This is a genomic window from Brachybacterium sp. GPGPB12 (assembly GCF_038396325.1).
Taxonomy (GTDB): Bacteria; Actinomycetota; Actinomycetes; order Actinomycetales; family Dermabacteraceae; genus Brachybacterium; species Brachybacterium conglomeratum.
On sequence record NZ_CP149573.1, the window covers coordinates 799,802 to 912,891 of the forward strand.

The window sequence follows — 113,090 nt, forward strand, 5'->3', positions numbered from 1 at the left end:
GGGGCGTGCCGAGCTGCGATTCGGCTGATCTTGTCGACGGCCATCTCGTTGGTCTCAACGGAGAGCCGCTCGTACTCACGGAAGGCGCGATTGGAGGCGAGGCGCTTCTCGCGATACCGCGTCTCGAAGTCCCCGTCCGGTGCGGAGACTGACACCTGGGCCTCGGCTCGGGTGACGGAGCCGAACTGGCCGCCATTGCCCTGCTCGCCGGTGTCCTTCTTACGGGTGATCTGCGTGTTCATGCGCTTCTCCTCATGGTCTGGTCACAGGGTGAAGTGGGCGGGGACGCGGCGGGTCAGCCCCTCGAAGCCTGGATCCGCTGCAGCGTGGCGTCGTTGGTGAGGTCGCTGGCCAGCTGCTGCACACCATGCTGGGACCAGTCGCCGATGCGGAGGTCCCCGAACGGCCCCTGGCCCCTCTCGCTCGACTCGTACGTCCGACCACGGTGGAAACTCGGTCGGCGGCCCGGCTCCCGGCGTCCCCACTCCACACTCGTCACCTCGCCCGTGTGAGCGTCGATGGACGCCACATCGACGACGACCCCCGCCTCCTCTGCCTTCTCCCCTTGATCGTTGATCTCCGCGCCGAGCAGTAGATCGACAGAGTCCTTGCGCCCCTCCAGGAGGTAGTCACCATCGGGCGAGGACACGTAGGCATCGAACCGGCCGTACTTGTCCACGACGAAGTAGTCCGCGCCCAGTTGGGCAAGGCGGTGTGCGCCGGCGGTGCCGATCGACTCGGCGTATCGCTCCGCCTCCTGGCGGTCGAGCGTCCACTTCACCACGCCCATGGAACGGAGCCTCGAGTCCTGGGGGACGTCTCGGAGGGCGGGGTTCGTCGCAGGCTGATCAGCAGGATGCGCCCGCGCTTCATCTCGCACCCCCTCCGGCACGGCGACGTCGGCGTCCTGGCGGGTGACGGAGCCGAACTGGCCGCCATTGCCCTGCTCGCCGGTGTCCTTCTTACGGGTGATCTGCGCGCCCATCGGTCATCTCCTCGAAGTCGGCTCACCCGGGGAAGTGGGCGGGGCCGGTCACCGCCCGGCCGGGAAGCTACGACGCACAGTCCTGTCGAGCACAGGCGACTCGAGGAGCTCGGCGATCTCAGACGCGCTCGCGCGCGGGGAACCGAGAGCCCGGTAACCGGCATCAAGGACATGCTCGACGTCGGCGCCGCGCTCGAGAGCTCCCTGCCGGTCGAGTATGCGCACCTGCTCGGCCACACGCTCAGCCGAGGCAACCGCGACAGGGGCGGAGTCACCACCAAGAAGCCTCGAAGTCAGCAGGCGCGCGGTCTCGCCAGCCACGGCCAGTACCGCGTGGACGATCGACACTGCCCCGAGCACTCCCGCGGCCAAGGCGAGGGAGGCACTCCTTTGCACATCCCCGCTGATCGTGAGGGCGAGGGCCGCTAGGAGCATGACTGGAGCGGCTCCGACCGCGATCGCAGCCCCGTAGATCCCAGCCGTGACCGTGCGGTCCTCGATCCGGTTCAGATCCTCGACGCTCGTCCCCTCCCGGAGACGATGAGCCCGGGCGAAGCAGACGGTGTCCGGCACGTTCTCCTCGGCGCAGGGGGTCGTGTTCCCGGCACGCCGGTCGCACAGGTGCGTGACGCGCATGACGTAGTCGTCGGTCAAGGTCAACCAGCGCGAGGCAGACAATCTCTGGTGCACGGATCCTCCTCACCCCTCCTCGAGGGAGCGGCAATCGATCTCGAGCCGCTTGAGGTGCAGGTAGTCGTCGCTGGTGACCGACAGCTCGTAGGTATCCAGGACGTGGACGTACTGGGCGCCGTAGCGGCACTCGGCCTTCTGGCTCGGGGAGTCCCAGCGCGGATACCACTCGGAGATCGAGTCGTCGCTCTTGGACATGTTGGTGGCGGCATCGACCGCGACGAGGTTCTCCGGGTCGTTGGCGAAACGCTCACGCCGCTCGGCGTCCCAGTCGCTCGCGCCGGAGTACCAGGCGTCGGCGAGGGAGACGACGTGGTCGATCTGCACGTGCTCGCTGAGGTCACCGTCGATGACGGTGCCGGTGTACGGATCGTTCAGCGTGCCGTCGGCGATCTTGCAGGTCGATCCACTCTTGTAGGTGAACTCCGCGAGATCTCTGGCGAGGATGTCTGAGCGGGTGTCGCAGCCGTTGCCGTCGACATCCAGCCATGCTTGGCCGAACCCGTCCTCGCGGTCGTAGTCGTCGGCGGAGCGATCCTGCTCTGCAACGTCCAGCCCCGCCAGTTCCTGCGGATCGATGCGAGTCGGTCCCGAATCCAGCCACTCCCCCGCCTGGGTGGCCTGGGCCGAGCTCGAGAACGGGTCACCCTCGCGGAGGGTCTCGACGATCTCGCGCGGCTCCGCGCGATGAGCCGAGGCGAACAGGGCGACGGCCACGACGGCGAGCAGCAGCGCGAGCACCGTGCGGGCACGAGCGAAGCGCGGGGAGCGGTTGCGGGAACTCATGTCCTCCTCAGTGGGCGGCCGTGCGCTCTGGCAGGACTCGGCGGCCGCACGGCGTGCAGATCAGCGGAAGTCGTCCTCCGGGTCCGGCTCGAACGCTTCGGCGAGCTGGGGGAACTTCTCGGCGTAGTAGGTGCTGGTCAGCTCGTCGAGACGCCTCTTCTCTTCGATGGCCGTGGTCCCGTGCTTCTCAGCGAGGGTCCGGGCGATCACCGGCCGCATCCGGGCCCGCCACGCCGCCCGTGCCTCCTGCTCCCGGCGGTACTGCGCGAACTCTGGTCGCGTCTCCCCCTCCGTCCGACGCAGGTTGATCGCATCACCGATTCCTCGCTCCCACGCCCGCTCAGCGTCGCGCTCGGTAGAGATCACCTCCCGCACCTTCCCGGCCTCGCCCAGGTTCTCCTCGAACCGCGCGGCTTGCCGGTCTTCGACACGGCAGCGGCGAGCTTCTCCGCCCGCTTCCGAGCCCGCTTCTCAGCTGGGGACAGCGCCGCCCAAGCCTCGCGCTCCTCCTTCGCCGTCTGGGCGGCAACCTCGTCGGGGGTGAACATCTTCGTGGGCAGGCTGTGCGCGTCACCGAGCGGCGCCGAGGGGTAGCAGGCGGTGCAGGCGCGATGCCCGGCGTCCGCGACGATCGCGTCCTCCTCAGCGCCCGAGTACTGGGTCATCCACGCGAACGTGGTGGTCGGACGGCACGTCGAGCGACTCATGCTCGAGTGGACGTGCCCATTCGCGTTGGACACGAGGAAGGCCCGGTTCCATCCTCCGCGGATCCGAAACGCCTCTTCAAGGTCCTCGACCCTCTGCCGTGCTTCCTCCAGCTCCTGCTGGGACTGCTCCGCATCTCGCAAAGGCTGGCGGATGCGTGCCCCCGTGGGCTCCGATGCCGCGCCTCCATCGGCCAGCATCACCCATTCGCGGGCCGCCTGCGGCGTCTGCTCGTCGCTCTTGCCCCAGGCCCCGCTCGGTCGCTTCCGGTCCCCGATCGCACGATGCGGCGTATGGAGTCGGGAGTCATGGCGCGACCGTGCCTTCGACGCCTTCTGGGCTTCCGCCTGTGCATGCTCGTCGAACTCGACGGGATCGGCGGTGCGCACGTCGAACCCGAAGCGTTCCACCAGCGGATCAGCGGTATCCGGCACGACTGCGACGTCGGCCTCGCTGCGTCGGACGGTGCCGAACTCGCCCCGGTTGCCCTGCTCGCCGGTGTCCTTCTTGCGGGTCTTGGCCATCGTGTCCTCCTGCTCGGCGGCGTTCTCACCTCCGACAGTGGGCGGGACCGTCCGTCCACAGGACCAGCCTTCGTCTACCGGGATTCGGCTCCCGGGACCGGGTCGCGCCTGTAGAGCCGCCGCAGCAGGACTCCCTTGCCGACCTTGCGGAGGCCCTCGATGTCCTCGCAGTAGGCGTCGGCCAGCTCGGGCACCGAGGTCTCCAGCGTGACTAGGATGCCGCGGCGATCCGCGTCCGCCAACAGGGTGGGGAGCAGTTGCCGGCGAAGGCGACGTCCGGCGCCGTCTCCGGGGCGTTTCGCCACGTGGTCATGGATCGACCACGAGTCCCGGGTCGCGGAGACCGCGAGGACCGCGGTGCGTGCGGAATCGAACCTGTAGCTCGTGCTCGGCGCAGCGATCAGCGCGATGTAGATCGGGATCAGGAGGTACGGGGTGAGGAGGCCGACGACCGCGTAGAGGCTGTTCAGCGCCGCCGCGATGGGGCGTCCTCGTTGCGCGCGCGCGCGCGCCCCGTAGAACCATCCGGTGACCTGCCAGAGCCAGATCCGACCTGCGTCCCACGAGGTCGCCGCCACGGTCCCGGGCACCTTCACGGGCGGAGAGGGGACTGTGCGGGCGGTGCTCATGGCTCCATCCTGCCCGAGCTCACGCAAGACGAGGTGCGACTGATGTGGCCCGGTCGCCGCGGGGGCGGACGAGCATCCGCCGCAGACGAGTCACGTTGGCCTCGAACCGCTCTGCGTCCTCCGGCGTCCACAGCATCGATCCTCCGCGATCCCGCTCCTCCATCAGCAGGCGCGTCAGGTCCACTGGCGTGACGACCATGTGACCCCCGTCCCCGGCACCGGACACCTCGATCGCGCCGCTGGTGGCATGGATGACGGTGAGCACCTGGACGTCTCCCCACCCTGCGGCGGAGAGCGGCGCGGCCGCCGCCGTCATCGACGATGTCCGCACCTCACCTCCTTCGGTCACCACGCTGTCGGCCGTGGTCTGCCGGTAGGCCCCGCCGCGCCACGCCTTCGAGTCGATCACGAACAGCCGGTGCCCGATCAGCGCGATGTGGTCGATGTCTGCTCGGGACGAGCCGGGGAAGCGCAGCGAGTGGAAGATCGCGACCCGGCTGACCTCGGCCAGCCAGGTCTCGAGCAGTTCCGCGGTCCGCTTCTCCCCCGCGATTCCTACGGCGCCGGCGCCGGCGAAAGTCGACTCTTCGGCGAGATTCCCTCCTACGCAACCGATCTCGGTGAACGGGCTGTAGCCCGCGGTCGGCGCCTCCTCCACGCGGCTGACGGGCACGGGAATCCGGAAGCGACGCAGCAACAGCCCTGCGAGGACCACCGCGAGCCCTGCTGCGACTGCCGCCCAGACAAGGCCTGTGAGCATGGCGATCGCGACGACCGAGGCGAGCGGGACCAGTTCGAGGAACGTCTGGAGGGCGCGTCGACGCGCGCACTGGTCGTGGACCGGGTCGATCGAACCGGCGGCGGTGACGTGACGGACGTAGGAAGCGGCATCTTCCGCGGTCGAGGATCGCAGTCGCTCCCGCACCGATCTCAGTTGCTCCACGGTCTCGCTGCCGGGTCGAGCCACGGCGAGTCGGCGCGGCGTCCCCGGCGCGATGGTCCGGTCATGGATGGCTCCGGGAACCAGCACCTCTGCGGGCGTGCGCACGTCCTGCGCGAAGGGTGCAGGCCGCAACCGGATCGACACCCACTCACGCACGGCCACCGGCGAGGCGAGGAGCGGCGCTCCGGCGGCCATGACGAGGACACCGCGACCCCCCGGAGGGGCGAGGAGCACCGCGAGCACGGCGCCGGTGGCGGATGCTGCGAAGAGGGCGGCGAGCAACGCGGCCAGCGGCCAGCGGGCGAGCAGTCGATCAGGCACGATGGACCTCCACGAGGATGTCTCCTCGTCCAGTGGGCGGGAGCGTCGGGTGAGGTCAGGCCGCAGCCAGCTCAGTAGCGGAGGCCGGCAGGCGCTCGAGCAGGCACGGCGCCAGCGCCATGATCACGACCGGGGAGCCGCCGTTCTCGAGCATGTTCACGGGCTCGGCGATCCCGGAGGCCTTGAACGTGCGAGGAAGGTAGCGGTGGTCCCCGTAGGCGCGGACGGCGATCTGGTCGGGTTCAAGATCGAGTCCGAGCGGCTTCACCGACAGCGTCAGCGCTGCGAGGAGGTCTCCGCCGATGGCGAGGTAGAGCATGATCTCGCCGTGGTTCGTGCGGGTCCCCGCGAGGTCCGCGAACGGGATGTCGAGGGTGCGGGAGACTGCGGAGATGTCGCGATGGATCGTGCGCATCGAAGGCCCCTTCCGGGCAGACGGGACCATCCCGTCTCGCGGGAGAAGTGGGCGGCACAGCCCCCTCGCAGGACAGCTCCACCCCACCGCGCCTCGAAGAGCTCTACTCGATCGGCAAGCACCTCCCTCACGGCTCGCTCGTCGCAGCCTGTCCGACGGGGAAACGCGTGTCGAGGAGGGGAAGGCTGTCGGGCTTCGGCCACAGGTCGGAGAGGTCGCGCTCCGTGAGCGGGGTCGGGGAGTCCTCGAGGCGCCGCGCGATCGCCGCCACAGCTTCGGCGTGCTGTCGGAGAGCGAGCTCCACCTCAACGCGCGCGGTGAGCAAGAGACCCTCGAAGGTCAGCGGTCCGTCGTGGCCGGCGGGAGCAGCTCCCCAGGCAAGCAACTGCGTGAGTCGGCCTACGGCCTGCTCCATGTCGGTGCGCGAACCCCAGTCGCGAACACCGTCGAGATTGTCCTGCACGTCCCCGGCGATGCTGATCTTCGCTGCGGCCCATTCGGTCTGCTCCCCCGTCGACCCGGTGCCGTCGCCGCTGGAGTGCACTGACCCGCCGATGGCGACGTTCTCGTCGTGGACGACGTGGGCCGAGATGATCGTGCCCCCGCCGAGGTGAGCGATGAGCACATGGGCGACCTCGTGACGGACGCGCCGGGACGTCCCAGACCAGTGGCGCGGCGGGGTCGCCTCGGCGATCTGCTCGGCGGTACGGCGAACCTCCTCGAGGGGATCCCCGTCTCGGTGATGCAGGCAAGCGGCATCGGCCACGGACGCGCTGAACTCCTTGCCCAGCGCCGCCCTGGACGGCGTGAAGTACTGGAGCGCCGGCAACCTGCTGTCCGTGTCAACAGCACTCGCGCGGCGACGGTGGACACGCGCGATGTCCCGCCGAATGTAGACCACCCCGAAGATCGCCATGAGGTAGACGGCCACCTCCGCGGCTCGGAAGCGGTCGGCGAAGAAGACCAGCGAGACGACGACCCCGGGCGCGAGAACGATCATCGCCAGACCGGTGAGGACCACCGGCGCGATGTCGAGCAGGTACCCGGGAAGTGCGCGTAGCGAGTCGAGCACCTGGCGGACCATCGGCTCCTTGGCGACACGGCGGCTCGGCTCCGTCATCTCTTCTCCTCGACGAGGCGCGCGATGATCTCCTGACGCATCGCCCCCACCATGCTCCGGGACCTCTCGGAGCCTTCGATGAGCATGGACTCGGCGGCCGCGATGAGGTTCGCGGTCCGCTGCTCGTGCACGAGCGCGAGGGCGGCCTGCGTGTTGGCCTCGAGCGCGGTGGCGACGATCGTGGCGTCGGTGATCCCCTCTCCCGCGATGATCTCCTCTCCGAGGTCGTCGATGACGCGCTCGGCGCGCCTGGCGTGGCGGTTGGTCTTCATCGGGCCTGTCCCTTCTCAGAGAACGCATCGGCTCGGGCCACGCGGGAGGCGTGCTCAGTCGAGCGGGTGGAGATGTAGCGGTCTCCGTGGTCGCTGTAGCCCGGGCGGGGCAGGTAGGTGTAGCCGCCCGATGGGAGACCTTCCCCGCCGGGCTCGGCGGCCCGGAGGCCGGACGTGTGCCTCCACGGCGGCGGATCGCACCCCCGTCCGGCGCCTGAACCTCTCCGTCGCCGCCGCGGCCGAGACAGCCGAACGGGGTCTTTAACTGGCCGACACGCACCTGGATCTCATGCACGCCTTCGCCGTCACAGTCGGGGCAGGAGGCAGGATCGGCTGTCCGCTCTGCCTTCTCTCGCGGCGCACCAGCGTCGGCGGCCATCAGCGCCGCCCATCCTCGGGGAGACCGGCCTCGGCCAGGGCCGCGGCGATGCGGTGCTCGAGGCCGGAGCTGGAGTCGTCGCAGTACCCGTTCAGCTCGGCCCTCCAGCCACACCCGATGCACAAGTACGTCGGCTTTCGACTGTTCGGCGGGTCGGGCGGGAACCACTCGACGCGGTGGTGCTCGAACGCCTTCGTCGCAGCAGTCACCCGGCTGGCACTGCCCGAAGACTGGCCGGCCGAACGTGCTGGCGCGTCGTGATCGCTGATGGTCCTGTTGACGGTCATGTTCAGCTCCCCTCGATGTCGTGGGGCATGTCCGTGCCGCCGGGAGCGACCTCTTCCAGCGCCGCTTGCAGCTCCGCGGGCTCAACGTGTACGGCGGCCGTGTGGTCCCTCCCCCGATGCCGCTCGCTCACGTGGACGGTCACCTCTCCGGTACGAGCAGAAAGCTGACCGGCAGAGAGGGTCAGCGCGTCGCCGTGTCGGTCGAAGATGGTCACCTTGACCGCCTTCGCGGTGCCTCCTTGCCGGGCCGGTCGCTCTTGCACGGCGCTCTGGGAGGGTTCGTCCGCGGCCAGCGCGTCGTCGAGGGCGGGGCGGACGTAGTCGATGAACTCGTTCTGGCAGTCGGGACCGATTTGCTCCCACGACCGCCGGGTGTAGTAGCCGTTGTGGCGACGCTCGGCGCGCATCTCGAAGGCGCGGTGCATCGCCCGAGCGCCCGCGACGACCTGTGCTTCTGTCGCTCTCTTGTGCTGATCCGGGGCACTGGTCTCGGCGGTCATCGAGGCACTCCCTCTCGCGTGGTGACAAGCTCATCCGGCTCACCGTGGAGCCGCTCAACGAGACAGTGGGCGGCGGCGGGCTGTCGCAGGACGGAAGCCTCCTGGCCCTGCTTGAGCGGGTTCCCTCCACCCCCTGCGCGTCGCGCCCCCACCCCACCGAAGCCTCTGGATGCGCAGGTCGGAACGAGAATGACACCAGATCCCCCATCGCACCGGCCCCCGTATGACCTATGAGAGGTATCTGGTTTCATATCCCCCTTATACATACATACATATCTCTCGTTAAGAGTTATAGAGAGAAAGGAGGGATATGGTGGCGTTCCCGGACTGACCTGCACGTTCGATGGGTGGAGCGACGTCGGCACACGGTGGCGCAGAGGGTGGCGCAACCGCGGAATTTGTCAAGGTGAATGAGGCCAGTGGGAGTCAGGCGGTGGCCTGGTAGGTCGCCTGGTGGTCTCGGTCGGTAGGCTTGTTGATCCAGGTCGCCTCGGGCAGGGCGAGGACCTTCGGGACGGTGTTCTTGGTGCCGAACCGTTCGGGGCGAGTGGCCCGGGCCGTAGCGAGCACCTCGGCACGCTCGGCGGCCTTCGCGGCGGCGAGGCCGTAGTGGACCTCGGCCGGCGTATGCAGGCCCAGACCGGAGTGGTGGTGCTCGTGGTTGTAGCGGTCCCGGAACTCGTCCATGAACGCCCTGGCATCGCTGAGAGAGCCGAACCGTTCGGGGAAGACCGGGGCGTACTTCAGGGTCTTGAACCAGGCCTCGGAGTAGGGATTGTCGTTGGAGACCTTCGGCCTTGAGTGCGAGCGAGTGACCTCCAGGTCGGCGAGCAGGGTGGCGACGGACTTCGAGGTCATCGAGGTGCCGCGATCGGCGTGGACCACCTCGGGGATGCCATGGATGCCGAACACCTCGCGCATCATCTCCTCGGCCAGGCGCCCGGACTCCCGGGCGTGGACGTGGACGCCGACGAGGTAGCGGGAGTAGATATCGATCATCACGTAGGCGTCGTAGTAGACGCCCCGGACCGGGCCCGGCGACTTGGTGATATCCCAGGAATAGACCTGCCCCGGCGCGGTGGCGACCAGCTCGGGTACCGCCCGAGCCGGGTGCCTGGCCTGCCTGCGACGCTCTTTGACCAGGGTGTTCTCCCGAAGCACCCGATACATCGTGGAGACCGAGCACAGGTAGATCCCGCGGTCCAGCAACTCGGCGAAGATCTGGATCGGAGTGGAATCGACGAACTCGTCGCTGGTCAGCACCTCCAGCGCCCTCGCCCGTTCGGTGCAGGACAGCCGGTTGGCCGGCACCACCTCGCGCGGCACGGGCGGGACCGGGCGCCGCTGTCGGCGACTGGCCGTGGCCCGCGAGATGCCGGTCAAGACCGACGCGGCCCGGGTGGCGGTGCCCTGCGCGGTGAGGTCTGCGTAGGCACCCATCAGCGCTTCTTGCGCTTGGTCTCGGTATCCGCGCTCTCGGAGATGTCCTCCAAGAGCGCGCGTGCTTTTCCCATGATCTCCAACGCGGTCTCGGTGCGATCCAGACGTCGCTGGGTCTGGTCCAGCTCGCGTCGCAACCGGGCGATCTCGGTCTGCTCCTTGCTGGGCCGGCCGATCGCCTGCCCGGGCCGCTTGCCCTGCGCGACGCCAGCATCGCGTAGCCGCCGCCACTCGGTGATCAACGAGGAATACAAGCCCTCGCGGCGCAGGTAGGCACCACCCTGCTGCTGCTCGCAGGCCTCCTCGTAGGCGGCCAGGTGAGCGAGCTTCTGCTCGGGCGTGAACCGGCGACGGCGCGGACCATCGGCGCGAGGATGCGGGGTGCTCATCGATCCATCATCGCGGGTCGACGACGGCGGCGTGGAAAGAGTCGAGATGCTCATCGGGATTGTTCCTGATCTCGCCCTGCGGAGGCGGACTTGCTATGAACCACTGGTCTCAACTCACCCTGACACGCAGGGCCGCCGCAAGTCCCCTCTGACCTGGCCTGACTTCACCGGTTGGCGACCTTGGCGCTCGCCCCGCGAGACTGCTGTCGGGATGGAGGAGTCCGCGGCTGCGATCATGCGCGAGATACTCGCCGCCTCGGCCGGCCGACGGTGGCGGATCGAGCGACTGGACGTCGAGCTCCAGGAGGTCCCTGCAGTAGGCAGGCGGGGCTCAGATCTCCCTGCTGGCCATGACGAGGAGGATGCCGTAGAGGACCAAGACCAGGACGATGAACAGCACAACGCCCCCGCTCATCGCGTGCGCTCCGGAGCCCGGCTGGATCCGTTCATGGCTGTTCCTCCCAAGGTGTCTGTGCCTCACCAGTGGGCGTGGCGGTACCGCGGCGGGACGGTCCGCCAGGGGCTCCGGACGGTCGACGAGACCTGACTCGCAGGAGCGAGACGACGGTGACGATGGTGAGGACGGCGCCGATCACTGAGGGGATCCACAGCGCCCACGCCGCCGTGAGGATTCCGTAGGCGGACCAGCCGATGTAGTCGACGACGATCACGGACAGGGAGAGCATGGAGACGCCGCGGAGCGCCTCTGGCTCGTGTCGATAGCGATGGATCGAGATCGTCTGGGGCACCAGGGTCCAGAAAGCGATGAGGAACGTCGACCACGCGAGCACTGCGGTCATGAGAGGTGGGCCCTGCGTTCCGCGAGTCGCCGGTGCGCGCGGCGGACGATGACGATCGACGCGACCATGAACGGGGTGTTGACCAGCCCAGGGAGCGAGACCCAGATCTGGCCCAACGAGACCCCGTAGAAGATCCACAGCAGCGCTTGGACCCATAGGACGACCATCCGCGCAACGGGCACGCCGAGCAGGGCGCGGGGCTCGCCGCGCGACCGGTAGATGGACCAGAACTGGGGAAGGAACAGGATCACAGATGTCGTGGACGAGATCGCCCCGAGCATCGAGACGATCAGCTCGGCAGTGCCGTTTTCCATCGCTCACCCGACCTCGAGGTGGGCTGGGTGTCCATGATCGCTCCCTACGTCGTGGCCGCCTGTCGCCGGCAGTGGGCGGGAAGGGGCAGGGGGTTCGCCCTTTGCCCGCGACGGTCCGGGAGCGGATGGCGCCAACGAACTACGCTCCGACTGGCGAGGTGAAGCGAGAGGCTCGGCCGCAGGCCGCACGGTCGTTCGGACACGCCACCGAGGGCGTCCTGTCGGGGCCATCGCTTCACCCCTTCAGACTGACGGAGCGACGAGTGCGTCGAACGCCGCGGCCTCGTCGAGCGTGAGCAGGGCGCGAATGGCACCGGGTCGCGCCGGGTGGCCGTCGCGTTCCGCGGCGAGGTCGACGTACTCGCGACGCTCGTCCGCGGCGTCCGGGTCGCCCCAGATTCGTCGAGCCTGCGTGAGGTCGGAGCCCGGGTGATCCCACTCGCGGGCGAACCAGAGCGCGAACGCGACATCGTCGCTCGAGGTCTCGGTCTTCGTGGCCGTGGTGGTCGGTGCGGACATGGTCGCCTCCGTCAGACGTGCGGGTGGGTCCGGCGGATCAGTGGGCGCAGTCGACGCCTCGCGGGACGTTCCCCTTCCTGTGGGGAGTCGCAGGCGTGAGCCGAGAAGGGTTTAGGTGTCGGCACCCCGATCTCTCGCGACGCCCTCGCCCAGCTCACCGACAGCGTGTGAGGCACCATCTCGACGGAGCCGTCCTGCACCGCGTGGTGCGCAGCGGATCATCGCAGCACACCGGGGCCGCCCCGTTCGCCCCAGGTCCTACCGATGGCGGATGTCGAAACGGTCCCGAAGCGGAGAGATCAGAGGATGATCGAGAGGAGCGAAGAGAACCGCCACGGCGACGGCGAAGCCAGCGAACAGCATCCAGAGCCCGCTCGAGGCCCGACTGGTCTTGGCTACGACCGGGGGAGCGCAGCTGTGAGGAGGACGCAGACGGTGCAACCGGCCGCGGCGACCAGGAGCGGGTCGGCGGAGGCGAAGGTGCCCATCACTGGTCGGCCTTCCGCTGGTCGGTGCTCGAACTGACCCGGGCGAGGGTGAGGGCGCCGCCGAAGAAGCTCCCGCCGAAGTAGTGGGTGGGCCGTCCGCGGATGATCTGAGTGCGGTCGACGACGCGCGCGTTGACATCGCCGAGCGAGCCCTTGAACCAGTAGGTCTGAACGCCGCCCATGTTGCTCACGACGATCCCGAAGTGCCCCACGGGGGTGTCGTCGTCGATGAAGGGGCCGGCGAGGCTGACGCGCGCGGCGTCCTTGCGGACCTCGGCGTAGGTGGGGGCGTTGTCCGAAGGGTGGTCCGCGACGGGGACGGGATGGCGCGGGGCGTGGACGGTGTGCATGACGGAGAAGTGGGCGACGTGGGCCTCCCGTGGGACACCCCGGCTCGGGGGTTCACCAGAGGGTGAACAGCGAAACGAGCAGTAGGGCCATGAGCACGATGAAGGAGAGGGACGTAGGGAGGGTGCGGCGGCGCCAGCGCCACACGAGTGGCGGGACGAGGCAGATCGCTGCGATCAGCGCCGCGATGAGCCATCCGCGGGCGGGCACTTCGTCGAGTCCTCCTCGTGTGAGTGCCAAGAGGCCGATGAACAGTCCTTCGAGGACGGCTGCGATGAGCGGGAACCGCCAGAACGGGAAGTCGAGATCGATGTCCTTCGAGAAGTCATGCCACTTCAGCCCGTTGTTCCAGGCAGGTCCTCGACGGTCGCCGGCCTCCGACTTCATCCCTCGCTCCTTCGATCGGCGTATGTACTGGCTTGAGCACTCCTCGATGAGCCCTTGCCCCCTGCGGAACAGCATCGCCCAGAGACCCGTCCGGGGCCGGTCCGCGCGGATCACGAGGAGGCTCGAGCTGTGCGCCCCGGTACCAGGCTCCAGAGCATGTAGATGAGCGCGGCGAGCATCACCCAGACACAGGCGACCTTGACGAGGAGGTACAACACAACCCCGGGAATGACGGCGACGCCCCCGACTAGCTGTGCAGGTGCGGCGGACGAGCGCATCAGGAAGAAGCCGACCACCCAGAGCAGCCGCAAGCGCGACGGTGCCGAGCACCGCCCCCTTGGGGACGCGGAGCACCACACGCCACGGTGCCGGAGCAACATCCTGTCCTGCGGTGGGCGGTGTCGTCCACGCCTCAGGGTTGCGCTGGAGCGCCTGGAGGCGACGGTGGACCACTACGCCGACCGCGAGCGCAAGCAGGCTGAGCGCCAGGGCGAGCAGAGAGGCGGGAACCCCGCCCGCAGGGGCCGACACGAAGTGGGAGACGACCGAGTAGCCCGTCCCGAGCACGGCGAACGCGGCGGCGATGATCGCACTGCCGGTGTACCGGAGGGCGCTGGGGCGCGTCGCGAGTGCTTCCAGGCGACCTCTCGGGGTCACCGTGAACTGGTGACCGTTGATGTCGGCGGAGAGGCTCATGAGTCGTCTCCTTCGTCTTCGGGATCGGGAGGGCCAATCACCAGATCGCCCTACCCTTCAGGTCCATCTTGGCGTCCGGGTGGGACATCCCCGCCCAGCTGTGCGCATCCTGCGCCATGGCGGCGGCCTCGCGGCGCTCCAGGTCGGTACGGGCACGGGGAAGCTCGGTGCGCGCGGCCACGGCTCGCTCGCGGGTCTCCACGGCGTCCTTGCCCGTCAGGGCAACCTCCGTCCCGGGCTCGGTGCTCATAGGGCGTCTCGCTACTTCGCCGTGTCGCCGACGATGCGCGCGATCGCTGCGTCCGCCTGGGCCAGCGGCTCGTCGCGCACCTCCTCGTCCTGGACCCGCCAGGCGTACTCCTGGTCGACATCACCCTGGGTGACCATCAGCATGTCTCGGGCGACCTTCTCGCGCGCCGTCAAGCGGCCCAGTCCGTCAAGCTCGGTCATCTCGGGTACGCCCCTCTCGCGGATCTCCATGCGGGCACTGGATCAAGTGGGCGAACCCGCCTCGTCACGGGACCGCTGGCGCCGACGGTCAACGCCGCGGGCACGCTCGAGGACCCTCTCGACAAGCTCGGAGGTGTCTCGCTGGTCGTGCCTCTGGCGAGCTTCATGCTCGCGACGTCGTCGATCCCTTTCGTCGTCGGCGAGGGCATCGAGGACTTCCCGGACACCTCGGTGGTGACCGCTGTTCGACATCGCGATCAGATCGTCGCGAAGCTGAGGCGTGACCTCGTCCAGCACCCTTCTCGTGAGGTCGCGGTCAGCGACATACCCCGCCCCGCGGCCGCTCCCAACAGGGACCACCAGGGCGATGACGCCGGCGCGATGGCGCGCGCCGGTTCTGGTCTCCTGCCTCGCCCCGTCCGAAGCGCGACCCGTCATCGATGTTCGCCATCGCGACGGTCCGCACATAGACGAAGACGAAGATTGAGAACAGCGCCAGGACGATCAGCATGTACAGGAGAGGCGACCGCAACGGGATGAAGATCACCGCGAGCAGTGCCGGGACGAGGATCCCTGCCAGAGCGCCGAACAGGGTCGCCTTCCTCCTCCGGAGCTTCCTGTGCTGGAGAGCGAAGGCGTTCATGGCGGCGAGGTGCGCGGCCGCGGAGCCGGGCACGAACAGGATTCGCAGTGCGGCGGCGGTGTCAACGCGCCAGAGCGGCGTGTCGTGAGCTCCGACGTCCCAGTCGCCTTCGTTCTTGGCCCTGTGGTTCGAAGCGTCGGAGCGCTTCACACGGGTGGTCGGGGTGGGCATGATCTCCTCCGTCTCGGCACCAGGCCTTCCGGCGTCGCCTTCCCAGTGGGCGGGCCAGTCGTCTCGAGGGACGAGCCGCAACGCACAGCTCGACATCCCCCGGGAACGGCGCCGTGGCCGAGATGATGGGCGCATCATGATCACCGCCTACGCCCGCGTCGCCCTTGCCGTCGACTTCACCGACATCCCCGCCCGCGACCGCACCGTCGACTCCTTCGAGCACGTGACCCTCTCCGGTGAGGGGACCACATGGGAGGAAGCGCAAGCCGCCTGCCCGATCCCCGAGGATGCGCAGGTCCTGTTCTGGGCTCGCTGGCCGCTCTGAGACGCCGCAACCTCCGCCGATGAAGGTTCCCCACGAGATCTAGCTGTTGCGGGTCATGACGTTGTAGTCACCGCGTAGGGGATGAAGGAACGGGCCCCGTGACCGGCACGATGGGTGGTGCTGAACCCATTCATCTGCTGGAAGGGACCCGTTCCGTGACCCACCGTAATTCGCCGCTGACCCCTGCCGGAAGACTCCGCCTGATTGAACGTGTCGAGAACGACGGCCGGCCGATCGCCCACGTCGCTGCCGAGGCGGGGATCGCCCGCTCCACCCTGACGAAGTGGGTCCACCGCTATCGAGCCGAGGGCGTCGAGGCGCTGGAAGACCGCTCCAGCGCACCGGCTCTGCGGCCGGGCCGACCGCCGATCGAGGTGCTCGAGTTGATCGACTCCTGGCGGCGGGAGAAGAAGTGGTCGGCTCGCCGGATAGCTCTCGAGCTCGCTGATCGCGGGCACCACTACTGCGTCCGCACCATCGGCCGCTGGTTGGAGCGACTGGGGATCTCCCGCCGCAGGGACCTCGATTCGACCGGGGAGAACAACCGCGAGGCCCGCAGGATCATCGCCCGCTTCCCCGGCCACATGCTTCACCTGGACGTGAAGAAGGTCGGGAAGATCCCCGACGGCGGCGGCTGGCGAGCCCACGGCCGCGGTTCCGCGAAGGCGCTGGCCGGCAAGCGAGCGCATAGACAGCGAGTTGGTTACGCCTACCTCCACTCCGCGATCGATGGCTACTCCCGCCTGGCCTACACCGAGGTCCTCACCGACGAGACCGCCGCGACGACCATCGGGTTCTTCTCCCGGGCCAGGGCCTTCTTCGCCGCTCACGGCATCACTCGTCTGGTCCGGGTGGTCACCGACAACGGCTCCAACTACCGCGCGAAGACCTTCGTCCGGACCGTCGCCGCGCATGCGTCCAGGCACCAGCGGACTCGCCCCTATACGCCCCGTCACAACGGGAAAGTCGAGCGCTACCAGCGCATCCTGACCGAGGAATGTCTCTATGCCCGGGCATATGCCTCGGAGGACGAGCGCCGCCGAGCGATCAGCATCTGGGTCCACCACTACAACTATCATCGGCCACACACCGCCTGCGCTGATCAGCCCCCGGCCACCAGAGTCCACGAACGCGTCGACAACGTCATGACTTCATACATCTAGCCGGTTCAGCGCCGCGGCCGCAGAAGCGACCAAGAGCACGATCATCGCCACCACCAGCACGACCAAACAGGCTGGGGCGAGGATCGGGAGGAGGGACTCCGCGAACTGGTCCAGCGTCGCGTGGAACGGGATGCTCTCGTCGACCGCGCTACGTCCCTCCGGAGCGAGTACACGGAGGATCTCGTCCGGGAAGAACGCGAGGGCCGCGAACGCGCCGGCGAGGACCACGCCCACCACGAAGACGAAGCCGTACCGGGACCACCACAGCTTGCGGTTGTCTCGGGCGAACTCCGCGACCATCTCGTGGTGGTCCTCTCGGGCAGTGCGGAACGCTGTGTGGACCAGTTCGCTGGATCGGTAGCGGGTCCGGCCCGGGATCGTGGTCCGTCCGGCTCGGATGTCGCGGGCGAGCCAGCCCAGTTCGCCGCCCGAGAGACCCGTGAGGGGCGCCCACGTCCAGGACAGGTTCGACAGCGCGGCGATGATCTCGCTGTCGCTCTGGTCGGCGTGCAAGACGACATCGCCTACGGGTAGCTGCTCGGTCGCGGGGGACTCGGCCATGGCGGTGGTCCTTCCGGGTTCGGAACGAGAGGGCGTGGTCGCTGTGCCAGTGGGCGCTCATCGATCTTGGCGGGACGCGGGACCTGCTTCTCGTCCTGCGACTGCACGAGCTCGCCCACTTCGGTGTTGACGAACCCGCATCGGGGTTCCACAGGAAGAAGGCCAGCCATGGCTCTGCACGTCATCGGCACGTTCTCCACCTCCGCCCAGCGCACCCGCCACGACGGGAGCGCCGAGGAGGTCGCCGTCGTGCTCGGCACCGGGCACGACGCCGCCGGCCGCGCTCTCTTCGGCGAGGTCTACCCGGAAGTCCGCGGATACCGGCGGGAGTTCACGCGCCGGGTCTACCTCTTCGACGAGAACCTAGATCTGCGCGGCATGTCCCAGCGCGGACTCCTGCTCGACGCCGGGAGCCCTGGAGGCAGCGATCGGCTCGTGATCCCGCCCAGGCGCATCGGTGCGGCGCTGTCGACGCCGCACGCACCAGTCGCCGCCCTGCGGCTCGGCTCGCGTCCGACGATCTCGCACGGTGCCGTCGGCCCCCGGATCCGCAGCGAGGTCTTCGAGCGGGACGAGGCCACCGGCTCGGTGCGCGTGAATGCCCCCTCCCCCATGACCCAGCTGTCGCGGGAGGAGGGCACGCGGCTTCCGGCCGACGTCTGGTTCGACGCCGAGGGCGGCATCGACCTGGACCGCACCGGGTACGTCGACGGTGACGTGCGTCGCCTGACCGCGGGTACCGTGCGCGAGTGGGTGGACGACAACGTCGCGGGTCCGGTTGAGGCCGCGAGGATCATCCCCGAGGACGCGACCCTGGGCGCGCACGATCACGCCTCGCGCTGAATGGAGAAGCCCGTGACGACACCATCCGATACACCTCCCTCCACGACGTCGCTGACGCAAGAGGCGATCCGACTGAACTACCAGATCGATTCGCGACAGATGACTTTCGCTCAGGCGGCCGATGCGCTCGTCGCGCACTCCGACGGCGAGCTCACGACGATCACCGCTGCGGACATGCTCCACGTGCGGCGGGCGCTCAAGCCCGGCGGCGGGAAGACGACCACGCCGTACCTACTGCCGCGCCGTCTCGGACTGATCGAGGGCGTTGGTCGCGATGGCCGAGAGCGCTGAGATGCACGGCGCTCTTCCCCGGAAAACGCCATGCGCCCCCTGCCCATACCGCCGCGGCGTACCCTCCAGCGTTTGGGACGAGAGCGAGTGCGCGAAGTTGCCCGCCTACGACGGCGACATCCCCGAGCAGGCCTCCGATCGAGTGTTCTCCTGCCACCAGCAGGACGGCTCGGTGTGCGCCGGCTGGCTCGGGCACCGCGATCCTCTCGACCTCCTCGCAGTGCGGATCGGCATCACCTACGGGAGACTGGACCCCTCCTGCGCCGAGTACTCCACGACGGTGCCACTGTGGCCGAGCGGCGCCGACGCCGCCCGCCACGGCAGCCGCAGCGATCAGCGACCCCGACGACCGCGCACGCGCGACGATCGCAAAACTCGAGAAGTCACGATGGCTGGGCAACCCTGACGGCTGAGCACTGTGCGTACCGGTTTCGCAGCAACCGCGAGATCCGCCCCGTGATCACCGGCCCCTCATTACTCTTCAGCCATGAGACACCCCGCATGGCCTGGGTACTCCGACGACCCCGCCACTCGACGCCGCCAGATCCGCGCCCAGATCCGCGGCAAGGCGAGGTACGTGGAGGAGAATCTCAGTGTCACTGCCAGGGAGCGCTACCGAATCCTCTTCGGCCGCCGAAACGCACATCGCCGTACGCCGAGCGAGTACGAGCGACCTGAGGAGATCCTCCACATCGCGACGTGGGAGACGGCTCGCTCGATCGCCCTGGACGACCCGCGCGGCTTCGATGCGCGGCCCCTAACGTGGACGGGGGTCCGCGGTTCCTGGTACTGCGATCCAACGCAGTGGTTCTACCCGCCGGACGAGTGGGTGGAGACGTGGGGCGAGCTGGTTCCCGAACCGTTCAATCGCCACGACTCGAGCGCAGTCGGCATCGACCTTGACGGCATCCGACTCGGCTACGCCCCTGCAGGCTACGCCCGCTACACGCACACCTGCGTCTGCGCTCTGAACAATCGCGGCTTCCGGGTTCTCATACCGCCGCGGTACCGCAGCGACTACTCCAGAGATCTGAACCTTCTGCTCGCCCACGCCTATGCCGCGCCGCCCACCTTCGGCGAGTGGGACAAGATCCTGCCGACGGATGAGGAGTGCGCCCAGCTCCTCCAACCACTGTGGAACGCACTGGATGACTCCGCCCGCGAACAGATCAACCGCGACCGATACGGGCTCACCGACAAGACACTCCCCCACCTGATCGCCCTTAGGCATCTCGCCCCGGACGTCGGGCTCCCGTCTATCCCTCGGCTCAGCGCTGTTACTTACCAAGTCGACCGATTCGTGAAGGCCCAGCAATCCGCGTGGCGCCAACAGCGTGACGACCAGATCATCGCTGCCTTCCGTGAAGGCTGGCGGAAGTCCGACATCTCCAAGCGGCACGAGGTCTCCTACTCCGTCATCTCCAGGATCCTGAAGGAGACCGGTATCGACACTCGAGCCCCGCGAGTCACCCCCGACCAGCGTCGAGTACGCACCGAGATCGTTGCGATGCTGAAGCGCGGCAGTAGTCGCCGCGAGATCAACGACGCGCTGGGCGTCACGTACCACGCAATCGCCGCAGTCGCCAAAGAAGCCGGCGTCGACGTCCCCTCCCAGTCGGGAGTCAACGACTACTCCCATGAGCAAGATGCGTGAGCGCCTCGAGATCTGCAGGCACGCCCTTCGTCTTCAAGCCGAAGGTTCCTCCCGTGCGGAGATCGCTCAGCGGACTCGGGGTTAGCAAGGACACGGTCAAGAGGGACTGCCGCACGGATAGGTGACATCTTGACCTGACCTACGGTTTGGTTTCCAGTTGTCGTCGCTAGTTGTTGCGGGTCATGACGTTGTAGTCACGGAGCGGGGATGAAGGAACGGGTCCCTGACCGGCACGATGGGTGGTGCTGAAGCCGTCCATCTGCTGGAAGAGACCCGTTCCATGACCCACCGTAATTCGCCCCTGACTCCCGCCGGAAGACTCCGCCTGGTCCAACGTGTCGAAGATGATGGCCGACCCATCGCCCACGTCGCCGCCGAAGCAGGAGTAGCTCGATCCACGCTCACGAAGTGGGTCCATCGCTACCGCGAAGACGGCGTCGAGGCCCTGGAAGACCGCACCAGCGCCCCCGCGAGACGGCCCTCGCGGTCGCCGATCGAGGTCCTCGAGCTGATCGACGCGTGGCGACGAGACCGCAAATGGTCTGCCCGCCGGATAACCCTCGAGCTCGCCGGCCGCGGTCACCACTACTGCGTCCGCACCATCGGCAGATGGCTGCGGCGCCTCGGGATCTCCCGTCGGCGAGACCTCGACCCGACCGGGGAGAACAACCGCGAGCCCGGGAAAATAATCGCGCGCTTCCCCGGCCATATGCTCCACCTGGACGTAAAGAAGGTCGGACAGATCCCCGCCGGCGGAGGCTGGCGACTCCACGGCCGCGGCAAGAAACGGGCGCGCCATCAGCGCGTGGGCTACACCTACCTGCACTCCGCGATCGACGGCTACTCCCGACTCGCCTACACCGAGGCCCTCGAGAACGAGACCGCGGCAACCACCATTGCTTTCTTCTCGCGAGCCCGGGCTTTCTTCGCTGCTCACGGCATCACGCGCCTGGTCCGAGTGGTCACCGACAACGGCTCCAACTACCGCGCGAAGACGTTCGTCCGCACCGTGACCGCGCACGCCTCGCGGCATCAGCGGACCCGGCCCTACACGCCCAGGCATAACGGGAAAGTCGAGCGCTACCAGCGGATCCTCGCCGAGGAATGCCTCTACGCCCACGCCTTCTACTCCGAGCACGAGCGGCGCGAAGCGATCAGCGTCTGGGTCCATCACTACAATTACCACCGTCCACACACTGCCTGCGCTGATCAGCCCCCGGCCTCCCGCGTCCACGAACGTGTCGACAACGTCATGACCTCATACAGCTAGTCGATGGTCTTCATGGAAGGCTCACCGCATGCCCCGCCCGTACCCTCCCGAGTTCCGCGCCCGTGCCATCGCTCTGGTCCGCGAGGGCCGCCAGGTCAAGCAGACCGCACTGGACCTGGGCATCCACGAGGTCACCCTCCACAACTGGCTGCGACAGGACGATATCGACCTCGGCCGCCGGCCGGGACTAAGCAGTCAGGAATCTGCCGAGCTCCGCGCGGCGCGCGGCCGTGTCCGCCAGCTCGAGCAGGAGATCGCGATCCTCCGCCGGGCCGCGACGTGGCTCGACGAGGAGGGAGGAGTTGCCCCAAAAGGGCGCACCCGGTGATCGACCGACTCGTCGACGCCGGGGCACCCACAAGCACCTCTTCGCCGCCTACTGGGCGTCTCCCGTCAGGGCTACTACCGGTACCGAAAGCGCCCGACCAGTGCCACTGAGCCGCGCCGCCGCTGGCTGACCGGCCTGATCCGGGAGATCCACGTCGCCTCCCGCGGCACCTACGGCTACCGCCGCATTCACGCCGAGCTCACCATCGGAATGAACATTCCGTGTTCCAGCCGGCTCATCTCCGTCCTCATGACTCGCGCCGGAATCGGTGGCCTTCCAGGCCCAGCCAGAATCAAGCGACTCAAGGGGGTCGCCACAGCGGACGACCTGGTCAACCGCAAGTTCCACCGTCTCGCGCTGAACGAGCTGTGGGTCACGGACATCACCGAGCATCCCACCCGGGAGGGCAAGATCTACTGCGCCGCCGTGCTGGATGCTTGCGACCGCAAGATCATCGGCTGGGCTATCGACTCCAAACAGGACTCCACCCTGGTCGTGAACGCTCTGGACATGGCAATCCGTGCACGTCAGCCAGGGCCCGGAGGGATCGTTCATGCGGATCACGGAGTCCAGTTCACCTCCTGGGTCTTCACTCAGAGGATCCGTTCAGCGGGACTGCGCCGTCGTTCGGGACCGTCGGCGATGGCCTCGACAATGCGATGATGGAGTCGTTCTGGTCGACGATGCAGATCGAGCCGCTGAACCGGAAGAAGTGGAAGACGCGCATCGAGCTCGCGAACGCGATCTTCGAGTACATCGAGGTGTTCTACAACCGTCGTCGCCGGCACTCCTCCCTCGAGTACGCGACACCCCACGACTACGACCTCGCCCGCACCCCGCGGGCACTCACCACCATCGGAAGCTAGCGACCAAGAGTGGAAACCTAACCGTAGGGCAGGTCAAACTGTCACCTGTTCGTGCGGCAGTCCCAGATCCACCTCGCCGACGGCCGCTTCTTCGAGAACCCAAGGGGCAATCCCGATCGCCTGGACCGGGCCCGTGCCCTTCGAAAGGTTGGCGCGACGAAAAGCCAACTGGTCAGCGGCGCGGACCGTCGCGCTCTCCGCGACGCCAACATGCTCGACCTCATCGGCAAGCCGTGGCGCTAGATGCACTAGGCCGCGACGAACACGGCTCAGCTCAGCTTCGACTCTAGGACGCGTCTCCTAATCGAGAGCGCGGAACCCGAGAGAGACATACAGTGCTCGCGCCTCGGTTGCGGTGTCGTCGACGCGTAGTCCGATGCTTGTCTGCAAGCCGGCTTGTACGGCCTGGACGAGGGCTCGCCCGATCCCGTTTCGTCGCGCGTGGGGCACGACGAACAAGTCGATGATGAATGGGCCTCTCGGTACGTCGTCCCAGGGAGCGTCCGTCACGGTGAGGATCGCTCCTACGAGCTCGTCGTCTCGCCAGGCGCCAAAGGATCCGTCTGCGAGCCACGGACCGTACTCACCTCGCCACGATGCAAGGACATCGTCGGTGGCGTCGTTCAGTGTCATCTCGTCGGGTGAGTGGAGGTAGGTTCGCCAGTATGCCTGGCCAACGGCTCGGAGGTCCGGCTCCTCGAGTGTGCGAAGGACTACTCCTCCAGGGATGACGTGATCGGTTCGCGTCGGCGGCTCTGCGACCATCAGGGTGTTTGGCACATGCAGGACTGTAGAGAAACGCAGAGAGTGCTTCCAAGCGGATTATCGGAACGGTCCCGCCCGCGACCAGGTGACGACCGCGGCCAGGACGGCGCCGGCACGGTAGACGACGGCGTGCTTGTCATAGCGGGTGGCCAATCCGCGCCACTGTTTGAGCAGGTTGAAGGACCGCTCCACGACGTTGCGACGTTTGTAGGTCGCGGGGTCGAACTTCGGAGGTCGACCACCGGCTGAGCCACCGCGTTTGCGGTTGGCCTGCTGATCGGCGCGTTCGGGGATCACGGTCCTGATCCCGCGCCGGCGCAAAGATCGCCCGGTTGCCGTTGGAGGAGTACGCCTTGTCGCCGAGCAGGGCGTCAGGCGTCGTGCGAGGGCGGCCGGTGCCGAGGCGCGGTACCCAGATGTCGCCGAGCACCAGTTCCAGGGAGCGCCCGTCGTGGGACTGGCCTGGGGTGACCACGACGGCGAGCGGACGCCCGCGACCGTCGACCGCGTGGTGGATCTTGCTCGTCAGCCCGCCACGTGACCGGCCGATTCCGTGACTTGCAGGTTCACTGTGGACAACACCCTGGTCGCGCTTCTTGTGATTCGACGTCGCCCCCTGTGTCCTGCTCGGGACGGGGCGTGTTCGTCGCGTGCTGGTGAGCGCGGTTGATCGTCGAGTCCACCGACACAGTCCAGTCGATGTCGCCACCGGCATCGGCCTCGGCCATCAGCTGGGCCAGGACGCGGTCCCAGGTGCCGTCGTCGGGCGTGTCAGATGGTCTGTGTAAGCCGTACCGAGAGGAACGGTAAGAATCATGACCATGACCGACGAGAAGACGCCGGGTGGGCCCTCGGGCCAGGACCTGGTCGAGCAGTTGAAGGCCGCCGGGCGACTGGACGCGTTGTTCGAGCAGATCGACGCCGGCCAGGTAGAGCTGACCGGGGACGGTGGGTTCGTGCCCGCGCTGGTCAAGGCCGCGCTGGAGCGAGGTCTGCAGGCGGAGCTGAGCGACCATCTCGGCTACGAGAAGGGCTCCGAGGACGCGTCGAAGCACGCCAACTCGCGTAACGGGACGTCGCCGAAGACGGTTCAGTCCGAGGTCGGGCCGATCGCGCTGGACGTCCCCAGGGATCGTGCCGGTTCATTCACGCCGCGCCTTGTCCCCAAGGGCCAGCGACGCCTGGGAGGGCTCGATGACATGATCATCAGCCTCTACGCGGGCGGGATGACGATCCGGGACATCCAGCACCACCTGGCCTCCACGCTCGGCACGGACCTGTCGCACGAGACGATCTCGAACGTCACCGACGCCGTGCTCGAGGAGGTCGCCGCGTGGCAGGCGCGGCCGCTGGAGGAGTTCTATCCCGTCCTCTACCTCGACGCGATCCGGATCAAGATCCGGGAGAACAGCCAGGTCATCAACCGCGCCGCGTATATCGCGGTCGGCGTGGATCTCGACGGGGTCAAGCACGTGCTGGGGATCTGGGTCCAGGACACCGAGGGGTCGGCGTTCTGGGCCCACGTCTGCGCTGACCTCGCCAACCGCGGAGTGAGGGACGTGCTGATCGTGTGCTGCGACGGGCTGAAGGGCCTGCCGGAGGCAGTCGAGGCGACGTGGCCGGACTCGATGGTCCAGACCTGCGTGGTCCACCTGATCCGGGCCGCGACGCGGTTCGTGGCCTACCAGGACCGCAAGAAGGTCGCCGCCGCGCTCAAGCCGATCTACACCGCGCCCAACGAGGACTCGGCTTGGGCAGCGCTGGTGGAGTTCGAGGCTTCGCCGCTGGGGCAGAAGTACCCCTCGACCGTGATGACCTGGAAGAACTCGTGGGACCGGTTCGTTCCTTTCCTCCAGTTCCCGCCGATGCTGAGGAAGGTCATCTACACGACCAACGCGATCGAGTCGCTGAACTACCAGCTGCGGAAGGTCACGAAGAACCGCGGACACTTCCCCTCGACGGACGCGGCCGTGAAGTCGCTCTGGCTCGCGATCTGCAACATCGAGGACAAGCGCGCCGCCGATCGAGCTCGAGACCGTGGCAAGCCCGCGAACGAGCGGAAGGCCCAGGGCCGGCTCGTCGAGGGCCAGGTCGTCACGAACTGGAAGCAAGCCCTCGCCCAACTCGCCGCCGCCTACCCCGACCGGATCACCCCCTACCTGTGAACACCCCGCTTACACAGACAAATTGACAGGCCCCCGTCGTCGGCGAACCTCTTGTGCCGCTTCCATACCGTCTGCCACGGCCCGAACGCTTCTCGTGGCAGGTCCCGCCACGGAATCCCGGTTCGGTACCGGTAGGCGATGCCTTCCACCACTGTGCGGTGATCACCGAAAGGGCGCCCTGCCTTGCCTACGTTCGACGGCAGCAACGTCTCGATCCGCTCCCACTGCTCGTCCGTCAGCACCTGGAACCGACTCACGGAGCGAGTCTGCCGCGAGCCTCACCTCAGAGTTGGGAGACACGCCCTAGGTGACGTCCCCGGTACGGTCCCGATGCGTGGCTCGACCACGTCGCGATCAACGCGATGCAGGACGTGGCGACCACCCCGCCGATGAGTAGGTCCTCCCCGGTGATTGCGCTGTGCGGACGCAGGACCATCACCGGGAGCACGGCGACGGCGATCACAGCGTCCCCCAGTCCCGGGCATATGGTCCTGCCACCGACGCTCATCGTCATCCGCATGCGGATGTTCCTGAACATCAGCACTCCGAACCCAACTGCCATCGCGAGTGCACACACGATCGTGACCGGTAGCCCATCGATCAGGTCAACGAGTCGGCCGAACGCACTCGCGGCCCAGACCGCTAGGTCGATGTGTTCGCTGACCATGTCTCCTCCACGAGCTACGGGAACGTCGCCGGGGATGCCGACACAAGCCTAGTGGGCGCACAGGGACTGCGACAGGACGGCAACGCCGACCACGAGCGCCGCCGCATCCGTCCCGCCCCACCGGGCGGCCGGATCGACCATGCGGTGAGGATCACCCGGCCTCCCACGCCGCTCCTACGACGCCGGCGAGCTGCGCTCCGAGAAGAACTCATCGACCTCGTCGGGAGTGGCCGGGTCGAACTCCCACACGTCGCCATCACCGATCTTCACCAGGCACGGCCCAGCGAGTTGGCAAGCACGCATCGTCGCAGGCGTCACGAACCGCCAAGCGTCTGTCTTCTGGAACTGCAGAGCCGCTCGATCTCCCACGATGGTCGTCGAGGACGGACTGTGCAGTTCGTTGAGAAGTTCGTCGGTCGGCTCCTCGAATACGCCGGCGATGAGTGGACCACCAGAGTCCCCAGCGTAGATACACGATGAGTACCCCAGGTTGTGCTCGTTCCAGTCGCGACCGACTGTCGAGTCGACAACCTCCTCAAGTTCGTCGGCCGAGAAGTCGGTGGCAATCTCTCGGCTCGACGCGGTCCCCCATCCGAAGCAGTCGGCGCAGTCGTCCCACACCTTGTACAGCCATCCCGTGTCGTCGGCCGGCACGATGAGCGCCGCGTCGGTCGTCGCGATGACGTACTGGTCAGGATCTTCCTCCAGCGGCGGCCCCGAGACATACCCGTCGACCACCCGCTCGATCGGCTCTGCGAGCACCGCGTAGTAGCCGCGCTCCGCTGCACAGACCTGCGCCCCGTTCACATCGTCCTGCCACCCACCGTCGCAGCGGACTCCGTGATCCTCGACGGCCGCGCGCAGCGACTGCGGTGTGAACTCGAGGTCCATCACGAACCCGTCTTCAGCCGGAGCGGAGAGGCCTGCCACCGGCTCGAAACCATCGTCTCCCCCGCCGGTCAGCTGACCGTAGGCGAACACCCCCGTCGCGACGAGACCGATCACCGCGAACACCCCGACGAGAACCTTCACCACGCCCGGCGAGCGTCGCCGAGCCGCGCGAGGTGGAGCCGTAACCGACCGTCGCGCAGAGGGCCGCCGATTCGTAGGCGCCTCGGGCCGCGCGCGCCGTCGAGGATCAGAGGGAGTGCTCACATGCCGGCCTTCCGCCGAGAAACGCGGGGGACCTGCACATCATCGCCCACCGAGCCTCGCTGCGACGCCGGATCTCGCAACATCACTTAGCCGATGCCGACCGGCGCCGCTCCCCCGCCGAGCCACCGCGAGGCGACCGGGCATGGGCGACAGCCCCGAGCCGCTACGACGAGGCCGAGAGCGATAACAAGAGGTCGCTCACTCTCCCTCCCTGGCCGACTCGCCCCGTCGTCGTCCTCGCTGGCGCTCGTCCTCCTCGGTGCTCCCTGGCCGGTCGGTCGGTTCGCTCCCTGCGGGGCTTCGCCCCTTGTGGTGCTCGGTCCGTTCTCGACTCGTTCTCGTTGCGCAACCACTGCGGTGCTCGGCGGTGCTCGGGACGCAACCACTGTGCTGGCTGGACGGTGCTCGACGTGACGCGACCACGACGTCGGCTCGGCGCTTCGCGCGCGGCGCGCGCGGCGGGGCGTCGTGCTCGTAATGGGTTCTCGGTGCGTTCTTGATGATCGGGGGCGATGCGTGGCGCGCGCGCTTGCACGGACTGATCATCGAGGCGGGTTGCGGGGGCGGTGTGCGATGCGTGCTCGTCGCGGTGGCTCGGCGGCGCGCGGGGCATGGGCTCATCGACAATGCCACTATTGGCGCTGCGATGCGGGATGGACGGAGGGTCGTTTCGCGTTGCGCCTGGTCGTTCCGGGGTCGATGCGTTGACGTCCCGTGGGAGCTTGCTCCCGCCCACTTCACGCAGTGCATGGACCCTTCGGGGGAAGCACTCTCGTCGATCGGATCGCGCAGCGAGACGTCGACGCGGCGCGGCCGTACGCGGCTTCGCTGCGTGGTGCGCGCGCGCATGCGTTCCGCCCTGCGGGACGCCTCGCGGAGCGACGGAACGGTTCCGCGCGCCGGGCCGTGCCGTTCGCGTAGCGACAACGGCCGCAGGCCGTGGCGAGTGCGCGCGACACGAGTCGTCCCCGCCGGATCGGATGACCTCACAAGGAACGCAGGATCGACCTCCCCGTACGGCGGAGCCAGGGGATGCACGGGTCGATACAAGGACAAGGTCATACGACTGGACGCTCCACGATGCCCGCGGCGCGCCCGCTTCGTGGACACAGCGCGTTCAGGGCGGGGACTGGCTCGGGGCGCGGAGATGGATTCTTCGAGGTCAAGTCTGGTCCGAAACCTGATCCGGCCACGCCTTCGCCTCCACGACCTGCAGGAACGCTCCTTCGCATATGGATGGGCATGAGCCGAGACACCGTGATCCGCCGCGTCACCCGGGCATCGGGCGGTCAGAACAGCCCTGAAATGGTCGCCACCCGGATGCGCGCCTTCGCCTCTTCGCTCTCTCCTCGTACCCCTGCGACGTTCCTCGCGGTGAAGACCGATGACGGGTTGGAGAACTTCCTCATCACTCCCGACACCGACGAGATGAACAAGGCCGCTCTCGCCGCTGCCCACGCCGTCACCGGCAAGCTCGCCTTCGCGGAGTCGCTGCCCGATCTCGCCGCCGCCTCCGAGGCCGGTCATCTGTTCTACCGGCCCGGCGGCACTCGCTCCTCCACCACCCAGTCCGGCCGGGACCCGTTCTCCATGTCCGCGTCGCTGGCGGAGATGCCGGTCGGCTCATGGGTGGCGATCACGATGCGTGCACCGCGGCGCGGGTTGCTCCTGCACGAGGACCGTCTCTGGGACCGCTGGATCAAGGGCCGCATCGTCGGCGGCACCCATCATTCCCTCGAGCCCAACGGCGTCATCGCTCATGTCGCCGCCACGAGCTCCCGCAGCGGGGTCGATTCGCTGCTCGCGCCAGGTCGCCGGGGACATGCACGGTTTCGATCTCGAGACCCGCACTGTGCGCTTCCCGCGCCGCTGGGTCATCACGCAGTTCGCACTGCTCGCCGCGACCGTGCTCGCCGCCGGGATCATCCTGGGCGCGTTCGCCCCCGCTCTGTCCGCGCTCATCCCCTCGACGATTGTCTCCACGATCGCGACGACCTTCATGGCCGCGGCCGCACTGCCGCTCTTGGCGATGGCGGGCTACATCGCGTGGGGCATCCGGTATGAGCGACGCTTCCGCCGCGGGGACTTCCCGCCGCCTCGGCGCCGATGGGCGCGCGCACCCGACCTCCGACGCAGGGCAACGATCAGGGCCGTGCCGAGTCCGCCGAGGACTTCCTGCCCGGCACCGGCAACCGCACGAAGAAGGGACCTGGCGACTACCCGCTGAACCGCGGGTCCTTCAAGCTCGGCGCGCCGCTCCCGGTCGGCGCGATCGCCCCGGCATCGGGCGCGGCATCGGGCACCTCCGTCACCGGGGACCGCAGCGCACCCCCGCCTCTCCTGCGGCGCATCGGTCCTGTCATCGGGCTGGACGCCGCGGGCCGGATGGTGCGTCTGTCCGCACGCGACCTGTGGGCTGGGATCGCCGTCTTCGGCAAGCCCCGTTCCGGGAAGTCCACTCTCCTCCGCGGCCTGTTCGCGTTCCTCCTCGCCGACCAGCGGCCAGCGCCCCACGACGAGGCGGAGTCGCCGGAGCAGGCGCGTTCGCTGCTCGGCAGTCGAGGAGCCATCGTCGCGTTCGAGTCGAAGTCCGGGAAGGATGCCGCCGAGTACCAGCGATGGGCGCAGATGCTCGGCAAGAAGAAGGTCCATGTGTTCGACCTGGCCGACCCCTCGGGCGCCCGCATCGACCTGATGGGCGGCGGAGACAGCATCACCGACAGCGCCGCGAAGTTCGTCGACAAGATGATCTACCACTGGGGCGGAGACTCCATCGGTGCGGCGTCGGCCAAGACGCTCCGCGGCGTGTTCACCACTGCCCTCGGCGTCCCTACCGACACCCTGACCGATGCCCTGTCCACGCACCCCGACGCCCCTTCGCCGGCGCCGGCGCCCACTCCCGTCTCCATCGCCCATGCACTGCTGGGCGCCTACGGCGATGAGTTCGGAGTACACCTGGCCGAGGTCATCCGGCGCCGCCTTGCCGACGTGAAGGCCGGGCGCGTCGACGGCGATCAGCGCAGCCTCGAGATCGCGGTGAGTGGGCTGACCGAGCTGTACGGCCCCACCGTGAAGGCGACTGGTCGCGCGGCCCTCCAGAAGGCGCCCTCCTCGAAGGTCGAGGTGCTCATGCTCGCCCCGCACTGGTGGCGCACCGACGGCCGTGTCGTCTCGCTCGAGGAGATCCTGCGCCGACATCTGCGCATCGTCATCAACGCCGGAGCGACCTCGACCCTCACCGGCGCCAGCGCCGAGAACCTCCGCCTGTCGCAGTCGGTCGGCACCGCCATCAGCTCCATGACGATGTACGCGCGCGCGAGGCGATCCAGGACGTGTGCGCCGGATGGGAGGACGATGGGCAGTACGTCGCGATCATGTCTGACGAGCTCGCCCGTATCGCCGGCAATTCCCCCGAGGTGATCGAGTGGACCCGCATGCAGGGGCGTGCCTTCGGCGTGATCCCGATCTTCGCGACGCAGGAACCGGAGCAGACTGCCCGAGGCTGTGCGCCGCACGATGCTCTCCCTCTCGACGGTCGCCTCCTACGCCCAGGAGAACGCCTCGGTGGCCGAGCAGATCGCCCGCGACCTCACCGGCGGGGCGAGCGACGGCTTCGAGGTGGTGCACACCAAGGAGGTGATGGACCTGCCCCTCTACAGCCTGCTCGTGCGCACCGTCCTGGACCAGCGGCGCCTGAACGTGTTCACCGCGAAGGTGCATCCGTTCGAGGAGGACCGTGAGAACTTCCGCTCGGTCCTGTACCCGCCCGAGGTGAGCTGAGTGCGCACCTGGACGTTCGACTCCCTGCCGGGCCGGATCGACGACGACGCCCACCGTGCCGCGCGCCGCGCCGACCCGTACTGGCAGTCGATGTTCTCCACCGGCACCTCTGACGGATGGGTCAGCGCCTCCCAGCATCGCCGCGCGAATCCCGAGCAGAAGCGGTGGTCCGGGATCCCTGCGCACTTCACGATGCCGACCTCGGAGGCCTTCGCGCAGCTGCGCACTGATCGCCACCGCCCTTCGATCCTCGGCACGCTCGGCGCCGTCGCCAGCTGGCGCACCGTCACCCGCGAGCGGCTCGCGTGCATCACCGGCTCGAAGGTGATGGCGAACCCCTACCCCGCTGCGCTCGCGGCGCCGTTCTCGGTCGGTCTGCTCGCCCACGGCTACGTCTCGGCGGGTACGAATCGTCTGGCCCCGGCCAGTCACCGGATGAGCATGTGGACCGTCGGCGACCAGCTCGACGCCTACGCCACGCGCGCAAGTCCCTCACGTTCGCCGAGCACATCGCGATCACCGGCGGACAGCCCTGGAACAGCGAGCATCGCTTCGACCGCCACAACGTGCTGACCACCGAGCTCGCCCTGCGCGTGGCCGAGTTCTGCGACGTCGCCACGGTGCTCGGCGAGAAACAGACCGCGCCGCCGACCCTCCTCGCCGCCGCCGGACTGCACGCCCACCAGACCGACCTCGGCCGGAAGGCGGACGCAGCGATCGTGCGCCGCGACGGGCTGGTGATCGCGCTCGAGACCACGGCGACGGTCGGCGAGGCGTTCCGCCGCAAGGTCGCCAAGTGGGCGCAGATCCTGCAGCGCCACCCCAGCTACGAACTTCCGCTGGTGGTGCTGTTCATGGACGTGTCCACCCCGTCACAGGCGACCAGTGCGGCCGCGAAGAACCAGACGCACGCGGAGATTCAGGCGGCGATCCGCAACGCGGTGCGCGACTACCCCGGCACGGCGCTGAACCGGACCGCCTCACGGATGGGGATGGTGGGCTGGCAGTCATGGTTCCCCGCGCCGCACGAGGTGACCGAGGACTTCCTGGAACTGTCGGGGTCCTTCCTCGCCCGCGGCACCAGCGATGGGCAGGAGGGGTGGAGGACGGTGCGTCTGCTGGATGAGGAGGAGATGCCCTACCGCGAGGGCGATCCGGCGACCGGCGAGATGATCGCGACGAACTCCCGCCTGCTCGCCGGCACCCCGTACTGGCTACGTGCCGGATCCGTTCCTCGCACCGACCGCTACCTGGTCTCTGCCGTCGGCGCCGAGGAGATCCCCTCGCTGGTCGATCCGCTCGTGCCGGACCGGATGACGGGTCCCGGGTTCACGCAGTCCGTCGCAGGCCGGAAGTGGAGACACCTCGTGCAGCTCTGACCGTGATCGGCACGGCGCACCTCGGCCGACCCCTCCCTCGACGAGAATCGGCTCATGAGCGCGCTCGACGGATACCGCATCCCCAACCTCTCCACGCCGGGATGGGACGCCGCGCGCGCGCGACCGCTCGGAACCCGGTACTCGACAAGGCCACCGCGACGGTGAGCAACCTCGCTAGCACCTACGCGCGGACCATGTACCGAGACATCGCCAAGCCGTGGGCCACGAACCCGGTGTGGGCGAACGGCCTCCGCGACGCCATCAGTCCCAGCTGGACGACTCAGGCGGCGGCGTGTTCTGCGACCACACTGGCGAAGTCCTTCCACCGGGATCTCTTTCGCCGCTCTACACCCGGCTCGACATCGGCGCGAAGCTCGCTGCCTCCTCAGCTGAACCACGCATCGGCGATCACCCCGACGCTTCCCTCGATGGACTTCCTTCGCCCGTCCACCGCAGTCCTCACCGCGCTCACGAAAAGCATGGGCACCAGGTGGGTCCCTCCCCACGACCTCTTCCCCGGACTCACCGGGGTGCCTCTCCCCGGGCTCGACGACACGGTCCGCTCGATCCTGCGCGAGATCTCGACGCAGTACGAGCTCGACATCGACGCCCCGGACGAGGAGATCGAGTTCACCGATCTGCCGGACATCGAGCTGCAACCTGACCTCGAGTTCGCCCTGTACATCGACGACCTCAGCGGCACACTCCAGAGTGCGTTCATCCCACGCGAGGTGTCGCGGCGAGGGGTCCGCAACCTCATCTTCGCGCTCTGCGTGATCGCCTTCGCCCAGAATCATGCACCAGAGATCCTGCACGAGCCGCCACCTGGTGTTGAGCAGTCGGTGGAAGAGGTCTGGCCCGACTGGGCGCACCTCCCAGAGTGGATGGTGCAGGCCATCTTGCTCGGCACAGGCATCGCCGGGCTCGACAGCCTCTCCTCCCGGGGCTCCGATTCGCGACGCGACGAGGAGAACCGCAGCGACCCCTGAGCCCTGCGCCCCGCCCACTTCCCCGGGTGAAGACCCGCGGAGAGGACATCATGACCATCAAGCGCAAGAAGGACACCGGCGAGCAGGGCAACGGCGGCCAGTTCGGTTCCACCCACCGAGGCGAGGCGGACGTGACCGTGCCCGCCACCTCCGGCAAGGAGCACCCGTTCCCCGCGAAGGACTACTACTCGGCCGAGGAGCTCACAGCGCTCGAGGACCGCGGCATCACGGTGGGGACCTCTCCGCTGCCCAGGCGCACGCCGTTCGTCGACCGCAGTGCAGAGATCGGCTCCGGGACGACGATCGGGACGAGCGTGACCATCGAGAGCGGTGCCTCGGTTGGACAGAACGTCGACATCGGTCGCAACAGCCTGGTGGCGGTGGACGCCCATATCGGGGACGAGGCTCAACTCTCCACCGATTCCACCGTGGGCGCGGGGGCACGGATCGGGCGCGCAGGCTGCGTCGACTTCCGCTCATCCGTGTGGAAGGACGCGGCCGTCGGCGAGGACTCCATGGTCGGGGCGAACAGCGGCATCGGTGAGCGCAGCACGATCGGATCTCGCAGCTGCGTCGTCGGCGGCGCGAGCGTCGGTCGTGACGTCCAGGCCGGTGATCGCGTCGTGATCGGTGCGGGCGCGCAGATCGAGGACGGCGTGAAGATCGGGGACGACGCCGTGGTCTGGGGCCATATCACCTCCGACGTCGCTCCCGGCGAGGTGCGCCGCGGCGACCAGACGTTCGATGGCCTCACCGCATCACGTGAGGAGCTCGCGTTCGGATCCCAGGGCGGATGGTCGCGCAAACGGTTCGGGCACGTGAGCTGACCTTCCCTCTACGCCAGAGGCCCAACTGAGTCACACGGAGTACTCAGCCGTCCGAGGTCCTAGATCCCCACTCGCCGATCTGGTCGTCCATAAGCCGCGCAAAGACGCATCCTCCGCACCGTCGACGGGTGCAACGCGATCTCCTTCAGGACGATCGGTGCCTCCTCGCCGTAACCGGGGAAGCGGAGTACAGATGCCTTGTCCAGGGGCCGCCAAGTACCGCCGTGCTGAATGATCAAGTCGGGCTCGTCACGGCGTTCGATCCACAGTGAACGGGATGCGGCGGCTACTGCAGTGGCGAGGAATGTGACTGATTCGAGCAGTCCATCGAACACGGACTGCGGCGCCGGGCGCAGGAACATCGATGCGAAGCCGCCTCTTGCCCCCTTGACAACCACCTCGGTGTCCACCCACTCGGGCTGTGCGTAGAGGGGGCTGATCACTCCCGATGGGCGGCCCTTGTGGGTAGTCATCGCGTGAATCTTCATGCGTGGAGCTCGGTGTACCGCTGTGTTTCTCGCTTTCATCAGCCAAGGAAGCCAGTCTTCGGGTCCATGCTCCCTCCACGCACCGGCGACCCTGAGGATGTCTCCTTGGCGTGTGCGCCCCTCGGTACCCAAATCCGCGAAGGTGCCTTGTCTCATGCCCTGTGTCGGCCCACTGTTCGGCTCCTTCTCCGCGATCTTGATCAGCTCGCCCCAACCCGTGCCGATTACGTCCACTCGCACACCGGACACGATGAGGACCACGGTCGCGAGACGATCGAGTGCCTGCGCGAGACTCACGAGAACCTGCTCAGCCCAAATGGATTGAAGCTCCTCTCGTCGTTCCTCACCCGGGGACGCGGCGGTGAACGCCCCGATTTTCTCGTCGCGGCTGGTGACTCGGCCGAACAAAGCTTGCGCCCGAGTCGAACGATCGTGGTTGAGCGAGAACTCGACCCGCTGGTGTTCCTCAACCGCGAGAGACGCATGGCGCAAGGACGTGGCCACGCCAGTGCAGGATGCGAGGAGGTACTCGCCAAGCTGTGCTGACACCCGCCATCCGACATGTCCGTTCCACCATGAGATCCCACCCGCAACCTCATCGAGGTCGGCCGCGATTTCGGAGCTCAATGCGTCGATCGCCTCGGTAGCCGTGCGTACGAGGTCTCGGTAGTCAGCCATCTAGGAATCATGCCAGCAACGTCGGCATGACCTCCGATGATCATTGGCTCGTCCCAGTAGAGCTCTCCCCCGCCCACTGGATGTAGCGACAGCTCTCGCTACTGAAGGTGGACACGATGCAACTGGGCCGAGGACCTCGCTTCGAGAAGGACTCCAACGATCTGGCCGATTCCCTCAGCGGTTGCGGGCCGAAGATCCTCCTCTTCGGCGTCCTCGCGATCTTCGCCGTCTCCCTGCTGATCGGGGTGATCCTGTGAGCGGCACCGTCTACGGCGTCGCCGGCGGATCCGTCGAGGACCTCGGCACCGAAGCCGCGGCGGCCGGCAGAGAGGGCGAGGAGAGCACGGGGCGAGTCCTGGACCGGATCGCTCTGGAGTCCCAGCGCGACGTCTGGCACGACCTGAACGTTCCGGCTCGAGGGATCCGAGCGAACATCGACCACATCGTCACCGGCGGCACCGTCGTGCTGATCATCGACGCGAAGCGATGGAAGCCGGGCCTCTACTGGACTCTCGGCGACACCTCCTACCGATGGCTGACGAAAGTCGAGCACGCTGACCGCCGCACGATGGGGATGATCCAGCGCCGCATCAGCGCGCACATCCCCCGCGCCCTGGTCCGTCGGCCGGTGGTCTCGGTGGAGTCCTCACGCTCCAGCGGAGGCGTGAACGTCTCCTTCCTCCACATCCCCGGGGCCGACTCGATCCGCTCCACCTCCCTGCCTCGACGTGTCCGCTCCCTGGTGCCCGACGCCCCGACCGACCCCGACGTCGTCGCCGCCCTGTTCCCCCTGCTCCGCTCGAGCTGAGGAGGACCCATGGCCTCGAAGTACGCCAAGCCCTCCCCGAACCTCACCGTGCCACTGGTGGGGATCACCGCCTTGCTCACCGTCGCGACGGCGGCCATCTCCCTGCCCGCCGGCTGGGTGCTGTTCGCCGGATTCCTGGTGGTCGCCTGGGCTCACCCCACCCCGATGCTCACCGGACCCAAAGAGACCCCCGCCAACGAGCGGGAGGAGCGGCTGATCCGCCGACATCGCTCGTGGCTGGACACCCGCAACTCCATGCTGATGGGCAACTCCTGGGGCTGGGAGACGCTGTGGTGCGGGATCCCGCCACGGTTGTCGTACTTCGTCACCGGCGCGATCGGCGCGCTGGTCGCGACGGTGCCGCTGTCCGGGGCGCGCCCACCCAGGCGCTGCGGCTGGTCGGCGGGCTGATCGACTGGGATGCGCCCCAGGTGCCCATGCCCTGGTGGGCGTCGGTCTCCTCGGGGTTCCTCGCCCATCACACGATGACGTCGATGCTGGCGCGATCCCGCCGAATCCAGGAACGCCCCGCCGTCACCCTCTCCATGTCGGTCTTCGCGCGCGGGCTGTGGTCTTCGCCCGCACGGCCCTTCGTCCTCCTCACCCCCGTCGCTGCGGTCCTCGGCGCATGGGCCGCGGTGTTCGTCGCGGGGTGGCTCGGCCAGGAGGAGCGACCGTGGCTGACCGTGGCGCCGATCGCCGGCGCGGTCCTGGCGGTGGAGGCAACCCTCGGACGCCCCCTCTCCGAGGCATGCCTGGGCCGGTGGCGAACCCTCCGCACAGCGCAGGCCGAGTGGGCACCACGATTCTCCGAGGCGTTCAGCGAGAAGGAAGGGGCTCCGCGCCTGGTGGATCGCACCATCGCGCCGTGCGGTGCAATCGTCGACGTGATGGACGCGCCGCCCAAGCTCATGGCCGCTGGTCTCCGGGACCGGGCAGAGTCGCTCTCGGCCGCCTACGGAGACCCTTCCACCCGGATCGATGTGATCGCCAGCCCCAACCTCGACGCCTCCGGCTCCCCCATCCGCGGCACGGCCCACCAGCTGAGGGCGCGCGTGGTGCAGTGGCCGGAGGGATCCTTCCCGAACCTCCTGGACCCCGACCTCGATGACCTCTCCCGTGACCTGGCCCTGGAGACAGCCATGTCCCGGGCGCTGGACGCGGTCGGGGTGAACCGCATGGTGCTCGTGGAAGCGGCCCAGGTCGCCGACCTGCCGGCCAAGGTCGATCCGCGTCTCGCCGACCTCACGCAGAAGCGGGAGCGGCGTGTGCAGGCCCAGATCGAGGAGCTCGGCGAGGACGATGAGGAGAAGACCGCCCAGCTCGAGGCGTCTCTGGACGAGCCGGTTCCCGCTCCGCGCACCTCACCGCTGCGCGCGGCATGGCGGTGGTCGCGGGGAGCCGAGCCCCTCGCCCTGGTGACCCCGGAGGACTCGCCGCTGGCGATCTGGAAGACGACCTGGGCAATGCCGGGGATCCCCGACCCGCCGTGGCAGACGATCCAGTCGGAGCACCAGAGCATCGCGGCGGAATGCTCGACCGTGATCGAGGACCAGCAGGTCGAGGTCGATGCGGTCGTCGAGCGGCGCGAAGGATTCGTGCTCATCGGGGACCCGCTCTCCGACGGGGCGCTCTACGCCGAGTCCTCGGGCCTCGAGCCGCAGCGCGTCCGCAACATCCAGTCCGAGATCGAGTGGGAGCAGCGCTGGGAGCAGACCCTCCCTCAGGGGTTCCAGCCCCCGACCACCCGCTTCGAGATCACCCGAGACGCGCGGCTCCCGCGGCGCTTCTCCCGCGAGCCGCTGGTCCTGCACGAGCGGCTGTTCGCCACGAAGACGGGTCTGGACGCCGGGGAGACCTATCTCGACCCCCGCGGGAAGGACTTCGAGAAGGGGATGCGCACGTCGATCGCGGGCGCGCAGATGGTCTCGATGGTCGGCTGGCCCAGCGAGAAGGAAGGACAGGGCTCCCGACACCCCCACCTGTTCGTCGTCCGCTGGTCCACACAGCCAGTCCCCACGACGCCGCAAGATGTGACCCCCGCCGAGGGCACGGAGCAGGTGTCCACCAGCGCATCGGCATGGGTGCTCGCGCACCAGGTCAACCTCGCCTTCCGCGCCGCGAACGTGAAGTCGCCCAAGCCGGAGCTGGTCGCCGCCGAGTCCCTCACCCTGCCGACGAGCTCGAAGCACGCGTGGAAGATCACGATCCGCCTGCACGGAGGCACGACCCTCGTCGACGTCCGCAAAAAGGCCGACGCCCTGCGCTCCCAGCTCGCCTGCCCCTGGATGCGGATCAAGGATGCCGGGGACGGCCAGGTCACCCTGTACCTCGGAGACCCGGGACCCGGAGCGAAGCTCCGCCGCGGCGCCGAGGTCGAGATCCGTCGCGTCGACTTCGACCAGGCGTTCGTCGACTCGAACATCACCAACCTCTCCGGGATCGTCCCGACCCTGGCGAGCATCGACCGTCTGTCTACCAACGACCAGGTGGAGGTCCTCGACTTCGACCTGCCGGCAGGCGTGGACTTCGCCAAGGTCAAGGGCAACCGCGAGAAGCTCCGCTCGAACCTCAACGTCGAGTTCCTGGACGTGCGCAAGAAGGGCGCCTCCGGGGTGCGAGGGTTCATGGCCGAGCACGATCCTCTCCCCACCCGGGTGGGGATCCCCTTCGACAAGCTCGCCGATCGGCCCACCGCCTTCGGAGTGAACGCGCTGGGTGAGCAGACCGTCTTCGACCCGTTCGAGAATCCTCATCTGCTGGTGCTCGGCGGCACCGGATCGGGCAAGTCAGCGGCCATCAGCACGATGCTGTTCCACCTGATCCTGTGCGGGTTCCATCCCGTCGTCATTGACCCCACCAAGGGCGGCTACGACTTCCTGTTCGCGAAGGACTGGGCCATCGCGCCCTTCGCGGCCGACGTCTTCCAGGCGGCCTCCACCATGAAGGCTCTGTACGGAGAGCTCGAGCGACGCAAGGCGCTCAACGGCGAGTACGGCGCGATCAATATCGACAAGGCGCCCGAGGACGTTCGGCCGCGGCACGTCGTCGTGGTGGTCGACGAGTTCACGTCTCTGATCGGGAAGGCCGCAGTGCCCCCCAAGTCCGAGGATCCCGCCGCCGACCATGCTCGGCTGGAGGCCGAGGCCGAGAACAACGCGCGCGCGATCACCGGCAACATCGTCGGGAAGCTCGCCCGGGAGGCGCGCTCCGTGGGCATCCACCTGATCCTGGGCACGCAGAAGCTCAAGCAGGACACCCTGAACAAGATGCCGGGAGGAGAGGATCTCAAGGTCAACCTGGCTCGCCTGGGCCTAGGAAACATGACCCAGGGCGACAGGATGAGCGCGTTCCGCAATCCGCTCGAGGCCGATCCCATCGCCGAGCCGCAAGTGGGTCGCGGGCTCTTCGAGCCGCTGACCGCTCCGCACCCGGCGATCATGCAGGTCTGGTACGAGGAGAACTCCACCCTCAAGGAGCGACTCATCGCCCGCGGAGCCCCGAGGCCCGAGCAGCAGGTGCCGCTGTCTCCCTCCGATCCTCGCTACGCGGTCCGTCCGCTCGAGGACTACGTCGACGTCGTCGAGGAGACGATCGTCGATGATGCCCCGGCTGTGGAGGAGCTGGACCTGAGCATCGACTTCGACCTCGGGTCCCTGCTCGAGAGCGACGGCGACGATGACGGACTGTCGGAAGAGGCCGATCCGGATGCCGACGAGGACCAGCCGGCGGAGGACGACGAGCCCCACTCGGGCGAGGCCGGCGCGGAGGTGTCCGAGGAGGGGATCGCCCTGTCGGAGCTCGGCGGGGTCAGCCTGTTCGAGATCGTCGAGACGCGCAGCGGCGCCTCGAGAGCGAGACGGTCACCGAGGTGATCGCCGACCTCGAAGGACTCGACGCAGAGTCGGAGGTCGGAGCGTCCTACCGGGAACTGATCGAGGAGATCGCCTCCGATCGCGGCGCCCGAGTCATAGATGCCACCCTCGCCCCTGAACAGGCGACGGACCCCGAGAGTGAGGACGTGCACGAACGGCCCGCCCCGGAGGCGACCGGGGACGGCGAGGACGACTTCGACTTCGACTTCACTCCCCCACCGATCGTTCGCGGAGGCCTCTGATTGCAGCGCTCGAGATCCCCCGCCCACTGGGGTGAGCGAGGAGGTCTCGCATGGCCGAACAGCACTCGAACGCCGGTGGCGACACCGGCTACTCCGGCGCGCCCGAAGACGATCCGCTCGAGGCTCCAGGGGCCGGAGACCTCGGACCATCCACCGCCGGCGGTGCAATGGACACCGCCGCGAGAACCGGAAAGCACCTCGCCCAGAAGGGGCTCGAGACCGGGGTCAAGAAGGCCACCGGATCCGACATGGCCGTCAGCGCGCTCCGCGGGGCGCAGAAGGCACGCAGCGGCGATGCGATCGGCGGAGCCCAGGACATCGCCGCCTCCGGAGCAGGTGCGGCGACCGCCGCCGCGTTGGCATCCACGGGAGTCGGGGCGCCCGTGGCAGGTGCCGCCGGATCCGTGGTCACCTCCATCTTCCAGACCAAGGCGTTCCGCTACGTCCTCGTTGCCATCGCCGCTCTGAGCGTGGGCACGCTGGTCCTCCAGATCGCCCTGCTCTCCCTTGCAACCGCCGCCGTGGTCACGGCCGTCTTCCCCTCTACCAGCCAGGCCACCTCCTCCTCGCAGACCTGCACCGACGCCTCAGGGGGTGCACCCGGTCCCAGCGACGTCGTCGGCGGGGACATCGAGGAACAGGTCTGGAACTACGTCCGCGGTGCCGGTTACACCGAAGAGCAGACCGCTGGCGTGATGGGCAACCTGAAGCACGAGAGCCAGTTCAACCCCTGGGCCGCCGAGAACGCTTCCACCGCTCCGGCCGTGGGCAAGGGGTGGGGCCTGGCACAGTGGACCGCAGACCGTCACGCCGCTGTCCGCGACGCGGTCATCGCCGAGCTCGGGGACGACTTCTACTTCGGGGCTCCGGACCTCGCCACGATCCCCTCGGAGATGTCCGAGGACGACGTGGACACGATGGTGCTCTTCCAGCCGCGCTACATCATCCGCGAGCTCGAAACCAACGAGAAGTCAGCCGGTGAACATCTCGCGAGCACCACGACCGTCGAGGAAGCATCCCGGTCCTTCGAGACCAGATACGAGCGCCCAGAGTCCGGCTCGACCGAGGATCGCATCTCCCACGCTCAAGCGTACTTCGAGCAGTACTCCGGCTCTGCCGTGCCGGACTCCGGAGGCACCGACCCCGGTGGCGTCGTCGACTCCACCGGGATCCAGGAAGGCGACGCAGAGCCGTCCGAGGCACCCCCGCCGCACCGGCGGACGTCGCCGACTCGGTGGACTCCGCGAGCAACTCCGGATGTTCCGGATCCTCGATCGACCCTGCACCGGGTGGCGAAGCCGGAGCGGTCACCCCCTGCCCTGATGGCGACGATGCCGGATGCGTGAACCTTGCTGCCCTGACCAAGCCGTCCTCGAGCCTCTCCTGCCCCGACGGCACTACCGACGGCGGCACCACGACCGCCTACTACGAGGGCAACGGCGTCCCGGTCCGCCTGTGCGCCCTGAGCGGCGTCACCGACATCGGCGGCCGCCCCGTCCTCATGAATGCCACCATTGCCCCGGCGTTCCTCGCGTTCTACAACGAAGCCCAGGGCGCCGGTTTGGAGCTCACCTTCAGCTCCTCCTACCGCTCGCATGCCAGCCAGCAGTCGATCTACGCTCGTTCTCCCGGCAACGCGGCCCGACCCGGCTGGTCCAACCATGAGTTCGGAATGGCCTTCGACATCAGCGGGTTCTCCCCGTCCTACAACCGCAACAACTGCGGCTCCACCCAGACCCCGGAGAACGCCTGCTCCTACCCAGGATCCGGCGCCGGACTGGAGCGGTGGAAGAAGCTACGGGAGATCGGGCTGAAGCACGGCATGTACATTCATGACCAGGAGTTCTGGCACATCGAGTTCATCCCCTCTGGGCTGAACCGCGACCGGAACATCCCCGTCTACGAAGGGTGACTTCTGCTCATGTCGAAGAAGATCCGCTGGGCCCTCGCCGCTCTGCTCGTCATCGTCGTGGCCGCCGGCGGCCTCTACATGGCATTCGGGCGTGGAGGCGATGTCCCCGAGGAGGAGGAGACGGCAGTGGCGACAGCGCCATCCGACGGCGGTGGATCTGAGCGACCCACGGAGGAACCGACCGCCGAGCCCACCGAGGAGCGACCGGCGACCGGCGACTTCACCGACCCCGAACAGCTCGCCCTCACCTTCGCCAACACCTATCCCGGGAACGTGGACCACCTCGCCGACCCCACCTTCCTCGCCTCGCTGGACGGCACCGATGCCTCGCTGCTGTCCCAGATCAGCAACCCTCGGGTCGAGCAGGTGGACCACGATCTCGGAGACGCTGATGAGCGCTACGCCTTCACCGTCTTCGGCACCTACCAGGGATCCGAGGTGCAGGCCTACTCCATCACCCTCTCCCGCCCCGCAGAGCCGGAAGAGGGTGGCGCCGACGCGGACAACGACGTCGAGTTCCGGGTCGACTCCTTCGACTGGGGGCCGGACCTCGCCGGCGACGAGGACGCCCCCGGACCCGCGACCGACCTCGCCTCTCCTCTCACCGCGCAGCAGCGGGGGATCTGATGACCGAGACCCGCCAGGGCGCGATCACCCAGGTGCTCACCTACGACCCGGAGGAGAGTGATGAGCGGCGTTCGGAGCGGCTGAGCCAGTACCTCGCCGAGCCGACCGACGTGACCCCGCCGATGTCCCGCGGCGGCCGGTACGCGATGAAGGTCGAGATCCTCTCGCAGGCGTACTCCACCGAGCCAGGGAAGCCGATCACGCTGGAGTACACCGGGACCTGGGTGGACCCCTACGACGCGACGAACAACGGCTCCTGGTCGCTGACGGCGACCGTCGCTCGCGACGATGACGGCGAGCTGTCCGTCCAGAGCGTCGCCGAGACCCCGCCCTCCGAGGACAACGGCAACGACGAGTGATCCCAGCGAGCATAGGGCCTCATCCCACATCGCCCGGAGGGGTTTGCTCCCGCGGTGCGGAGCCGCCGCTGCAGCACTGGCCCGGACCCGGTCAGCGGCGGAACCGCCTGGAGCGGTAGTCCGGATCCTGCGGGGCAGCGGGCTGGATATCTTGGAGGACGCGGATCTGCCCTGCGACGGCGATGAGCTCGTCCTCCAACCGCTCCCGGGTCTGGCGGATCTGAGCGACGATGTCGTCGAGGCTGTGCCTCTCGAGCTCGGAAGAGGGCGCGAGAGCGAGATCGACCTGGGAGAGGTGCCGCGGACCGTGGCGGTCGACGACGTCGGCGACCCGCATGCGACCCTCTCCGGGCGGCGTGATCGGGGACCTCAGCACCGCCCGTTTCTGGTCCTCCGGCGGCTGGCTGGAGTCGCGGTGCATCCCGGTGCGGCGCAGTGCGATGCGCAGCAGATGGCGAGGCACCGCAGCGGGGCGTTCGGCGCGGAACCCAGCCTCGGCCGCCTCGCGCTGAGCCTTCCACTCGCCGTTGTCGGAGCTGGCATCCGTCCTCGGTCGCGGCTGGTGCGCCGACTCCCACCTCGCCATCTTCTCGGCGACGTCCTGCTCGACGTCCACGCGGTAGACCCGCTCGTAGTTGCCCAGTGAGATGTCGGGGATGGGGATCCTCGACCAGAAGGCGAGGACCTGCGCGGCTGAGCGCGGCGCCGGCGGGTAGTCGTAGGTGCCGTCGGCGTTGTAGTCCTCGTCGGGCAGAGAGTCCGGGTCCTCGGCGAACTCGGGGGCGACTTGGCCGTTCATCGGTGCACTCCTGGAGAGGTCGGTGTAGAGGTGCTCATGGGGGTGGCTCACTGTGCGGCGCCGAGCCGCCACTCCACGCGAAGGTTCTCCTCCGGCGGGAAGTAGCGGCGGCGGCGGCGCGCGCAGTCGGATGATGTACGCCCGGGACGGCACCGCTCCGGACTTGCGGTTGTTGTGGAACGCGCACAGCGCCTGCTGGTTGCTCATGGCGGTTCGACCGCCGCGGGACCATGGGTAGATGTGGTCGCCCTGGGTCGGGGTGTTCGTGCAGCGGAACCACAGCAGCGGCTTGTGCTCGCATCGCAGGCCCGCCCGGGTGAACGCCTGCGCGCGCTCGGCCGCGGTGAACATCCGCTTGGGATCACGTCGGTCCGATCCCCCTCCCGCGGGCCCCGCCAGCAAGCACCAAGGCGAGGATAAGGACGCCGAGAGGGGCCAGGGACCACGGATGTTCCAGGACGAGCGAGATCCCCGCCCCGAAGCCGTCGAGGAGACTCTGCGGGATCACGGCGCTGTCCGGGCAGTCGATGGTGGGATCAGGCCCTCGACCACGCCATCCGCCTGCTCCTCGGTGTAGCCGGCGTCGCGGAGGTAGTCCCGGATCTTCTCCTCATCCGTTCCGCCCACGTCACTTGGGCCCGCGCCGCCCTGTGTGGGCGCATCGGGGACGGAGCGGGGGTCCCCAGGGTCGGTGCCGTAGGCGAGCTCATCAGCGTCCGCGACGCCGTCCCCGTCAGTGTCCTGCGGAGGGCCGTCGATGGGGCCCTGGACGGGGACCGGGACGAAGACCACCTCGACCTGGGGGTCGGTGAAGCGCTCCCAGGGGCGGGTGAGCGCCAGCAGCGTCCCGACGGTGAGCAGGACGAGCAGGACGATCACCGCCACGCTGGTGCGCGAGGACAGGAACCACATGATGGTCCCGCCGGCGGTGCGCTGGATGCGGATGGGTCGGCGGTTGGCGTGCATCGCTTCGCCTCTCTGGACGGTGGGAGGGCCGCCGACTCGCCTCGGTGGAGGTGTCGGCGGCCCCGGGTGGATCCTGGACGGATCAGAAGTCGAAGTCGTCGTCCGACTCGTCGTCGGAGCCGGAGGACGCCTTGGTGGACGCGCCGGCCTTCGCCTTCGTCTTGGTCTTCGACGCCGAGGACTTGTTGCCGTTGCCCTTGCGCTTGGAGTACTCGGTCGTCGCGAACTGGTTCGAGGGACCGGCCTCCTCGACCACGAGCTCGAGAGAGGTGCGCTCGACACCCTCGCGATCCGTGTAGTCGTTCTGCCTGAGGTACCCGGTGGCGATGACGCGGTTGCCCTTCTCATTGGACTCCGCGAAGTTCTCGCCCCCATCGCGCCAGTAGGAGCACCGCACGAAGGTCGCGTCGCCATCGACGAAGCGCTGGGACTCGGAGTCGAAGCCGCGCTCGTTCGACGCGATGGAGAAGCTCGCGACGGAGATACCGCTCTTGGTCTTGCGCAGTTCGGGGTCGGCGGTGAGTCGCCCGATCACGGTGACCCTGATGCCGTTGCCTGCCATGTGAACTCCTCTTTCGTATCCGTGACATCGCGTATCTGCTCTGTCACATGGTCGCGACCCGGGGGCCGCGGCGGGAACCTCCCGCGTATCCATGAAGTGGGCGGGGTGAATCTCTCGCGGGACGTTCACCCGGCGCGAGGGACGGACGGCTCGGCCCCGTCGACCACGCTGGTGGAGGGGTCGATGAGGCCGGAGTTCACGGCGTCGTTCATCAGCAAGAGTCGCTCCTCCACGCCCGCGTGTCGATGACGACCGCTCGCATCTTCGGGGTGGAGATCACGGCCGGCAGGCGTCCTGCCTGGGCGAGATCGCTGAGCCGATCTTTGCGCCGTGACGGGCACCAGCGCGGTGCCGTCGGTCGTTTCGACGCGCAGGAAGGTCCCCACGTCATGGCCCGTGGCGAGGTTGCGACGAGGACGGGCGAGGAAGAACTCGTGCCCGGTCGTGACCTGCAGCGACTGGAACAGACGCTCCCACTCCGCCGTGGTGGCGACGGCCGACAGCTCAGCGTCGAAGTCCGACCTCGTCTCGTCCTCGCCTCCCGTGCCAGCGGGCCGGGGTCGGCGCACCATCGCGGCCGGGGTACGGGTGGAGACGCTCTTGGCCGTCGTCGCGGAGCGCGGAGCGGTGCGCTCGGGCGCGGGCGTCGGCGTCCGTTCGGGTGCCGCGACCGGCATCGGGTCGAACTCCTCCTCGTCGTCGTCTCGCTCGAGCACCGCCACAGCACTGGCCTTCTGGATTTCTCGGTCCTGGTCGTCGGCCACGATGTGGGTGGTGCTGTCAGCGAGCAGGGCGCCGACACGAAGCTCCGGGTCACCCTCAGCGTCACGGTCAGGGTCCTCGACATCCATGTACTCCACGCCGGAGAGGATGATCGAGTGCTCGACGATCGTCTGGGTGCTCGACTCCCCTGTCACCTCGTCGATGACCTCACGCTCGACCTCGCGCGACCGGACCGATCCCCGGATCTCGACGAGATCTCCGATCGTGGGCATGCCGATCTCCTTGAGCTCGGCGTGGACGTCGGAGAACCCGACCATCTGGATCGAGGTGAAGGAGTTCTCCAGCTCCATCGTCACCATCCATGAGCCGCGGCGGGTCATGCGCTCGGTGAAGGCCGAGACGATCCCGCCGGTGTGGACTCGTGCGCCGTTGGTGCCGGGGAGCTTGTGCAGTCCGAGGGGCGGCTTGGGGGCCGCGTCGTCGCCGGAGCGGCGGCGGTACAGCGAGGCGATCTGGCGCGAGAGCCGCTTGGTGGGGTGGGTGCCGGTGACCGCGAGGATGGTGGCGCGCTGACGGGTCGCCTTCTCGAGGATGGAGTACTCCATCTGGGGGATCCGCAGATCGGGGTCCTTGCGGATGGCGCGGGCCGCGATCACGTGCCCCATCCGGAACCCGTCGCCGAAGCCGTCGAACGCACCGGCCTGGGCGAGGGCGGTGAGCTGGGCGCTGGTGACGCCCCTGCGCTTCTCCTCGCCGTCGGCGTCGATCGTGACGACGGCGACGCGCTGGGCGAGGTCCGCCATGGAGGTGAAGGAACCGTTGCGCGTGCGCTCCTGGACGATCGTGGCGGCGATCTTGCCGACGTCCTTGATCTCCGACAGGCCGATCCACACCTTGCCGTCCCGGGCGACGGTGAACTCGTCCGAGGCGTTGATGTCGGGGGCCTTGACCTCGATGCCTTCGGCGCGCAGGGACCGGATGGTGGCGATCCGCAGGTGCGCCTTGTCCTTCCCCGATCCGGTGAAGCGCAGGACGGCGGCGCCGAACTCCGCGGGGTGGTTCGCCTTGAGGTAGGCGGTCTGGTACGACAGCACCCCGTAGGCGGTCGTGTGCGACTTGTTGAAGGCGTACTCGCCGGACCCTTCGAAGGCGGTCCACAGTCGCTCAGCGGTCGCGGCAGAGAACGCGGGGACCGGGGTCTGGCCGTCCTCCCCCACGCCCTCCGTCTGCGCGCCGGCGATGAAGTCCGGCTTGAGCGAGTCGATCAGGGCCTGCTTCTTCTTGGAGATCGCGCGACGGAGGTTGTTGGCTCGCGCGCGTCGAACTTCCCGACGATCTTTCCCAGGCGCATCATCTGCTCCTGGAACAGGATGACGCCCTGGGACTCGCCGAGCACGGCGCCGATGGTCTCCTGCTCGGCGGGGTCGGTGCTCAGGGAGTCGTAGGCGACGCTGGTGTGGCCGCCGGCGCGTTCGGCCCACTCGGTGTGCATGCCGGCGCTCATCGGGCCGGGGCGGTAGGCGGCGATGAGCGCGGAGAGGTCGTCGAGTGAGCGGGGACGGGCAGTCGTGAGCAGGTCGCGCATGCCGCCGGACTCGAGCTGGAACACGCCGGTGGAGTCGCCGCGGCCGAGCAGGTCCCAGGTGGCGTCCGCGCGCGATCCGTCCAGACGCAGGTCCATGAGGTCGAAGTCGATCTCCCCGTCCTCGGCGAGGACGTTGTTCTGGGCGGCCTTGACGATGTCGAGGGTGCGCAGGCCGAGCACGTCCATCTTGAGCGGCCCGAAGTCGGCGATGTCCGGGCCATCCCACTCGGTCACCCATACCCCGCCGTCCAGTCGCATCGGGACCAGCGGGGTCAGGTTCTCGTCGGAGACGACGACGCCGCAGGGATGGATCCCGGGGCTGACGACGACTCCCTCGAGGACAGCGGCGTACTCCACCATCTCGCGGATCGAGTCGTCGGCAGTCTCGAGGTGGTGACGGAGGGACTCGCCGAGTGCGTGCTTCTCGCGGATCGAGGCGGCGTCCTTCTCGCTGAGCCCCCGGGTGTCGGGACGTTCCTCGGACGTGAGGAGGCGCAGGTTGCCGGCGTCCTTGGGCAGGCTGCTTCTTGACCTCTTCGACGATGGTGGAGGAGAGCTCGAGGTAGCGCCCGGCGCTGTCGAGAGCCCTCTTGGCCTTGTTGGTGCCGTGCATGCCCAGGTGGCAGACGTTGTCGTGGCCGTAGCGCACGGAGAGGTAGTGGATGACCTCGGCGCGGCGCTCCTTCTCGAAGTCCACGTCGATGTCGGGCATCTCGGTGCGCTCGAGGTCGAGGAACCGCTCGAACAGCAGGCCGTTGGCGATGGGGTCGACGTTCACGATGCCGAGGGCGTAGGAGATCGCGGATCCGGGGGCGGAGCCTCGGCCGGGTCCGACGAAGATCGGCTCCTTGCGCTGGCGCTGATCATCGTCGTGGTCCTGGTCGTGGTGGGCGACCCAGTCCTCGGCGGTCCAGTCGGAGCGGGCCCAGGAGTCGAGGTCATCGACGAGCAGGAAGTAGTCCATCACCCCGAGGCGGCAGACGATCGAGAGCTCGAACTTGATGCGAGCGGAGACCTCGTCGGGAAGGTTCTCTCCCCACCGCCAGGTGGACCCTTCGCGCACGCGGTGCATGAAGTAGGAGAACGTGACGGGGTCGGTCTCGTCCGCCGCGGAGGACGGGACGGCGTAGCGCTTGTAGGTCCCGTCCTCGAGGCCGGTGGTGAACCAGGCGGGGATCGGGAAGCGGGGAACCCGCAGGCGGGTCTCGGGGAAGATGTCCTCCTGCACGCGGGCGGCGATGCGCACGGTCTCGTCACAGCCGCGCCGCCACATCTCGTCATCGGGTCGCAGCTCTCGCATCTGCGCCTCGGTGCGGAAGAACTGGCCGTGGCCGCTGAACTTGTAGCGGTCGGGAGAGCTGACGGTGCGGCCCTTCTGGCCGAGGGCGATGTGGGCCTCGTGGACGACCTGGTCCTCTTCGGCGACGTAGTGGGAGTCGTTGGCGACCACGACGGGGAGGTCGTTGCGCTGGGCGAGGGCGTAGAGGCCGTCCAGGGCGCGGTCCTGGGCGGTCTGTCCGTGGTCGGCGAGCTCGATGTAGACGTTCTCGCGGCCGACGGCGTCGATGAGCCGGTCGAGGTTCTGCTGGGCGCGCACGGCCTCGGCGTGGTCCTGTTCGGGGTCCCCTCCGGTGATGCGCGAGAGCGGACCGGCGACGGGGCCGCCGATGCGACCGGTGAGGACGATCAGGCCCTCGGCGTACTCGGCCAGGAGCTCGTAGTCGATCAGGGGGTACTTCCCCGTCTTGGTCGCCTGGGAGCGGTTGGACATCTCGATGAGGTTGCGCACCCGGTGGCCGTGGCGGCGAGCAGGGTGAGGTGCTCGTACTTCTTGGTCTTGGTCCGGGACTTGGTTCCGGTGGCGCTGGATCCGCCGGCGTCGAGGTCGTCGGATTCGGCGGCGACCTCGATAGTGCCGGGGTTGTGGCGGGTGCCGGAGACGACGATGTACGCCTCCATGCCGGGGATGGGCTTGACGTCACCGGCGGCGGTGCAGGCGGCACGCAGGGCCCACAGCGAGGCGAGACGCCCGTGGTCGGTGATGGCGACCGCGCCCTGGTCGTCGTCGGAGGCGGCCTGCACGATCCTCTTCACGGAGGCCAGACCGTCGAAGTCGCTGTACTCCGAGTGCGTGTGGAGGTGGACGAAGCCGGCAGTGCTCACCCCAGGTCCCCTTTCCTTCGTCGTGTCCTGCTTCCGGCACAGTGGGCGGGCCGTGGGTCTCGCGGGACCGGGGCGTCCTCGGATTGGCCTGCTCCCGATCGAGGTCTCGGCGGTCCGTGGAGCGGCTCCTCGTCGAGCGATCTGTGCACAGGCGACGGCGGGCGCAGTCGTCGAGGTGCCACATCGTCCTGTCTGGCCCGGCTTGAGCGGGTTCCCTCCACCCCTGCGCGTCGCGCCCCCACCCTGCTGGAGCCTCTGGATGCGCAGGTCGGAACGGGATTGACACCGGATCCCCCATCGCACCGTCCCCCGTATGACCTATGAGGGGTATCTGGTTTCATATCCCCCTTATACATACATGCATATTTCTCTTTAAGAGTTATAGAGAGAAAGGAGGGATATGGTGGCGTTCCCGGACTGACCTGCACGTTCGATGGGTGGAGCGACGTCGGCGCACGGTGGAGATCCCCCTGCATTCGGGGCCTGACCAGGGATTCCGCCCGTTGGCGCACGGGGGTGCCCGGCCTCCGCCGGCAGTGCCCGGGGCGTCCGGACGGGCTCCTTCGCATATGGGTGGACGTACAGATCACCACGACTCGGGGAGGACCCCATGCACACCCGACGAGCCCGCTACCTGCTGCGGCCGGGCGAGAGCCTCACGCCGCCGGAGCGGACCATCCCGCAGGTGCTGAGGATCGGCCTGGCCCGCGACATCCTCGGCCTCCCCGACGAGCGCCTGATCACCTCCCCCGCCGTCTCCTTCCCACTGCCGGCCTACACGGACGGAGCCCCGCTGCGAGGAACCGTCGAGGTGCGCCCCGATGCTCTGCGCTACCCGTTCATGTGGTCGCCCGAACCGCTTCGCGAGCGTCTCGAGATCGACCCCGGCAACGGCGCCGACATCGTCGTCGAGAGCGACGACGCCTGGGCGTTGCGCGTGGCCTTCGAGATGTGGGGCTCCGGGCTGTACGACGTCGAGACCGCCGGATGGCTCGACATCCTCGCGCTCTACGACCTCGACGCCGACGACCCCGCCACGCAGGACCGCATCGCCGCCTGGTGGGCCGGCGCCGAGGACGAGGCTCTCGATGCCATCGACATCTCCGGCGTGTTCGTCCCGGAGAGCTCCGAGGATTCCGATTGGGCCTCCATCGCAGCACTGGCCCTCGTGGAGTCCTTCGGGAAGGCGTCCGTCGCTCTCTCGGCCGTGGACACCGTGGCCCTGTGCGAGCTCGTCGAAGGCGGGGACCTTGGTCCCCTCGGCACCTCGGATCCCGCCCGTGCAGTCAGCACCCTGGTGCGCGTCGCCCGTACCCGCTTCACCTCGGAGCCGGAGATCTCCGCCCTGCTCACCCATCTGCAGCAGCAGGCCGACCGTCCCGGCGTCAATGGCGCCCTCCTGGTCGACGAGATCGTCCCTCAGCTGTCCGAGATCGCCCAGGGGCTCTGGACGGTGTACGAGCCGGTGTTCGTGGAGGTCTCCAACAGCTTCACGCCGGAGAACCTCGGGACCGAGGAGTGAGCGCCACCGTGACGAACACGAGCAGCGGAGCACAGGTCCAGCGGACCCGTCACCAGATCCCCGGGTTCGACCCGCACAACGATGCACACGTCAAGGCCGTCGAGAAGAAGGTCAGCGACGCGGCCGGCACCGGATTCAAGGTCGTCGGTTTCGACCCCGCCACCGACACGGTGACCTTCGAGCGCACCCGGGCCGTCACCGAGGTGGTCGCCGAGAAGGGGTCCACCCGCCTCGTGGCGAGTCTGCGCACCGGGGCCAAGCCCTCCGACGGGGAGCGCGAGGCGACCCGGCTGGAGAACCAGTACCCCGGCTACACCATGACGCGCTTCGAGCCCCACCTCAGCAGCGCCGTGCTCGAGAAGTCGCCCGAGGACGCCGTCCGCCGCCGCGAGGCCGTGGCGACCGCCCTGTCGGTCAAGCCGTGGGACGTGCGGGTCGCCGCTCGCCGTGGCGGCGGGTTCGTTCTGCAGGCGCCCAAGGCGTACATGCCCTCCAAGCACGACGAGAAGCTCGCCGAGGTCGCCCAGAACGTCGTAGGGCTCCCCGGCTGGTACGTCGACGCGGACGCGAAGTCGCTGCGCGCCCAGATCATCCCGGCCGAGCCCCCGACATTCCCCGCGATGATCCCCTACCCCTTCGATCGCGAGATCCCCACGTTCTCCTCCCCCTCCGACACCGCCTGGACCCAGGCCCCCATCGGTCGCGCCATCGGCCGCCCCGGCGAGGAGACCGGTCCCGAGTTCCGTCTGGACCTCAGGAGCGCTTCCCACACGCTCCTGCAGGGCCTGCCGATGTCCGGCAAGAGCGTGAACATCAACGCCTTCGCGTACTGGATGGCGCAGACCGGCGCCGAGATCGCCATCGTGGACACCCCGGACAAGGCCGTCGACTTCGAGTGGCTGCGACCCTACGTCCGCGACGGCGGCTGGGGATGCGAGAGCTACGAAGCGATGGTCGCGACCTGCGGGATGGTCTACGCCGAAGGCAAGCGCCGCGCCGCGGTCCTCAAGAAGCGGGGGATCAACAACTGGTTCTCGATCACCGATGACCCCTCGTTCCGCCCGGTCGTACTGATCGCCGACGAGTACACCGGTCTGATGACCCCCGAGCGGGTCCCGAAGGCGTCGCCCAAGGACCACCCGATGCGGGTGGAGGCGGAGATGACCAACGGCTACAAGGACATGGTCGCCACCTTCATCCAGAAGATCTCGCTCGAGATGCGATTCGTCGGCGTGCACGTGTTCGTCTCCACCCAGCTGGGCAACACGAAGACGGGAGTGTCCACGGCGCTCAAGGCCGCCTGTGGCAACCGGTTCCTGATGGGACCCAACGCTTCGGACAACCAGCGCGCCAACGCGTTCTCCGCCCCGGACTCAGTCGCCGTGGTCCCCGAGAACGTGCGCACCACCGCGGGGGTCTCGAAGGGAGTCGGCGTCACCGAGACCGAGGGTCAGCCCTCGACCGTGTTCAAGGGGTACTTCGCCTCCACCGATGAGTTCGCTGGAAGGCTGGCGCGCTCGAGCACCGTCCGCCGGACCAGCCGCCCGGAGCCCACTCGCGCCGAGATCGCCGAGCACACCGGGATGGACGACCTCGACGAGGGATCCGGACAGCTGGGCGACGACGATCCGTGGAACGGCCGCCGGGTGCCGAAGGCCGCATCGGATCGGGTCTACTCCGAGGACGGCACCGAGCTCACCGGAGCCGCGGCCGCGGCCCGGGCGGCGAAACAGGCCGGCGCCTGATCGGTCGATCAGACCTTGCCCCGCCCACTGTCACCAGTGCAGGGATGTGGGGCAGACCTGCTGAGCGGGGAGCGCACGGGGATAGCGCTCCCCGCTCTCCATGTCCGATCGCCGATCCCCCGCCCACTGGGAGAAGTGCATACCCCACATCCCCTTCGACCGAGGAAGCACCCCATGAGCACGTGGAGCACCGACCAGACCGACGTCGCCGACATCGACTCGGGAGGCGGACAGTTCTCGATCCGTCTCGGCGACCGCCTCATCCGCGCCGACCGCAACGACGAGCCGCTGGCCGCCGTGATCGGCGAGGAGTACCTCGAGGAGCAGGACCCCGAGCCGCTGTTCCTCATGCGGTTGGAGCAGGCGATCGTCATCGCCACCGCCGTCCAGGAGTCGCTCGTAGCCACCGCCGTGCGGCGCGAGGACCTCGACTCTGCGACCGACGAGGACACCTGGAGCACCCTGCTGGCCCCGCGCGAGACCGTCGACCCCGGGCCGCGGTGGGAGCACAAGGTCCCCCTGGTCCTGGTGAGCTCGCTGTTCTCCCCTTTCACGGGCCGGGACCAGCCCGTCGGGAACGTCGCCTGGATCGACCCGACCGATGACGTCGTGATGCTGGAGACGCCGCAGAGCTTGGGCATCATCGAGGTGATCGAGCACGACGATCTGGCGGCCTCCTGATGCCGGCCACGCTCGTCGGCGCCGTCCCTCATCGGAGGATCTCCGCCGAACGGCCCGAGGGCGTCTGCCCGATCCCTCCCCGCCTGGTCGCCTACCTCTGCGGACAGTGCGAGCTCACGACCTCCGTGCCCATGCACCCGCAAGCCCCGATCCCGGCGCTGTGGCCCTGCCGGAGGTGCCGCGAGTCGGCAGAGTGCACGGAGGAGCCGGACGAGGGCGCCGAGCCGCTCGGCACGGCCAGGACATCCCGGAATCTGCCGCCCAAGAGCCACTGGGCACAGCTGAAAGAGCGTCGCAGCGAGGAGGAGCTGGAGCGCCTTCTGGATTCCCGCCTCGCGCCGCTGCGCACCGGCAAGCTCCGCTCCGGCCCGTCGCACCGCTGACGTCCGGCGGGTGAGTCGCCCCGCCCACTCCCCGACCGAGCCCCGCAGATGCCGAGAGCTGGAGGAGGACGATACCCATGATGGGTGGCCATCACGCCGTCAGCGGCGGCGCGGCCTGGCTGGCCCTGGCGAGCTCCGCAAAGATCGCCGGTCACCCCACGGGGCTGGACGTGATGGGGCTGGACGGCCAGCAGGTGCTGGCAGGGACCGTCGTCGCCACCGGCGCGGCCCTCCTGCCGGACATCGACCACCCCAGCGCGACGATCGCGCGCTCCGCCGGCGGCATGTCCCGCTCCCTGACCTCCACGGTCGGCGCCGTCGCCGGACACCGCGGCGCGACTCACACGCCGTTGGCGGCTCTCGCCTTCGCCGCAGGTGCCCTGCTGGTGTCCAGGTTGGACTGGCGCTCCACGGTGCCGCCGCTCGGAGAGGTGCAGATCGGGGCCGTGCTGGTGGTGACGGCGATGTGCGTGTTCGCGACGCGGGCGATGAACATCGTGCGCGCCGGGCTCACCCCGTGGCTGGTCGGCCTGTCCAGCGGCCTCCTGGTCGCCGCCTTCGCCCCGGACACCTCGATATGGCTCCCGCTCGCGGTGGGGCTGGGAGTGCTCGTGCACCTGCTGGGCGATCTGCTGACCACTGCCGGGGTCCCCTTCCCGACGTGGCCTCTGGTCGTGAAGCCCTCGAGATCCACGGTGCTGTGGCACACGAACGGGAACATCGCCCTCCCGCTCCTCGGTGACGCTGGCGAGACTCGCGAGTGGGTCCTGTGCGCGGGCATCAGCATCTACGCCGCCGCGGCGCTCGGCGCGACGCTGTTCGCGGCGGCCCAGCCGCTGACGGCCGCCTGGTGAACGTCCTGCGGCAGACCGTCCTCGCCCACTGCTCCCGAACGACCACCTATCCAGGAGGAACCCCATGGCATCTCTGATCGACTCCGTCCGCAAGCCGCACGGCCCCGCGCTGGTCGACCATGACGAGAACGGCTTCGACGTCGACGTCATCTGCGAGGAGTGCACCAGGTTGCGCACGGAGGCGCTGAGCCAGGCGACCGGCGATGGCGAGGAGTGGGGGTTCTCGGCCGAGACCGCCCGCGTGCCCTACCCGTGCCCCACGCGAGTCGTCGCGGGCACCCTGGAGGTCGAGGGCAAGGACGAGGCGGCCCGCCTGCGACTGGACCGTCTCGTCGTGCGGCGTGACGAGCTCGAGGAGAGGATGGAGCGACTGGACGCGGTGATCGGCCTGATCCGTCGCGATCTCGGCGAGGAGACCGCGGCCGCCGACGAGGCTTCGGCGGAGGGACCCGAGGACGATCCCTCCCCTGCGCGGAAGGCCCGACAGCAGAAGAAGTCGGCCTCCGCTGAGAAGAGCGCACCTCCGGCACCCGACGACGAAGACGCCCCGGACGACGAGCCGGGGTACGACTTCTGACCCCTCTCGGGGCGGACACGCGAGCCCGCCTCGGACGCTGGCCGACCGTCGGTGGTCCTGCGTAGGCTGACGCGCCCACGGGAGGAGGTGATCGGTCAGATCGCAGAGACGCTGGTCATGGCGGTGGCACTGGTGACGGCGATGTTGAACCTGTTCGCAGGCGTACTGCGTCTGCTGGAGGATCAGCGAGGCAGGCGGGATCGTCGGGGTCGTGGCGGACGGCACCGACGGTGACGCATCGGGGAGGCGGCAGCGAGAGCTGATGTCTCCCCTTCTCGCAGCTCAGGCGGGCTCGATGAGCTCCGGTCCGTCACCGCGCAGCGGACGCACGGGATGGAACTCGAGCCGCTCGGTGAGCGGGGTGGAGGCGTCGACCATCGCATCGACGAGGGCCTGGGTGCCCTCGGTGGCCGGGTCGAGCCAGTCGGGCCGCGCCTCATCGGGGAGGATCAGCGGTGCCCGATCGTGGAGCTCGGCGACGGGCCCGACGGAGGGCCGCGTGAGAATGGTCGCGGTGAGGAGCCAGTCGGCCGCGTCGTCCCCCTTGGGCTTCCACCAGGAGTACAGGCCGGCGAAGTTGAGGGGTCGCTCGAGGTGGATCCAGTGCGGGGTCTTCGTGCCGTCCTCGGCGGTCTGCCACTCGTAGTAGCCGGCGGCCGGGATCAGCGCCCGCGAGCTCTTGAGGGGGCCGCGCCAGGTGCGCTTCTCGGCCAGGCCCTCGGAGCGGGCGTTGAAGGTGGGGAAGCGCCGCTTGAGGTCGGTCGCCCAGGGCGGGACGAGGGACCATCGCGCGGCCGCGGAGCGACGTTGCACCTCTCCGTCCTCGGCGAGGGTCTCGAGCAGGGCCGGGATCTGCTGAGTGGGCTTCACGTTCCAGCTGGTGAAGGGGTCCCACTCGTGGAAGTCGCGGCCGGTGTCCCGGACGAACTCGCTGATACGGTCGTTGACCTGGTCATTTATTGCGAAGCGCCCGCACACCCGTGCCTCCTCGAGAGATCTTGCCGATGCAGTGCACGGTACTCGCCTCGCGCGGCGAGGTCAGATGGTGGCGGTGATCAGCTCGTCCCAGTGCGTGGTGGCGCGCGGAGTGAGCATCTCGCGCTTCATCTGCCACGACGGTCCCGGGCGCAGTCCTCCCCAACCCAGGCCGAGGACCTCACCACCGACCTTCCTCTGGACGTCGTCGATGAGGGTGGCGATCCCGGCGTCCTCGTGGACGTGACGGAACAGATCGAAGGGCCGCTCGGCGCCGGCGGTGGTCAGATCGGTGATCATGATCCCGGCGCGGGCGTACCGAGCGCCCTCCTGGATCCGCGGCAGGAGCAGGTGAGCGGCGCGGGTGAGCTCGACGGGATCCGCGGTCGGCGGCTCGAGGGGAACGATGACGGCAGCGGAGTGTCGTTGTTCGCTCCAGTGGCTGGTGCTCGCGAAGGCGTGGACGGTCCGGGCGACCTGGCGGTGCTTGGTCAGGCGGGTCGCGGCCTGCTGGGCGTAGACGCTGAGGGCCTGACGGATGCCGGAGGCGGTGGTGATCTTTTCAGAGAAGGATCGCGAGACGATGATCTGGTCCTTCTTCCCGGTGCGGTCCTCCTCGGGGCCGATGCAGGGGACTCCGCGCGGCTCGAGCGCGGTGCGCGCCGCACGACGACGTTCAGGACGCGGCGGATCATCACCGGGTCCGCGGTGGCGAGATCGTGGATCGTGTGGATGCCTAGTACCGCGAGGCGGCGCTCGAGGCGAGAGGCGATGCCCCACACCTCGGTGACGGGGAGGCGCCGCATGAGCCGCTGGCGCCACTCGAGCCGGCAGGCCGGCCACACGCAGACGCCCTCGAACACGTCGAGCTTCTTCGCGGTGCGGTTGGCGAGCTTGGCGAGGGTGCGGGTCTCGGCGATGCCGACGCAGACGGGCACGCCGAGCAGCCGGCGCGGCGTCTCGCGGATCTCTCTGCCCCAGGCCATCATCGCGTCGGGATCGGTGATCAACCGAGGCGGGACGGACAGGAAGGCTTCGTCGATCGAGTAGACCTCCAGGTCTGGGGTGAAGCGCTCGAGGATCCCCATCGTCCTTCTCGACATGTCGCCGTAGAGCTCGTAGTTGCTGCTGAGCGCACGCACGCCGAGCCTCTGGGCGATCGGCCGTAGCTCGAACCAGGGCTTGCCGAGGTCCAGACCCATCTCCTTCGCCTCACGGGAGGCGGCGACGACCATGCCGTCGTTGTTGGACAGGACCACCACGGGCACCCCGTCGAGGGATGGGTCGAAGACCCTCTCGAAGCTGGCGTAGGCGGAGTTGACGTCGACGTGGGCGATCATCGGCGCCGCAGGTGGTGCAGGCAGAACGTCGCGACTCCGAAGATCGAGAGGTCCGAGAGCTCGGGGACGACGATGTCTGGGTGCCCGGGGCTCTCGGCGCGCAAGACGACGCCGCTGGCGGTCACGTCGAGCCGCTTGACGGTGAACTCCCCGTCGACGCGCGCGACGACCACGTCGCCCGGGCGGGGCGTCTTCGAGGTGTCCACGAGCGGCTCGTCACCATCGGCGATCCCTGCGTCGACCATCGACTCCCCGCTCACGCGGATGATGAAGGTCGCGAGCTCGTCGTCGATCAGTCCGCGCGGTGAGGTCGATGGGGCCGTCGTAGTAGTCCTGCGCAGGGCTGGGGTATCCCGCGGGGACCGCGACGGGGGTCGCCAGCGGCAGGGCGCGGGTGGAGGCGTCCAGCGGCCGCGGGGTCGTCGAGAGCACTCGGGTCTCCTTCCCACGGCGCGGCATGACGGGGTGATCGTACGCCGCAAGTGGGACCATTCTCGAACTTGTGTTCGAGTCGCCTCGTGATCGTCACCCCCTCCACCCCTCCAAGCCGGGGAGCTTGGACGTCCGGCCGTACTGCGGCGGCACCGCCCCGCCCACTTCCCGGAGCGAGACCGTTTCGAATGGAGGCGCCATGAGCACCCCGACCCTGCAGCGGGACCGTACCGTCACCGATGACGATGCCGGGCGCGCCTCCCACTCCCACCTGACCACCCTCTACGCTCGCTGGGAGTGACCATGGCCAAGATCCGCAAGCGAGATACCGGCGAGAGCGGCAACAAGGGCGAGTTCGGGAGCATCCACCGGGGAGAGGCCGAGGTGGAGATCGCCGCGCAGTCGCCCGTCCACCTCGAATCCGGCGACGGGGGCTCAAGGTCGACACGTCGCGTCCCCACGTGGATGGTCGACCGGGCCGAGCACAAGGTCGACCTCGCCAACCGTCGACTCGAACGGGAGGGCTTCACCGACCGATTCGTCCTTGATCGCGAGGATGAGCCCGTCGAGCATCGGGTGCCCACACGGCAGGAAGTGGATCAGGACGGCTACGCACTCGGGAAGATCTACGCGTTCCAGTACTCGAAGGTCGCGCTGAACAGGCCCTCGATCTCGCACGAGGGATGGCAGTTCGCCGCCGCCTTGGACCGCGTACCGGGCACCGACGAGTTCATAATGCGCACGGCTCCTGGTCATGACTTCGAAGGGTGGCGCCCCGAGCCCGGCCGATGTGACCACTGCGGGAAGTTCCGCGACCGCAACACCACCTACCTCGTCACCCACCCGGAAACCGGGCAGACCCTCCAGGTCGGAGCCTCGTGTATGGAAGCGTTCCTCGGGATCAAGCCCAGGGGGCTGTGGACCTTCGGCAAGGGGTTGGACGAGTTCGCCCCCGACGACGAGCCCGCTCCGGTGCACGAGATGCAGGTGGAGAACAATCGGGAGCTGATCGCAAAGGCACTGGTCGCCTCCGAGATGGGCAAGCGTTACGTCTCCAAGAATCGCGCCATGGAGTGGGGCGCCCAGTCCACCGCGGACCGCATCAGCGACCTATTCGGCACCCTGTCGCCGCCGGGTGAAAACTGACCCCTATGCGACGGATGAATCTTGACCCCCTGCATCACTCTTGGAGGATGATCGCAGTGGAGGATTGGGCAGAGATCCGGCGTTTGCACCGGTCGGAGAAGGTTCCTATCAAGGAGATCGCCAGGCGTCTGGGCATCGCGCGAAACACGGTGCGTTCCGCGTTGGCGTCCGACGCACCGCCGGAGTATCAGCGGGCGCTCAAGGGCTCGATTGTGGATGCGGTCGAGCCTCAGATCCGAGCGCTGCTCGCTGAGTTCCCGAGGATGCCGGCAACGGTGATCGCGGAACGGATCGGGTGGGAGCGCTCACTGACGGTCCTCAAGGAGCGGGTCAGGAGCCGCGGCCGCTGTTCCTCGAAGCGGACCCGGTCGACAAGCTCGTCCATCATCCCGGGCAGACCACGCAGTGTGATCTGTGGTTCCCCGAGCCACGGATCCCGGTCGGTGGCGGCCAGGTCGCGATGCTCGCCGGTGCTGGTGATGACGCTGGCGTTCTCGAAAGTTATCGCAGCCCAGATGATCCCCTCCCGCACTGCCGGCGACATCCTGGCGGGCATGTGGTCGATCATCCACTCCCTCGGCGGGGTCACGAAGACTCTGTGGTGGGACCGGGAATCCGCGATCGGCGGCAGAGGACGCCCCTCCCCACCGGCGGCTGCGTTCGCGGGCACCCTGGGAACCCGGATCGTGCTCGCCCCACCACGGGACCCGGAGACCAAGGGCATGGTCGAGCGGACCAACGGATATCTGGAGACCTCGTTCCTCCCGGGCAGGGCATTCACCTCGCCCCAGGACTTCAACGCCCAGCTCGGCGACTGGCTCGCTGCGCGCGAACCAGCGGATGGTGCGGTCCCTGGCCCCGGCCACCGGGTCAGGGGCCGGTGGCCGGCCGGTCGACGTGCTGGGCAGAGACCTTGCAGCGATGACGGTGTCGCCCCCGGTGGCACCGACGACCGGGACCCGGTCCCGGATCCGGTTGGGCAGGGAGTACTACGTGCGGTTCGAGACCTGCGACTACTCCGTCGACCCCCGCGTGATCGGCAGGTTCGTCGACATCATCGTCTCTCTCGAGCAGGTCCGGGTCACCTGCGAGGGCAGGGTCGTGGCGCCGCATGAGCGCCGCTGGGCGAAGCGGCAGGTGATCACCGACCCCGAGCACGTCGCGGCCGCCGCCGTGCTCCGTAGCGCCTATCAGAAGGCCACCAGCAGAGATCGAGGACCCCGGGCCCATGCGGACGGGCACCTCGTGCAGATGCGCGCCCTGCCGGACTACGACGACCTGTTCGGCATCGACTTCCACGCTCCCGACCACTCGACAAGGACCAGCTGATGACCACTACGACCATTCCCGAGAAGGACCCAGGCTCACAGATCACCTATCTGGCGAGGGTGTTGAAGACCCCGACGATCACCAGGGTGTTCGAGGACCTCGCCGAGACCGCTCGTGACCAGGCCTGGAGCCACGAGGAGTACCTCGCCGCGGTCCTGGCCCGGCAGGTCGCCGAGCGCGAGGAGTCCGGAGCTCGGATCCGGATCGGCGGCGCGCACTTCCCGCAACTGAAGACGCTGGAGGACTTCACGATGGACCACCAGCCCTCGCTCCGCCGGGACATCCTCGCGCACCTCGCGACCTGCACGTTCATCCCCAAGGCCGAGAACGTAGTGCTCCTGGGGCCACCCGGGGTGGGCAAGACCCACCTCGCGATCGGTCTGGGACTGAAGGCCGCGCACGCGGGCTATCCGGTCTTGTTCGACACCGCGACCGGATGGCTCGCCCGCCTCCAACAGGCCCACGCGACCGATGGCCTGGACAAGGAGCTGAAGAAGGCGCGGCGCTACAAGCTGTTGATCATCGACGAGATCGGCTACATCCCCTTCGACGCGACCGCAGCGAACCTGTTCTTCCAACTCATCGCCGCCCGTTACGAGCAGGGCTCGCTGCTGGTCACCTCGAACATGCCGTTCGGGAGATGGGGCGAGATCTTCGGCGACGACATCGTCGCGGCCGCCATGATCGACCGCCTCGTCCACCACGCCGAGGTCCTCACCCTCTCCGGCGACTCCTACCGCACCCGAGCCCGCCGCGAGCTCCTGAAGACGACCACAACCAACACGAAGTAGACAAACACCACCCCGACAGAGGGGTCAAAATTCAGCCGTCGATAAGGGGTCAATTTTCACCCGCCGTTGACACACCCACCCTTACCGACGCCTCACCCCGGAGATGCGCGCCGAGCGAGAGCAGGCACAGCAAAGCAGATGCAGGACGTGCTCTCCTCGGAGCTCATCGACGACGTCATCTCGTCGGGCACCGCAGTGGGGACCGACTCGGACTATGGCCGCAACCTCGCCACGGCCCTCGAGGCCGGGTTCGCGACAGAGAAGATGGAGGGGACGGTCATCAGCGCCGTCGCCGTCTACGGCCGCCAGCAGCGAGAGGCCGCGAAGGAGAAGGCCCAGCTTGATCGCCTCCAGTCGACCGCAGACGGCTTCATCGCCCCGGTCAAGACGCGCGTGCGCAACATCCCGGCGACCGTCACGAACGTGTACGAGTCCCCCCGGCCCCGCCACGCCTACCCCTACGGGGACGAGCCCTTCCAGATCATCACACTGCGCGATGCCAAAGGGCACGAGATCGTCTGGAAGACGGGGTCGATCCAGTCGGTCGAGTCCGGCACAGAGGTCGCGCTCACCGGAACGGTGAAGGCGCACACCCAGTATCAGGGCGTGGATCAGACGGAGATCTCACGGGCGAAGCTCAGCGCGCCAAGCAAGCCTCGCTGAGTTCTCGAAGTTTACATGTGAGGTCCTTGCACCTGTAGGTTCCCTACTGATACGGTCATGCCCGTACCCCCGCCGAACCTCCTCGGGAGACATCGTGCCCGTCCGCAAGCCCTCTGAAGCGCACAACGACCTGATTGCCGAAGCGTCCGACTATTGGGACTACGAATCAGCCACGGAGCCGCTCGCCAAGACCGCCCGGGCTGTTCACAACGGCGACTACTCCTCAGCCCACCGCTACGCCGACCTGATGCACGGGGTTAACCAGCCGCCGCTAACAGACGTGGGCAAGGCGCAGTCAATGTGCCGGGACGCTACCGGGTCCGCGCTACTCGGGATCCACCTCGGGGTCCCGAAGAGCATCTCCGACCCCACCTTCGGACGCTCTCGGAAGGGTCTCGACCTCGACTGGACGATTGACGATCGTGTCGACGCCAGCTTCGCTGAGTGGCACACGAGGCTGACCGACCGGCACACGGTGGTTTTCTACTCGCTGGCGCTCCCCTCTCATCTTGCCCTCGATTCGAGATGGGTCGACGCCCCACCTCGACCCGGGCAGTCGCGGCGCCGGTACATCTCCTCGGCCACCATCGTCGATCTGCGCACTCCTGACTTGCTGTGCTTCACGTTCCGGACCAGCCCTCAGGGAGCACTTCCGATCCGCGCGTCCCTCTCCGCGCCGCTCCGCTACAGCGTGGCGAAATGACGGAGACTCTCGCTCTCTACCTCAGTAAGCATCGGCGCGCGAGAGCACACACTGGACAGCGACCCGTCGACCGTATGGAGGAATGACCTCCTTGACCCGTATGCCCTGGGATGATGTACCCCATGAGCCAGAAGCCTCTCGTCGTGTCCGACATCCGCTCGCGCGCCGGCGCCTTCGTCGCGGAGTGGCGGGATGCCGAGGGGTACGAGCGGGGCGAGGCGCAGGAGTTCGTGCGCGGGCTCCTGGGTGTGTTCGGGGTCAGCGGACGCACCGCGGCGGTCTACGAGAAGAGGGCGCAGCGCTCCACGACGGGGCACCGCGGGTACATCGACGCGCTGATCTCCGGGACCGCGCTCATCGAGATGAAGTCCGCCGGCGAGGACCTCGCGAAGGCCGAGGATCAGGCGCTGGACTACATGGGCTCGCTGACCGAGAACGAGAAGCCTGGGTACGTCATCACCAGCGACTTCAAGCGCTTCCGATTGCTGAACCTTCAGCCTGAACCGGGCGATCAGGATGTCCTCGAGTTCCCGCTCGAGCAGTTGCCCGACCATGTCGAGAAGTCGCTGTTCCTGGCCGGCTACCGCCGCACGTCCTTCGGATCGGCCGAGCAGGAAGCCGCCTCGGTCAAGGCCGCCCAGCTCATGGCGAAGCTCTACGAACACCTCGAAGCCACCGGATACGACGACCACCAGGCCAGCATCTTCCTCATCCGCACCCTGTTCTGCCTGTATGCCGATGACGCGGGCCTGTGGGAGCGGGATCTGTTCTCGCGCTGGATCGAGGAGCGCACCAGCGAGGACGGATCCGACCTCGGCGCGCGACTCGCCACGCTCTACCAAGCCCTGAGTCGGCCCGAGGAGAAGCGCTACGGCAAGGACGACGACTTGCTGATGGCATTCCCCTATGTCAACGGATCCGTCTTCGGCGAAGCGGTGGACATCCCCTACTTCGACCGCGCATCCCGCGAACTGCTGCCGCAGGCCGCCTACTTCAACTGGTCCTCGATCTCTCCCGCCATCTTCGGGTCCCTGTTCCAGGCGGTGAAGGACAAGAAGGCCCGTCGCAGCCTGGGTGAGCACTACACGACCGAGACGAACATCCTCAAGGTGATCCGCCCCCTCTTCCTCGACGAGCTCGAGCGGCGCTTCGAGAAGGCTCGCGCACGGAAGGGCGAGCTCGAGAAGCCGCTGGACCATCTCGCATCGCTCACGTTCCTGGACCCGGCGTGTGGCTGTGGGAACTTCCTGATCATCGCCTATCGGGAACTGCGCGCACTGGGAGCGCGCATTCACCAGAGGATTCAAGAGCTCGAGGATGAGGGCGCGAACCGTCAACGCGGGAATCGGCTATCCAAGCTGGGAATCCAAGGTGACGGCCAGCGCGGGAGGGGTGTCCAGCTAGCACTCGGCGCCGAAGACCTGGTTCGTGTGAAGCTCGCCCAGTTCCACGGTATCGAGCTCGAGGAGTGGCCCGCGACGATCGCGCGCACCGCCATGTTCCTCGTCGAGCATCAGGCGAACCAGGACATGAACCGCACCCTCGGCTACGCCGCCCCGATCTTCGCCGTTGCAGGACTCGGCTCGGATCAATGTCGGCAACGCTCTGCGCACCGACTGGGCCGAGGTGTTCCCTGCGAGCCCGAACGCCGTCATCATGGGCAACCCGCCCTTCCTCGGCCACGCGACCCGGACGGCTGAGCAGGCACAGGAGCCGCGCGGGACGTGTGGCGGCCGCAAGGACATCGGCCGGCTCGACTACGTTACTGGCTGGTACCGCAAGGCTCTCGACTTCTTCGGGGACGTCCCTGGTCGCTTAGTTGAGTCCCGCATAGTGGTGTAGCGCGGTGGCCCCGTGATCGTCTCTGACGAGGACGCGGCCACCGTGTGATCCTTCGAGTCAACCTTCCACAGAATCCTCGAACGGAGTCATCACGATGACCGCTCCTCATATTGTCGACCCTCACGGCCTGCTCGGTGAAGCCCTGGCCGAAGCCTCCCCGGATCTGATGCGCACGATGCTGCAAAGGATCATCAACGAGCGCGCTGTCCGCGGACGCTGACGCGGTCGCCGGCGCGGAATACGGTCGTCCCAGCCCCGAGCGGGTCGCTCAGCGCAACGGCTACCGCCACCGCGACCTCGACACCCGCGTCGGCACGATCGACGTCGCCGTCCCCAAGCTCCGCACCGGCACCTACTTCCCCGAGTGGTCGCTCGAGCGCCGCAAACGCGCCGAATCCGCCCTGATCACCGTGGTCGCGGACTGCTACCTCGCCGGCGTCTCCACCCGCCGAATGGACAAACTCGTCAAAACCCTCGGCATCAACAGCCTCTCGAAGTCCCAGGTCAGCCGCATGGCGGCCGATCTGGACGAGCACGTCGAGCAGTTCCGCCACCGCCCCCTGGACGAGGCCGGGCCGTTCACGTTCGTCTCCGCCGACGCACTGACGATGAAGGTCCGCGAGGGCGGACGAGTCATCAATGCCGTCGTCCTGCTCGCCACCGGCGTCAACGGCGACGGCCACCGCGAAGTCCTCGGCATCCGGGTCGCGACCAGCGAGACCGGCGCGGCCTGGAACAGCTTCTTCGCCGACCTGGTCGCCCGCGGCCTGGGCGGAGTCCGCCTGGTCACCTCCGACGCGCATGCGGGGCTGGTCGAGGCGATCGCCGCTCACCTGCCCGGAGCGTCCTGGCGAAGGCCGCCGCACCCACTACGCCGCGAATCTGATGAGCATCTGCCCCAAGGGCATGTGGCCAGCCGTGAAAGCGATGCTCGCACAGCGTCTATGACCAGCCCGACGCCGCGGCCGTGAATGCGCAGTTCGAGCGTCTGCTGGACTACGTCGGTGAGAAGCTCCCGGCCGTGGCCGAGCACCTCGATGCCGCCCGCGCAGACGTCCTCGCGTTCACCGCGTTTCCGAAGGATGTGTGGGTCCAGATCTGGTCGAACAACCCCACCGAGCGTCTGAACCGCGAGATCCGCCGCCGCACCGACTCGGTGGGCATCTTCCCCTCCCGCGAGGCGATCGTCCGCCTCGTCGGCGCGGTCCTGGCCGAGCAGACCGATGAATGGGCCGAAGGACGCCGCTACCTCGGCCTCGACGTCCTGGCCCGTTGCCGCCTCACCCTCACCACCAATCCCGTGAACGAGGTGAGCACCGATGCACTTCCCGCGCTGACAGCCTGATCCCTATCGCCGAAGGATCGCTACACCACTTCCGGGGACTTGACCGGTCGCTTCGCCTTCGTCTCGACGAACTCGATCACGCAGGGCGAGCCAGTCCCTGCCTTGTTCGGCCCGATCTTCGACGTCGGATGGCGCATCCGCTTCGCCCACCGCACCTTCGCCTGGTCGAGCGAGGCGCCCGGTGCCGCAGCGGTCCATTGCGCCATCGTCGGCTTCGACCGGGAGCGGAGGCCGGCGCCACGGCTGTTCAGCTATGCGCGGCCGAAGGGGGACCCCGCAGAGGTCGCCGCCACCGCGATCAACGGATACCTGGTGGATGGGCCGAAGGTGCTCGTCGAGCGGCGTCGCGCCGTGCTCGGCGCCGGCCTCGGGCCAGCGGTCTTCGGAAACATGGCCCGCGACGGCGGCCATCTGATCGTCGAGCCCGACCAGTACGCCGAGGTCATCGCTGATCCCATTGCGGCGAAGTACGTCCGTCCATTCGTTCAGGCTCGCGAGCTGATCCACAACACGCCTCGGTGGTGTCTCTGGCTCGTCGACCTCGACCCCGCAGATGTGGCACGCTCCAAGGTGCTCAGGGACCGGCTCGACGCCGTGCGCACGTTCCGCTTGGCATCGAAGGCGCCGTCCACCCAGGGTATGGCCATGACTCCTCACCTCTTCGGCCAGCGCTCACAGCCAGACGTTCCGTACGTCTGTATCCCACGCCATTTCTCGGAGGATCGTCCGTTCGCCACGGTCGCGAGCTTCGGGCCCGAGGTGATCTGCGGGGACGCCAACTTCAAGACCGAGGACCCTGACGGCTACCTCTTTGCGATCCTCTCGAGCTCGATGTTCATCGCCTGGCAGCGAGCAGTCGGCGGGAGACTGAAAAGCGATCTCCGCTTCTCCAACACGCTCGTCTGGAACAACCTCCCTCTGCCTGAGATCGGCGAGAAGCTGAGGGCTCAAGTGATAGCTGGTGGCCGCGCCGTGCTCGAAGCCCGCGCCCTCCACCCGGAGCGCTCGCTCGCCCAGCAGTACGCCCCGCTGGCCATGGACCCAGCGTTGCCGAAGGCTCACCGCCTGCTGAACACGGCAGTGGACAAGGCGTTCGGGGCTCGACGCCTATGCAGTTCGGAGCAGGAGCGCCAGCAGATCCTGTTCGAGCGCTACGCCGAGCTGACTGGAGAGGCGCCACAGTGATCGGCTTCGTCGCCGCGCTCGGGTCATGGGCGCGGGCGAACGGATGGCTGACGGACTGGCTCCTTCTCCTCGTTGCGATCGTCACGGCGTGGTTCGCCTTGGTCCAGATTCGCCACGCCCGTCAGGTCCAGGACGAGCAGGCGCGCCCTTACGTGGTCGTGGGTATTCGGCGGGTCACCGGCGGGATCGTTGAGCTCTACGTGAAGAACTTCGGATCCACGGCCGCCTATGACGTGCGCATGGCGAGCGAGCCGGCCATCGAGTCGGTGACGGACCCAGGGCTCACCGTCTTCGATGTCATCCCGACCCTTGTCCCGCAGGACGAGTGGTCGACGATCTGGGAGGACCGTGCCCACGAGCGGAAGGGGGCGGGCGCTCCTGATCGCTTCGAGATCACCCTGTCGTACCGGGGCGCGCCGCCCCCGCCGCGCCGCACTCGGGACGACGGCCGGGCCGCTCCGGGAAGGAGTTCACCGACCGCTACGTGATCGATTGGGCACCCTACTGGTCGTCGAGCTTCGTCGTGCAGAAGGACATGGACGACCTGGTGAAGGCGGTGCAGGGCATCCATCGTTCCATCGGACGCGACCAACTTGGACAGAGGAATCTCGTGGAGTCCGGGCATTCGATCGCCGAGTCGCTGCAGGTCGTGCCGACGCCTCCAACCCCGCCTCTCAGCATGCTCGGCCGCATCAGGAACCGCCTCTGGGGCCGCGTGCACCGCGGCGATGTGGACTCCTGAGTCCGAGTTCGCCGCCGCCGAGCGGTCTCGGCGGGAGGCGCGCAGGTGCCGCCTGCTCCGAGAGAGCCTCGCCGTGCACATCGACCCTCATCGACCTGTCGCCGCCTCGCGTCACCGTCCACTTCGAGGAGAGCCGCCTAGCCACTGGCATCGAGGGCACCGCAGGTCTCCTCCGTTCGCCGGGAGGAAGTCGAAGGCGCCGCCGCATCGTGAGCAGGACATCTTGTCGTGGTGGCGAGCCCATCCGTCGACAGAGAACCAGTGCCCATCCTTGCCGGGGTAGTGCATGGTCTTGAGGTTCACCGGCGGGCGGGGAGGCAAGGGCTCGTTGTGGGCGCCGACGTATGCCCCGGCGCGTCGGTAGAAGTCGACGCCGCCGTCCTGGTCATCGACGAATCCCTCGAGGTACCGGCCCCCATCTCCGACGACAGCCAGGCTCGCTACATCAAGCAGAGCACTCCCGATGTTGCGTCCCCGTTCGTCCGGCACCACGAAGAGTGCGGCCAGCACCCGGTGTGCGCGGGCCATGAGGCGGCCGGCGTCGCGATCTTGCGCGAGGAGGTCCTCGCCGCAGAACGGCTCGAGGAGCGCGCACCGCACAGGCCGTCCATAGCCTCGTTGGTCGCTGCGATAGCGAAGATGCTCGGGGTGGAGGCTGGATCGTCGGCGAAGAGCGCGTCGAGCTCGTTGCGGCGTCGCTCTCGGCGCGCTGCGAGAGACCGCGGAGAGTCGTAGTCGGCGATGAAGGCGGACGACGCCTCGTCGATCGACCAGAGCGCCTCGGGGCTGTCGAACGGCGCCAGCTGGATTCCGGGCGGGAGCTTCCAGCTCCGTACGGCTGGCGCCCGCGCCGCGGTCGCCGCGTTTGCGGCTCGTCTCCTCGCCATCTTCGCGCTCTTCCCGCTCATGCGGTCCCCTCCACAGCCGGTTCGTGAAGCCATAGTGCCAGTCCCCCGTCCCGCCGAGAGAGCTTCCCGCCCACTTCTCGCGGCGACAGCCTGGACGACGGAGGAGACTGGCGATGGCAGGGAAGATCCGCAAGCGCGACACCGGCGAGGCCGGCAACAAGGGCGAGTTCGGCAACGTCTCTCGTCGCGATGCCGAGGTGCTCGTCTCCGGCACCAGCGACCCCGCCGTCCAGGCCGATGAGATCAGCGCAGGCGTGATCGGTCGGCTTCCCTACGAGATCTCCCCTCTGGACGAGAGCATCGTTCGCGAGAACCCCGAGATGGAGGGCAGGGCGTTCGAGGAGGGCTTCGTCGAGCACTTCGGGGACGCCTCCACGGCGCTGGACGAGCACGGCGGTGACCTCGATGCCGTCCTCACCCACCTGGGCGCCGAGCAGGATCAGCGGCTCGCAAGGCTCCCCCGCATCTTCGGTGTGGACCGCGTGCTTCCGGCGCCGGACTCGGATGACGACCGCACTGCGGACGGTGAGGAGTGGGCGGTGAGCTACGCCGGTCCCGGCGGAGTCGTCATCTCGTGGATGGACCACGACGGCGAGCTCGACGGCCCTTCCCTCAGGCGCACGACTGCGGCGGCCAAGGACGCCGGCGTGCGACTGGCTCGCACGCACGCACTGCGACGGGACGTGAACCTGCTGTCGGAGATCCGCTCCGGCGCCAAGGCACCCTGGGCCTTCCTCTCTCCCACGGGGCGCCAGCAGCAGCGACACGAGAATGTCGTCCCGCGTCTGGACTCTGAGATTCAGCGGCTCGTGCGGGAGCAGGAGGAGTTCGAGCAGGCACGACGTCGTGCCGCCACCGACGCAGGGCTCAGCGATAAGCAGATCGAGCAGAAGGTCCGCGGACCGATGGTGAAGGACGGCGGCATCCATCGCTTCCAGTGGGGTCGCAAGGTGGAAGAGAATCTCTGGCACGACCCGTCCGAGAAGGACGGCCCGGCCGGGCGCGGCGGGTACATCGCTGCGTACACCGATGACGAGCTCAACGAAGAGGTGAAGAGACGGATCGAGGGGACTCGGCGCGCGGAAGAGGACGCTGAGCGACTCACCGACCCCGGCCGCTCGGCACGCCTCGAGGACCTCCGCCAGCGGCGGGAGTACTACGAGCGGTGCCCGGGATGGCCAGGGGGCGACCTACCGCCGCAGTGGTCAACTGCCCGCCAGGAGTGGGTGCAGATGAACGCTGTCGTCGAAGGAGGCCGGCTCCGCACCGAGATGAGCCCCGTCCTCTCGCGCCCGGGCGGCGCGACGGACTTCCCTGGGGGTGACCGCTATCCCGTGCCGGACCTGGGCGCCTGAACGGCCTGTCCTGCGGGCCGCCTCTCCCGCCCACTTCCCGTGGCATGGCGGCCCGATGCGAGATCCGCATCACGGGGTCCGCACTCCTCGTTCTGAGCCCCATCACCCCCGAAAGGACGAGCCCATGACCCTCACCGAGATCCCTGCTCGCGCCGATTCGTCCGCCACGGACTATCACGCGCTGAACGCGATGCTGAACCTGTACGGCCCGGACGGGGCGATCCAGTTCGACAGGGACCGCGAGGCGACGCGGGAGTACTTCCTCCAGCACGTCAACCGCAACACGGTATTCTTCCACTCGTTGCGCGAGAAGCTCGACTACCTGATCGAGAACAACTACTACGAGACCGCCGTGCTCGACCAGTACGAGTTCGCCTTCATCAAGAACCTGTTCAAGCGCGCCTATGGGTACAGATCCAGGTTCTCGACATTCCTCGGCGCATTCAAGTACTACACCTCGTACACGCTGAAGACCTTCGACGGGAAGCGGTACCTCGAGCGGTTCGAGGACCGAGTCGCGATCACCTCGCTCTACCTCGGCCGCGGCGACGAGCGCGAGGCGACGAGGATCCTCGACGAGATCATGTCCGGCCGCTTTCAGCCGGCGACCCCCACCTTCCTCAACGCCGGCAAGGCCCAGCGCGGCGAGCTCGTCTCGTGCTTCCTCGCGCATCGAGGACAACATGGAGTCCATCGGTCGCTCCATCAACTCCGCCCTGCGGCTGTCCAAGCGCGGCGGCGGCGTCGCGCTGCTGCTGAGCAACCTGCGCGAGTACGGCGCGCCGATCAAGCACATCGAGAACCAGTCCAGCGGCGTCATCCCCGTGATGAAGTCGCTCGAGGACTCCTTCTCCTACGCCAACCAGCTCGGGGCCCGCCAGGGCGCCGGTGCGGTGTACCTCAGCGCCCACCACCCCGACATCCTGCGCTTCCTGGACACCAAGCGCGAGAACGCCGACGAGAAGATCCGCATCAAGACCCTCAGCCTGGGCGTCGTGATCCCGGACGTCACGTTCGAGCTGTCTCGGCGCAACGACTGGATGTACCTGTTCTCCCCCTACGACGTCGAGCGGAAGTACGGCAAGCCGTTCGCCGACGTGAACATCACGGAGGTCTACGACGAGCTGGTCGCCGACTCGGGCGTGAAGAAGTCCAAGATCAAGGCGCGCGAGTTCTTCCAGACGCTCGCGGAGATCCAGTTCGAGTCCGGCTACCCGTACATCATGTTCGAGGACACGGTGAACCGCGCGAACCCCATCGCCGGCAAGGTCACCCACTCGAACCTGTGCTCGGAGATCCTCCAGGTCGCCACACCATCTGCGATGAACTCCGACCTGACCTACTCCGAGGTGGGTCGGGACATCTCCTGCAACCTGGGGTCGCTGAACATCGCCAAGGCGATGGACTCCCCGGACTTCGCCGGCACGATCGCAACGGCCGTGCGCGCGCTGACCGCAGTCTCGAACCTCTCGGATATCTCCTCGGTGCCGACCATCGCCGAGGGGAACAGCCGATCCCACGCGATCGGCCTGGGACAGATGAATCTCCACGGCTACCTCGCCCGTGAGGAGGTCCGCTACGGCTCCGAGGAGGGCCTGGACTTCACCAGCATGTACTTCTACGCGGTCACCTACCAGGCCATTCGCGCCTCGATGCAGATCGCGAGGGAGCGCGGCGAGGTCTTCAGCGGCTTCACCATCTCCACCTACGCCGACGGCACCTACTTCGACAAGTACATCGACCGGGTGTGGGAACCGGCGACCGAGCGCGTCCGCGAGCTGTTCGCGAGCTCGTCGGCCGACCTGCCCACCCAGGAGGACTGGAAGCGACTGCGCGAGGACGTCCGGGTGCACGGGATGTACAACGCCTACCTGCAGGCCGTGCCGCCCACCGGCTCGATCTCGTACATCAACCACTCCACCTCCTCGATCCAACCGATCGTCTCCAAGATCGAGATCCGCAAGGAGGGCAAGATCGGCCGGGTGTACTACCCCGCGCCGTACATGACCAACGACAACCTCGAGTACTACGAGGACGCGTACGAGATCGGCTACGAGAAGATCATCGACACCTACGCCGCGGCCACGCGGCACGTGGACCAGGGACTCAGCCTCACGCTGTTCTTCCCGTCCACCGCCACGACTCGCGACGTGAATCGGGCGCAGATCTATGCCTGGCGCAAGGGCATCAAGACCCTCTACTACATCCGGTCGCGCCAGATGGCGATCGAGGGCACCGAGGTCGAGGGGTGCGTCAGGCGCATGCTGTGAGCCCTCCGCCCCACAGCTCCCCGAGACGGTGGGCTCCTGCACGGCTCGGCGCTCGGCGCCTTCGTTCGCAGTGGGCTCGGCCGATCGCCGCCCACTTCACCAGGTGGACCCCGATGATCAGGAGGCACCCCGTGACGGGACAGATCAAGCGCAAGCGCGACACCGGCGAGGCCGGCAACAAGGGCCAGTTCGGCACCCTGCACCGTGTCGAGAGCGAGGTCGTCGTGGACGTGAGCAGCAGCGACGACGGCACGCAGGCGTTCACCGAGGAGATCTCCTCGCGGTGGCCGCAGGCGAGCTACGTCGTCCTCGCTCGCGACGAGGAGCGCGGCGACTACCTGCAGGTGACCGATGACGACGGGAACCCGATCGCCGGCGGACTGCGCGGCGAAGCGGAGCTCAGCGAGGTCCTGGGGCGCCACGGGATCACCGAGGAGAGCGTCGCTGATCACGACGGGGACGCGCCGTCGTTCAGCGACAACGCCCGCGGCGACGAGATCATCGGGAGCATCTCCGTCCCCGGCGCTCGGGTCCCCGACGAGCCCTCTCGGATCCCGGATGACGGTATCGAGGTGGGCGAGTTCGGCGAGTTCGGCGTGGACATCAGCCGCGAGCCCCGTGGCGCCAGGGACCAGGCCGGCAACCGGGCTGTCGCGCTCCTGGAGTCCAGCGACGGCGGCTACGACAGTCCTCAGCTCAGCGGCACGATCTTCCCCGGCAACGACGAGGGGTACAGCTTCGCTGGGAACCTCCACCTCACGACGGACCTGGACGGGCGGCTCTGGTCTCCTCAGGAGCACTCCGAGGCGTTCACCCTCGAGAGCGAGGATGGAGAGAGCATCGACGCCTTCTCCCGACGGATCGTGTCCCGAGCCGAGGACGAGCGCGAGGACTTCGAGCACGACGCCGAGCAGTGGAAGGACGAGCTGATCGCGGAGGAGATGAGCCTGGCGGAGGAGGCCCGGCGCTTCGAGCCCTACTACAGCAGCAAGCGCGGCTTCTGAGGCACCGAGAGCGGCGCACGGGAGACCAGCCGCTCGGCGCGCCGACGCACACCCTAGTGGCGGCCGTGAAGTGTCGGTCGCTGGCGACGGGGCGGGGGATCCGACCGAGATGATCGTTCCGGCACCCACGGCACCGGACGTCCCAGTACCGTGTGGTCGTGGCACGGGCCCGACCCCACCCCCTTCGGGTTCCGGCGCCAGTGCACCTCCTTCCCACGTTCGCGTGAGGGTGCACATCGGGCGCGGCTCGCGCCCCCACTCCCTCCCCCCGCGAGTCGCGCCCGTCCCGCCGCATCAGTGCGGCGCCCACTGTTCGAGCATGGCGGCGACGAACCATCCCTCATCTGGCACGCGCGAACCTCGGGGTCCTGTGGATCCTCCCGGGCCGCAAGCGTCCGTTCGCCACCTCCACGAAGGCCACCAGCGACCTGATCGTGGCGCTGTCCGAGACCGGCGACACGATCAGCCAGGTGCTAGAGCAGATCCACTTCGATGCGGACGCCGCCGAGATCCTCGGTTTCTTCGTTGACCACGGCTACGGGCAGCGACGCCTCCAAGACCTCGTCGCATGAGCAACGGCGCAGTCGCTGCGTGCCGCCGCCCACTGTCCCCAGCATGACGACGATCACCGGCCCCCATCCGCTCCGTGACCTCGGCGAAGGAGCCCACCTGCAGTTCGCCGGTCTCCGCCTGGGCCGTGGCCCGCCGCGGGTCACGGTCCGCCGCCGAACCGACCGGTTCCTGCTCTGCGGCTACCGCGTCGGAGGAGTCGATCGCCACCTCGTCGTCGACCTGGATCACGCCGTCCGATTCTCCGTGCCCCCAGGGCGCGCGGGAGAACAGGCATCCGAGACCTGGTGCCACGACCTCCTGCACGCACTCGAGGCGGGGGCCATCTCGGCGGCCGGGCGAGTAGCGCTAGACGTCATCCACGCAGAGCGCGCCGCCTGACCTCCCTCCATCTCCGACCGACCCCAGGAGTCCTCTCGGGTGCAGATCCCCCTCTCCTACCCCGCCTCGACAGTTCGCGCCGGCACGGCGGCGCTGCAACATCCCCAGCACCGGGAACCCGGCACGAGTCTCGCCCTGGGACCCGGCCACCCGGATTGGGTGAGCATCTCCCCGGACGGCACGCTGACCCTCACGCCTCCGGCCCAGACCGACCCCGGGATGCACCGAGTCCCCATCGCCATCCACGCGCCGGGATGCTCCCGATCAGCCGTGGCAGATGTCGCCGTCGCGCCCGCGGCGACCCCCGAGGCGGAGCAAGACAGCATCGACCCTTGGTGCGAGGTAGAGATCGCCCCGGGGCACCTGGGTGGGCTCGCGATCGTCACCGTCGACGGCGGCCATCCACTCCCCGAGGTGCGCGCGTAGAGGAGGCTCTGCGCGGGGCACGACTGGCCGCGGCTCCCGTGGCAGAGAACGCGCTCTGGGTGGCGTCCCCGCGACTGGTGCCGACCCTGCGTCTGCGCGTGCTCTACGCCGATGGCAGCAGCGACACGGCTGATGCCGCGCTCCGCCTGCACGAGAACGCCTGACGCCTCGACCCGCCCACTTCCCCCAGTGAGAGTCCGCTCGACCCAGGAGGAGCCATGGGCAAGGTCGTCCCGATGCGCCGCGGACACCCGCGCGTCCGCAAGCGCGACACCGGCGAGGCCGGCAACCGAGGAGAGTTCGGCACCGTCTCGAGGTCGGAGGCGGACATCGCGCTTCTGCCCTCTTCGCAGCCTGCGGAGAGCGACGCGGATCGGACCATCCGGCTCCACGAGCAGATCGAACAGCGCAGCGGCATCGACCTGTCCCTCGTGCTGGACCACGACAACGCGAACACCGCGCTGAGGATCAACGAGGACGAGGGAACGGGACCCGCCCGCAGCTACATCGAGTCCCTGCCCGATGCCGGCCCCGTCTCCTACATCGGCGCCCCGCGTTCCCCGCAGCGGGTGGCCGCCTCGGAGCTGTTCTCCGACATGGTCGCTGGCCGATCGCAGCTGACCTCCGACCAGCGACGAGAGCTCGTCGAGGAGGCGACTGCGCTGGCACAGGAGAACGACCTCATCCAGCGCCATGGTGGCACCTGGGACCCGAGCACGATGCACCCCGGCCAGATGGCGCGCCTGCGCCTCATGCAGGTGACGGTCGGGGTCAAGCATGCCCGAGGGCCGGAGGGTCTGCGGGATCTGACCGACGAGTTCCTGCGAGAGGAGGACCCCGAGCGGCGAGAGCGTCTGGGCCAGGTCCTCCTCGACGAGGCCGAGATGGCGGAGCAGCCTGCGCGCCGGCGAGCAGACCCGAGACTTCTCCGGGATCCGGGCGGCCGACGACGGCGGCCCGATGTACGCCGGATACGCAGGCTCGAACTACGAGCGCACCGAGAGGGTCTACGGCAGGGAGCTGACCCAGGAGATCCGCCAGGACCTCAAGCGAGCCCGGCAGGACGGGTTCATCCCGCCGGGCTACACGGTGCGAGTCAACCAGTCCGGCGGCAGCAGGATGCACCAGTCGATCAACGTGACCATCACGCCGCCCGAAGGGCACAACCCGTTCTTCCGCGGTCGGCAGTGGGTCTACGGCGAGATCGAGGAGGTGCCGATGGAGAAGCCGAGCGACTCGATCATCCACCAACGCATCGAGACGCTGGTGAACTCCTACAACCGCGACACCTCGAACTCGCAGGTCGACTACTTCAACCGCAAGTTCTACGAGCACATCGGCTGGTCCGACGGCGCGACCTTGGGCGCCGCCGACTGAACCCCGCATCATCGACACGGGCGCCCCGCCCGGAGAGGACACCGTCATGGGCACGACCATCAAGCGCAAGAAGGACACCGGCGAGCAGGGCAACGGCGGCCAGTTCGGTTCCACCCGCCGCGGCGACGCCGAGGTGCAGGTGCCAGAGCCTGGCACGGCTTCCCCCAGAACGTCGACCTCGAGCGGCTCGCAGAGGACGTGCAGTTCGCGCGTCGGCTGACCGGAACTCCACAGGCCGACAGCGCGCGCGGCTACTACGCCGCCATGGGCCGCTTCTTCGATGCGGCAGATGCCTTCGTCGAGAACCGCCGCGACCACGAGCCGGACTCGATCCCGCCTGCCGACGGCGGACCGGACCACGATGCCCTGGCGGCCACGGAAGGCGGCCTTCGAGGCGACTCACACCTACGGCGCCACCTTCCAGAGCCGGAGGCCAGCGCGGGCACGCGCCCTCGCCGCCGCCGACATCTACCGATCTGCGGCACAGGAGGACACCTCCGAGGCGATCGACGGCCTGCGCGAGCTCGGAGCGCGTCATGGCGCCGCCTACGTGTCCCTCCCCGGCAACGACGACTTCAGCGACACCTCGATGCTGTCCGCCTATCCGGTGTTCTACGACGCCGACGGCGAGGAGATGGAGTGGCAGGAGGAGCCGGAGATCCAGAACGGACCGGAGTACGACGACTGGACCATGGCGGATCGCGACGAGTGGATCGTCCAGGACCTCGCTCCGGTCACGAGGGAAGACCCCGAGCTGGAGGCGATGACCACCCGCACCGATCACGCCTACGTCTACCGCTGCGCACCCCGGTCACAGTCGGCCTAACCTGGCCTTTCACCTGCGGGTTCACTCTTCGCGACATCGTCCGCGATCCCCCGCCCACTACACCGGATGCCACGGAGTAATGCCTGGCGAGTGTCCGCGCCCTCACCTACAGTTGGCGCGAAGTTCTCAAGGACCGGATCGGAAGGAGGCGACCATGAAGCACCTGCACGCGTTCACCCAGCGCACCGCGACAGCGTCGTGGCGCGCCCCTTCTCATGCCCGGGTCTGAAGCGCCCTGGGTTCCGTTCCGTGGTTAGACGGTCGCGGGCGCGGTCGTCGTGGGGTGAGTGTAGGACGCTTCGACTTCGGCCGGGGTGCGATAGTCGAGTGCTTCGTGCAGGCGCTTCGTGTTCCACCAGGTGACCCAGTCCAGAGTGGCGATCTCGACGGCGGTCGCTGAGGGCCAGGTGCGGCGTCGGTGGATGAGCTCGGCTTTGTAGAGGCCGTTGACGGTCTCAGCCAGGGCGTTGTCGTAGCTGTCTCCGACGGATCCGACCGAGGCCTGGACTCCGGCGGTGATCAGCGCATCGGAGTAGGCCAGCGAGACGTAGTTGCTGCCCCTATCGCTGTGATGGATCAGCCCAGTCCGAGACGCTTCTGCCGGGGAGGTCTGGAGGGCCTGCTCGAGAGCCTGCAGTGGCAGTGCCTCAGTGCGGAGGCTGGTGGCCACTGCCCAGCCGACGATCCTTCGCGTGAAAACGTCCGTGATGAACGCGGTGTAGCAGAACCCGGACGGGATCCGGACGTAGGTGATGTCAGCGACCCAGAGCTGATTCGGTCCGGCGACCGTGAAGTTCCGCTCGACCAGATCAGGACGACGGTCCAGGCCACCAGCAGGGCTCGTCGTGAACACCTTTCGACCACGGCGTATCCCGCACAGAAGTTGAGTCCCGCATAGTGGTGTAGCGCGGTGGCCCCGTGATCGTCTCTGACGAGGACGCGGCCACCGTGTGATCCTTCGAGTCAACCTTCCACAGAATCCTCGAACGGAGTCATCACGATGACCGCTCCTCATATTGTCGACCCTCACGGCCTGCTCGGTGAAGCCCTGGCCGAAGCCTCCCCGGATCTGATGCGCACGATGCTGCAAAGGATCATCAACGAGTCGCTGTCCGCGGACGCTGACGCGGTCGCCGGCGCGGAATACGGTCGTCCCAGCCCCGAGCGGGTCGCTCAGCGCAACGGCTACCGCCACCGCGACCTCGACACCCGCGTCGGCACGATCGACGTCGCCGTCCCCAAGCTCCGCACCGGCACCTACTTCCCCGAGTGGTCGCTCGAGCGCCGCAAACGCGCCGAATCCGCCCTGATCACCGTGGTCGCGGACTGCTACCTCGCCGGCGTCTCCACCCGCCGAATGGACAAACTCGTCAAAACCCTCGGCATCAACAGCCTCTCGAAGTCCCAGGTCAGCCGCATGGCGGCCGATCTGGACGAGCACGTCGAGCAGTTCCGCCACCGCCCCCTGGACGAGGCCGGGCCGTTCACGTTCGTCTCCGCCGACGCACTGACGATGAAGGTCCGCGAGGGCGGACGAGTCATCAATGCCGTCGTCCTGCTCGCCACCGGCGTCAACGGCGACGGCCACCGCGAAGTCCTCGGCATCCGGGTCGCGACCAGCGAGACCGGCGCGGCCTGGAACAGCTTCTTCGCCGACCTGGTCGCCCGCGGCCTGGGCGGAGTCCGCCTGGTCACCTCCGACGCGCATGCGGGGCTGGTCGAGGCGATCGCCGCTCACCTGCCCGGAGCGTCCTGGGCAGGCCGCCGCACCCACTACGCCGCGAATCTGATGAGCATCTGCCCCAAGGGCATGTGGCCAGCCGTGAAAGCGATCTTTGCACAGCGTCTATGACCAGCCCGACGCCGCGGCCGTGAATGCGCAGTTCGAGCGTCTGCTGGACTACGTCGGTGAGAAGCTCCCGGCCGTGGCCGAGCACCTCGATGCCGCCCGCGCAGACGTCCTCGCGTTCACCGCGTTTCCGAAGGATGTGTGGGTCCAGATCTGGTCGAACAACCCCACCGAGCGTCTGAACCGCGAGATCCGCCGCCGCACCGACTCGGTGGGCATCTTCCCCTCCCGCGAGGCGATCGTCCGCCTCGTCGGCGCGGTCCTGGCCGAGCAGACCGATGAATGGGCCGAAGGACGCCGCTACCTCGGCCTCGACGTCCTGGCCCGTTGCCGCCTCACCCTCACCACCAATCCCGTGAACGAGGTGAGCACCGATGCACTTCCCGCGCTGACAGCCTGATCCCTATCGCCGAAGGATCGCTACACCACTTCCGGGGACTTGACCCGCACAGACCGGCGGCTTTCATCAGCCGAGCGGTCTGGTCGCGGCCGACTTCCCATCCGGCACGGCGCATCGCGTGATGCATCTTCCGATACCCGTAGACGCCGTAGTTCTCGGCATGAATCCGACGGATCTCTTCGACGAGCACCTCGTCACGGACCGCTCTGGCCGATGCCGGGCGCGCTTCGCGGCACGGTAGCCGCGAGAGGTGAGGAACCCACGTTCCGTCGCGCCCAGGACGCGGCAGATGGCCTCGACCCCGAAGTGATCGCGATGCCTATCGATGAAGGCGATCATTTCGTCGTGGGGTGGTCGAGTTCCCTGGCGAAAAACACGGAGGCGGCCTTGAGGATCTCGTTGGCCCGCCGGGACTCGGCGAGCTCTCGACGCAGTCTGCGGTTCTCCTCCTCGAGAGACTCCGCGGGGCCGGCCGAGGGCTCGGCTGGCCCGTAGCGGTTGCACCAGATCCTCAGCGTCTCCATGCCAACGCCGAGTTGGGGCGCGACAGCTCGGATCGACTCCGATCGTGGGCCACCTTCGAGTGCCTGGCGGTCGTAGACCATCCGCACGGCACGGTCACGCGACTCCGGACTGAACTTCTTGGGCATACTCCGATTCTCCTTGCTGAGACTCGGAACGGAACCCAGGGCGCTTCAGCGGTTGTTGTACCAGTCGACCCAGCCGGCGGTCGCGAACTCGACGTCCGCGAGGGTCCGGTAGGGGCCGGCGTGGAAGACGTTGGTGCGGATGCACTCGGTCTTGTAGAGCCCGTTGATCGTCTCCATCAGCGCGTTGTCCAAGGCGTCGCCGACGGTCCCGATCGACGGGGCGATGCCCTCGAGGGCGAGATGCTCGGTCAGTCGAATGACGGTGTACTGAGTCCCAGCGTCGCTGTGATGGATCAAGTTCCCTGGTGAGACCGGGTTTCCTTCCCTCTCGCGGTGCCACAGCGCGATGCGCAGCGGGGTCATGGCCAGGTCGACCTGCTTCGAGGTGGAGGCGTGCCAGCCCACGATTCGCTGGGCGAAGACGTCGACGACGAACGCGACGTAGACGAACCCCGCCCAGGTGCGGACGTAGGTGAAGTCGGTGACCCAGACCCGGTTCGGAGCAGGGGCGGTGAAGTCACGATTCAGCAGGTCACCGGCCCGTTTCCCGTCCGGGCCGGGGATCGTGGTGCGGACCTTCTTCACTCGCCGGATACCCTCAAGACCGAGGGTCCGCATCGCCCGGTCCACCGCCCCGCGGGAGGTGCCGGCCAGGCCTTCCTGGCGGCGGAGCAGCCGCGACCCACTTCCTACGTCCGTAGAGCCCCTCGGGCGTCATCTGGACCTGCCCGGTGGCGGGGTTGATGGTCCAGGCGAGGTCGCGGATCTTGTCCTCGACCAGGGCGTCTGTGACGGTGCGGGCCGCGATGCTGGCCGGATTCTTCCAGGCCCGGTAGGTGCGTGCAGCGATCGTCAGGCCCTGCTGACGCAGGACGCGGAGGATCGGCTCGACTGCATAGCCCTCGGCTCTCATCTCGTCGATGAACGCGCAGATCAGCGGTTGCGGGGGTCGAGCTCCCCGATGCTCCTATGTCAAGTTTGATCGCTCAGGCGGCCATAAGCGTCATCGAAGACGCGGGATCCCCGATCGCCGGCGGTGCCAATGGGGCATCGCTCCCAGGCGCCTGCACGGCAGGGGCCACGTCCGCTCTCTGCGCAAGATAGACGCGGTCCGAGAGTCGACGTCGTAGCGACCCGCGCCGCCTCTTTGCGAGTCTTGCCGGCGGTGATGAGCTTGTCGTAGTAGGCGGCACCTTCTGCGCCCATCCGGACCTGGGTGAGGGCGACCATGTGCAGGGCGGTGTTGATCGTGCGGTTCCCTCCACGCGAGAGCCGAACCCGGACCTTGTTGCCTGACCAGACCGGGATCGGCGCGGTGCCGTTGAATCTCGCGTAGGCATCGCGGGAGCGAAACCTGGCGATTCCCGCTGTCTCGCCGATGATCATCGCTGCGCCCAAGGCCCCCATGCCCGGGACGGCGACCAGTGAGGGATGGCTGGCGCGCACCAATCGGCTTAGACGGCTCTCCAGCGTGTTGATCCTGACGGTCAGCTCGCGAATGTCGACCAGGAGGTCTCGAGCGATCTCGGCGACCGCCCCTTCGACTGGCTCCAGGTACTCGATCAGCTCGTCCAGGAGGTGGTATCGGCGCGGCGCACGGGAGGGAATATCCAGTTCAGGATCGATTTCGTGGAGGAACCAGCGGGCCTTGGACTGCATCGCTGTGCGCCGTGCGACCAGGGTCCTGCGATGGTCTGACAGGAGCTTGATGTCCCGGGACGCGCCCGGCGACTCAGCGGTCGGCAAGCCCTCTTCGCGAAGTGCTACCCGGGCCACGGCTTCCGCATCAATGGGATCTGATTTCCCGCGTTCTCGGTCGCTGCGCCTCATGCCAGCCATCAACCTGGTGTGCACGCGCACGACTCGGTGGCCGGCCTCGAGCAGGTCCGCCTCGAGTCGACGTGTCAGGTGTCGGCAGTCCTCGACTGCGACGGTGACGTCTTCGAAGTCTTCCAGCCAGGTCATGATTTTCCGGTGCCCGGTGGCACGTGCTTCGACCGTAAGTTCCTTGATCCTGCGACCCACTTCGTCCACCGCGACGAGCGTGTGCCAGTCCTTGTGAGCGTCGATCCCGATGACAGTCATGACAGTCCCTTTCCCAGGCCGGATACTGCTCGAGCAGCGGTGCCGAACGCGGGAGGGCACGCCTCAGTTGGGCATTCGAACCAGCAGGCTCCTATCAGGCCACGCCCACCTCCAGCACCGCGGGCCCCGGCGGGACGGCACATCGAGGACAAGCCGCGAAGGCAGCGAAAAAACGAGCCAGCCCCGCCGGGACACCCTCAGTCTGGTACTGACGCGAAGAAAATCGAGGCGCGGCGCAGGATCTCATTGTCCTCCCGCGCGCCGCTTGTTCTCGGCCTTCAGGCGCTTGACCTCTGCAGACTCCTCGGTCGTGATGCCGGGGCGGGTCCCGTCGTCGACCTCGGCCTGCGCCAGCCAGCGCCGCACGGACTCGCGCGAGACACCTTCCTGCCGTGCCACTGCGGTGACGGCGGCGGTCAAGGTGGGGTACTCCTGGAGGTGCTCCCTGACGAGCCGCACGCACCTCGCGCGCGGCTGGGGATCGATCTTCTTCGGCATGCTGTCCATCCTCTCGGACTCAAACAGCAGCGGCATCAAACCTGGGATGCTTCTATGTTGTGTCAAGCCGCGGCGGCGTCCGGGACGGGGTGGGCAACTGCGAGTGATCGGAAGATCTGGCGGCTGATGTAGCGCTTGAGGCGACGTCGGATCTCTCTGGATGTCTTGCCCTCGCTTTGGCGCCGCTCGATGTAGGTGCGGGTGGCAGGATCGGTGCGCATCCTGGTGAGCACGATGGTGTTCAGCGCGCGGTTCAGCCGTCGGTCTCCACCGCGGTTGAGGCGATGCCTCGTGGTGTTACCCGAGGAGGCCGGGATCGGGCAGACTCCTGCGATCATGGCGAATGCGGCCTCGTTGCGTATTCGGCCGGGGTGCGACCAGACCGTCAAGATCACGGTCGCGGTGACTGCGCCGACTCCTGGCAGGTCCAGCGGCTCGGGAGCTGTGGTCTCCACGAGGTGAGTGATCCGTTCACGGTTCTCGGCGAGGTCCCTCTCGAGCGTCGTGATCTGCTTCGCGAGGCGTGTCGCTTCGGCGCGGGCGGTTGCTGTCCCCAGCGTCTCTTCTCGGCGACGCCAGCTCGCGATCGTCGCGATCTGCGGTCCGGTCAAGGCCCGGCGTGCATCGATTCCAAGGTCGTGGGTTCTCACGAGTGCGGTGAGGGCGTTGATGCACCGCAATCTGTCGGCGTTCTGTTGGTCGCGGGCACCGGTGAGGACTTGGAGCGCCGACTGCAGGTCACCGGTGCGACGATCTCGCAACGTCGTCAACGGCATGACGAGACTCGATCGGGCGGCGAGTAGCGCGTCGAGGGCGTCGGTCTTGCTTCGGGCTCGTGCACGACGCGGGGTCGGTGCCTCGACGACTCGGTAGCCGACCTGCTGCGAAGACGTCGCTGAGAACTGCCCCGTAAGAGCCGGTTCCTTCCACGGCGATCAGCACACCGTCGAGGTCTCCCTCGGTGCGGCGCACGATCCATTCTCGTGCGCGTCGCAGCCCTGCAGGGCTGGTCGGGAAGACATTCTGATCGATGAGGCCGCCGTTCGGAGCCTCGATGATCGCGTAGGAGTGGGTTGCGGCGTGGGTGTCGACTCCGACGACGTATCGGTAGAAGTCCCCTACGGTGGCAGGCAGACTGTTCATGACGATGTTCCTCTCGAATCGCTGGGACGGGACGTCGTTGCCGGCGTCGGCCCAGGATGAGAGTCACTACGAGGCGGGCCTGTAATGAGCCACGCCGCCGAGATCGAGCTCCCGGCGGTGGACATGCTTCTGATCAAGCCATCGTGGTGGGCCAGGGCTGGCGCCGGCACCCGGCCCCCGCCGGACAGATCCCGGGAATGACACCCCGCAGGGGTCAGCCGATTCAGGAGTCACGACGGGCGCCGGGCTACCAGCACCAACCCTGCCAGCCAGCCCCGGGCCGGCCACCACGAACACTTACAGCCGATTCACGTTCCCAGTGACCAGGTACTCTGGGACTGCAAAGATGCTTGACCCATGCGCCCTACGGCTGGTGCGGAACCGCACCACTCAGAGGGACGCCACCACGAGAAGCCACGGAGGGAGCGCCATGAGCCGGACTCAAACGTCGCGCGATGAGCGTCGACGGACGCTCTCGCAAAATTTTCTGGTCACTCCGAGATCCATCTCCAGATTCCTGGACGCCGCCGAACTGGAGCGTGACGACGAGGTGGTGGAGGTTGGCGCCGGCTCAGGCGCACTTACCGGGCTACTCGCCGACCGCTGTGCGCGCCTCGTGGCCTACGAGGTCGACCGAAGCTGGTCGAGCAAACTTGAGGCGGAAGTCGCCCGTCGGACGAACATCGAGATCGTCTACGAGGACTTCCTCTCGGCTGTCTTGCCGACCGGCCCAATCAAGGTGGTTGGAAACATCCCCTTTGGGGCGACGTCGGCGATCGTTGACCGAGTGTTGAGTCTCGAAGCGGTCAGGTCGGCAACGTTTATCACCCAACTCGAGTACGCCAAGAAGCGTACTGGTGCGTACGGCCGTTGGAGCCGCCTGACGGCCACGACCTGGCCGGAACACGAGTGGGAGCTACGTGGACGGATCCCCCGGACCGACTTCCGGCCAGTTCCCCGGGTCGACGCTGGGGTCTTGCACCTGCGCCGTCGCGACTCTCCGTTGATCGAAACTGGCCGGATGCGGGCGTACACCGCGATGGTCGAGCTCGCGTTCAGCGGCGTCGGCGGGTCGGTGAGGGCGTCGCTGAGTAAGAAATACCCCTCGGCCTTGGTGCGCGAGAGCCTCGGTGTCGCAGGGGTGCCGGCAGACGCCGTCGTGGCCTACGTATCCCCGGACCAGTGGGTTACGGTCTTCCGCAGTCTCGTCGGTACGACGTCCGCCACATCGGCGAATGCGGCGAAGCATCGGCGTAGACCTCAGCCCTCGCGGCGAAAGACGAGGTGATGGTGCCGGGCTATCGCCCGGTACTCCTCACGCTCGGCGGCGAGAAGTTCGGCCTCGACCATATCGGTCAACCAGCCAGGCTCGTGCTTGCGGTGCTCGTCAGTCATCACCTCGTTGAAGACCCGGATTCCGTAGAAGCCCACGGGCGTGAACCCGGCCGCCACAATCTCATCGACGACCGCCGTGGTGTCTACTGGAGGCGCGGCAACGTGCTTTCCGGGCATGCCTAGTCGCAGGCCTTCCCCGCGCAGGTCGCCGAGCAACGCCCGAGGATCCTGGGTGCGCACGGCTGTCGTCAAAGGCACCGCTACCGGGTTGGCCACCACCAGCGACACGATCCCGCCGGGACGCGACCGGCCGGCGAGTGCTCGGGCGAAAACCGTCCGGTTGGCGACGTACTCGAGGACGTTGTGCGCTGTAACTACGTCATAGAACTCCGCGTGCTCGCCTAACGCGGCCTCGGCTGGTTCGTGAAGCACGAGCGACTCCCATGAGCGCGCGGACGTCACCCCGCGCAACGCGTCGGTCGCCACCGCCACCATGTCCGGATCAACGTCTGCAATCGTGATGGTGTGACCGCTGATCGCCGCCCGCATTGCGAGGTCGCCGTCCCCGCGACCTACTTCGAGCCACTTCGAGCTCGGGCGAACGAACGGTTCCAGAGTGCGCCATACAAGTTCAATCCGCGACTGGTGCCAGGGCTCCCGCATCATCGTGGCGTAATCCGACGCTCGACCGCGCAACGACCCAGCTACGTCACTAGCCTTGCCGCGACCGGGCCATGCGCTCATGAAGGGTTCCTCAACTCGTGACGATTCTATGCCCCGGCGGCGCCGTGGGCGGCAACTGTGCCATCATACGAGGGTGCGAGTGCTTATATTGTCCTGGGAGTACCCCCCGGTTGTCGTCGGTGGCCTTGGCCGCCACGTGCACGGCTTGTGCGTCGCGCTCGCGGCGGCGGGGCATGAGGTGACCGTGATGACCAGGGGCGCTGATGACGGCACCAGTCCGGCCGTTGAAGTCTTCGAGGGCGTCCGGATCGTCCGAACCGAGCCCGACCCGGCGGTGCCGACGATTGGTCCCGACGACATCGTCACCTGGGCCCTAGCCTTCAACCACGCCCTCACTCGCGGTGCGCTTGCGTTAGAGGGCCCGTTCGATGTGATTCACGTCCACGACTGGTTGGTCGCTCACGCAGGTGTCAACTTGAGCGTTGCGACCGGCGCGCCACTCGTCGTGACCGTGCACGCCACCGAATCCGGCCGTCACGGGGATTCGTTGCGCACCGATCTACACCGCACAATCCACGGAGTCGAACGCTGGATGCTGGGGTCAGCGAACCGGGTGGTGGTGTGCTCGACGCACATGCGTGATGAGGTCCAACGCTTGTTCGCTCTCGCCGTCGGCCAAGTCGAAGTGGTGCCTAATGGTGTGGACGCGCGTGCGTGGTCATCTTTGACGCAACCTGCTGACCGAGGCGGTTTCAAAAAGCACGGTTCCGGTCCACTATTGGTTTGCATTGCGCGTCTCGTGCGTGAGAAGGGCGTCGGGGACCTTATCCGGGCGGCGGCGTTACTGCGGCATCGTCACCGCGACCTGCGAGTCGTCGTCGCGGGTGAGGGCCACAGACGCGAAGACCTCATTGCAGAGGTCGCCGAGCAGGGTGTCCAAGACATCGTCGACCTCGTGGGCTTCGTGCCACAGGACCAACTGGCGGCTTTGCTGGCCGGCGCGTCGGTGGTCGTAATTCCGAGCCGGTACGAGCCATTCGGTCTGGTCGCGTTGGAAGCCGCCGCGGCCGGGGTGCCGAGGGTGGTCGCTGCGACCGGTGGCTTACTCGAGCATGTCCGGCATGACCGGAATGCGTTGACCTACCCGCCGGGCGATGTGGGTGCCCTCGTGACAGCGGTCGATCGCATGTTAAATGAGGCTGGTCTCGCCGAGCGGCTAGTCCGTACTGCCACCGCAGACCTCAGGTCAGCTCCCGGCTGGGATGAGGTCGCGGTCGCTGTGACTGGTGTATATGAGCGCGCCCGAGAAACGATGTGCGAACCTTGATGAGACTCCCACCACATCATGATGGATCAGAGCTGTACGTAAGTGATCCCCACCCACAGCTTGGCGAACTCGTCACCGTGTTCGTCCGCGTGCCGCGGTGGGCCGACGTGCGCCAAGTGTGGGTGCGCTCGCGGCCCGACGGAACGCCGCGCCTACGGGAGGGCGTCCCAGACCGCGTCGAGGAGCACGACGTCATCTGGCGCTGCGAGTCGCCCGTTCACAACCAGGTAACGCGGTACCGATTCCAGCTTCGCTCCCCTGGGGGTCTGTCGTGGTTGACAGCGGCCGGCGTCTCGCGCTGGGAACCACCAGAGAGCACTGACTTCTGCTTAACGACCTTCGCAGGGCCTCCGGACTGGGTGTCGAACAGCGTCTTTTACCAGATCTTTCCCGACCGCTTCGCAAACTCAGGTGCCGCGCGCGAATGGCCGGAGTGGGCGGCGCGGTCGGCCTGGGATGATCCAGTCTCAACCGATTGGCGGGTATCCATCCGGCAGGCCTACGGCGGGGACCTCCAGGGCGTCACCGAGCGGCTCGATCACATGGTACGGCTGGGCGTCAACGCTGTGTACCTAACCCCGTTCTTCAGCGCGCCGTCATCCCACCGGTATAACGCAGATGATTTTACTCATGTCGACCCCCTCCTCGGGGGCGACGAAGGACTCGCAATGTTGTCGGCCGAAGTACACCGTCGCGGAATGCGAATTCTGGGCGATTTAACGCTTCACCACTGCGGCTCGACGCATCAGTGGTTCCAAACCGCACATGAGCTAGGACAGGCCGCGGCCACTTCGGACCACTTCCCGCGGGAGGGGACCGATTTCGCATATTGCCGTGGCATCCCGACCTTGCCCAAGCTCGATTATCGTTCCTCACGTGTGCGCGAGGCGATGGTGACGGGGAATAAATCCGTCGTCGCCCGTTGGCTTCAGCCTCCCTTCGAGCTGGATGGATGGAGGGTCGACCTGGCCAATATGGTCGGGCGATACCGTGGCTCGGATGAGAACCAGGCAATCGCACGCGCCACTAGGCGAGCGATGAGCGCGGTGAACCCCGCGACCTACCTCGTCGGTGAGCACATGTACGATGCCTCTCCGGATCTACTTGGCGACGGTTGGCACGGCGTTATGAACTATTCAGGGTTCACGTGGCCAGTGCTCGGCTGGCTGGGGGACGTCGAGCCGCTCGGGCGGGCTTGGTTCATGGGAAATCCCGTGATGCCCTCCCTCTCCGGCCAGGACGTCGCCGACGCTCTTGACGCTTATCGCTCCAACGCACCGTGGACGGCGACGACGCACGCATTGAACCTACTGGGCTCCCACGACACGCCGCGATGGCGGTCGGTGGCCGGAGACGTTGAGACTGCAGTGGTCGGAATCGGGTTGCTGATGAGCTACCCCGGTGTGCCGTCGTTGCTGTATGGCGATGAGATCGGCCTCACCGGAACCAAGGGAGACCTGGCGCGGTCCCCAATGGTTTGGGACGAGAGCCGTTGGGACACCGCCTTGTTCGAGGAGTACCGCCGGCTCATCCATTTGAGGCGCGACCACGTCGCCTTAGCACGGGGGGCTTCCGCTGGGTTCACGTTGGGGAGGACGTTTTGATCTTTTTGCGGGAGAGCAGCAGTCAGCGCTTGCTCGTGCGGGCTAGCCGACGCGCCCACCGACCCGTACCCCTACCTCCCGAAGTTCTGCTCGGCTATCGCGCGACCAGCGCCGCTCTGCTCTACGGGCAGGTGCCTCTACGAGAGAGACCCGATGGCGTCGTCGAGGTGCCCGGCGAGGGCCCCTCGTTCGAGGTGTGGGAGCTCGACACCGCGCCGGCGCAACGTCAGGTGTCGTAGTGGTTTAGCACGGAGCCGCCGGGGGACACGAGATCGTCGACGTATGGCTCAACCCGCGGGTCGAGTTGGACGCTTTCGGAGGCGAGGTAGCCGCCGAGCTGGTCGGTGTTGCGAGCGCCGATCAGGATGCAGTCCACCATGGGCCGGGCACGCAGCCCACGCCAGCGCCAACTGTGTCAGCCCAGTGCCGAGCTCGTCGGCGAGCGAGCGGAGAGCGTGCGCTCGCTCGAGGCCTGCGCGGAAGCGGGGCTCGTCATCAACGGACCAGCGCAGTAGCCTTCCTGACGGCGATGGATCCGCATACTTTCCGGTGAGCAATCCCTCGGCTAGGGGGCTCCACGCGACCACCCCCATATCCCAGCGGTCCAGAGCAGCGGCCGCGACGTGTTCGACAGCTCGCTCAAGCATGCTATACGGAGCCTGGTCACACACGGCCGGAGGCGCTCCAACGGCCGCAAGTGCCTGCTGGAGCGCATCGAGCTGGTGGTTGCGGAACGTGCTCGTACCAATCCGCAGAACCTTGCCCTCAGTGACAAGCTCTGCCAACGCACCCGCGGTCTCCTCGGCTGGGACGTCTGGATCGGGACGATGCAACAGCGACAGATCGATACGGTCGGTGCCCAGCCGACGTAGCGAGATCTCAGTCGCGCGTCGGACCGCATCCGCTGACAGGCCCCGGTCGGCAGGCCGGGGCCCGAACGGTGCGTACACCTTGGTACTGATCACGACCTCGTCGCGAACAGGTGCGAGGAAGGCGCCGACGATTTGCTCAGACCGGCCGCGGCCATAGTTATTGGCGGTGTCGAAGTAGGTGATGCCGTGGTCGAGTGCCGCGCCCATCAGTCGCTCCGCTTCCTCGGCCGAGGTGTCCCAGCCGAAGAGCCAGGTGCCGAGCCCCCACGGTCCTGGTTGCCACCGCCTCGCAAGTTCGCGGGGAACCTGCCCCCAGCCCGCGCGGGCACTATCCTGCCCGTCAGACATTCTCACGTCGCCGGGACGGGGACGGGCCGCCCGCCCGCACGGGCCGACTCGGCGGCGGCGGCGCCCGCAAGGGCGATGTTGAGCGACGCCTCGAGCGACAGGTCCGGCAGGCCGCCCGCCACGGCCGCCAAGAAGCGCCTAAGCATAAGCCTTTCGGGCTCGCGGCCCAGGCCCCACAAATCTCCGTACAGTTCGGCCGGGCGGGTGGGGACCGTCGTCCATTTCCCGCTATCGTGCCGGTACACCCGTATGTCGCCCTGGTAGGCACCTGCCGGATCCGACTCAAGGGACCACCACTCTCCTGTAAGGTTCCACCGGGTCACCGGGCGGGGCGCCAGGCCGCTGCTCGCTACGTAGTGAACAGCGCCGGCGGCGGTCTGAACAAGCGCTACCGGCTGTAGAGGCCCGTCCCGTCTGCCGCGCCGGTTAAGGGGCTCTATGCCGGTGACGACAGTCGCCCGATCGTCCGTCAGGTGCAGGAGCGGCCCGAGGCCGTGGGTTAGGTACCTCGACATTTCCAGATCCTCCCTCCACCGAGCGGCTGGAGCGGAGGAGTCCATCTCCAGGTACCAACCCTCGCCACCCAGCACGCCGCCGCGTAGGACGGACAGCTCCCGGCGCATCGCCAGCACTGCGGGGAAGTAACAGAAAGATTCGGCGAGGGCGGCGTGCCGACCGCCGCGCTCGGCGGCCGAGCGGACCGCGTCGGCTTGCGCTGCATCGGTAACCATAGGGCACTCGACCAGCACGTGGCGACCGGCGTTGAGGGCCGTCACTGCAATGTCCGCCTGGAACGATGGCGGTGTGGCGACGACGACCACCTCGGGTCGACAGGCTCGAAGCAATGTCGCAACGTCGTCGAAGGCGTCGACCCTGAAGAGGCCGTCTACCGACCGGCGGGCCCTCGCGAGCTTGCGGTCGCAGACTCCGACGAGCTGAGCGTCGGGGTGCCCCACCAGCGCCCTCACAAGCGCGTGGCCGCGCGGCCCGGCGCCGACAACCGCGACCCGGAACCGTGTGATCATCGACCGGCCTCCCGGCCTGGCCCGGGTGCGTAGAGGAACCGCTGGCGCTGCGAGGCGCGACGCTGGGCTACCGACCGGCTAATGACGTGCAGGTCTTCGCCTGAGCGCCTCGTCCAGGGTGGTACGCCAGTTCGTAGCGAAGTCGTGGTGGCGTCGGGCATCTTCGGCGGCGGCGGTGCCCAGCAGGATCCGCTCCTGAAGGGGCATTCGGGTGAGTTCGTCAATCATCCGGGCGACACTCTCGACGCTGCGATCCTCCGCAAGGACGCCGTTGCGTCCGGGCACCACCAGCTCCCTGTACACGCCAGTCGGGACGGCTGACACAACTGACCCCCCGCCGTCGCTCATTAGCGCGGCCTCGACCGGGGTTACCGAAGCGGCCTCTCCCCAGGACAAGAATGTCGCCGTGAGCGTACCCTCCCATTGACACAGCGCTGAGATCACGTCATCGTCCTGGCCGTCCAGTAGCACCGCGGACGACTCGAGCTCGGCCACAGTATGCGCCAACGATGGGTTGGGCACCGGATTCAGTACCACGGGCACAACCCTGTCATCAATCAACCGACATGCCTTGACAAGTAGCGAGAAACCCTTCCCTGCCCCCGCGCGACCCCAGCTGAGCGCCAGGGGCCGATCGAGTGGTACGCCGAGGGTGCGTAGCGTATGACGCACAGTCGAGTCGGGCTGGCGCCGGAACTTCGCGTCGCTGGTCGGCACCCCGGCCCGAGCGAAGAGCATGTCGTCCTCGTCGATGCCGTAGACGCTCGCGTATTGCCGACGCATCCACGCGGACTCCCAGCCGACGTTCACGCGTTCGTCAGAACGGGCTAAGTGACCCATCACGGCGTCGCTGTATGCCTCGGGCCGGTCTGCCCCGCCGTGCGCGCTTATGGCCGGATTGTGCGTCATGTGCACGTAACTGACGCGCAAGCCCAACTGGTCTGCGGCTCTCAGCACGAACCGAGGCGCCATCGCGAACATGCTCATCCCGCCGATCACCAAGACGGAGTCAACCGACTGGGCGAGATGTGCCACTAGTCGCCCCACGGCGGCGCCGAGAGCGACGAAGTGTTCCAGATGGTCCGACTCCGAGCTGGAGCGGCGGGGGTCGACAAGCGGATGGAACTCTACGTGCCCCGGTCGGACGTATTGCTCCATCGCCTGCTCTAGCGCGGCGTCATCAACACGTCCTCCTAACGCCCTCTCGGCTACATGCCAGGTCAGTTCGACGCCGTGCGCGGAGGCAACCTCCTGGGAAATAGCTCGTGCGTCCAGGATGTTGCGGACGTAGCGTGCTACGCCACCGTCTACGCGGTAGAACCCCTCATTCGTGACCAGGAGCACCGCGACCCGGTGGTCAGCCATTCAGGCTGGACAGGGCGTCGTCGAAGCCGTGGCGGTAGAGGTAGGCGACCACAAGCCGATTCATCCCGATGCCGCAGCGGCCGCTCCACAGTTCCTCGCCATCCGAACTGCTGATCCCGAAACTCTGGGTCATGTGGTCGCCCTCGGCGGAGCATCCGGAGATCTCGCGCAGGTCGAAGCGGTCATCGAAGTGATTGGCCCACTCGGGCCTGAACCGATCTGCGCGCAGACTACTAAGCGGCACCTCGATGTCCTGAACCGGAACCTCGTCGGGTGTCTGGGCGTCGTCCTGCATCTGAACCAGCGACGGAATCTCCATGCAACCCTCAGCGACGACGACCTGCCAGGCAAGATCCCAGCTACTCAGCGGCCCGGTCAGGCCCTCACGTACCTCGCGGCGGATGCGCCGTACGTCGTCCCGACTGCCCAGAAACACGTGCTCGACCCGCATGAATTCCCGCGCCTTAATGGGGCCGTCCAGGTGGCGTGACAGCTCGTTGCGCCAGGTCCACCCGCCGAGGGTCTCGACGATACGGATTGGGGTCGTGGAGACGTCGAGCTCACGGCCCCGGAGCATCTGGTAGAGGCTGATGCACTGGACAGGGTCAAGCACTTGATCGGCGTCAACGCCGGCGGGAACGAGCGACTCCGGTGCGTACTGGCTAAGGCGGAAGCTGTCGAGGGCCTCGCGCGGGATCAGCCGCGGAAACAGCCACTCCTCAAATCCGAGTTCGGCGGCACGGTCGAGCACCGCGCTCTGGAGCTTGCGCAGGAGCCTGACCCACGGAGCGCCATAGACGTACTGCCCTTCGGCAAACTCGTGAATCCACCCCCTGTCGAGTGCCTCTGCGGTCACATCGCCGCCGGCCATCTGCTTGATCTCCTGCGTGTCGATGACGGTTCCCAGCTTCATTCCGTACTCCTAATCGTGTGTCGGTCATCTCGGGCGCGCAAAACTTCGCGGACGCCGCTCGTCAGGCTAGTAGCATAGAATAGGTCCGGCGCGGTGCTCTCGGCGGCCCGCTGCACAGGCGTGATGACCACGGCGCGCAGTCCGGCAGACAGCGCCGCCTGGGCATCAGTGGCCCGATCTCCGAACATCCAAGAGCGACTCAAGTCGATCTCGAACTCCTCGACCGCACGCCGGAATAGGGCGCCAGCCGGCTTGCGGCACCCGCAACGCAACGCCGCAACGTGCGGGCAGACGTAGACGTGGTCGAGGACGAGTATCTCACGCAGTTGGCGGTGCATGCTGTCCAGGTCGCAAGGGTCGAGTAGGCCGCGATGTACGTCGGGCTGATTCGTCACGACGAACAAGCGCGCCCCAGCGGCACGCAGGGCCGCCGCCGCCACGACGGCGTCCGGCACAAGTGTGAACTCGTCGACTCGCCATGGCGAACTCCGGCGGTCGTCACGCACTACGTGCGCGTTTAAGGTGCCATCGCGGTCAAAGAACACCGCCCATCGGTCTAACATCCCGCCTCAGTTTCCCCACATGTCATGCAGCCGCCATCCATCGCGCCCGCTCAGACTTGGGGCGGCCGCGCACAGGTCAAGCAGGTTCGTCCGGCGGACCGACAGTGAGCCCAAGTCCAGCGACAGGTACTCCTCGTGGGCAGTCACCAGCACAACACAGTCAGCGTCGGTCGCTGCGGATGACACCGTGCAGCGGCGGTCGACCGCATCGAGCGCGATCTGTTCCGCGTGCGGGTCGTGCGCCGTCACCGTACAGCCGAACGCAGTGAGCTCTTTGGCTAGCCGCAGGGCGGGCGAGTCTCGAAGCGTCGTGATTCCCGGCTTGTAGGTCAGCCCCAGCAGGCACACGCGCCGCTGATACAGACCATCGAGAATCCGGTCTAGGAGAGCCACCGGTGCGAGCGCGTGGCTGGCATTCGAGCGGCTGACCGCAGCAAATAGGGTATCGCGGCCGAACATCTCACCCGCCTCCCACAGCGCTCGGACATCGCGCTGCGGCGTCGCGCCAGCATATGCCTGTCCGGGACGTAGCGGGGCCTTTGGGCTCACTCTTGAGTCTGCCCGGACTGCTTCCATCACGGCAACCGGGTCCGCTCCGAGTTCGCGAGCGATCCACCCGAGATCATTAGCGAAAACGATGCACATGGACAGGAAGACGTTCGTGCCGTGCTTGACCAGTTCGGCTTCCACGAGCCGGACCCGCCGGGTATCTCGTGCGTTCCACTGGGCAACCAACTCAGCGACCACGGGTGGGAGGTCCGGAGCGTTGCAGCCCACAACCAGGCGCTCGGGGTGCAGGAAGTCCTCGAGTGCCGACCCGAGCCGCAGGTTCTCGGGCACGTGGACCAGGGCCCGGCTGTCCGCCGGCAGGCCGCTCGAGCGCAGAAGCCGCTCGCAGGTGCCTGCCCGAACTTGGCTACTGAGCAATATTGCCGGTCCGCTGACTCCGCGCGCCAATAGCGCGCGGACCGCATCCTCGGAGCGCGAGTCGTCGGTCTCCCCGTTGACGGTCGTACGCGAGTCGTAGGCCACCGCAACGAGCACTGCGCTCCCCAGAGCTCGGTCCAGGTCAGCCTCATCGGCCAGCACGACGTAGCGACCGTCGGCGGCGCGGCCGCGATAACCTCGGCCACGCCCGGTTCACCGGCCGTGCCGCCACGTGCCTCGAGGACTCCGCGCGCGCTCTCATCATGGTCCCAGCCCCGAACGGAGTAGCCAAGTTTGAGCGGCCCCGCTGACGTGACCGACGCGAGGTGCCAGTCTCCTACGACAACGACCTCATCCATTGGTTCTGTGCTCCTGCAGGAGACGACGCACGCACGTCACCAGCGCGTCGAGCGACGTCACGGATGCGTGCCATCCGAGCCCGTGGGCCAGCGAGAGGTCGAACTCGACCACCGGGACGTCTCCCGGCCAGCCGCGGCTCGTATCGCCGAACTCAATCAGGGGATCGACCCCAAGCTCCTTGGCGACCATCTGCGCGATCTCGGACACGCTGACGGTGTCTTCCGCTCCGAGATTTGCGACCAGAACGTCTCCAGCGGCGTAAGCAGGAAACGTCAGGAGGGCCCGAGCGCAATCCTCAGCGAGGAAGTAATTCTTGCGCTGACGTCCGTCGCCGAGCACTTCAAGTCTCGTGGGGTCCTCACGCGCCTTATGCAAGAAGTCGTACACGACCCCGTGGTTGAGACGGCCGCCCACGACGTTGCCAAAGCGCAGGATAGTCCCCTCTATGCCGTACAAATGGTTGTATGAAGAAATCAATGCCTCGGCCGCCAGCTTGGAAGCGCCGTACACGGAGATGGGCGACAGAGGTCCATAAGATTCCGACGTCGGCCGCCGCGAGGGCTCGCCATAGACCGTGGACGAGGACGAGAACGCGATTCTCGTGCGGCCGGTGGCACGCATCGCCTCCAGCACGGAGCGAGTTCCAAGGATGGACTGCTCTACGTCAACCCAGTTGTCGACAAGGCCCACCCGCATGTCAACGCTCGCGGCGAGGTGCACGACGTCGTCGACTTCGTTGATGTCGATTACGCGCCGAAGAGCCTGGGTGTCGAGAATATCGATCTGCTCGAATAGGCACGTCCCGGCCTCCACGTGCGGTGCGATCCATCGCATCGTGCTGTTGGAGAGGTTGTCGACCACCACTGGCGTGCGCCCATCGGCGACGAGTGCGTCAACGACATGGCTTCCAATGAAGCCGGCACCGCCGGTGACCAGCGTTCGTCCGTTCACAGATCTTCTCCCGTCGTGCGCATCGCAAGGCAGATGGCGTGCGCGATCAGTAGGTGCAGCGACTCCACCCCCGGTGTTGCGTATGGTTCCACGTCCATCTCCACGTTTACGTGCACGTCGGCGAGGTCGCCCAGTGCACCCCCGTCGAAGCCGGTGACGGCGATAACCGAAGCACCATGCGACCTTGCGAGGCTCGCGAGCTCGACTAGGTTGTTCGATACCAGACCCTCCCGCGAGCCGCCGTGCACGGAGAAGAGCACCACGGCGTTCGTGCCGACCAGGTGCTCACCCTGTAGCCATGGCTCGGCGAGGTGCGCCAATGCCAGCGCGGGGTCATCATCGTTCGTCCATGCAGTGAGACAACTGATGTCGTTCGTGAGGGCCACGGTGCGCAGGTGGGGGAACCCAATCCGACGAGTGAACTTTGTAAGGTCCGCCGCGAAGTGCGCCGCGGTCGAGCTGGAACCGCCATTGCCGGCAACGAGAACGACGCCGTTTTGCACCCGGACCTGGTGCAAAACTTCGGCGGCACTCAGGATGCCTCGACCGCTAATTCGGTTGAGCGCGTCGGAGGAATTCCTCCACAACATCGCTATGTCGTCTGCTGTATTCATGGTGAAACCTGCTCCCATCGTTGGTTTTTCGCTGACCGGTAGGCGGCCTCTACGACGGCGAGAGCTCGCCGTCCAGCGTCGCTCTCCTGGAGCCGCGGTCTCGCCGTCGCCTCCCGGAAATACTCCCACTCACGATCCCAGGAGCGGTCCATGCCGCGAAACTCGGTGATCTCCTGTCGGAACGGGCCGTCGGTACGGGGTTCGACCACCAATGTCTCCACCCCGTACGAACCACCGAGGCCCACGACCCGGATGGTCGCCCGCTCGCACGTAACCTCGAGCGCGAACCGGTTGCGCCAGAAGGCGAGACTGCTTCGCACAGTAGCGGTCACCCCCGACCGCAGGGCGAGCAACAGGTGCGCGTCATCCTCCAGGTTGCCCGGCAGGGCGAAGTGGTGTCCCAGTCGGGCAACCACGGCGTCGACGGGCGACACCAGGTGCTCGACTAAATCCACTAGGTGGATGCCCTGCTCCATCAGTCGCCCTCCGGATACCTGCGCTGGGTCGGACCGCCACTCCTGTGCATACCCGTCCCGCAGTCCGTGTCCATAGGCGGCGTCCAGCGCTAGAACTCTACCGTGGGCTCCAGTCTCGAGTAGCTCTCGCGCGGCCGCAATGGCCGGGTGGAACCGATGGTTGAACCCGCAAATCAGGATCCGGCCCCGCCGGGTCGCGACCTCGGACATCACCGTTGCGTCCTCACTGGACGCGGCGAGCGGCTTCTCGCACAACACGTGCTTTCCGGCCTCCAGTGCCGCGAGGACGATCTCGCGATGTGACCTAGGCGGCGAGGCAACGATCACGGCGTCTAGGTCCTCGCGCGCCACGAGGTCCTGCCAACTGTCGACCGCTTCGCCCCCGAATCTCTCAATTATTGCTTCGGCGCGCCTATCTCGCTGGGAGTAAAGCGCGATCAGCCGATCCTCCGGCGCCAGCGCCGCCAGCCGTCGGTTGGCCTGCAGTCCGGCCCCCACAATACCTACCCGCACGTCATCCTCATACTTCCTCTCGTGATCATGAGATCGTCGGCGCGGCCTCCTACCGAAACGACCTGCGCAGACCAGTCGCAACTGGTCGTACCCGTATGTGCCGCAGTCCCCACGTGGCCATCAACGCCCGAATTTCCTGCGCCCGACCAGGAACTGCCGCCACCAGCAAGTGCCCGCCTCCGCCAGCTCCAACGACCTTGAACCCCAGCACACCCATCGAGTCAGCACAAGCTGTCAGGCGACGGCACACTGGATGGTCCGCCGCAGGGTTTCGCCTCACCTTCTCATCCCAGTGTCGACGCAAGACCGCGCCGATCTGATTGATGTCCTCGCCGAGGAAAGCTCGCTCGTTCTCGTTCGCGAGCCGAAGCGCCGTGTCCACGACCGCGGAGTTGACTAATCCGGACGAGGCGAGGACCGTCGCGGCGTCGCGGGTTTCGGGCAGGCCGAACAGGATCAGTCGGGAGTCCTTGAGGAGTCGCGTCGCGGCCCGCAGCAAGTCATCACGGGTGTGATGGATCACATGCCCTTCGGTGTTGATGTCGAGCCGCACCGCGCCACCGATTGCAGACACCCAGCAGTCCTGTTTACCGACCGTGCGACCCAACCGGTCGCGCTCGATGGTGAATGCGATTTCGGCGATCTCCGGCTTCGGCAAGACCCGACCGACACGGCGTGCGAGCGCATCGACGAGTGCGACCAGGTAGGCGCCCGACCCGCCTAGACCCGAGCCGGGTGCTACCGGTGAGGTTACAACGACGTGAACGGCTTCCGTGGTTGCTAGGCAGGCGGTCGCGGCGCCGACGTAGAGGTCGGCGGAATCGGCGGCGTGTTCGACTCGGTACCAACCGGGTCGCGGCGGGACCGCGGCGCGCGCGGCGTCGGGATCGCTCGCGACGGACACGACGACCTCACGGTCGATCGCCACGGCCAGCACCCGTGTCTGGCTCCACTGGTAGAACTCCGGTAGATCGGTGCCGCCGCCGGCCACTGGAAGGCGCATCGGGGCGGCCGACACTATTACGTCAGGCACGGTGTAACCCTTCCAGCGTGGACCGAACTCGCTGCGCGCCTCCCCGGCGTGCCGACATCGAGCACCGGCCCTTCGACAAATACATGGGCAAGCGCTCGCGTCGGCACCATCGATCCGAAAAATGTCTCGTCATCGTCCCCACTGAACGTGTCGAGTGCGTCTGCCTGCAGGTACCGCGTCCCGCGGTCGATTAGCGGCAACGGCGAAGACTTGTCGTAGGACACAACCAAGTCAGCGTCCACTTCGATATTCCCCTGGTCCATCGATTGCGACGCGGCGGCCGTCGTCATGACCGCCGCGGCGCTGGTGCGCTGTGCCACCTGTGCCAGTCGCTCCCAGATACTGTCGACTTGCGGGGGCAGGACGTCGCCTAGGACGAGCAGAAACTCCGAGGTAAGCAGGTCTCTTGCAGCGCGTAGAGCGCCCACTGTCCCTGCTGGTGAAGCTTCGCGCCGATACTTTACTCGGTACGGCCGCTCGGACGACGTTGCGAACGCGACCACCTGTTCGGCGTGGTGGCCCACCAGCAACAACACCTCGTCCGGCTTCCATTGGTCGACCACGTCGAGCACATGGGCGAGAAATGGTGCCCCGGCAACCTCGACCATGCACTTCTGTGATCCGCTGGTGACCTGGCGCGACCGGGTCCCAGCGCCCCCACACAGCACGACGACCTGCCTCATGACCGCGCCATCGCGTGCCTGCGGACAGTGCTCGCAACGTGCGCGACCTGCTCGTCTGTCATCGCTGGGAAGATTGGAAGAGAGAGCAGCCGGGGGTACACCTCGTCGGCCACTCGAACATGGGCCGGATCGGTGGGGTAGTGATCGGCGTAATAGCTGAACTGATGGAGCGGGCGCAGGTGCACGCTAGTGCCCACACCGTCGGCCGCTAGCCGGGTGGCCAACTCGTCACGCTTGAGGTGCGCCGGGACCCGGACGATGAATAGGTACCAGGACGACCTGTTGGTGCGAGTGTCGGCGGGCGGCAAGTCCAACCCCGGGACGCCGTCCAGCTCTTCAAGATAGATGCGGGCGATGCGAGCGCGCCGCGCGTGTAACGCGTCAGCACGCGCCAACTGGCACCGCAATACCGCCGCGAGGATATCTGGAAGGTTGTACTTGAACCCGGCGGCGATTACGTCGTAGTGGGGCGAGCGGCCGAAACGGTGCCGGTCGTGCGCGCTTCGGTCGATGCCGTGTCCGCTCAGCACGCGGCACCTCTGCTCAACGTCCGCGTGAGGTGTGACAAGCAGACCACCCTCCGCGCTGGTTAGCGGCTTGGTGGCGAAGAACGAGAAAGCCGCGGCGTCCGACAGCGCTCCTGGGGTAATGCCGTCCCGCTCTGCCGGGAGCGCGTGCGCGGAGTCCTCTATGAGACGCAAGCCGTGCTCATCGCAGAACCTCCTGGCGGCGCGTACATCGGCCATCCTGCCAGCCATATGTACGAGAACGAGGGCCTTGGTGCGCGGCGTGAGGGCCCGACGCGCCGACTCGAGGTCGATGTTCAGCGTGTCAGGCTCAACGTCAACCAGCACCGGACGGGCCCCGGCGTGCACGACCGTGGTCGCTGTCGCCGTGAAGGTTATGGTCGGGACCACGACCTCGTCGCCCGTACCGACGCCCAGTCCTAACAGTGCCAAGTGCAAGGCGACCGTGCCGGAGCTCAGTAACAGCGCGTGCGGGACCTTCAAGTACGTCGCGAACCTGGACTCAGTGTCGCGCGCGACATCACCGGTCCCGATCCACCCGCCCTCGACTACGGACAGCACCGCCTGCTGTTCCTCGCGCTCGAGGTACGGCGCTGCGAACGGCACCACGAGAGGCTCAATAGCATTGCCCACTTCTTGCGCGACCATCCCGCCGCTCACAGTGTGAGGTAGGCAGAGTCGGCGCTGAACTGCTCGGCAAGCAGGCGGCTCGGGTCCGGGGCGAGCCACGCCCGCAGAACTGGTGGTGGCACGGTGACAACGTCGGCCCCGGCGGCGAGTGCGTCCGAGACGTCCGCTGGTTCGCGGATGCTACCGATCACGGTCCTGGCCGACAAACCACTGCGGTCACGGTGGGCAGTGACCTGCTCGAGAGCCCGGGCTGGGTTGATGCCGGCGTCACGCATTCGGCACCACAGCAGGCTGACGTGGCTCACACCAAGGCCCACAGCCGCCATCGCCTGCCCTGGAGTAGTGCACGCAGTGACGTTGACCTTGATGCCGTTCTGCGCGCAGCGACTGATGAGCGACGTCCGGAGCTCACCAGAGCCAGTTAGCAGTGGGATCTTCACCCGCACCCTGTCGTCCCGCGCGCCCAGCGTCTTTGCCTGATCGAACGCCTCCGCCGGGTCTTCCGACAGCACCTGCAGATGCGACTCATTGGGATCGAGTGCCAGTAACTGGCCCGCGAGGTTGCGCAGGCTCGGCGCACCGGCGCCGCGTACTAGCGTGGAATTAGTGGTGGCTCCCACGACGAGGCCAGTGGCAAACCAGCGTGCGCACTCCTCCACGTCAGCGCTGTCGATGAAGACCTTCGTCATGGTTGTACTCCCGTGGGTTCGTAGTCGGGTCGGTCCTTATTGCGCGCGGCGGCTAGCACGCTACACAGCTCACGGGCCACCGCATCCTCCACCAGATCATCAAGCAACATTGGCAGGGACGTGCGCCAGCTCTGCGACCGATCTCCGGTGGGAGAATTCACCCGCTGAGTCCCGAGCATCAGGTCGAGCACCTGGCTTAGCACGAGACCGGCTCCGCTTCGCCCTAGGCCCTCGTGAGTCCGACGGAGCGCGGTGAGCAGGTCGGCATCGACCGGCGTACCCTCACCTAGGGCGACGAGGCGCTGATGGTGCGACAGCCGGGCAAACGCCTCCTCACTCTGCGGGTCGACGTCGATCAACCTTGCTCCAGCATCGTGGTCGGTCCAAACTGCCGCCACCGGCGGATGGTCGTGGTTTGAGACGCAGGCAACTGCGGCTTCGGGCCACTTGTTAGGGGGAAGCTTGACAAACCACAAAATAATTGTGCGAAGAAGGCCGCGGTCCCCAATTTGCTGTCGAAAATCGGTGGGTACGTTTCCGAGGTCCTCCGTAACCACGTAACAGTCATTCGCCACACTTTCCAGCACCAATAGGTCGAGGATCTCCCGGAAAGGGTACTCGACATACGCCCCTTCGGCCGGCGTCCTGTCCCACGGCACCCAGTACAGTCTGGCGAGGTGCATCGCATGGTCTAGGTGTAGGCCGGCGCCGCGAGCCATGTTCGCCCTCCAGACTGCCACCAACGGCGCGAACCGCAGTCGCTCCAAGGCCATCGGCGAGAAGGGCGCGCTGTCCCAGCCGTGGCCATCGGGCGCGAATCCGTCAGGTGGAGCACCGATGCGCACCTGCGGGACTAGTGCCTCCTGCCACAACCAGCCATCGAAGCCACCTGGGTCGAAGCCGACCGGGAGGTCGTTAATGACGTCGATTTCGCCAGCAATCCTCGCCATCTGCTGTTCACACATCCACTGCTGACCAGACATGGAAACTGACATCGTGGGCGTGTCGCTCTGCAAAGGCTTCGACCTGCGTCGAACCTGGGTCTTGGAGTTCCGTTGGCCACTGTCGCCAATCGCCCCCGAGCTTATCGGCAAGGACGCACCAGGTGGCGAAGAGTCGCACAGGGAGCGCACTAGCGGCAAGAAAGTCCTGCAGCAAGAGATCCGGACTGCCGTCAAGGCTTGACCAAAGCGCCCTCAGCGTGGAGTACTTGGCGGCATGCACCGCGTCGCGGTCGATCGGCGCTTCAGCGGAGTCACTGAGTCCTGCCGGCCGGGACACTGCAACAGGCGTGCCGTCCGGCGCGCGGACGTCCTGCATGGACAGATAGAGCGGGTCCAGGAAAAGGCGTGTGGCCGGGTAATACGGGCTCGGCTCGCGGGGTGTGGTCGGTGCGGCGGCGAGCATCGGGCCGAGCGACAGCGTTGTCGCCCCCTCGCGCGCCGCCCACCGCGCGAGATCGCGTACCGTGCCCAGGTCGCCTATTCCCCAGTCCTGGCTGGAGCGCAGGGCGTAGGGTTGCACGCTAAGTCCCCAACCGCGGCTTGGGGCGGGTGCGGCGACCGCAGGGTCGCCGACTACGGTCATAGGTGCCGTGGATCCGGTCGGATAAAATCTGTGGTAACCGACTGGCACGGAGGTCGGCACGTCCGGGGAGACCGCCACCATCTGACCGTTGGCCAAAACGAGTTCGCCGTTGTCAGAGAAGGCGACCAGTTCGTCGCCGCGAACCGTGAGCATCGGTGCGGCAACGTCTTGACGGGCCTCTTCAGGATCGCCGCCTAGGTAGCGCACAAGATCGGCGGCGACGACGGGATCGAGCTGGCGCACCCGGCGCAGACCGTCGACGTGCTCGACTAATACACCCCACGAGGTCGCCACCTCGATCGGGTTCGGACAGCTCGTCACTGCAGCGCTCCTGCCTGGTCCACCCACGAGTACACGTCGGTCGCGTCGCAGATCGAGTCGAAAACACCGCGCTCAGCGAGCCGGGATATCCGGTCGGCCTCGTCAGGGAAACGACTGATCAAGCAGATGATCTCCTGGCGCAAGTATGCGCGAGCGGCCACAGGATTTCTGGCCAAACGCTTTTTCTCCCGCCAGGTGTGATGGAAGGCGGCGTCCGTAGGCACCGGATCCCACTCGCGGGCCGCAGGGTCCCAGACGGTGTCGACGACGCGGCGTACCGGGACACCGAGCGAAGCCGCCTCAAACACTGAGACGCGCGCTCCGCGAAGGCCGGCCGGGGGTCATACCCTTCGATAGGCGCATGGTTCCCCGCGGCGAACGCCAGAGAGCTGTGCACGAACGCGTCTCTGTGTGCCTCGGAGCCGAAGTAGGCCAGCGCCGTGTTGGCGGCTGACGTCCCGAAGTCCCACCCGTCCTCAACGATTCCGTTTGGGTCGGGCGACCGGTCCCGAGCGGGGTAGACAACGTTGCCAACGGCTTCGCGGTGGGCTACCACGAAGGCCTCGCCACCGAGGTTCTCGATGGGGCGGTGCAGGTAGAGATCAGTATCGAGCCAGGTCAGTGCGGTACTAGACGCGACCAGCGCAAACACTTTGCCAAGGGTGTAGTACGTGGAGGGGTCGTAAAGTTGATGGTCGACGCTGGCCAGTACATCGACGTCGATGGCGCGGTACAGGTCGTCGAGACCCCAGTGCGTAAGCCACCGGTACCCGTCCTGGTCGGTGTAAAGGTCGACCGGGCCGTGGTGACGTTCCCATGCCCGCGCTGAGTGCAACATGGTGACCACCTCAAAGGGCGGTAGGAGACGGTGTACGTCGACCTCAGCCCCGGACCGGATGCGACCTGCGGCGGCGGGTGCGGTCCAGTTGACGTGGGCGGCAGGAAGTCTCCCGTCGTCCAACATGATCATTGCTTCGTCCCTTCGTGCCGCGACTTACACTTCGAGTGCCCCGAAAGGGCGTCGAGAAGCCGGTCGATGTCATCGTCCGTGGTGTAGAAGTGCGGCGCGGCCCGGATGAGTTCTGCACCCGAGGCGTCGTGCCGAACGGATACGACGACCCCGGCCCGCTGAAGCTCTCGCGCGACCTCGCCACCATGCGTGCCCGGTATGTGAAAGCTGACTATAGCGCCCCAGTCGCGGAGCTCCGGGGTACCCAGTACCGGTATATCGAGCGCGCGCAGTCCGTCCACTAGCCGTAGCCTAGCGGCCCGCAACCGTTCTGTCACATAGTGCTGACCGACCTGAGCGAGTAGTCCCAGGGAGGCCGCCAGCCCGACCAGCCCCATCTCGTTCAGGCTACCCGATTCGTAGCGGCGGGCGGTACTGGCGAGGGTCTCTTGGACGCGAAGAGTGCGATGATCTTCCACGGACCGCCATCCTGGGACTGCCGGACGCAGTATGGGGAACAGCTCGCGGCGCACCGATAGCACTCCCATCCCTTTTGGCGCCAGGAGCCACTTGTGGCCATCCGCCACAGTGAAGTCGATGTGGCGACCACACAGCGGTTGCGCCCCGAGAGTCTGGATCGCGTCGACGCACAGCAAGATGCCAATGCCGCGTAGCCACCTGCCGATGCCGCACAGGTCGTCGACGGGCCGGCCAGATAGATAGTGGGTGCTACTGAGCGCAACAAGCCGAGTCCGTTCGTCGACGTGTGGCCGCAGGTGCATGCGGCTAAGAGGGACAGGGCCGACTTCGACTTCCCGAACTTGCACGCCGAGGCGGCGAAGTGACCGCCACGCGTAGGTGTTGGACGGGAAGTCGCCAGCCTCAACCACGACATTGTCGCCCTGTCGCCACTCCAGCCCTGCCGCAACCATTGACAGTCCGGCCGAAGTGGACGGCACAAGGGCGACCTCGTCAGCCGACACCGCCAGCATGGCCGCGGTCTGGCCTCGCACCTGCAATTCGGCGTCCCCCAACAGGTACTCGAACTGACCGCGCGAACCGGCGCGCTGGGCGAGGCCGGTAATCGCATCGACCGTCACAGCAGGCAACGGTGCCACTGCCGCGTGTGCAAGATACGCCAGCTCGCGGGTGACGGGGAACGCTCTATGGCGCAGAGCGTCATCGGCAAGGACCGATTCGACCGTCAACATCCGTGCTCGGCCTCACGGAACCAGCGAACTGTAGTGGCAAGCCCCGTATCGAGGTCGGTTCTTGGCTCCCACCCGAGGAGGTCTCGTGCCTTGCAGATGTCTAGCCACTTGCGCCGGGGTGTCGCCCGCCGAGCACCGGAGAACACCGGCACCCGCGGCAGGCCGTCCCAGACTACGCTCGCCCGGGTGGCCACCTCCGCGATCGGGACACACCGCCCCGAGCCGAAATTGAACACCCCACTGTCACCGTGCTCGAGGTGTTCGGTGACGGCGAGGTATCCGCTCACCATGTCGTCGATGTAGAGGAAGTCCAGAGCACTCGTTCCATCGTCCCGGTTTCCAAAATCAAAGGGCCCTGCGCTGGCAAGCAGAGCGAGCGCCCTCGGGACTAGGCGCGAGCGGTGCGTATCACCAGGGCCGTAGGTGTTCATGAAGCGACACACGGTCGCACGGAGACCATAGGTCGCGGCGTACCCCTGCACCGCGAGGTCGGCGGCGGCCTTGGATGAGGCGTACAGATTGGCGCGGGTAGCGGGCTGGCGGACTCGGGAAGTGGCTCCGACGAGGTGGTATCGCCGTAGTACGCACCGCTGGAGGCAAGGACGAACCGGGCGTCCGGGCGCTCCTGACGCCACGCTTCGAGCATCACGTATGTACCGCGCGCGTTCACGTCCAAGACCTCAGCCGGGTGCGCCACGCTATAAGGCACTAAGGCCTCGGCAGCGAGGTGGAACACGGCGTCGACGCGCCGCGTCCGCAGCAGCGTGCGCACCAGCGCGTCGTCGCGGACGTCCCCAACGACGTAGTCGACTTCCGGACGAGCACGAGTGCCGGGACGACGGTCGAGGACCGTAACGTCGGCGCCCTTGCTGATGAGCTCGTCGACCAAGCGACGACCACCGAACCCCGCCCCGCCCGTCACCAAACAACGTAGTCCGGACCATGCGCCGCTCATCCGCGACCCACCCGGTAGTGGTCGCGGTATACGGCAACTGTTCGACGCAAACCCTCTTCGATGCCGACGACGGGGACGACCCCCAGATTCCGGGACAGCTTCCTGCCGTCGATGCGCGCGTCGAGATTGCGAGCGTGCCGGGCGGCGGCGAGGACGGCGCGACCACCACGCCGTTGTCACGGATGCGTTGGGCGCGGGTTCTGTCGAAGCCGGACTCCCACTCCGCCGCACACTGGACCAATAGGTCGAGAATCTCCGCCGGGGCCGCATTAAACTCGCCCGCCAGATTGAACACCTCGCCAGCGGCCGCTGACGACGCCCCTGCCGCTAGCACCATCTCGATGACGTCTCCGATGTATAGAAAATCGCGACTATGTTGCACCGAGTCCGCGTACAGTCGCGGCGGGATCGGCTCGTCGTGCGCGTAAAGAGCGCTCAGGGCCCTTGGTATCAGGCGCGAGCCACCGTAGTCATGCGGCCCGTAGACATTGCACGGCCGCAGGACGGTGACAGGAAGCCCGCGCGTGGCGTGGAAGGCGCGGGCGAGAATATCGCCTGCGGCCTTACCAGCTTCGTAGACTCCACGCCCTCCCAGGGGTGCGCCTTCGTCCGTTGGCTCATCCCCCGACTCGCCGTAGACCTTGTCGGTTGAGATCGTCACAATCGAATCGGGCACAGGGACATCGTCTTCCAGCAAGGTGCTGAGCGGCGTCACCACCCCCATCGCGTTGGTTCGGATCGCCTCGTGCGGTTGCATTGCGGACCGCTCGATCACTGAGTACGCGACCAAATGCACGATCACATCGTGGCGCGTGCGAACCATCTCAGCGCGCGACTCGTTGGCATCGAGGACGTCAAGCTCGACCATCCGCAGTTTTGGGTGATCCAGCAGACCTTGGCAACTGAGCGCGGAGGCCCGGCTCGGTGTGCAATCTAGGTCGGCTACAGTGACGCTCGCACCAGCCGACAACAGCGTTGCTGCGAGGTTCGCGCCGATGAAGCCGTTGCCACCGGTCAGCAACACACTCTTGCCGGCGTAGGAACGTGCAGCAACCGACGACGCTATCGGCCCGGGGCGATGGTGAACGGTGTTTGTCGTCATCGTGCCCTAACTGTCCAGCTCATAGGCCACGTCGAGTACGGTCGCTGCAGGAAAACCCCCTGGGATGGTCGCGCCTTGTCGGGAGGCCTCACAACGGGAGAGGGATCAACTGGAGAAGTGCACTTGACTTGGATGCCGGGTGAACTTTCATGTAGCGAGTGCACGACGCTCGGACAAGTCTTGGCCTCGTTGGTCGAGGGGGCTTCTGGCATGACTGTGTGCTTGTTGTAGAGCAACCGCTCGATCTTCTCGAACACCTTATGCCACGGCTGGTCGGTCTTGGCCGCTACCACTTAATTCTTCCTCTCTGTTGCCCATTCGGTCCCCCGCTCCAGGACTCGGATGGGCGAGACCGTCCGAGCCGCTTCGACTTCCCGTACCCGGCGGCCGAGAGAGCGAAGACAACAATGACTGTGACCACGAGCGCCCCAACGTAGACTGGAACGACACCCCACTGATCGATCGCGTACCCGGACACTAGCTTCGACACGGCGAGTACCGACATGGTAAGTGAAAACAACACTCCGGCGACCCTGCCGCGCGCCCCTCGGGTGCCTGAAAGATCAACACGATCGTAGCCACGGAGCCGAGGAGGTTGGATGCGAGACCCTCGACGACTTTGACCGCTACGACAAGCGGGAGCCACACTACCAGGGCGGGGAGCATGATCGTCAGGGCCAGTGCGACCACTAGTCCGCCGACGATCAGTAGCCCGCGAGTCCGGACGTCGGGGTTGCGCCAGGCGAGGACGGCGGCACCGAGTACCTCTCCGACCAAAGCGATGGCCGCGAACGCTCCCGACCAGGTCGCGATATCGAGACCGAGGCGTTGCTCAACGACCGGCAGGGTGCCGATGTCCCTCAGCCCCCACAGAACCGAGCCGAGACAGTAGAGGGCGAGAACAATGGCGTTTGAGCGAAGCCACGGCAGGGCGTCACGCACGGCATGTCCGTGTTTCCCGGTGGGCGCCGGCGCGACGTCCGCACGCAGGCCCCAGAACAGCGCCGAGGCGAGAAGGAGGGTGGCACTGTTGACGAGGAAGACTGTCGGACCCAGTTGGGCCGCCAAGACCGGACCGACGGCGAGCCCTAGCCCGGCGCCGATCCGGTCGGCGCCATTCAACAGTCCAGCTCCCCGTTCGAGCTCTGCCGAGGGGACCACCGCCGGAACCAAACGGCCCTGTGCGGTGTACATGAGGCCCCCGAGGACCTGCCGGACCGTCAGAAGCAGAACGTAGGCGAGCGGCTGGTACCACTGCAGCGCGGCGGTGACGACGGCGAGAGCGATGGTGGTCAAGAGCACAACACGGCGGGCGTTTCGTCGGTCGACCCAGGCGCCGACCCACGGTGACAGAGCCGTGCCTGCTATCACCGGTACCGACATCAGGATGCCGAGGGTGGTCAGGCCTGAGGCGATGAAGACGATATAACTGAGTGCCATCAGACTCATCCACTCGCCGAAGCTACTGGCGAAAGAGATGGCCAACAGTCGACGGAAGTCAGGCGATGAGTGAGTCAGCACCAGCGGCCTGCCGCCGACGCAGGCGCTGTCTCCCAGCCAGTCACAGGGCCGCCGTTAGGTACGTCCCGCCAAGCAGTCACATCGTTTCCTCTTCGCCGTCCAAGCCCGGAAAGTTATCTCGACGTACCCTACCGGCCCGCGAGGCCGTAGCGGTTGCACCAGACCATCAGCATCTCCATGCCAACTCCAAGTTGGGGGTGCGACCGCACGGCTTGGCTCGGGACTGCCGCACGAACAGGTGACAGTTTGACCTGCCCTACGGTTAGGTTTCCACTCTTGGTCGCTAGCTTCCGGTGGTGGTGAGTGCCCGCGGGGTGCGGGCGAGGTCGTAGTCGTGGGGTGTCGCGTACTCGAGGGAGGAGTGCCGGCGACGACGGTTGTAGAACACTTCGATGTACTCGAAGATCGCGTTCGCGAGCTCGATGCGCGTCTTCCACTTCTTCCGGTTCAGCGACTCGATCTGCATCGTCGACCAGAACGACTCCATCATCGCATTGTCGAGGCCATCGCCGACGGTCCCGAATGATGGCAAGCAGTCCCGCTGAACGGATCTTCTGGGTGAAGACCCAGGAGGTGAACTGGACTCCGTGATCCGCGTGCACGATCCCTCCGGGCTCTGGCTGACGTGCACGGATTGCCATGTCCAAGGCGTTCACGACCAGGGTGGAGTCTTGTTTGGAGTCGATGGCCCAGCCGATGATCTTGCGGCTACAAGCATCCAGCACGGCGGCGCAGTAGATCTTGCCCTCCCGGGTGGGATGCTCGGTGATGTCCGTGACCCACAGCTCGTTCAGCGCGAGACGGTGGAACTTGCGGTTGACCAGGTCGTCAGCTGTGGCGACCCCCTTGAGTCGCTTGATTCTGGCTGGGCCTGGAAGGCCACCGATTCCGGCGCGAGTCATGAGGACGGAGATGAGCCGGCTGGAACACGGAATGTTCATTCCGATGGTGAGCTCGGCGTGGATGCGGCGGTAGCCGTAGGTGCCGCGAGAGGCGACGTGGATCTCCCGGATCAGGCCGGTCAGCCAGCGGCGGCGCGACTCAGTGGCACTGGTCGGGCGCTTTCGGTACCGGTAGTAGCCCTGACGGGAAACGCCCAGTAGGCGGCAAAGAGATGCTTGTGGGTGCCCCAGCGTCGACGAGTCGGTCGATCACCGGGTGCGCCCTTTTGGGGCGACTCCTCCCTCCTCGTCGAGCCACGTCGCGGCCCGGCGGAGGATCGCGATCTCCTGCTCGAGCCGCCGGACACGGCCGCGCGCCGCGCGGAGCTCGGCAGATTCCTGACTGCTTCGTCCCGGCCGGCGGCCGTGGTCGATATCGTCCTGTCGCAGCCAGTTGTGGAGGGTGACCTCGTGGATGCCCAGGTCCAGCGCGGTCTGCTTGACCTGGCGGCCCTCGCGGACCAGAGCGATGGCACGGGCACGGAACTCGGGAGGGTACGGGCGGGGCATGCGAAGAGCCTTCCATGAAGACCATCGACTAGCGACGTCAACTGGAAACCGAGCCATAGGTCAGGTCAGTTGGGGTGTCAGGCCGCGAGGCTCACGGCCGGGTTCATGATTGTCTCGTATTCGATGGGGGTCAATCGACCCAGACGGGCCTGTCGGCGGCGGCGGTGATAGGTCCGCTCGATCCAGGTGATGATCGCGATCCGGAGCTCGTCTCGGGTCCGCCAGCGCTTGCGGTCCAGAACGTTCTTCTGGAGCAGCGAGAAGAAGGACTCCATCGCCGCGTTGTCCCCGGCGGCACCGACTTGCCCCATGGAGCCGATGAGGTGTTGACGGTTCAGAGCGTGCACGAACTTCCGCGACCGAAACTGGGTGGATTCAATCGGTGGATGCAACACCCTCTTGCTCGAGTGACTGTAGCTGCTCGGCGAACACCTCAGCTGGAGACTTCCAGCCGAGGACCTTCCGGGGACGATTGTTGACTGCCAGCGCGACCGCTTCGAGGTCCTGCACAGTCCAGCGTGAGAGATCGGTACCCTTCGGGAAGTACTGACGTAGCGACCCGTTCGTGTTCTCGTTCGTGGGCCTCTGCCACGGCGAGTGGGGATCGGCGAAGAACACCTTCGTGCCCGTCTCCACAGTGAACTGCGCATGCCCAGACAGCTCCTTGCCGCGGTCCCAGGTCAGCGTCTTGCGCAACTGCCGCGGCAGGGTCGTCATCGAGGCAGTCAAAGCAGCGTTCATCGCCACAGCGCCGTAGCCGGCCAGGGCGGGACCGTTCTTGACCCGCGGTGTCTGCCCGTAGCCGTCCAGCCGAGGCAGGTGCACCAGCAACGTGGCTCGGCTCTTGCGCTCAATGACGGTACCGATCGCGGACCGGTTCGTGCCGATGATCAGGTCACCTTCCCAGTGTCCTGGCACGGCGCGGTCAGCGGCTTCGGCGGGGCGTTCACTGAGGACCACATCCTCGGTCACGTGCCCTTGAGGCTTGTTCTTCGACCGGGCTCGGGGCGCCCGCAGAGATCGGCCGGTGCGCAGGCAGGCGACCAGTTCTCGCTTGAGCGCGCCCCGGCCCTCGATGAACAGGGACTGGTAGATCGCCTCGTGACTGATACGCATGGACTCATCCTCGGGGTAGTCGATCTCAAGCCGGTGTGAGATCTGCTCCGGACTCCACGCCGTGACCCACCGCCGGTCGGCCCGGCGTGGCTTCGACCTGCCCTTCCACGCCGGTACGTCCGGCCCGGCCACGATCGACCCATCTGGATGGCACACATCGCCGCTGAGCCGGTCCTGGACGTAGTTCCGTAGTTTCGGGTTCGCGACCAGCTTCGCGGTCTTCGGCCTCCGCGCCATCAGCTCCGCCTTCCACTGCGCGACCGAGGCCCGGTACTCCAGCTTCCCGCCGCGGGTAGCGGCGTTTCGACGCAGCTCGCGCGAGATCGTGGCCGGGTCGCGGTTGATCCTGCGCGCGATCTCGCGCACGCCCACCTGCTGAGCGTGCAGGACAGCGATCTCCTCCCGCTCAGGAAACGACAGATAACGTCCGCCAGGCTCGGTGAGTTCGATCGTCCTCATGCCGCCACCTTGTCGGAACCAGCGTGCCCCGACGGTCGCAGACACGCCCACCTTCCCGGTCGCGTCCTCCGAGGAGCGTCCCGTCGCTATCTCTTTCCAGAACCTGCGTTCGATGCTCGCGGCGCGTCTTCGGGGCGCCTGGCGAGATCATCGCCGACCGGCCCGTGAGTTCCTTCAGCCATCCAGCTGGTCGTCCCATCAACACCCTCCTCGACCTGAGGTGTTGCGTCCACCAGTTGAATCCACCCTGCGACCCTCGGTCCGAATGCACGATGCGACCAGCGACGTCACCGCGGCGGGATGAATCGCCCGGGGTTTGTTAGAGGCTCGCAAGTGCCGCGTCGGCGGGTGCCGGTGCGGGGTGGTTGTGATGGTAGGTGTCCTCGAGCTCGACGGGCGGGATCATTCCGATCTCGCCGTGAAGTCGCCGGTGATTGAACCAGTCGATGTATTCCGCGGTCGCGATCTCGAGGTCGTCGATGTTCTTCCAGGGCCCGCGGTTGCGGACCAGTTCAGCCTTGAACAGCGAGTTGAAGGCCTCGGCCAGGGCATTGTCATACGAGTCGCCGGTGGAGCCGACCGAGGCGGCCGCGCCGGCCTCAGCAAGACGCTCGGTGTAGCGGATGGCGACGTACTGAACGCCCTTATCGCTGTGGTGCGTGAGCCCGGAGACGGCCTGGCCTGCGTGATCGCGGGTCCAGATGCCCATCTCGAGCGCGTCCAACGCGAGGTCCGTCCGCAGCGACTTCGACAGCCGCCAGCCGACCACGCGGCGGGAGAACACATCGATGACGAACGCGGCATACACCCAGCCGGCGAAGGTGCGGCAGTAGGTGATGTCCGCGACCCACAACTGGTTCGGAGCGGTCGCGGTGAAGTCACGTTCGACCAGGTCAGGACGATTATCCGGGCCACGACCGGAGATCGTGGTGCGCGGGCCCTTGGCCCGGCTGACCCCTCGCAACC

General features: G+C 67.3%; 117 protein-coding genes and 16 pseudogenes (2 of these 133 running past the window's edge). 59 read left to right on the forward strand and 74 right to left on the reverse strand.

The window, feature by feature from the left end; translation table 11 throughout:
- The 24 genes from WKH84_RS04400 to WKH84_RS04515 form a co-directional block, all read right to left on the reverse strand.
- Nucleotides 1-242, reverse strand: the 5' portion of a protein-coding gene (locus WKH84_RS04400; RefSeq protein ID WP_341855740.1) for a hypothetical protein. Its footprint begins 316 nt before the window's first position; the window shows 242 of its 558 coding nt (coding positions 1-242); its start codon is at nt 240-242; its stop codon lies beyond the left edge, outside the window.
- A gap of 53 nt (nt 243-295) precedes the next feature.
- Nucleotides 296-985 (reverse strand): hypothetical protein, encoded by a 690-nt coding sequence (locus tag WKH84_RS04405; RefSeq protein ID WP_341855741.1) that lies wholly within the window; start codon nt 983-985, stop codon nt 296-298.
- Between the two features lie 48 nt (nt 986-1,033).
- The gene (locus WKH84_RS04410) at nt 1,034-1,558 is read right to left on the reverse strand and encodes a hypothetical protein (RefSeq protein WP_341855742.1); all 525 of its coding nucleotides are present in this window, start codon (nt 1,556-1,558) and stop codon (nt 1,034-1,036) included.
- 126 nt (nt 1,559-1,684) lie between these two features.
- Nucleotides 1,685-2,461: an HNH endonuclease family protein gene (locus tag WKH84_RS04415; RefSeq protein WP_341855743.1), complete on the reverse strand. Its 777-nt coding sequence runs from the start codon at nt 2,459-2,461 to the stop codon at nt 1,685-1,687.
- Nucleotides 2,462-2,521: 60 nt separating this feature from the next.
- Nucleotides 2,522-2,827 carry a hypothetical protein gene (locus WKH84_RS04420; protein ID WP_341855744.1) on the reverse strand — a complete coding sequence of 102 codons (306 nt, stop codon included), beginning with the start codon at nt 2,825-2,827 and terminating at the stop codon, nt 2,522-2,524.
- Entirely contained in the window at nt 2,824-3,690 is an 867-nt protein-coding gene (locus WKH84_RS04425) for a hypothetical protein (protein ID WP_341855745.1), read from the reverse strand. The genes WKH84_RS04420 and WKH84_RS04425 overlap by 4 nt, the downstream gene beginning before the upstream one ends.
- A gap of 74 nt (nt 3,691-3,764) precedes the next feature.
- Nucleotides 3,765-4,319 (reverse strand): hypothetical protein, encoded by a 555-nt coding sequence (locus WKH84_RS04430; RefSeq protein WP_341855746.1) that lies wholly within the window; start codon nt 4,317-4,319, stop codon nt 3,765-3,767.
- Nucleotides 4,320-4,338: 19 nt separating this feature from the next.
- Complete coding sequence (locus WKH84_RS04435; RefSeq protein WP_341855747.1) at nt 4,339-5,583, reverse strand: nuclease-related domain-containing protein; 1,245 nt, start codon at nt 5,581-5,583, stop codon at nt 4,339-4,341.
- A gap of 55 nt (nt 5,584-5,638) precedes the next feature.
- Entirely contained in the window at nt 5,639-5,998 is a 360-nt protein-coding gene (locus tag WKH84_RS04440) for a hypothetical protein (RefSeq protein ID WP_341855748.1), read from the reverse strand.
- Nucleotides 5,999-6,125: 127 nt separating this feature from the next.
- The gene (locus tag WKH84_RS04445) at nt 6,126-7,118 is read right to left on the reverse strand and encodes a hypothetical protein (RefSeq protein WP_341855749.1); all 993 of its coding nucleotides are present in this window, start codon (nt 7,116-7,118) and stop codon (nt 6,126-6,128) included.
- Nucleotides 7,115-7,390 carry a hypothetical protein gene (locus WKH84_RS04450; RefSeq protein ID WP_341855750.1) on the reverse strand — a complete coding sequence of 92 codons (276 nt, stop codon included), beginning with the start codon at nt 7,388-7,390 and terminating at the stop codon, nt 7,115-7,117. The genes WKH84_RS04445 and WKH84_RS04450 overlap by 4 nt, the downstream gene beginning before the upstream one ends.
- Before the next feature lie 378 nt (nt 7,391-7,768).
- Nucleotides 7,769-8,056 carry a hypothetical protein gene (locus WKH84_RS04455; protein ID WP_341855751.1) on the reverse strand — a complete coding sequence of 96 codons (288 nt, stop codon included), beginning with the start codon at nt 8,054-8,056 and terminating at the stop codon, nt 7,769-7,771.
- A gap of 2 nt (nt 8,057-8,058) precedes the next feature.
- Nucleotides 8,059-8,556: a hypothetical protein gene (locus WKH84_RS04460; RefSeq protein WP_341855752.1), complete on the reverse strand. Its 498-nt coding sequence runs from the start codon at nt 8,554-8,556 to the stop codon at nt 8,059-8,061.
- Nucleotides 8,557-8,982: 426 nt separating this feature from the next.
- Nucleotides 8,983-10,439 (reverse strand): IS3 family transposase gene (locus WKH84_RS04465; RefSeq protein WP_341855753.1). Its coding sequence is split into 2 segments (ribosomal slippage): nt 8,983-10,061 and nt 10,061-10,439, totalling 1,458 coding nucleotides; the frame shifts between segments, so codons are not numbered across the junction.
- Between the two features lie 392 nt (nt 10,440-10,831).
- A complete protein-coding gene (locus WKH84_RS04470; protein WP_341855754.1) occupies nt 10,832-11,185 on the reverse strand; it encodes a hypothetical protein in 354 nt (117 codons plus the stop codon).
- Nucleotides 11,182-11,499 (reverse strand): PQ-loop domain-containing transporter, encoded by a 318-nt coding sequence (locus tag WKH84_RS04475; protein ID WP_341855755.1) that lies wholly within the window; start codon nt 11,497-11,499, stop codon nt 11,182-11,184. The genes WKH84_RS04470 and WKH84_RS04475 overlap by 4 nt, the downstream gene beginning before the upstream one ends.
- Nucleotides 11,500-11,742: 243 nt before the next feature.
- Entirely contained in the window at nt 11,743-12,018 is a 276-nt protein-coding gene (locus WKH84_RS04480; RefSeq protein WP_341855756.1) for a hypothetical protein, read from the reverse strand.
- A 487-nt stretch (nt 12,019-12,505) separates the two neighbouring features.
- Nucleotides 12,506-12,856, reverse strand: coding sequence for a hypothetical protein (locus WKH84_RS04485; RefSeq protein WP_341855757.1), 351 nt, complete (start codon nt 12,854-12,856; stop codon nt 12,506-12,508).
- 52 nt (nt 12,857-12,908) lie between these two features.
- On the reverse strand, nt 12,909-13,241 hold the full coding sequence (locus tag WKH84_RS04490) for a hypothetical protein (protein ID WP_341855758.1): 333 nt from the start codon (nt 13,239-13,241) through the stop codon (nt 12,909-12,911).
- Nucleotides 13,242-13,351: 110 nt separating this feature from the next.
- Nucleotides 13,352-13,537: a hypothetical protein gene (locus tag WKH84_RS04495; RefSeq protein WP_341855759.1), complete on the reverse strand. Its 186-nt coding sequence runs from the start codon at nt 13,535-13,537 to the stop codon at nt 13,352-13,354.
- A 437-nt stretch (nt 13,538-13,974) separates the two neighbouring features.
- Nucleotides 13,975-14,187, reverse strand: a complete 213-nt coding sequence (locus WKH84_RS04500; protein WP_341855760.1) for a hypothetical protein — start codon at nt 14,185-14,187, stop codon at nt 13,975-13,977.
- An 11-nt stretch (nt 14,188-14,198) separates the two neighbouring features.
- Complete coding sequence (locus WKH84_RS04505) at nt 14,199-14,387, reverse strand: hypothetical protein (RefSeq protein ID WP_341855761.1); 189 nt, start codon at nt 14,385-14,387, stop codon at nt 14,199-14,201.
- Nucleotides 14,388-14,429: 42 nt separating this feature from the next.
- Entirely contained in the window at nt 14,430-14,684 is a 255-nt protein-coding gene (locus WKH84_RS04510) for a hypothetical protein (protein ID WP_341855762.1), read from the reverse strand.
- A 19-nt stretch (nt 14,685-14,703) separates the two neighbouring features.
- Nucleotides 14,704-15,201, reverse strand: a complete 498-nt coding sequence (locus tag WKH84_RS04515) for a hypothetical protein (RefSeq protein ID WP_341855763.1) — start codon at nt 15,199-15,201, stop codon at nt 14,704-14,706.
- Between the two features lie 136 nt (nt 15,202-15,337).
- Here WKH84_RS04515 and WKH84_RS04520 point away from each other — a divergent pair, with 136 nt between their 5' ends.
- Together WKH84_RS04520 and WKH84_RS04525 are read left to right on the forward strand one after the other, a co-directional pair.
- Complete coding sequence (locus WKH84_RS04520; RefSeq protein WP_341855764.1) at nt 15,338-15,526, forward strand: hypothetical protein; 189 nt, start codon at nt 15,338-15,340, stop codon at nt 15,524-15,526.
- 155 nt (nt 15,527-15,681) lie between these two features.
- Nucleotides 15,682-16,689, forward strand: coding sequence for an IS481 family transposase (locus tag WKH84_RS04525; RefSeq protein WP_341855765.1), 1,008 nt, complete (start codon nt 15,682-15,684; stop codon nt 16,687-16,689).
- Here WKH84_RS04525 and WKH84_RS04530 read toward each other — a convergent pair.
- Nucleotides 16,678-17,250, reverse strand: a complete 573-nt coding sequence (locus tag WKH84_RS04530; RefSeq protein WP_341855766.1) for a hypothetical protein — start codon at nt 17,248-17,250, stop codon at nt 16,678-16,680. The two genes, WKH84_RS04525 and WKH84_RS04530, sit on opposite strands and share 12 nt — an antisense overlap.
- A gap of 168 nt (nt 17,251-17,418) precedes the next feature.
- On the opposite strand from WKH84_RS04530, the gene WKH84_RS04535 reads away from it, so the two are divergent.
- The 7 genes and pseudogenes from WKH84_RS04535 (at nt 17,419) to WKH84_RS04565 (ending at nt 22,745) form a co-directional block, all read left to right on the forward strand.
- Complete coding sequence (locus WKH84_RS04535; protein ID WP_341855767.1) at nt 17,419-18,093, forward strand: hypothetical protein; 675 nt, start codon at nt 17,419-17,421, stop codon at nt 18,091-18,093.
- On the forward strand, nt 18,094-18,384 hold the full coding sequence (locus tag WKH84_RS04540; protein WP_341855768.1) for a hypothetical protein: 291 nt from the start codon (nt 18,094-18,096) through the stop codon (nt 18,382-18,384).
- A gap of 1 nt (nt 18,385) precedes the next feature.
- A complete protein-coding gene (locus WKH84_RS04545) occupies nt 18,386-18,790 on the forward strand; it encodes a DUF6283 family protein (RefSeq protein ID WP_341856773.1) in 405 nt (134 codons plus the stop codon).
- Nucleotides 18,791-18,961: 171 nt separating this feature from the next.
- Nucleotides 18,962-20,038: a hypothetical protein gene (locus tag WKH84_RS04550; protein ID WP_341855769.1), complete on the forward strand. Its 1,077-nt coding sequence runs from the start codon at nt 18,962-18,964 to the stop codon at nt 20,036-20,038.
- 280 nt (nt 20,039-20,318) lie between these two features.
- Nucleotides 20,319-21,308 carry an IS481 family transposase gene (locus WKH84_RS04555; RefSeq protein ID WP_341855770.1) on the forward strand — a complete coding sequence of 330 codons (990 nt, stop codon included), beginning with the start codon at nt 20,319-20,321 and terminating at the stop codon, nt 21,306-21,308.
- 28 nt (nt 21,309-21,336) lie between these two features.
- A pseudogene (locus WKH84_RS04560) lies at nt 21,337-22,502 on the forward strand (IS3 family transposase).
- A 51-nt stretch (nt 22,503-22,553) separates the two neighbouring features.
- Nucleotides 22,554-22,745 carry a hypothetical protein gene (locus WKH84_RS04565; protein WP_341855771.1) on the forward strand — a complete coding sequence of 64 codons (192 nt, stop codon included), beginning with the start codon at nt 22,554-22,556 and terminating at the stop codon, nt 22,743-22,745.
- A 57-nt stretch (nt 22,746-22,802) separates the two neighbouring features.
- Here the strand turns inward: WKH84_RS04565 and WKH84_RS04570 are convergent, their stop codons facing one another.
- Entirely contained in the window at nt 22,803-23,282 is a 480-nt protein-coding gene (locus WKH84_RS04570) for a GNAT family N-acetyltransferase (RefSeq protein ID WP_341855772.1), read from the reverse strand.
- Between the two features lie 42 nt (nt 23,283-23,324).
- Nucleotides 23,325-23,817 (reverse strand): annotated as a pseudogene (locus WKH84_RS04575) (IS5 family transposase); the annotation flags it as partial.
- 271 nt (nt 23,818-24,088) lie between these two features.
- On the opposite strand from WKH84_RS04575, the gene WKH84_RS04580 reads away from it, so the two are divergent.
- The gene (locus tag WKH84_RS04580; protein WP_341855773.1) at nt 24,089-25,432 is read left to right on the forward strand and encodes an IS256 family transposase; all 1,344 of its coding nucleotides are present in this window, start codon (nt 24,089-24,091) and stop codon (nt 25,430-25,432) included.
- A gap of 32 nt (nt 25,433-25,464) precedes the next feature.
- Here the strand turns inward: WKH84_RS04580 and WKH84_RS04585 are convergent.
- From WKH84_RS04585 to WKH84_RS04595, 3 genes and pseudogenes are all read right to left on the reverse strand, one after another.
- Nucleotides 25,465-25,689, reverse strand: a pseudogene (locus WKH84_RS04585) (transposase); the annotation flags it as partial.
- 26 nt (nt 25,690-25,715) lie between these two features.
- The gene (locus tag WKH84_RS04590) at nt 25,716-26,099 is read right to left on the reverse strand and encodes a hypothetical protein (RefSeq protein ID WP_341855774.1); all 384 of its coding nucleotides are present in this window, start codon (nt 26,097-26,099) and stop codon (nt 25,716-25,718) included.
- A 174-nt stretch (nt 26,100-26,273) separates the two neighbouring features.
- Entirely contained in the window at nt 26,274-27,134 is an 861-nt protein-coding gene (locus WKH84_RS04595) for a hypothetical protein (protein ID WP_341855775.1), read from the reverse strand.
- Between the two features lie 1,362 nt (nt 27,135-28,496).
- On the opposite strand from WKH84_RS04595, the gene WKH84_RS04600 reads away from it, so the two are divergent.
- The 7 genes from WKH84_RS04600 (at nt 28,497) to WKH84_RS04630 (ending at nt 34,229) form a co-directional block, all read left to right on the forward strand.
- Nucleotides 28,497-29,318 carry a hypothetical protein gene (locus WKH84_RS04600; protein ID WP_341855776.1) on the forward strand — a complete coding sequence of 274 codons (822 nt, stop codon included), beginning with the start codon at nt 28,497-28,499 and terminating at the stop codon, nt 29,316-29,318.
- 42 nt (nt 29,319-29,360) lie between these two features.
- Complete coding sequence (locus WKH84_RS04605; RefSeq protein WP_341855777.1) at nt 29,361-30,674, forward strand: hypothetical protein; 1,314 nt, start codon at nt 29,361-29,363, stop codon at nt 30,672-30,674.
- Nucleotides 30,675-30,758: 84 nt separating this feature from the next.
- Nucleotides 30,759-31,034, forward strand: coding sequence for a hypothetical protein (locus tag WKH84_RS04610; protein ID WP_341855778.1), 276 nt, complete (start codon nt 30,759-30,761; stop codon nt 31,032-31,034).
- A complete protein-coding gene (locus WKH84_RS04615) occupies nt 31,035-31,607 on the forward strand; it encodes a hypothetical protein (RefSeq protein ID WP_341855779.1) in 573 nt (190 codons plus the stop codon).
- Nucleotides 31,601-32,413, forward strand: a complete 813-nt coding sequence (locus tag WKH84_RS04620) for a hypothetical protein (RefSeq protein WP_341855780.1) — start codon at nt 31,601-31,603, stop codon at nt 32,411-32,413. The genes WKH84_RS04615 and WKH84_RS04620 overlap by 7 nt, the downstream gene beginning before the upstream one ends.
- 161 nt (nt 32,414-32,574) lie before the next feature.
- Complete coding sequence (locus WKH84_RS04625; protein ID WP_341855781.1) at nt 32,575-33,402, forward strand: hypothetical protein; 828 nt, start codon at nt 32,575-32,577, stop codon at nt 33,400-33,402.
- Nucleotides 33,403-33,452: 50 nt separating this feature from the next.
- Entirely contained in the window at nt 33,453-34,229 is a 777-nt protein-coding gene (locus tag WKH84_RS04630) for a DapH/DapD/GlmU-related protein (protein ID WP_341855782.1), read from the forward strand.
- Between the two features lie 59 nt (nt 34,230-34,288).
- Here WKH84_RS04630 and WKH84_RS04635 read toward each other — a convergent pair whose 3' ends face one another.
- Entirely contained in the window at nt 34,289-35,395 is a 1,107-nt protein-coding gene (locus WKH84_RS04635; RefSeq protein WP_341855783.1) for a hypothetical protein, read from the reverse strand.
- A 116-nt stretch (nt 35,396-35,511) separates the two neighbouring features.
- Here WKH84_RS04635 and WKH84_RS04640 point away from each other — a divergent pair, with 116 nt between their 5' ends.
- From WKH84_RS04640 to WKH84_RS04680, 9 genes are read left to right on the forward strand one after another with little or no spacing between them, the layout of a single operon-like run.
- A complete protein-coding gene (locus WKH84_RS04640) occupies nt 35,512-35,652 on the forward strand; it encodes a hypothetical protein (RefSeq protein WP_341855784.1) in 141 nt (46 codons plus the stop codon).
- Nucleotides 35,649-36,203: a nuclease-related domain-containing protein gene (locus WKH84_RS04645; protein ID WP_341855785.1), complete on the forward strand. Its 555-nt coding sequence runs from the start codon at nt 35,649-35,651 to the stop codon at nt 36,201-36,203. Before WKH84_RS04640 ends, WKH84_RS04645 begins: the two co-directional genes overlap by 4 nt.
- A gap of 9 nt (nt 36,204-36,212) precedes the next feature.
- On the forward strand, nt 36,213-36,614 hold the full coding sequence (locus WKH84_RS04650) for a hypothetical protein (RefSeq protein WP_341855786.1): 402 nt from the start codon (nt 36,213-36,215) through the stop codon (nt 36,612-36,614).
- Nucleotides 36,615-36,640: 26 nt separating this feature from the next.
- Complete coding sequence (locus WKH84_RS04655) at nt 36,641-40,078, forward strand: FtsK/SpoIIIE domain-containing protein (protein WP_341856774.1); 3,438 nt, start codon at nt 36,641-36,643, stop codon at nt 40,076-40,078.
- On the forward strand, nt 40,075-40,320 hold the full coding sequence (locus WKH84_RS04660) for a hypothetical protein (protein ID WP_341855787.1): 246 nt from the start codon (nt 40,075-40,077) through the stop codon (nt 40,318-40,320). The genes WKH84_RS04655 and WKH84_RS04660 overlap by 4 nt, the downstream gene beginning before the upstream one ends.
- 50 nt (nt 40,321-40,370) lie before the next feature.
- A complete protein-coding gene (locus WKH84_RS04665) occupies nt 40,371-41,666 on the forward strand; it encodes a phage tail tip lysozyme (RefSeq protein WP_341855788.1) in 1,296 nt (431 codons plus the stop codon).
- Nucleotides 41,663-42,232, forward strand: a complete 570-nt coding sequence (locus WKH84_RS04670) for a D-alanyl-D-alanine carboxypeptidase family protein (protein ID WP_341855789.1) — start codon at nt 41,663-41,665, stop codon at nt 42,230-42,232. The genes WKH84_RS04665 and WKH84_RS04670 overlap by 4 nt, the downstream gene beginning before the upstream one ends.
- Nucleotides 42,233-42,241: 9 nt before the next feature.
- Nucleotides 42,242-42,859, forward strand: a complete 618-nt coding sequence (locus WKH84_RS04675) for a hypothetical protein (RefSeq protein WP_341855790.1) — start codon at nt 42,242-42,244, stop codon at nt 42,857-42,859.
- Complete coding sequence (locus WKH84_RS04680; RefSeq protein ID WP_341855791.1) at nt 42,859-43,218, forward strand: hypothetical protein; 360 nt, start codon at nt 42,859-42,861, stop codon at nt 43,216-43,218. The genes WKH84_RS04675 and WKH84_RS04680 overlap by 1 nt, the downstream gene beginning before the upstream one ends.
- 91 nt (nt 43,219-43,309) lie before the next feature.
- Here WKH84_RS04680 and WKH84_RS04685 read toward each other — a convergent pair whose 3' ends face one another.
- The 5 genes from WKH84_RS04685 to WKH84_RS04705 all read right to left on the reverse strand — a co-directional run bounded on the left by WKH84_RS04685 (nt 43,310) and on the right by WKH84_RS04705 (nt 50,016).
- Complete coding sequence (locus WKH84_RS04685; protein WP_341855792.1) at nt 43,310-44,368, reverse strand: HNH endonuclease; 1,059 nt, start codon at nt 44,366-44,368, stop codon at nt 43,310-43,312.
- Between the two features lie 153 nt (nt 44,369-44,521).
- Complete coding sequence (locus WKH84_RS04690; protein WP_341855793.1) at nt 44,522-44,983, reverse strand: thrombospondin type 3 repeat-containing protein; 462 nt, start codon at nt 44,981-44,983, stop codon at nt 44,522-44,524.
- Nucleotides 44,984-45,065: 82 nt separating this feature from the next.
- Nucleotides 45,066-45,545, reverse strand: coding sequence for a single-stranded DNA-binding protein (gene ssb, locus WKH84_RS04695; RefSeq protein ID WP_341855794.1), 480 nt, complete (start codon nt 45,543-45,545; stop codon nt 45,066-45,068).
- A 125-nt stretch (nt 45,546-45,670) separates the two neighbouring features.
- Nucleotides 45,671-49,642 (reverse strand): PHP domain-containing protein, encoded by a 3,972-nt coding sequence (locus WKH84_RS04700; protein ID WP_341855795.1) that lies wholly within the window; start codon nt 49,640-49,642, stop codon nt 45,671-45,673.
- Nucleotides 49,579-50,016, reverse strand: a complete 438-nt coding sequence (locus WKH84_RS04705) for a PHP domain-containing protein (protein WP_341855796.1) — start codon at nt 50,014-50,016, stop codon at nt 49,579-49,581. Before WKH84_RS04705 ends, WKH84_RS04700 begins: the two co-directional genes overlap by 64 nt.
- A 610-nt stretch (nt 50,017-50,626) precedes the next feature.
- Between WKH84_RS04705 and WKH84_RS04710 the strand changes: the two genes are divergently transcribed.
- The 7 genes from WKH84_RS04710 (at nt 50,627) to WKH84_RS04740 (ending at nt 56,012) form a co-directional block, all read left to right on the forward strand.
- Nucleotides 50,627-51,538 (forward strand): hypothetical protein, encoded by a 912-nt coding sequence (locus WKH84_RS04710; protein WP_341855797.1) that lies wholly within the window; start codon nt 50,627-50,629, stop codon nt 51,536-51,538.
- Between the two features lie 8 nt (nt 51,539-51,546).
- Complete coding sequence (locus WKH84_RS04715) at nt 51,547-53,283, forward strand: hypothetical protein (protein WP_341855798.1); 1,737 nt, start codon at nt 51,547-51,549, stop codon at nt 53,281-53,283.
- A gap of 174 nt (nt 53,284-53,457) precedes the next feature.
- The gene (locus WKH84_RS04720; RefSeq protein WP_341855799.1) at nt 53,458-53,964 is read left to right on the forward strand and encodes a hypothetical protein; all 507 of its coding nucleotides are present in this window, start codon (nt 53,458-53,460) and stop codon (nt 53,962-53,964) included.
- Entirely contained in the window at nt 53,964-54,347 is a 384-nt protein-coding gene (locus tag WKH84_RS04725; RefSeq protein ID WP_341855800.1) for an RNA polymerase-binding protein RbpA, read from the forward strand. Before WKH84_RS04720 ends, WKH84_RS04725 begins: the two co-directional genes overlap by 1 nt.
- A gap of 77 nt (nt 54,348-54,424) precedes the next feature.
- A complete protein-coding gene (locus WKH84_RS04730; RefSeq protein WP_341855801.1) occupies nt 54,425-55,201 on the forward strand; it encodes a metal-dependent hydrolase in 777 nt (258 codons plus the stop codon).
- A 64-nt stretch (nt 55,202-55,265) separates the two neighbouring features.
- On the forward strand, nt 55,266-55,778 hold the full coding sequence (locus WKH84_RS04735) for a hypothetical protein (RefSeq protein ID WP_341855802.1): 513 nt from the start codon (nt 55,266-55,268) through the stop codon (nt 55,776-55,778).
- 87 nt (nt 55,779-55,865) lie between these two features.
- The gene (locus WKH84_RS04740) at nt 55,866-56,012 is read left to right on the forward strand and encodes a hypothetical protein (RefSeq protein WP_341855803.1); all 147 of its coding nucleotides are present in this window, start codon (nt 55,866-55,868) and stop codon (nt 56,010-56,012) included.
- 48 nt (nt 56,013-56,060) lie between these two features.
- Here the strand turns inward: WKH84_RS04740 and WKH84_RS04745 are convergent, their stop codons facing one another.
- The 5 genes and pseudogenes from WKH84_RS04745 to umuD all read right to left on the reverse strand — a co-directional run bounded on the left by WKH84_RS04745 (nt 56,061) and on the right by umuD (nt 58,501).
- Nucleotides 56,061-56,756: an SOS response-associated peptidase gene (locus tag WKH84_RS04745; RefSeq protein WP_341855804.1), complete on the reverse strand. Its 696-nt coding sequence runs from the start codon at nt 56,754-56,756 to the stop codon at nt 56,061-56,063.
- 60 nt (nt 56,757-56,816) lie between these two features.
- Nucleotides 56,817-57,053: a DUF4113 domain-containing protein gene (locus WKH84_RS04750; protein WP_341856775.1), complete on the reverse strand. Its 237-nt coding sequence runs from the start codon at nt 57,051-57,053 to the stop codon at nt 56,817-56,819.
- Between the two features lie 30 nt (nt 57,054-57,083).
- Nucleotides 57,084-57,341, reverse strand: a pseudogene (locus WKH84_RS04755) (DNA polymerase V subunit UmuC); the annotation flags it as partial.
- Complete coding sequence (locus WKH84_RS04760; protein ID WP_341855805.1) at nt 57,245-58,093, reverse strand: hypothetical protein; 849 nt, start codon at nt 58,091-58,093, stop codon at nt 57,245-57,247. The pseudogene WKH84_RS04755 and the gene WKH84_RS04760, both read right to left, overlap by 97 nt.
- Nucleotides 58,090-58,501: pseudogene (gene umuD, locus WKH84_RS04765) on the reverse strand (translesion error-prone DNA polymerase V autoproteolytic subunit). The gene WKH84_RS04760 and the pseudogene umuD overlap by 4 nt, the downstream one beginning before the upstream one ends.
- A gap of 408 nt (nt 58,502-58,909) precedes the next feature.
- Between umuD and WKH84_RS04770 the strand changes: the two are divergent.
- The 11 genes and pseudogenes from WKH84_RS04770 (at nt 58,910) to WKH84_RS04820 (ending at nt 68,271) form a co-directional block, all read left to right on the forward strand.
- Nucleotides 58,910-59,671 (forward strand): hypothetical protein, encoded by a 762-nt coding sequence (locus WKH84_RS04770; protein ID WP_341855806.1) that lies wholly within the window; start codon nt 58,910-58,912, stop codon nt 59,669-59,671.
- A gap of 47 nt (nt 59,672-59,718) precedes the next feature.
- A pseudogene (istA, locus tag WKH84_RS04775) lies at nt 59,719-61,000 on the forward strand (IS21 family transposase).
- Nucleotides 61,000-61,791: an IS21-like element helper ATPase IstB gene (gene istB, locus WKH84_RS04780; protein ID WP_341855807.1), complete on the forward strand. Its 792-nt coding sequence runs from the start codon at nt 61,000-61,002 to the stop codon at nt 61,789-61,791. Before istA ends, istB begins: the two are co-directional and overlap by 1 nt.
- 138 nt (nt 61,792-61,929) lie before the next feature.
- Entirely contained in the window at nt 61,930-62,454 is a 525-nt protein-coding gene (locus tag WKH84_RS04785) for a hypothetical protein (protein WP_341855808.1), read from the forward strand.
- Nucleotides 62,455-62,548: 94 nt separating this feature from the next.
- Complete coding sequence (locus WKH84_RS04790) at nt 62,549-63,157, forward strand: hypothetical protein (protein WP_341855809.1); 609 nt, start codon at nt 62,549-62,551, stop codon at nt 63,155-63,157.
- 122 nt (nt 63,158-63,279) lie between these two features.
- The gene (locus WKH84_RS04795) at nt 63,280-64,857 is read left to right on the forward strand and encodes a type IIL restriction-modification enzyme MmeI (protein WP_341855810.1); all 1,578 of its coding nucleotides are present in this window, start codon (nt 63,280-63,282) and stop codon (nt 64,855-64,857) included.
- Entirely contained in the window at nt 64,763-64,999 is a 237-nt protein-coding gene (locus WKH84_RS04800; protein ID WP_341856776.1) for a DNA methyltransferase, read from the forward strand. The genes WKH84_RS04795 and WKH84_RS04800 overlap by 95 nt, the downstream gene beginning before the upstream one ends.
- Nucleotides 65,000-65,093: 94 nt before the next feature.
- Nucleotides 65,094-66,344: pseudogene (locus WKH84_RS04805) on the forward strand (IS256 family transposase).
- A gap of 39 nt (nt 66,345-66,383) precedes the next feature.
- Nucleotides 66,384-67,529: a type IIL restriction-modification enzyme MmeI gene (locus WKH84_RS04810; protein ID WP_341855811.1), complete on the forward strand. Its 1,146-nt coding sequence runs from the start codon at nt 66,384-66,386 to the stop codon at nt 67,527-67,529.
- Nucleotides 67,526-68,017, forward strand: coding sequence for a hypothetical protein (locus WKH84_RS04815; protein WP_341855812.1), 492 nt, complete (start codon nt 67,526-67,528; stop codon nt 68,015-68,017). The genes WKH84_RS04810 and WKH84_RS04815 overlap by 4 nt, the downstream gene beginning before the upstream one ends.
- Complete coding sequence (locus tag WKH84_RS04820) at nt 68,014-68,271, forward strand: hypothetical protein (RefSeq protein ID WP_341855813.1); 258 nt, start codon at nt 68,014-68,016, stop codon at nt 68,269-68,271. The genes WKH84_RS04815 and WKH84_RS04820 overlap by 4 nt, the downstream gene beginning before the upstream one ends.
- Before the next feature lie 111 nt (nt 68,272-68,382).
- Here WKH84_RS04820 and WKH84_RS04825 read toward each other — a convergent pair whose 3' ends face one another.
- Nucleotides 68,383-68,871 (reverse strand): hypothetical protein, encoded by a 489-nt coding sequence (locus tag WKH84_RS04825; RefSeq protein WP_341855814.1) that lies wholly within the window; start codon nt 68,869-68,871, stop codon nt 68,383-68,385.
- A gap of 421 nt (nt 68,872-69,292) precedes the next feature.
- Here WKH84_RS04825 and WKH84_RS04830 point away from each other — a divergent pair, with 421 nt between their 5' ends.
- From WKH84_RS04830 to WKH84_RS04870, 9 genes and pseudogenes are all read left to right on the forward strand, one after another.
- Nucleotides 69,293-70,534, forward strand: coding sequence for a hypothetical protein (locus tag WKH84_RS04830; protein WP_341855815.1), 1,242 nt, complete (start codon nt 69,293-69,295; stop codon nt 70,532-70,534).
- Nucleotides 70,535-70,658: 124 nt separating this feature from the next.
- A pseudogene (nrdE, locus tag WKH84_RS04835) lies at nt 70,659-72,804 on the forward strand (class 1b ribonucleoside-diphosphate reductase subunit alpha).
- Nucleotides 72,805-72,935: 131 nt separating this feature from the next.
- Nucleotides 72,936-73,808 carry a hypothetical protein gene (locus tag WKH84_RS04840; RefSeq protein ID WP_341855816.1) on the forward strand — a complete coding sequence of 291 codons (873 nt, stop codon included), beginning with the start codon at nt 72,936-72,938 and terminating at the stop codon, nt 73,806-73,808.
- Between the two features lie 434 nt (nt 73,809-74,242).
- Nucleotides 74,243-74,380 (forward strand): hypothetical protein, encoded by a 138-nt coding sequence (locus WKH84_RS04845; RefSeq protein WP_341855817.1) that lies wholly within the window; start codon nt 74,243-74,245, stop codon nt 74,378-74,380.
- A 418-nt stretch (nt 74,381-74,798) separates the two neighbouring features.
- Entirely contained in the window at nt 74,799-75,185 is a 387-nt protein-coding gene (locus WKH84_RS04850) for a Rib/alpha-like domain-containing protein (protein WP_341855818.1), read from the forward strand.
- A 38-nt stretch (nt 75,186-75,223) separates the two neighbouring features.
- Nucleotides 75,224-75,349 carry a hypothetical protein gene (locus WKH84_RS04855; RefSeq protein WP_341855819.1) on the forward strand — a complete coding sequence of 42 codons (126 nt, stop codon included), beginning with the start codon at nt 75,224-75,226 and terminating at the stop codon, nt 75,347-75,349.
- A gap of 796 nt (nt 75,350-76,145) precedes the next feature.
- Nucleotides 76,146-76,562, forward strand: a complete 417-nt coding sequence (locus tag WKH84_RS04860) for a hypothetical protein (protein ID WP_341855820.1) — start codon at nt 76,146-76,148, stop codon at nt 76,560-76,562.
- A gap of 46 nt (nt 76,563-76,608) precedes the next feature.
- Nucleotides 76,609-76,782, forward strand: a complete 174-nt coding sequence (locus WKH84_RS04865; RefSeq protein ID WP_341855821.1) for a hypothetical protein — start codon at nt 76,609-76,611, stop codon at nt 76,780-76,782.
- A gap of 69 nt (nt 76,783-76,851) precedes the next feature.
- Nucleotides 76,852-77,388 (forward strand): hypothetical protein, encoded by a 537-nt coding sequence (locus WKH84_RS04870; protein WP_341855822.1) that lies wholly within the window; start codon nt 76,852-76,854, stop codon nt 77,386-77,388.
- A gap of 253 nt (nt 77,389-77,641) precedes the next feature.
- On the opposite strand, the gene WKH84_RS04875 is transcribed toward WKH84_RS04870, so the two are convergent.
- Nucleotides 77,642-78,403 carry an IS3 family transposase gene (locus WKH84_RS04875; protein WP_341856777.1) on the reverse strand — a complete coding sequence of 254 codons (762 nt, stop codon included), beginning with the start codon at nt 78,401-78,403 and terminating at the stop codon, nt 77,642-77,644.
- On the opposite strand from WKH84_RS04875, the pseudogene WKH84_RS04880 reads away from it, so the two are divergent.
- Nucleotides 78,389-79,637 (forward strand): annotated as a pseudogene (locus tag WKH84_RS04880) (IS256 family transposase). The gene WKH84_RS04875 and the pseudogene WKH84_RS04880 sit on opposite strands and share 15 nt — an antisense overlap.
- 380 nt (nt 79,638-80,017) lie before the next feature.
- Here WKH84_RS04880 and WKH84_RS04885 read toward each other — a convergent pair.
- The 5 genes and pseudogenes from WKH84_RS04885 to WKH84_RS04905 all read right to left on the reverse strand — a co-directional run.
- A pseudogene (locus WKH84_RS04885) lies at nt 80,018-80,287 on the reverse strand (transposase); the annotation flags it as partial.
- A 48-nt stretch (nt 80,288-80,335) separates the two neighbouring features.
- Nucleotides 80,336-81,245: pseudogene (locus tag WKH84_RS04890) on the reverse strand (IS3 family transposase); the annotation flags it as partial.
- Nucleotides 81,246-81,259: 14 nt separating this feature from the next.
- Nucleotides 81,260-82,372 carry an IS110 family transposase gene (locus WKH84_RS04895; protein ID WP_341855823.1) on the reverse strand — a complete coding sequence of 371 codons (1,113 nt, stop codon included), beginning with the start codon at nt 82,370-82,372 and terminating at the stop codon, nt 81,260-81,262.
- A gap of 264 nt (nt 82,373-82,636) precedes the next feature.
- Nucleotides 82,637-82,870: pseudogene (locus WKH84_RS04900) on the reverse strand (transposase); the annotation flags it as partial.
- A gap of 62 nt (nt 82,871-82,932) precedes the next feature.
- Nucleotides 82,933-84,013 (reverse strand): annotated as a pseudogene (locus tag WKH84_RS04905) (IS110 family transposase).
- Nucleotides 84,014-84,443: 430 nt separating this feature from the next.
- Between WKH84_RS04905 and erm the strand changes: the two are divergent.
- Entirely contained in the window at nt 84,444-85,301 is an 858-nt protein-coding gene (gene erm / locus WKH84_RS04910; RefSeq protein WP_341855824.1) for a 23S ribosomal RNA methyltransferase Erm, read from the forward strand.
- On the opposite strand, the gene WKH84_RS04915 is transcribed toward erm, so the two are convergent.
- Nucleotides 85,274-86,092, reverse strand: coding sequence for a methyltransferase (locus WKH84_RS04915; protein WP_341855825.1), 819 nt, complete (start codon nt 86,090-86,092; stop codon nt 85,274-85,276). The genes erm and WKH84_RS04915 overlap by 28 nt on opposite strands.
- A 28-nt stretch (nt 86,093-86,120) precedes the next feature.
- Here WKH84_RS04915 and WKH84_RS04920 point away from each other — a divergent pair, with 28 nt between their 5' ends.
- From WKH84_RS04920 to WKH84_RS04930, 3 genes are all read left to right on the forward strand, one after another.
- Entirely contained in the window at nt 86,121-87,359 is a 1,239-nt protein-coding gene (locus tag WKH84_RS04920) for a glycosyltransferase family 4 protein (RefSeq protein WP_341855826.1), read from the forward strand.
- A 359-nt stretch (nt 87,360-87,718) separates the two neighbouring features.
- Entirely contained in the window at nt 87,719-88,963 is a 1,245-nt protein-coding gene (locus WKH84_RS04925; RefSeq protein ID WP_341855827.1) for a glycoside hydrolase family 13 protein, read from the forward strand.
- Nucleotides 88,964-88,992: 29 nt separating this feature from the next.
- Nucleotides 88,993-89,202, forward strand: coding sequence for a hypothetical protein (locus WKH84_RS04930; protein ID WP_341855828.1), 210 nt, complete (start codon nt 88,993-88,995; stop codon nt 89,200-89,202).
- On the opposite strand, the gene WKH84_RS04935 is transcribed toward WKH84_RS04930, so the two are convergent.
- Entirely contained in the window at nt 89,190-89,342 is a 153-nt protein-coding gene (locus WKH84_RS04935) for a hypothetical protein (protein WP_341855829.1), read from the reverse strand. The two genes, WKH84_RS04930 and WKH84_RS04935, sit on opposite strands and share 13 nt — an antisense overlap.
- Before the next feature lie 244 nt (nt 89,343-89,586).
- Here WKH84_RS04935 and WKH84_RS04940 point away from each other — a divergent pair, with 244 nt between their 5' ends.
- A complete protein-coding gene (locus WKH84_RS04940; RefSeq protein ID WP_341855830.1) occupies nt 89,587-89,835 on the forward strand; it encodes a hypothetical protein in 249 nt (82 codons plus the stop codon).
- Between the two features lie 350 nt (nt 89,836-90,185).
- Here WKH84_RS04940 and WKH84_RS04945 read toward each other — a convergent pair whose 3' ends face one another.
- From WKH84_RS04945 to WKH84_RS05060, 24 genes and pseudogenes are all read right to left on the reverse strand, one after another.
- A complete protein-coding gene (locus WKH84_RS04945) occupies nt 90,186-91,208 on the reverse strand; it encodes a Gfo/Idh/MocA family oxidoreductase (RefSeq protein WP_341855831.1) in 1,023 nt (340 codons plus the stop codon).
- A 78-nt stretch (nt 91,209-91,286) separates the two neighbouring features.
- Complete coding sequence (locus WKH84_RS04950) at nt 91,287-92,552, reverse strand: hypothetical protein (RefSeq protein ID WP_341855832.1); 1,266 nt, start codon at nt 92,550-92,552, stop codon at nt 91,287-91,289.
- A gap of 13 nt (nt 92,553-92,565) precedes the next feature.
- Complete coding sequence (locus tag WKH84_RS04955; RefSeq protein WP_341855833.1) at nt 92,566-93,486, reverse strand: hypothetical protein; 921 nt, start codon at nt 93,484-93,486, stop codon at nt 92,566-92,568.
- On the reverse strand, nt 93,483-94,031 hold the full coding sequence (locus WKH84_RS04960; protein WP_341855834.1) for an HAD-IIIA family hydrolase: 549 nt from the start codon (nt 94,029-94,031) through the stop codon (nt 93,483-93,485). Before WKH84_RS04960 ends, WKH84_RS04955 begins: the two co-directional genes overlap by 4 nt.
- Nucleotides 94,032-94,055: 24 nt before the next feature.
- Nucleotides 94,056-95,138, reverse strand: a complete 1,083-nt coding sequence (locus WKH84_RS04965) for a UDP binding domain-containing protein (protein WP_341855835.1) — start codon at nt 95,136-95,138, stop codon at nt 94,056-94,058.
- A gap of 189 nt (nt 95,139-95,327) precedes the next feature.
- Complete coding sequence (locus WKH84_RS04970; RefSeq protein ID WP_341855836.1) at nt 95,328-96,287, reverse strand: NAD-dependent epimerase/dehydratase family protein; 960 nt, start codon at nt 96,285-96,287, stop codon at nt 95,328-95,330.
- Complete coding sequence (locus tag WKH84_RS04975) at nt 96,284-96,901, reverse strand: SIS domain-containing protein (protein WP_341855837.1); 618 nt, start codon at nt 96,899-96,901, stop codon at nt 96,284-96,286. The genes WKH84_RS04970 and WKH84_RS04975 overlap by 4 nt, the downstream gene beginning before the upstream one ends.
- Entirely contained in the window at nt 96,898-97,890 is a 993-nt protein-coding gene (locus WKH84_RS04980; protein WP_341855838.1) for a Gfo/Idh/MocA family oxidoreductase, read from the reverse strand. Before WKH84_RS04980 ends, WKH84_RS04975 begins: the two co-directional genes overlap by 4 nt.
- Nucleotides 97,891-97,939: 49 nt before the next feature.
- Nucleotides 97,940-98,881, reverse strand: coding sequence for a hypothetical protein (locus tag WKH84_RS04985; RefSeq protein WP_341855839.1), 942 nt, complete (start codon nt 98,879-98,881; stop codon nt 97,940-97,942).
- Nucleotides 98,882-98,910: 29 nt separating this feature from the next.
- Nucleotides 98,911-99,606 (reverse strand): NTP transferase domain-containing protein, encoded by a 696-nt coding sequence (locus WKH84_RS04990; protein ID WP_341855840.1) that lies wholly within the window; start codon nt 99,604-99,606, stop codon nt 98,911-98,913.
- Nucleotides 99,603-100,742 carry a DegT/DnrJ/EryC1/StrS aminotransferase family protein gene (locus WKH84_RS04995; protein ID WP_341855841.1) on the reverse strand — a complete coding sequence of 380 codons (1,140 nt, stop codon included), beginning with the start codon at nt 100,740-100,742 and terminating at the stop codon, nt 99,603-99,605. The genes WKH84_RS04990 and WKH84_RS04995 overlap by 4 nt, the downstream gene beginning before the upstream one ends.
- A 47-nt stretch (nt 100,743-100,789) precedes the next feature.
- A complete protein-coding gene (locus WKH84_RS05000; RefSeq protein ID WP_341855842.1) occupies nt 100,790-101,452 on the reverse strand; it encodes a transaldolase family protein in 663 nt (220 codons plus the stop codon).
- Complete coding sequence (locus WKH84_RS05005) at nt 101,449-102,468, reverse strand: 4-alpha-glucanotransferase (RefSeq protein ID WP_341855843.1); 1,020 nt, start codon at nt 102,466-102,468, stop codon at nt 101,449-101,451. Before WKH84_RS05005 ends, WKH84_RS05000 begins: the two co-directional genes overlap by 4 nt.
- A complete protein-coding gene (locus tag WKH84_RS05010; RefSeq protein ID WP_341855844.1) occupies nt 102,410-103,360 on the reverse strand; it encodes a 4-alpha-glucanotransferase in 951 nt (316 codons plus the stop codon). The genes WKH84_RS05005 and WKH84_RS05010 overlap by 59 nt, the downstream gene beginning before the upstream one ends.
- Entirely contained in the window at nt 103,357-103,482 is a 126-nt protein-coding gene (locus tag WKH84_RS05015) for a hypothetical protein (RefSeq protein WP_341855845.1), read from the reverse strand. The genes WKH84_RS05010 and WKH84_RS05015 overlap by 4 nt, the downstream gene beginning before the upstream one ends.
- Nucleotides 103,479-104,330, reverse strand: coding sequence for a hypothetical protein (locus WKH84_RS05020; RefSeq protein ID WP_341855846.1), 852 nt, complete (start codon nt 104,328-104,330; stop codon nt 103,479-103,481). Before WKH84_RS05020 ends, WKH84_RS05015 begins: the two co-directional genes overlap by 4 nt.
- Complete coding sequence (locus WKH84_RS05025; protein ID WP_341855847.1) at nt 104,327-105,520, reverse strand: aminotransferase class V-fold PLP-dependent enzyme; 1,194 nt, start codon at nt 105,518-105,520, stop codon at nt 104,327-104,329. Before WKH84_RS05025 ends, WKH84_RS05020 begins: the two co-directional genes overlap by 4 nt.
- Nucleotides 105,514-106,002, reverse strand: coding sequence for an NAD-dependent epimerase/dehydratase family protein (locus WKH84_RS05030; RefSeq protein WP_341855848.1), 489 nt, complete (start codon nt 106,000-106,002; stop codon nt 105,514-105,516). Before WKH84_RS05030 ends, WKH84_RS05025 begins: the two co-directional genes overlap by 7 nt.
- On the reverse strand, nt 105,948-106,745 hold the full coding sequence (locus WKH84_RS05035) for an NAD(P)-dependent oxidoreductase (RefSeq protein WP_341855849.1): 798 nt from the start codon (nt 106,743-106,745) through the stop codon (nt 105,948-105,950). The genes WKH84_RS05030 and WKH84_RS05035 overlap by 55 nt, the downstream gene beginning before the upstream one ends.
- Nucleotides 106,746-108,054: 1,309 nt before the next feature.
- Complete coding sequence (locus tag WKH84_RS05040; RefSeq protein WP_341855850.1) at nt 108,055-109,098, reverse strand: MFS transporter; 1,044 nt, start codon at nt 109,096-109,098, stop codon at nt 108,055-108,057.
- 283 nt (nt 109,099-109,381) lie between these two features.
- Nucleotides 109,382-110,549 (reverse strand): annotated as a pseudogene (locus tag WKH84_RS05045) (IS3 family transposase).
- 77 nt (nt 110,550-110,626) lie between these two features.
- Nucleotides 110,627-110,920: pseudogene (locus WKH84_RS05050) on the reverse strand (integrase core domain-containing protein); the annotation flags it as partial.
- 4 nt (nt 110,921-110,924) lie between these two features.
- Nucleotides 110,925-112,275, reverse strand: a pseudogene (locus WKH84_RS05055) (IS30 family transposase).
- Nucleotides 112,276-112,443: 168 nt separating this feature from the next.
- A protein-coding gene (locus WKH84_RS05060) for an IS3 family transposase (RefSeq protein ID WP_341856778.1) crosses the window boundary here: on the reverse strand, nt 112,444-113,090 show its 3' portion. The gene runs 232 nt beyond the window's last position; only the last 647 of its 879 coding nucleotides appear in the window; its start codon lies off the right edge, out of view; it ends in the stop codon at nt 112,444-112,446.

Coding starts and splice junctions, on each gene's coding strand:
- WKH84_RS04405 (WP_341855741.1), bottom strand. CDS start 985: ATGGGCGCGCAGATCACCCGTAAGAAGGACACCGGCGAGCAGGGCAAT.
- WKH84_RS04415 (WP_341855743.1), bottom strand. CDS start 2,461: ATGAGTTCCCGCAACCGCTCCCCGCGCTTCGCTCGTGCCCGCACGGTG.
- WKH84_RS04425 (WP_341855745.1), bottom strand. CDS start 3,690: ATGGCCAAGACCCGCAAGAAGGACACCGGCGAGCAGGGCAACCGGGGC.
- WKH84_RS04430 (WP_341855746.1), bottom strand. CDS start 4,319: ATGAGCACCGCCCGCACAGTCCCCTCTCCGCCCGTGAAGGTGCCCGGG.
- WKH84_RS04440 (WP_341855748.1), bottom strand. CDS start 5,998: ATGCGCACGATCCATCGCGACATCTCCGCAGTCTCCCGCACCCTCGAC.
- WKH84_RS04445 (WP_341855749.1), bottom strand. CDS start 7,118: ATGACGGAGCCGAGCCGCCGTGTCGCCAAGGAGCCGATGGTCCGCCAG.
- WKH84_RS04450 (WP_341855750.1), bottom strand. CDS start 7,390: ATGAAGACCAACCGCCACGCCAGGCGCGCCGAGCGCGTCATCGACGAC.
- WKH84_RS04455 (WP_341855751.1), bottom strand. CDS start 8,056: ATGACCGTCAACAGGACCATCAGCGATCACGACGCGCCAGCACGTTCG.
- WKH84_RS04460 (WP_341855752.1), bottom strand. CDS start 8,556: ATGACCGCCGAGACCAGTGCCCCGGATCAGCACAAGAGAGCGACAGAA.
- WKH84_RS04470 (WP_341855754.1), bottom strand. CDS start 11,185: ATGACCGCAGTGCTCGCGTGGTCGACGTTCCTCATCGCTTTCTGGACC.
- WKH84_RS04475 (WP_341855755.1), bottom strand. CDS start 11,499: ATGGAAAACGGCACTGCCGAGCTGATCGTCTCGATGCTCGGGGCGATC.
- WKH84_RS04480 (WP_341855756.1), bottom strand. CDS start 12,018: ATGTCCGCACCGACCACCACGGCCACGAAGACCGAGACCTCGAGCGAC.
- WKH84_RS04485 (WP_341855757.1), bottom strand. CDS start 12,856: ATGCACACCGTCCACGCCCCGCGCCATCCCGTCCCCGTCGCGGACCAC.
- WKH84_RS04490 (WP_341855758.1), bottom strand. CDS start 13,241: ATGAAGTCGGAGGCCGGCGACCGTCGAGGACCTGCCTGGAACAACGGG.
- WKH84_RS04500 (WP_341855760.1), bottom strand. CDS start 14,187: ATGAGCACCGAGCCCGGGACGGAGGTTGCCCTGACGGGCAAGGACGCC.
- WKH84_RS04505 (WP_341855761.1), bottom strand. CDS start 14,387: ATGACCGAGCTTGACGGACTGGGCCGCTTGACGGCGCGCGAGAAGGTC.
- WKH84_RS04515 (WP_341855763.1), bottom strand. CDS start 15,201: ATGCCCACCCCGACCACCCGTGTGAAGCGCTCCGACGCTTCGAACCAC.
- WKH84_RS04520 (WP_341855764.1), top strand. CDS start 15,338: ATGATCACCGCCTACGCCCGCGTCGCCCTTGCCGTCGACTTCACCGAC.
- WKH84_RS04530 (WP_341855766.1), bottom strand. CDS start 17,250: ATGGCCGAGTCCCCCGCGACCGAGCAGCTACCCGTAGGCGATGTCGTC.
- WKH84_RS04535 (WP_341855767.1), top strand. CDS start 17,419: ATGGCTCTGCACGTCATCGGCACGTTCTCCACCTCCGCCCAGCGCACC.
- WKH84_RS04540 (WP_341855768.1), top strand. CDS start 18,094: ATGGAGAAGCCCGTGACGACACCATCCGATACACCTCCCTCCACGACG.
- WKH84_RS04545 (WP_341856773.1), top strand. CDS start 18,386: ATGCACGGCGCTCTTCCCCGGAAAACGCCATGCGCCCCCTGCCCATAC.
- WKH84_RS04555 (WP_341855770.1), top strand. CDS start 20,319: ATGACCCACCGTAATTCGCCCCTGACTCCCGCCGGAAGACTCCGCCTG.
- WKH84_RS04580 (WP_341855773.1), top strand. CDS start 24,089: ATGACCGACGAGAAGACGCCGGGTGGGCCCTCGGGCCAGGACCTGGTC.
- WKH84_RS04590 (WP_341855774.1), bottom strand. CDS start 26,099: ATGGTCAGCGAACACATCGACCTAGCGGTCTGGGCCGCGAGTGCGTTC.
- WKH84_RS04600 (WP_341855776.1), top strand. CDS start 28,497: ATGAGCCGAGACACCGTGATCCGCCGCGTCACCCGGGCATCGGGCGGT.
- WKH84_RS04605 (WP_341855777.1), top strand. CDS start 29,361: ATGGGCGCGCGCACCCGACCTCCGACGCAGGGCAACGATCAGGGCCGT.
- WKH84_RS04630 (WP_341855782.1), top strand. CDS start 33,453: ATGACCATCAAGCGCAAGAAGGACACCGGCGAGCAGGGCAACGGCGGC.
- WKH84_RS04635 (WP_341855783.1), bottom strand. CDS start 35,395: ATGGCTGACTACCGAGACCTCGTACGCACGGCTACCGAGGCGATCGAC.
- WKH84_RS04640 (WP_341855784.1), top strand. CDS start 35,512: ATGCAACTGGGCCGAGGACCTCGCTTCGAGAAGGACTCCAACGATCTG.
- WKH84_RS04650 (WP_341855786.1), top strand. CDS start 36,213: ATGGCCTCGAAGTACGCCAAGCCCTCCCCGAACCTCACCGTGCCACTG.
- WKH84_RS04655 (WP_341856774.1), top strand. CDS start 36,641: ATGCCCTGGTGGGCGTCGGTCTCCTCGGGGTTCCTCGCCCATCACACG.
- WKH84_RS04665 (WP_341855788.1), top strand. CDS start 40,371: ATGGCCGAACAGCACTCGAACGCCGGTGGCGACACCGGCTACTCCGGC.
- WKH84_RS04675 (WP_341855790.1), top strand. CDS start 42,242: ATGTCGAAGAAGATCCGCTGGGCCCTCGCCGCTCTGCTCGTCATCGTC.
- WKH84_RS04680 (WP_341855791.1), top strand. CDS start 42,859: ATGACCGAGACCCGCCAGGGCGCGATCACCCAGGTGCTCACCTACGAC.
- WKH84_RS04685 (WP_341855792.1), bottom strand. CDS start 44,368: ATGTTCACCGCGGCCGAGCGCGCGCAGGCGTTCACCCGGGCGGGCCTG.
- WKH84_RS04690 (WP_341855793.1), bottom strand. CDS start 44,983: ATGCACGCCAACCGCCGACCCATCCGCATCCAGCGCACCGCCGGCGGG.
- ssb (WP_341855794.1), bottom strand. CDS start 45,545: ATGGCAGGCAACGGCATCAGGGTCACCGTGATCGGGCGACTCACCGCC.
- WKH84_RS04710 (WP_341855797.1), top strand. CDS start 50,627: ATGCACACCCGACGAGCCCGCTACCTGCTGCGGCCGGGCGAGAGCCTC.
- WKH84_RS04720 (WP_341855799.1), top strand. CDS start 53,458: ATGAGCACGTGGAGCACCGACCAGACCGACGTCGCCGACATCGACTCG.
- WKH84_RS04725 (WP_341855800.1), top strand. CDS start 53,964: ATGCCGGCCACGCTCGTCGGCGCCGTCCCTCATCGGAGGATCTCCGCC.
- WKH84_RS04730 (WP_341855801.1), top strand. CDS start 54,425: ATGATGGGTGGCCATCACGCCGTCAGCGGCGGCGCGGCCTGGCTGGCC.
- WKH84_RS04735 (WP_341855802.1), top strand. CDS start 55,266: ATGGCATCTCTGATCGACTCCGTCCGCAAGCCGCACGGCCCCGCGCTG.
- WKH84_RS04750 (WP_341856775.1), bottom strand. CDS start 57,053: ATGATCACCGATCTGACCACCGCCGGCGCCGAGCGGCCCTTCGATCTG.
- WKH84_RS04760 (WP_341855805.1), bottom strand. CDS start 58,093: ATGATCGCCCACGTCGACGTCAACTCCGCCTACGCCAGCTTCGAGAGG.
- istB (WP_341855807.1), top strand. CDS start 61,000: ATGACCACTACGACCATTCCCGAGAAGGACCCAGGCTCACAGATCACC.
- WKH84_RS04785 (WP_341855808.1), top strand. CDS start 61,930: ATGCAGGACGTGCTCTCCTCGGAGCTCATCGACGACGTCATCTCGTCG.
- WKH84_RS04795 (WP_341855810.1), top strand. CDS start 63,280: ATGAGCCAGAAGCCTCTCGTCGTGTCCGACATCCGCTCGCGCGCCGGC.
- WKH84_RS04830 (WP_341855815.1), top strand. CDS start 69,293: ATGGCAGGGAAGATCCGCAAGCGCGACACCGGCGAGGCCGGCAACAAG.
- WKH84_RS04860 (WP_341855820.1), top strand. CDS start 76,146: ATGTACGCCGGATACGCAGGCTCGAACTACGAGCGCACCGAGAGGGTC.
- WKH84_RS04865 (WP_341855821.1), top strand. CDS start 76,609: ATGGGCACGACCATCAAGCGCAAGAAGGACACCGGCGAGCAGGGCAAC.
- WKH84_RS04870 (WP_341855822.1), top strand. CDS start 76,852: ATGCCTTCGTCGAGAACCGCCGCGACCACGAGCCGGACTCGATCCCGC.
- WKH84_RS04875 (WP_341856777.1), bottom strand. CDS start 78,403: ATGAGGAGCGGTCATCGTGATGACTCCGTTCGAGGATTCTGTGGAAGG.
- WKH84_RS04895 (WP_341855823.1), bottom strand. CDS start 82,372: ATGACTGTCATCGGGATCGACGCTCACAAGGACTGGCACACGCTCGTC.
- erm (WP_341855824.1), top strand. CDS start 84,444: ATGAGCCGGACTCAAACGTCGCGCGATGAGCGTCGACGGACGCTCTCG.
- WKH84_RS04915 (WP_341855825.1), bottom strand. CDS start 86,092: ATGAGCGCATGGCCCGGTCGCGGCAAGGCTAGTGACGTAGCTGGGTCG.
- WKH84_RS04920 (WP_341855826.1), top strand. CDS start 86,121: ATGCCCCGGCGGCGCCGTGGGCGGCAACTGTGCCATCATACGAGGGTG.
- WKH84_RS04935 (WP_341855829.1), bottom strand. CDS start 89,342: ATGGTGGACTGCATCCTGATCGGCGCTCGCAACACCGACCAGCTCGGC.
- WKH84_RS04945 (WP_341855831.1), bottom strand. CDS start 91,208: ATGATCACACGGTTCCGGGTCGCGGTTGTCGGCGCCGGGCCGCGCGGC.
- WKH84_RS04955 (WP_341855833.1), bottom strand. CDS start 93,486: ATGAAGCTGGGAACCGTCATCGACACGCAGGAGATCAAGCAGATGGCC.
- WKH84_RS04975 (WP_341855837.1), bottom strand. CDS start 96,901: ATGAATACAGCAGACGACATAGCGATGTTGTGGAGGAATTCCTCCGAC.
- WKH84_RS04990 (WP_341855840.1), bottom strand. CDS start 99,606: ATGAGGCAGGTCGTCGTGCTGTGTGGGGGCGCTGGGACCCGGTCGCGC.
- WKH84_RS05000 (WP_341855842.1), bottom strand. CDS start 101,452: ATGACGAAGGTCTTCATCGACAGCGCTGACGTGGAGGAGTGCGCACGC.
- WKH84_RS05020 (WP_341855846.1), bottom strand. CDS start 104,330: ATGATCATGTTGGACGACGGGAGACTTCCTGCCGCCCACGTCAACTGG.
- WKH84_RS05025 (WP_341855847.1), bottom strand. CDS start 105,520: ATGTTGACGGTCGAATCGGTCCTTGCCGATGACGCTCTGCGCCATAGA.
- WKH84_RS05035 (WP_341855849.1), bottom strand. CDS start 106,745: ATGCGGCCCCGGCGGAGATTCTCGACCTATTGGTCCAGTGTGCGGCGG.